Source organism: Citrobacter sp. wls716, assembly GCF_005280975.1.
GTDB classification, from domain to species: domain Bacteria; phylum Pseudomonadota; class Gammaproteobacteria; order Enterobacterales; family Enterobacteriaceae; genus Citrobacter; species Citrobacter youngae.
Genome location: NZ_SZWX01000051.1, coordinates 1 through 115,343 on the forward strand (window position 1 = coordinate 1; position 115,343 = coordinate 115,343).

Here is a 115,343-nt window from a genome sequence, read left to right on the forward strand (position 1 = left end):
GCGAGAGTAGGGAACTGCCAGGCATCAAATTTAGTGTGCTGATATGGCTCAGTTGGTAGAGCGCACCCTTGGTAAGGGTGAGGTCCCCAGTTCGACTCTGGGTATCAGCACCAGTTTTTCGGGTTAAAGTTTGGCACTTAGTAAAGAATTTGCCTGGCGGCTGTAGCGCGGTGGTCCCACCTGACCCCATGCCGAACTCAGAAGTGAAACGCCGTAGCGCCGATGGTAGTGTGGGGTCTCCCCATGCGAGAGTAGGGAACTGCCAGGCATCAAATAAAAGCGAAAGGCCCAGTCGAAAGACTGGGCCTTTTTGCTTTTTTAACGTATCACGGAAAAGAGGCCGGATACGCGTAAACGTTTTATCCGGCCCCACGAGGTTGATATTTCTGTCAGTCTGATACGTGCAGGCAATTGGGCATTAATGTATAACCTGCGACAAAAAGGCACGGGTTCGTTCGGATTTAGGATGGGCAAAAAATTCATCTGGAGGCGCCTGTTCGACAATCTCTCCAAGATCCATAAAGATCACCCGATCCGCTACCGTGCGGGCGAACCCCATTTCATGTGTTACACACAGCATTGTCATTCCCGATTGCGCCAGGCCAATCATCGTATCCAGCACTTCCTTTACCATTTCGGGATCTAACGCTGACGTGGGTTCGTCAAACAGCATGATTTTGGGTTTCATACACAGCGAGCGCGCAATAGCGACACGCTGTTGCTGACCACCGGAAATTTGCCCGGGATATTTATGTGCATGTTCAGCAATGCGGACCCGCTCAAGGTAGTGCATTGCCAGCACTTCGGCTTCTTTCTTCGGCATCTTTTGCACCCAAATAGGAGCCAGTGTGCAGTTTTGCAGAACCGTTAAATGAGGGAAGAGATTAAAGTGCTGAAAGACCATGCCAACTTCCTGTCTGACACGTTCGATATTGCGGATATCTTCGTTGAGCTCGATTCCATCCACGACAATACGCCCTTGCTGATGTTCTTCCAGATGGTTAATACAGCGAATAGTCGTCGATTTTCCGGAACCAGAAGGCCCACACAATACGATACGCTCTCCCTGTTTTACCTGTAGGTTGATATTTTTCAGGACATGAAACTGCCCATACCATTTGTTGACGTTTTCCAGCGTAATCATCGCGTCAGTGGACGGCATTACTATTTGGCTCATAAATTCCTCAGTGCGGTGTACGCCCGGTGTTAAAACGTTTTTCCAGATGCTGGCTATAACGCGACATGCTGAAACAGAAAACCCAGTAAATCAGTGCAGCGAAAACATATCCTTCTGTCGACATTCCCAGCCAGGCCGGGTCGACAGTTGCTTGCTGGACGCTGCTAAAGAGATCAAACAGGCCGATGATAATGACCAGGCTGGTATCCTTGAATAGCGCGATGATGGTATTGACCAGGCCGGGAATGACCAGCTTCAGCGCCTGGGGAAGAATAACCAACCCCTGCGTTTTCCAGTACCCAAGCGCCAGTGATTCAGCCGCTTCATATTGACCTTTTGGTAAGGCCTGTAATCCTCCGCGTACCACTTCAGCAACATAGGCTGACTGGAAGAGAATGACACCAACCAGTGCCCGAATAAGTTTGTCGATAGTTGTACCCTCCGACATAAATAGCGGGAGCATGACTGAGGACATAAACAGGACGGTTATAAGCGGCACACCACGCCAGAACTCAATGAAAATGACCGATAAAACACGCACGATCGGCATATGAGAACGGCGGCCTAACGCCAGTAAAATGCCCCACGGAAGCGCGCCTGCAATACCCACGGATGCGATGATAAGCGTCAGTGTTAATCCACCCCACTGGCGAGTTTCTACGCGCTCAAGCCCGAAAAAACCCCCGTACATCAGCCACCAAACCACCACTGGATAAATGACGGCCCAGACGGCGATATAGCGGCCACGGTGGGGGATGATTTTCAAGAACATCGGGATGAAGGAAAGCAGACCAATAATCAGAGCCAGATTGACGCGCCAGCGTTGATCGTGTGGATACAGTCCATACATAAATTGCCCGAAGCGTTCATGGATGAAAACCCAGCAAGCCCCTGCTTTTGTACAATCGGCCCGGCTAGAACCGACCCAGTTGGCCTGCAGGAATGCCCAGTTCAACAGCGGGGGAAGGAACGACCAAATAAGCCACACGCATAGCAATGTGAGCAGGCTGTTTGACCAACTAGAGAACAGGTTTTTACGTGCCCAAAATAGAATGCGACTTGCCTGGTTACTGCTCGGGCGCGCGGGGCGAGACAGCAGTGCTTTTGTCATCATGGCTCCTTAGCGCTCAATCAGTGCGATGCGGCGGTTATAAATATTCATCAACAGAGAAATGCTCAGGCTGATGATCAGGTACACCGACATGGTGATGGCGATAGTTTCGATGGCCTGTCCTGTTTGATTGAGCACAGTACCGGCAAACAATGACACCATATCCGGATAGCCAATGGCGGCTGCGAGAGAGGAGTTCTTGACGATATTCAGATACTGGCTGGTCAATGGGGGAATGATGACGCGCAGCGCCTGTGGGATGATCACCTGGCGCAGCGTTACCGGATTTGGCAGGCCCAGCGAGCGTGCTGCTTCATGTTGGCCATAAGGAACAGCCTGAATCCCCGCCCTGATAATTTCAGCAATAAACGCTGAGGTATACACCGAAAGCGCCAGCGTCAGGGCAGCCAGTTCGGGAATAAGCACCATACCGCCACGGAAGTTAAACCCGCGCAGTTCAGGGATATCCCAGTGCAGCGCCGCACCGAAAATCCAATGTGAAATCATCGGTAGAAACACGATTAGCATCAGGGCTGTTGGCCATGTTCGGCGCAACTGGCCTGTTTTGGTCTGGTGCATTTTGTTGAAGCGAAATAACCCAATGGTGATGATGACGGCAAGCATGATTGCGGCACAGAAGGTAATCAGGCCTTCTCCCATCTGTGGTGCCGGAATGTAGAGCCCTCGATTGCTCAGAAAGACCAGATCCAGGGCACTAACAGCCTGCCGCGGTCCGGGCAAATTCCGCAATACGGCAAAATACCAAAAGAAGATCTGCAGCAATGGCGGGATATTGCGGAACGTTTCGATATAAATCGTAGAGAGCTTTCGTAGTAACCAGTTATCCGACAGCCGTGCCAGCCCGAGAAAAAAGCCAAGAAATGATGCGAAAACAATGCACAACGCAGAGACTAATAGCGTATTAAGCAGACCGACGATAAAAACGCGGCCATATGTATCGCCTTGCTCGTAATCAATCAGATGCTGGACGATACCAAATCCGGCACTGCGTTCGAGAAAAGAAAATCCCGAGGTAATACCGCGACTGCTCAGGTTATTAATGGTGTTATGAATGAGATAGATCGCAATGCTAACGACCGCAATCACAGCGAGTATTTGAAATAACCAGGCGCGGACCGCAGGGTTAGAAAAGGATAACGATCCTTTTACGTTTGAGCGGCGATGGGACATAAGAAAACCTCGGTAACTATGACTCTGGGCTGAGCGCCGCCGTTGCGGCGCTCGTTGCATCACTGCGCATTAGCGCACGGGTGGTGCATACTGAATGCCACCGTTATTCCAGAGGTTGTTTTGCCCACGCTTGATCTTCAACGGGCTTTCCGATCCAACGTTACGCTCAAAGATCTCCGAGTAGTTACCTACCTGCTTGATAATGTTGTAAGCCCATTTGTTATCAAGTTTCAGGTCCTTGCCATAATCCCCCTCTTTACCTAGCAGGTGCGCCATATCCGGTGTTGCAGGATTTGCCGCTTTTTCGTCAACATTTTTCGAGTTAACCCCCATCTCTTCGGCGTTCAGCATAGCGAACAACGTCCAGCGAACAATCGAGAACCACTCGTCGTCACCACGACGCACGACTGGCCCCAGTGGCTCTTTAGAAATAACTTCTGGCAGTACAATCCATTCTGCGGGGTTGCTCAGTTTGATCCGCAGGGCGTACAACTGAGACTGGTCGGAGGCAAGTGTATCGCAGCGCCCTGATTCGAGAGCTTTAGCGGACTCATCAGAACGGTCAAAGGTGACAGGGGTATACTTCATGTTATTGGCTTTAAAGTAGTCGGCCACATTCAGTTCAGTATCTGTTCCTGCCTGAATACAAACCGTTGCGCCATCCAGCTCTTTAGCGCTCTTCAGGCCCGCTTTATTGTGGGTAAGAAAACCGATGCCGTCGTAATACGTTACGCCAGTGAAAGACATTCCCATTCCGGCATCGCGAGAAGAGGTCCATGTGGTATTACGGGAAAGCATATCGACCTCACCAGACTGTAACGCGGTGAAGCGTTCTTTGGCGGTGAGTGGGGTATATTTTACTTTGCTGTCATCACCAAATACGGCAGCGGCAACGCCACGACATACATCGACATCAATACCTGAGAACTTACCGCTTGCATCAGCGTAAGAAAAACCAGGCAGGCCATCACTGATACCACATTGCACAAAACCCTTTTTCTGTACGGCATCGAGAGTTGCGCCGGCATGTGCCTGATTTGCAACCGCAAGCAGCACGCCGGCCGCAGCCAGGCTGGCTATTATCATCTTTTTCATAGAGCATCCTGTGTGGAGGAATTATTGTTATGGAAACGTTCTGAAAACGTCTTTTACCTGTCTGTGGCTATGGCCATACTCTTCTAAGCAAAGGTAGTGCCAGGTTTTTGCGCACGATTATTCGACGCAATATGCAGAGTGTAGACAGGAAAGAATAAATGCAGCGCCCTGAAGTGGTGCAAAATTGAAACGTAAGCCACATTTCGGCGCAAAAAATTTAAAAATAAGACAGGACGCATGATAACGATTTCAGGCGTGAATATCCGTAGCGTGAGAATAATGAAAGGGATGTGCGTTATAACGAAGAATACAGAAAATGCTAATTTGAGTTCATGGATATGTGAAGCGAATCTATAATAATTTTATTTTATGAATGATGCCATGAACTAACATTTTGTCTTATATTAAGATTTAATTCGTATTGCTAAAAGCGCGGTAACGGCCGCGCTTTTATGATTTTTTATTTCGTCAAGGCAACTATCCCAAGCGTCAAGCCGGCAACTGCGGCTGCACCACCGGCTATCGCTCCTGCAGTTTCCCAGTTATCCTGCGTGGTGCCTTTCATACAGGTATTGGTATGAACCAGACGCCCTTGATCGTCATAGACAGGCACACAAGGGGAATCATGTGCACAGCCAGCCAGTAATGCGGTAAGCAGTGCAACGGGTATTAATCTTTTCATGGTGTTACCTCAAAAATAAGCGTTTCGCTAATTGAGCAAAGGTAAACGCTCAGCCATCTGCGAACTCGACTGCTATTTTACCACTGCTTAAAAAAAGACTGACATGAGGAATAATCTCAATTCATGTGGATTGTAAAAATAATGGATAAAATGGGGCACCTGAAAGTTTGTTCTGCAATGCTTCAGCAAAATTAAATGTCTATCTCATTAATAAATAAAGAACTCATCATCATGTAAAAAGGCGTCTATGGACGCCTTTATTTTACAAATTATTCGTGGTGCCGGCTAAAACGCCGTTTAACGACAACGAAGAAGACGGGAACGAAGAAGATCGCCAACAACGTCGCGGTCAACATTCCTCCCATTACGCCCGTACCGACCGCATTCTGCGCACCGCTACCTGCACCATGGCTGATAACCAGAGGCATAACCCCCAGAATAAACGCCAGGGATGTCATCAGGATTGGACGAAGACGCATGCGCGACGCCTCCAGAGTGGCTTCTATCAATCCTTTGCCCTCTTTATCCATCAGGTCTTTGGCAAATTCGACGATCAGGATGGCGTTCTTCGCCGAGAGGCCAATAGTGGTTAACAGACCCACCTGGAAGTAGACGTCGTTATTCATCCCACGCACTGATGCAGCTAACAGTGCGCCTACCACACCGAGCGGTACAACCAGCATGACGGAGAAGGGAATCGACCAACTCTCATACAACGCGGCCAGGCAAAGGAAGACGACGATTAGCGAGATGGCATAAAGTGCAGGTGCCTGGTTACCCGACAGTCGTTCCTGATAAGACATACCCGTCCAGTCATGACCAATACCGTTTGGCAGCTTTTCTGCGAGGCTTTCCATTAGTGCCATTGCTTCACCCGTACTTCGACCCGGCGCGGCTTCCCCCAGTATTTCCATCGATGGCATGCCGTTGTAACGCTCCAGGCGCGGTGAGCCGTAAACCCAATGCGATGCGCTGAACGCAGAGAACGGAACCATTTCGCCATTGGCACTGCGGATATACAGATTACTGATGTCCGTTGGCAGCATGCGGTATTTAGCATCCGCCTGAACGTACACTTTCTTCACTCGGCCGCGGTCAATAAAGTCATTGACGTAATAGCCGCCCAACGATGCAGAGATGGTCTCGTTAATGTCCGACAGCGAAACGCCCAGTGCTTGTGCTTTCTCCTGATCGACATCCAGTTTGAACTGAGGGGTATCTTCCAGGCCGTTCGGACGCACGCGGACTAACAAATCTGGGTGTTTAGCCACCATACCCAGCAGTTGGTTACGGGCTTGCGTTAATGCTGTATGTCCCAGACCACCCTGATCGATCAGCTCGAAGTCGAAGCCGGTTGCAGTACCCAATTCAACAATCGCCGGCATGTTGAAGGGGAAGACCAGACCATCGCGGATCTGGCTGAAGGCGCGAGTGGCGCGTGCAATAACCGCTTCGGCGCTGTTTTCCTCTCCGCTACGCTCATCCCAGGGCTTGAGGCTGACGAACGCCAGACCTGAGTTTTGTCCCTGACCGCTGAAGCTAAAGCCGTTAACCGTGAAGACGCTTGCGACGTTAGCTTTCTCATTGTTCAGATAATACTGGGTGACCTGATCCAGCACTTTCTGGGTGCGCTCTTGTGTTGCCCCCGCCGGGAGCTGAATCATAGTCATAAATACGCCCTGATCTTCTTCCGGCAGGAAGGAGGTCGGCAGACGCATAAACAGCACCGCCATTCCGATCACGATGATCAGGTAGACAACCAGGTAACGCCCGGTTTTACGCACAATACCGCTGACACTATTGGTGTAGTGGTTGACGCTGTGATCGAATTTGGCATTAAACCAGCCAAAGAAACCGCTTTTTTTCTCGTGATGTTCAGCCGATACCGGCTTCAGCAGCGTTGCGCAAAGCGCGGGAGTCAGGATCAGCGCGACCAGAACAGAAAGCGCCATGGCGGAAACAATGGTGATGGAGAACTGCCGGTAGATAGCACCTGTCGACCCACCAAAGAAGGCCATCGGGATAAAGACCGCAGACAGCACCATGGCGATGCCGACCAGCGCTCCCTGAATTTGTGACATGGATTTTTCCGTCGCCTCTTTAGGCGGTAGATTATCTTCCATCATCACACGTTCGACGTTTTCCACTACCACTATCGCATCATCGACCAATAGACCGATGGCGAGCACCATCCCGAACATCGTCAGGGTGTTTATTGAGTAGCCAAACGCGGCAAGTACGGCAAATGTGCCTAACAATACGACGGGGACAGCGATGGTTGGAATGAGCGTTGCCCGGATGTTCTGCAGGAACAAATACATGACCAGGAACACCAGCACGATCGCCTCAAACAGCGTTTTTACCACTTCGTGGATGGAGATGGTCACAAATGGCGTGGTGTCGTACGGATAGACCACCTTCATTCCCTGCGGGAAGAACGGTTGCAACTCAGCCAGTTTGGCTTTGATAGCGTTAGCGGTATCCAGCGCGTTTGCCCCGGTTGCCAGCTTAATACCGAGGCCGGACGCAGGCTTACCGTTAATACGCGCCACCACGTTGTAGTTCTCACCACCCAACTCGATCCGCGCAACGTCCTTCAGGTGAACAACTGAACCATCGCTGTTTACGCGTAAAGTGACTTTGCCGAACTCTTCAGGATCTTTCAGTCGCGTTTGCGCAATGATAGAAGCGTTAAGCTGCTGGTTAGGTAATGCTGGCGTACCGCCTAACTGACCTGCGGCTATCTGATCGTTCTGGACCTTCAACTGATTGATCACATCAACCGGCGTAAGCTGGTACTTGTTCAGCAAGTTCGCATCCAGCCAGATGCGCATAGCATACTGCGCACCAAACAGCTGTACGTCACCCACGCCATTAAGACGACTGATTGAGTCTTTAACGTTAGAGGCAACGTAGTCGGAAATATCATCCTGTGTGGTTTGCGGGTTATCAGAAACAAACCCCGCGACCATTAAAAAACTGCTGCTGGATTTCTCAACGCCGATCCCCTGCTGCTGGACTTCCTGCGGCAGTAAAGGTGTGGCGAGCTGCAGTTTATTTTGCACCTGAACCTGGGCGATATCGGGGTCGGTACCGGACTGGAAGGTCAGCGTGATGGTCACACTTCCAGCGGAATCGCTGGTGGAGGACATATACATCAGGTTATCGATACCGTTCATATTCTGTTCGATAACCTGCGTAACAGTATCTTGTACCGTCTGCGCATCCGCACCTGGATAGGTTGCGGTAATAGCGACCGCAGGAGGTGCAATGGTTGGGTACTGCGCCACGGGGAGTTGCATGATTGCCAGAGCACCCGCCATCATCAGAATGATGGCCAGTACCCAGGCAAAGATAGGACGCCTGATAAAAAAGTTAGCCATGTCCGGTTACCTTATTGGGCTTTCGTGGCAGAGATTTCGGTGTCGGCAGTTGCTTTAACCTGGACGCCAGGGCGTGCTTTCTGTAAGCCGCTCACGATAACTTTGTCACCCGGTTGCAGACCTTCGCTGATGAGCCACTTGTCGCCAATGGCTTGTGCGGCAACAACGGCGCGAGACTCAACCTGACTTTTATCGTTAACGACCATCACGGTGGCATCGCCGCGAGGCGTACGTGTTACCCCCTGCTGCGGAACGAGAATGGCATTTGGCTGAACACCTTCATCAATGCGCGCACGCACGAACATGCCCGGCAGCAGCGTGTGCTGCGGGTTAGGGAAGACGGCCCTGAGGGTGATGGATCCGGTACTTTCATCAACCGTCACGTCAGAAAATTGCAAAGAGCCTTTCAGCGGGTACGACTGACCATTTTCCATCACCAGTTCGACGGTACTGCTGGCGCTGTCTTTATGCAGACTCCCTTGTTCAACAGACTGTTTGAGGCGCATAAAGTCGTTACTGGACTGTGTTACGTCGACATAAATAGGATCAAGCTGTTGAACGGTAGCAAGCTCAGTCGCTTGGCCATTCGTGACTAATGCGCCTTCGGTGACGTTAGATTTACCGATCCGTCCGCTAATGGGCGATGTCACTTTGGTGTAGGCCAGGTTAATACGTGCGCTTTCGACCGCGGCTTTTGCTGCGATTACGGAAGCATCGGCCTGGCGGGCATCAGCAATGGCCTGATCGTACTCTTGCTGGCTGATGTACTTAGTGCCTACCAGCGGAACATAACGTTTTACCGTTAAATGCGCGATAGCTGCCGCCGCTTCACTCTTTGCCAGCTCGCCTTTGGCGCTGTCATAGTCAGCCTGGTAAGTCGCGGGGTCGATCTGATAAAGCGACTGACCGGCTTCAACATCGCTTCCCTCAGTGAAATTCCGTTTAAGTACAATTCCGCTAACCTGAGGACGGACTTCTGCGATACGAAATGCCGTTGTGCGCCCGGGTAATTCGGTCGTCACGGCTAAGGGCGCCTTTTCGACGACATGGACAGTCACCTGCGGCTCTGCGGGATGAGCTTGTGTTTCTCCCTGATCGTTACAACCGGCGAGTAATGCAGCGGAGATGATGATGAATGAGGGCAGGAGTGAAAACCTGGCATTTTTCGTCATTTCTATTCCTTAAAAAACCGAACGCTCGTTATTAACCGGGTAACGCAGAGGCGATAACGCGCACAAGAAAAATAATAGTTGGCTATCCTACAAATTATTAGCTTGCGATGTAAGCAATACTTATTTATGGGCGCGACACACGGCACATAAAAACAAAAAAAGATTAATCCTCTGTTGTTTTATTATGGTGTTAATAGCAATACTATGATGCGCATAAATACATATTGAAATAAGTATTTGGCTGGTGAATGTATTTAAGGTTTTTATATGCTTTGTTTATTCGTGTGCAATGTCAGCAATTAACGCTTTTAGACCTCGTCTAAATAAACGCTAAGTGATACATTTATTTCGTTTAGCAAATATTAGATAAGAAAGTTAATCATTCTCCACTCTACTCCGGACAGTCGGAACCATGGCCAGAAGAACGAAAGCTGATGCTCTCAAAACGCGGCAGCACCTGATTGAAACAGCGATAGCGCAGTTTGCCGCGCGCGGCGTAAGCAATACGACGCTCAACGACATTGCGGACGCCGCCAACGTTACGCGGGGAGCGCTCTATTGGCATTTCGAAAATAAAACGCAGCTTTTTAATGAGCTTTGGTTACAGCAGCCGCCCTTGCGCGATCTTATTCAGGAGCGGCTCGTGGGCCGTTGGGGAGATAACCCACTACAGCGGCTACAAGAAAGATTAGTTGTGGGTTTGCAATATATTGCTGAGAATCCTCGACAGCAGGCATTAATGCAGATTTTATATCATAAATGTGAATTCCATAATGATATGATATCGGAACAGACTATTCGTGAAAAAATTGGTATCAACCATCTGGGTATGCGCATTGCCTTGCAGAAATGTATGGACGACGGGCTTATCGCAACCAGCCTTGATTTAGACGTTATAATAATTATTCTTCATGGGAGTTTTAGTGGCATTGTTAAAAACTGGCTCATTAATCCAATGAGTTATGATCTTTATAAACAAGCGCCAGTATTAGTTGATAATGTATTAAAAATGTTAAGCCCTGATGGCTGCATGCTGCAATTGATTCAGGGTGAGGATCAGGCTGGCTAGTTTCTGCCGCCATGGACTGACGGCAGTTGCAGAACGGTAAGTCACCGGACGTACTATTCGAGGTCGATACAGTTGACCAGCTTGAGGGGATTTACTGAGTTCATATTCCGGCACTTATCGTGCTCTGTTGTCATCAACTCTATCCACTGAATGAGCAGCGCATCAAAAAGAAAAACAAAGACAGCAAAAACAACCAGCCACCAATACTTGCGAATCATTACCAAATCCTGTGTATTCATGCCCAAGCGTGCAGGGAATATACACGAAATCTAAAAGCTGAAAAGCAGACTTACAATGCTTTTACTTTGCTGAAATTCCACCGCTCTTTTCCGGTAATCGACTCTTTTTAGACAGGTTTTTCGTCTTGCGCTTTTTCACCTTTGCAAGCTCATTCTCTGAAAAATGAGAACCAATACTCAATCTTCTGAGCCCCATTTTTACGTATTCGGCATTGATTTCAATCCCGACAAACTTGCGACCTAATTCCACGGCAGTGGCACCGGTTGTGAAGCTACCGGCAAACGGATCCAGCACTTTGTCATCTGGGTTGGAGGAAGCCAGAATGATGCGCTCCAGCAGGGCTTTGGGTTTCTGCGTGGGGTGGTTTTCGTATTCATCCATCAGGTAGCGAACACGTGGAAACTCCCAGACATTACCGGGTACTTTTTTATGATTGTAGGGCTGAGGTGGGTTTTTTCTGTAGTCTATTAGCGCGCGTTTCGCCCCGGTTTTCGCTTCAACCAAAATATCATCACGGTTAAATGTATAACTTTTTGGGTCTTTGACCATCATCAGGATCGGTTCATACATGGAGCCAAAGTACTTTTTGGCCTGTACCCCTGAGCTATCATAGGCCCACACAATACGGCTCTTGATGGTAAAAAGCTGTCGACATTTGAGGTCGATGTACGGCATGTTCTCCGTACTGTTCATGATGTACATGGTGCCTTGTGGCTTTAATATTCGATGGCATTCATCAATGCACTCGAACAGCGAGGCCAGAAAGCTCTCTTCGTCCCAGGATTCTACCAACCCGTCAAAGTCTTTCCCGATGTTATAAGGTGGGTCGGCAAAGATCAGATCGATGCTTTCAGACGGCAGCTTTTTCAGTTCAGTCAGCGCATCACCCTGGATTATCTTTTTTGATTCATCACCAAAGTAGACAGGTTCACATCTCGCTTTCATCACCAAAGCCTCCGTGTGACGCGAATAAAAAAGGCGCTTCCCCATGCCGAGTAGCGCCTTTTAAAACAAACATTTCGCTGATTAGTATCAGTTCATGCCGTATTTTTTCAGTTTTTTACGCAGCGTACCACGGTTGATGCCCATCATCAGGGCAGCACGGGTCTGGTTACCGCGGGTGTATTGCATCACCATGTCCAACAGGGGCTGTTCTACTTCAGCCAGTACCAGCTCATAGAGATCGTTAACATCCTGACCATTCAATTGAGCAAAATAGTTCTTCAGTGCCTGTTTAACCGAGTCACGCAGGGGTTTTTGAGTTACCTGATCCTGAGAGTTAACGGTAGAAACGGTCAGTACGTCAGAATTTACGCGTTGTTCGAACATAGTTCTGTCAGCTCTTTATTTCTGTTTACGCAAAATTTTCGAAGTATGCCTCCAACGCCGCCAGCTGTTCGCTGGAGTCTTCAATGGCGTTGAATGTGCGCCGAAACTGGTCATCCGGAGCGTGTTCCTGGAGATACCAGGATACGTGTTTACGCGCAATTCGGTACCCTTTTGCCTGACCATAAAAGTCGTGCAATTCCCGAACATGCGCACAAAGCAAGCGCTTCACCTCTGCCAGAGGCAGCGGGGGCAGCAGCTCCCCAGTGTCCAGATAATGCTGGATTTCCCGAAAGATCCAGGGTCTTCCCTGAGCTGCACGTCCTATCATCAGGGCATCCGCCCCCGTATAGTCGAGTACAGCTCTGGCTTTATGCGGGTCAGTAATGTCGCCATTCGCGATAATCGGAATGGAAACTTTCTGCTTAACTGCCCGAATACTGTCGTACTCAGCATCTCCATTGAACAAACAGGCGCGGGTGCGTCCATGAATGGTCAGAGCCTGAATGCCACAGTCTTCAGCCAGTTGGGCAATCTCTACGCAGTTACGGTGTTCCGGAGCCCAGCCGGTGCGAATCTTGAGTGTGACAGGAACGTCCACTGCATTGACGACCTCGGTTAGTATCGATTTCACTAAATCCGGGTACTGCAAGAGGGCTGAACCTGCGAGCTTGCGATTCACTTTTTTAGCCGGACACCCCATATTGATATCAATAATCTGGGCGCCGCTTTCCACGTTGATACGTGCGGCATCAGCCATCTCAACAGGATCGCTACCGGCAATTTGCACCGTGCGAATTCCTGGCTCATCAACGTGCACCATACGTAAACGAGATTTGTCGCTTTCCCAAACCTGCGGGTTAGAAGACATCATCTCGGATACCGTCAATCCTGCTCCCATCTCATAGCACAGCGTCCTGAATGGTCTGTCAGTGATGCCAGCCATAGGTGCTGCGATCAGGCGATTTCTGAGCTGGTATTGTCCGATGCGCATGAGTTAAGAAATGACCATACTGTGACTGCAAGGCGGCGTATATTACGCATTTTTTGCATGAGATGAAAGGCCAAACTTTGACCAATCCACTGAGGTGGATCAATGAATTGATGACTAAGTACACAGTTTCAAATTAAAAGCTTTAATAATCATTTGGATACGTAGTTGCGCCAATTTATCATCCGTTTATAAATTCCGAAAACTTCTCTTTTTTTATTGCGCTCAGGCTCAGGACATCAGGATAAAAAGCTGTTTTTGTGTACAAATAGTGACTTTGTAATGCGATCTCGCTCTCATTTCCGCAAATCATTTTGCGAAAACGAAAGCGATTTTGGGGTTAGCGATAGTAACGCGTGACGATTATTTTTTCTGACCGGTAATACGGCACCACTCTTCTTTTTCGATGACCGGATCGAGTGTAAAGAGATCGGCATAAGCCTCACAGACGCTTTCCGCCTGGCTGGCAAGAATGCCAGAAAGCCCCAGTAGACCGCCCTCAACGGGCAGTACGCTGATTAACGGCGCCAGTTCACGTAATGGGCCCGCGAGGATGTTGGCGACCACCACGTCGGCTTTCATGGCTTCTGGCTGGTCTTTCGGCAGATAAAGCTCCAGACGCTCAGAAACGCCATTACGCTGGGCGTTATCACGGCTGGCCTGAATCGCTTGTGGATCGATATCCACGCCGATGGCTTTCGCTGCGCCCAGTTTCAATGCCGCAATGGCCAGAATGCCGGAGCCGCAGCCAAAGTCGATAACCGTTTTGCCGTTAAGATCGAGACCGTCCAGCCATTGCAGGCACAGAGAGGTGGTTGGGTGAGTGCCGGTACCAAACGCCAGACCCGGGTCCAGCATCACGTTGACGGCGTTCTCATCCGGGACATCGCGCCAGCTCGGGCAAATCCACAGGCGTTCGCCAAAGCGCATCGGATGGAAGTTATCCATCCATTCGCGTTCCCAGTCTTTATCTTCAAGCTGTTCGATTTTATGCGCGAAACCTTCACCCAGCAGCGGATGCTGCTCCAGAATGGCAACGACTTCTTTCATATCGGTTTCTGCGTCGAACAAGCCGATAACATCGGTATCGCCCCACAGGCGAGTCTCGCCCGGCAGAGGCTCGAACACCGGCGTATCATGCGTATCCTGGAAAGTGATGGAAACGGAGCCCGCTTCCATCAGTGCATCGCTTAACTCTTCTGCGTTAGCACCCGTTGTGTTCAGTTTCAGTTGGATCCATGGCATGGCAAAACTCTTTATTTATCAGTAGTCAATATGGCAGCTTGCGGGACGGTAGAACCGAAACGGTTTCCGACCAGGAAAGCCAGCAAACTTATCAGCAACGAGGGCACGATCGGATGGAAGCCCAGGTACTGAACGTTAAAGGTAGCAAGTACGGCATACAACACGCCGCCGACAATCATCGCGCTCAATGCGCCAGTCGCGTTTGCTCGCTCCCAGTACAGGCCCAGCACCAGCGGCCACAGGAAGACCGCTTCCAATCCGCCAAACGCCAGCAGGTTGAGCCAGATAATCATCTCTGGCGGTTTCCAGGCGGCCAGCAGCAGTAACGCGCCGAGCAGCAGGGTAATCACGGCCGACATGCGTTTCAGCCGGGTTTCGTTTTTCAACTGTTCCGGACGAAGGTTCAGGTACAGATCCTTAATGATCGTAGCGGAACTTTGCAGCAATTGGGCATTGATCGTTGACATGATCGCGGCCATGGGGGCCGCGAGGAAGATCCCGGCAGCTACCGGTGGCAACACTTTGACCATCAGAGTCGGGATCACCAGATCCGGTACCGTCAGGTCAGGGATCACCGCACGTCCCAACGCACCCGCCAGATGCATGCCAAACATCAGGATCGCCACCACTATGGTGCCGATGATAATGCCGCGGTGTACCGCTTTACTGTCTTTATAAGAGATGCAGCGTACCGCCGTATGCGGCAGGCCAATCACGCCAAAGCATACCAGCACCCAGAATGAGGTCATAAATGTGGGTGACAAAATGTCATCCGCGCCCTGCGGTGAGACCAGTTTCGGGTCGATGGTTTGCAGGGTTACTACCGCATTGCTAAGGCCGCCGGCGGCATGAACGACGCCGACCAGCAGAACGATAGTCCCAATCAGCATTACCATGCCTTGCATGGTGTCGTTCAGTACGCTGGCGCGAAATCCGCCGAATGCCGTGTATAAAGCGATACTGACGCCAAAGATCAGCAAACCGGTTTCGTAAGGAATACCCGCAGCCGTTTCCAGCAAACGTGCGCCGCCAATAAACTGTACGGTCATTGCTCCGACAAACGCGACCAGCAGGCTAAGACTTGCCAGCCACACCAGTAGACGGCTCTGGTAGCGGGCAAACAGCATGTCGTTAAGGGTAACGGCATTATAACGGCGCGCCAGAATGGCGAATTTCTTCCCGAGGATCCCCAAAGAGAGCCAGACGGCAGGCAACTGGATCATCGCCAGCAGCACCCATCCCAGTCCATATTTGTAAGCAGCGCCAGGACCGCCAATAAACGAGCTGGCGCTAATGTAGGTTGCCGTTAGCGTCATGGCTAACACGACCCCGCCCATCGAGCGGCTGCCGAGGAAATATTCGTTCAGGAAAGTACCGGTCGATCTCTTACGCATAGCGTAAACAGAGAGACCGAAGACCACCAACAGATAGGCGACCAGCGGCAAAATAACTTCAAGCTGCATCGTCATCCTCCAACGGAATGTCGCGATAGATAAACTTCACCATCGCCCAGCACAGTACGATGAAAACCAGCGGCGTTAGCAGGCAGGCCATTTCGAACCAGTGCGGTAAGCCGGTAAAACCGAGCGTGGAATCTGGTAAGTAAGCGGTTACTAACCATGTGGCAAGATATAAAAGGGTCAGCCACAGCGCCCAGCGCGCCTCTTTATGGGCCTGAACAAAACGAGCGTCCATTTTTTGTCCCTTGTGGATAAAGAAAGCGGGGATTGTACCTTATGGCGCGTTCGGGAGGGGAGAAAAACAAAAGGCCGGAATTTCCGGCCTTTTCGGTTAACACATGCTTACTTTTCCTGAAGTCCGAGTTTTTTCTCCAGATAGTGGATATTGGTTCCACCATGCTGGAAGTGCTCGTCATTCATGATGCGGATCTGCAGATCAACGTTGGTTTTGATACCGTCGATGATCAGTTCCTGCAATGCATTTTTCATACGGGCGATCGCTACGTCGCGGTTTTCGCCGTAGCAAATCAGCTTACCGATCATTGAGTCATAGTACGGAGGTACAGTGTAGCCTGCGTAAATATGAGACTCCCAGCGCACACCAAAGCCACCCGGCGCGTGGAAACGCGTGATTTTACCCGGGCTTGGCAGGAAGGTGTTCGGGTCTTCGGCGTTGATACGGCATTCTACCGCATGGCCTTTAACCACAACTTCATCCTGCTTGATGGACAGCGGTTGTCCTGCCGCGATACGCAGCTGCTCTTTGATCAGGTCAACGCCGGTGATCATTTCGGTTACCGGGTGTTCAACCTGAATACGGGTGTTCATCTCAATGAAGTAGAACTCGCCGTTTTCGAACAGGAACTCGAAAGTACCTGCCCCGCGATAGCCGATATCAACGCACGCTTTGGCGCAACGCTCGCCGATGTAGCGACGCAGTTCCGGGGTAATACCCGGCGCAGGTGCTTCTTCGACGACTTTCTGGTGACGACGCTGCATGGAGCAGTCACGTTCAGCCAGATAAATCGCGTTACCCTGACCGTCAGCCAGCACCTGAATTTCGATGTGGCGTGGGTTTTCCAGGTACTTCTCCATGTAAACCATGTCGTTGTTGAAAGCCGCTTTCGCTTCCGCTTTGGTCATGGAGATGGATTGTGCCAGTTCGGCATCGCTGCGCACGACGCGCATACCGCGACCGCCGCCGCCGCCGGAGGCTTTGATGATAACCGGGTAGCCGATACGTTTAGCATGCGCGCGGTTAGCGTCCATGTCATCGCCCAGCGGGCCGTCAGAGCCTGGAACGGTCGGTACGCCAGCTTTCTTCATCGCGGTGATCGCGGACACTTTGTCGCCCATCAGGCGGATAGTGTCGGCTTTCGGGCCGATGAAGATAAAACCAGAACGTTCTACCTGTTCAGCGAAGTTGGCGTTCTCAGAGAGGAAGCCATAACCCGGGTGGATTGCCACTGCGCCGGTGATTTCAGCGGCGCTAATGATTGCCGGGATGTTCAGATAGCTTTTTACGGACGCAGCCGGGCCAATACAGACCGTCTCATCCGCCAGCAATACGTGTTTTAAATCGCGATCCGCGCTTGAATGCACGGCGACAGTCTTGATGCCCAGTTCTTTACAGGCACGAAGAATACGCAAGGCAATCTCGCCGCGGTTAGCGATGACAATTTTATCCAACATGTTCGCCTCGTTATTCGATGACGACCAGCGGCTCGTCAAATTCTACCGGTTGACCACTTTCTACCAGAATCGCTTTCACTACGCCGGATTTGTCGGCTTCGATCTGGTTCATCATTTTCATGGCTTCAACGATGCACAGGGTATCGCCCGCATTCACTTTCTGGCCGATTTCGATGAACGCTTTAGCATCCGGGCTCGGGGTGCGGTAGAACGTACCAACCATTGGGGAGCGTACGATGTGACCACTGATTTCCGCTGCTGCCGGCGCTTCCATACTTGGAGTGGCAGTTTGTGCGACAGCGTTAGACAGAGCTGGCTGCTGCATCACTGGTGCAGCATAAGCCTGTTGCATCATTGGAAAACTTGCAGCTGGCGCTGCACGGCTGATGCGTACAGACTCTTCGCCTTCAGAAATTTCCAGTTCGGAGATGCCTGATTCTTCAACCAGCTCGATCAGTTTTTTAATCTTACGAATATCCATGAGTGGGTTCCGTACTCTTTGTTTAGTGAGATTGTGACAAGCGTTTTACCGCCGTCTGTATAGCATTTTTATAACAGTGAGTGACAAGATGCCACGCATCTCAGGCGCTGCACTGGGTGCTGCTGCCATTAAATGAGATTGCCAGACTTGTTAGTCATTGTGCGGCTATCTTCTGCCATTTTCGGGTAAAAGACAAAATATACCTTCAATATGCGATTGTCACCCTTTCTGCGCTGTAAAAACGCTACCGGGGAGAGCAAAGGCGCACATTATAACTATTTCGTAGCAATTGGCAGCTAAATACTGGTCTTATCAGGGAAGATAATCAACCGCTGGCATGTAAAGAACATGGGTTCGTCTGTGTTTTGCAACGTACTGCACATATCGTGTAACTACCGCCACCACTGGCGAAACTTCTTGTAGCGGCAGGCTAACAGCACCGCTGCAAGTGCGGCATAAATAATCGGTTGCGGAGAGATAATTTTTACCGACCACAAATAATGTATGGGTGCCAGGATCGCCACAAGATAGACGAAGTTGTGCAGATACTGCCAATATTTACCCAGTTTTCGCTGGGCTGCCTGTGTAGAGGTCAAAGCGAGGGCGAATAAAATGACCCAGCTGAAAATACCCAGCATCAAATAAGGTCGAGTAGTAAGTTCCCGCCCCAGCAATGCCAGGTTATTAATGCCTAATTCCAGTAGCGCATAGCTGGTTAAATGTAACGTCGCCCAGGCGAAACACCATAGCCCTAACAGGCGACGAGTGCGTATCAATAATGGCTGTTTAGCGTAGCGCGCCAACGGCGCCACCAGCAAGGTAGCCAGTAGGAATTTCAGAGCTGTCCGACCGGTAAAGTGCTGAATGTCTTTGACCGGATCGGCGCTCAGTCCCCCATGATTTACCGCCCAAAATAGCCAGAGAAACGGTAAAAGTCCGGTAAGATGCAGGCAAACTTTTAGCCAGGTAATCTGTTTTGCAGTCAAGCGCACTTAAAAATTCTCCCGCAGATCGAGACCTCGGTACAGGGAAGCGACTTCCTTTGCATAGCCGTTAAACAGCAACGTGGGCTGGCGCTGTACATCCAGTATGCCGCCCGCGCCGATAAAGCGTTCTGTCGCTTGTGACCAGCGGGGATGATCGACATGAGGATTCACATTGGCATAAAAACCGTATTCATCGGACGCAGCCATATTCCAGGTGGTTGGCGGGCGTTCACGCGTCAGTTTAATACTGACGATCGACTTAATGCCTTTAAACCCGTATTTCCATGGCACCGTTAAGCGAATAGGGGCACCATTTTGTGGTGGAAGTGCCTTGCCATACACGCCCACTGTAAGCAACGTGAGCGGGTGCATGGCCTCATCCAGACGTAGCCCTTCAACATAAGGATATTTTAACCCACCGCCAATAAAGCGATCTTTCTGTCCCGGCATCTCTTCAGGGGCATAACGTGTTTCGAACGCGACATATTTTGCATTGCTGGTGGGTTCAACCAGCGCTAACAGTTTATGTAAAGGAAAACCAATCCACGGTACGACCATCGACCAGGCTTCAACACAGCGCATTCGATATATACGCTCTTCCAGTGGGAAGCGGGTGGTTAAGGCATCATGATCGAGCGTCAACGGTTTAGCGACTTCACCGCTGATTTTCAGCGTCCAGGGATCGGTTTTCAGACTGCCGGCATTGGCTGCAGGATCGGCTTTGTCGAGGCCGAATTCGTAGAAGTTGTTATAGCCAGAAACCTTATCTTCTGGTGTTAAAGGAAGTGTATTTTGCCAGGCTGCCGGCTTGGTGAAATCAAGGGGTTTACCGGCAGGCGCGGGCGGACGGTCATTGCCTTTAAACCAGCTCAGAAGATCGGCCTCGGCAGAAAAGGGCAAAGACAAAGCGGCGGCGCTGATACCCAGCGCTTTCAGCACCTGGCGGCGCTGCATAAAAAAAGCCGACTCGGCTGTTACATCGGCTTCAGTGAATGGACGTATTTTCTTCATAACGGACTCCCGACATACGCGCAAAGGCTCATACTGGCGCGTAGTTACTATGGCAGGGAGTCCGTCAATGTGCAGAGAAATTTAGTTAATTAAATGTAAATTTGTATCTGCAAATTGTTTTATTTCACTTTCACCAGCGTACGGCCCTGCACCTGGTTATTGATGATGGCATCGGCGAACTTCGGCGCATCGGCAAGCGTGATTTCTGTCGCTGCCTGGGTAAAGAACGACTCTGGCAGGTCGTTAACCAGACGTTGCCAGGCCTGTGCACGACGATCCGGAGGCGTCATCACGGAGTCGACGCCCTGTAAGCGCACGTTGCGCAGAATAAACGGCATCACCGTGGTGGGTAGCGCAAAACCGCCAGCCAGGCCACAGGCGGCAACACAACCGCCATAGTTCATCTGCGCCAGTACTTTTGCCAGCACTTTGTCGCCAACGGTATCAATGGCACCCGCCCACAGTTGCTTTTCCAGCGGACGAGATTCAGCAAACTCATCACGACCCAGAATGCGGTTGGCTCCCAGGCTTTTCAGGTAGTCGTGGGTGCTTTCGCGGCCCGATACTGCCGCAACCTGGTAACCCAGTTTGTGCAGCAGCGCAACGGCAGTACTGCCTACGCCACCGCTGGCACCAGTGACGACGATTTCGCCGTCTTCCGGGCGGATACCGGCATCTTCAAGCGCCATGACGCACAGCATGGCAGTAAAACCGGCGGTACCGATGACCATGGCTTTGCGACCGTCCAGTCCTTTTGGCAGCGCAACCAGCCAATCGCCTTTCACACGAGCGCGTTCGGCCAGTCCCCCCCAATGATTCTCACCCACGCCCCATCCGGTCAGTAAGACTTCCTGACCTGCATGAAAACGAGGATCTTCACTTGTGCGTACGGTACCGGCGAAATCGATACCAGGAATCATCGGAAAATTGCGGATAATTTTACCCTTACCGGTGATGGCGAGGGCATCTTTATAGTTCAGGCTCGACCAGTGAACATCCACCGTCACATCGCCTTCAGGTAGCTGATTTTCGTCGAGGGGTTGAACGGATGCGAGGGTTTTTCCGTCCTGCTGTTCTAAGATCAAAGCCTGCATAACCTGTCCTCAATTCATATAGTGGATTGGAAAATTATCTGTGAAGACTATACTCGCTAATTAAAACATGATGCCGATTCTGCGCAATAAATTGCCAGATATACCTGATTTGGTAGTATGCCCACATTATTTGTGTAAATTGACGGATTTCGCGTTCAGTTTTGCATTTTCGTGTCGCTTTTTCACTTTCACACCTGATTCATCACTGTCGGAGTTAACACAAGGATGCGATTAACGACGAAATTTTCAGCCTTTGTCACGCTGCTTACCGGGTTAACGATTTTCGTGACGCTGATAGGTTGCTCGCTGAGTTTCTATAACGCTATTCAATATAAGTTCACCACCCGCGTCCATGCCGTCGCGACGGCGATCGATACCCATCTGGTCACCAAGGATGTCGTGTCCTTAACGCCGCAAATTGATGAACTGATGATTTCGGTTGATATCGTCCGTATTGAATTGCTTCAGGATGACCGCGTTGTTTATAGCCATTCCCGAACCAGTAGCTACCGCCCGGCGGGGACGAATAACCTTTATCGCAATCTCACCGTGCCATTGGTCAAGCATCCGGGGATGTCGCTGCGCATGGTTTACCAGGATCCGATGGGCAACTATTTCCATTCGTTGATGACTACGGCACCGCTCACGCTATCGATAGGCTTTATTATCCTGATGCTGTTTTTGTCGGTGCGCTGGCTTCAACGTCAACTTTCCGGACAGGAATTACTGGAGATTCGTTCAACGCGGATCCTCAACGGTGAACGCGGGCCAAACGTGCGGGGAACGGTCTATGAGTGGCCAGCGCGTACCAGTAGTGCGCTCGACATGCTACTGACCGAAATTCAAAATGCTCGTGAGCAGCGCAGCAGGCTGGATACGCTAATTCGCTCCTATGTCGCGCAGGATACAAAAACGGGGCTGAGCAACCGCTTGTTCTTTGATAACCAACTGGCGACGCTGCTGGAAGATCAGGAAAAAGTCGGCTCGCATGGTGTGGTGATGATGGTTCGTTTGCCGGACTTTACGCTGCTACGCGAGAGCTGGGGCATTACCCAGGCGGAAGAACAAATTTCAACGCTTATCAATTTGTTGTCTACCTTTATGATGCGCTATCCGGGCGCACTGTTAGCGCGTTACCACCGAAGCGATTTTGCCATCCTGCTGCCACACCGCACGTTAAAAGAAGCGGAAAGTATCGCCGGGCAACTCTTAAAGGCGGTGGATGCACTTCCGGCTAACAAAATGATCGATCGTGCCGATATGGTTCATATTGGCATTTGTGTCTGTCGCAGCGGTCAGTCGACTGAACAAGTTATGGATCACGCTGAAGCCGCCACCCGGAATTCAGTATTACAAGGCGGGAACAGTTGGTCGGTGTATGACGACTCTCTGCCGGAAAAAGGCCGGGGCAATGTGCGCTGGCGAACGCTGATTGAACAGATGCTCAGTCGGGGCGGACCGCGAATTTATCAAAAACCTGCCGTAACGCGTGAAGGGCGGGTGCACCATCGCGAGCTGATGTGCCGTATTTTCGATGGCAGCGAAGAGGTTATTTCGGCGGAATATATGCCGATGGTGCTGCAATTTGGTCTGGCGGAAGAGTATGACCGTCTGCAAATCAGCCGTTTGATCCTGTTGTTGGGGTACTGGCCGCAGGAAAGCCTGGCGATGCAGACGACGGTTGAATCGCTCATTCGCCCACGTTTTCAGCGTTGGCTGCGAGATACGCTGATGCAGTGCGAAAAATCGCTACGTAAACGCATAATTATTGAACTTGCTGAGGCGGATGTTTGTCAACACATCAGCCGGTTACAACCGGTTATCCGATTGATGGATGCGCTTGGCGTACGTATTGCCGTTACGCAGGCCGGTTTAACGTTGGTGAGTACCAGTTGGATCAAAGAGCTGAATGTCGAATTGTTGAAGCTTCATCCCAGTCTGGTGAGAAACATTGATAAGCGAACGGAAAATCAGCTGCTGGTTCAAAGCCTGGTAGAGACGTGTACCGGAACGCCAACGCAGGTTTATGCCACGGGCGTTCGTTCGCGCAGCGAGTGGCATACCCTGACAGAACGTGGAGTCGCGGGTGGGCAGGGTGATTTTTTTGCCGCATCACAGCCACTTGACACAAACGTGAAAAAATATTCGCAAAGATACTCGGTTTAACCTGCCGTTTAATTTGTTTTCACGTAGAATAACGCGCGCTGTGCCTTCTGGGGGTGTGCTTGTCTGCTCGCCAGGTTGTAACAGCAAACATGCAGGTGAATGACCTTTGACAGGTTGCAAACAAAAGCGAGGACTGCTGCTGAGTTTTTCAGCCCTGATGGACTCAGGCCGGTTTTGTAACAAAGGAAACGAACTGCACTAATTTTCACCGTAGCAGATGATTTTTGCGCCTTGTCGCTGCTGCGTGTGGTTGGTAAAGTAAGCGGATTTTGTTTTCCGCCCCAGCTTTCAGGATTATCCCTTAGTATGTTGAAAAAATTTCGTGGCATGTTTTCCAATGACCTGTCCATTGACCTGGGTACCGCGAATACCCTTATTTATGTAAAAGGACAAGGCATCGTATTGAATGAGCCTTCCGTTGTGGCCATTCGTCAGGATCGTGCCGGTTCGCCGAAAAGCGTGGCTGCAGTAGGTCATGATGCGAAGCAGATGCTGGGCCGTACGCCGGGCAATATCGCTGCAATTCGCCCAATGAAAGATGGCGTTATCGCTGACTTCTTCGTGACTGAAAAAATGCTCCAGCACTTTATTAAACAAGTGCACAGCAATAGCTTCATGCGCCCAAGCCCGCGCGTACTGGTGTGTGTACCGGTTGGAGCAACTCAGGTTGAACGCCGTGCCATCCGTGAATCCGCTCAGGGTGCAGGTGCACGTGAAGTGTTCCTGATCGAAGAGCCGATGGCGGCAGCGATCGGTGCGGGCCTGCCAGTTTCTGAAGCAACCGGCTCAATGGTTGTCGATATCGGTGGTGGTACCACAGAAGTCGCCGTTATCTCTCTGAACGGCGTAGTTTACTCCTCCTCCGTGCGTATTGGTGGTGACCGCTTCGACGAAGCCATCATTAATTATGTTCGCCGTAACTACGGCTCTCTGATCGGTGAAGCTACCGCGGAACGTATTAAGCACGAAATCGGTTCTGCTTATCCTGGCGACGAAGTACGCGAGATCGAAGTTCGCGGTCGTAACCTGGCAGAAGGTGTTCCACGTGGCTTTACCCTGAACTCTAACGAGATCCTTGAAGCGCTGCAGGAACCCCTGACCGGTATCGTAAGCGCGGTGATGGTTGCACTGGAACAGTGTCCGCCAGAACTGGCGTCTGACATCTCAGAACGCGGTATGGTCCTGACCGGCGGCGGTGCGCTGCTGCGTAACCTTGACCGTCTGTTAATGGAAGAGACCGGTATTCCAGTTGTTGTTGCCGAAGATCCGCTGACCGGTGTGGCTCGCGGTGGCGGTAAAGCACTGGAAATGATCGATATGCACGGCGGCGACTTGTTCAGCGAAGAGTAATCGGATGCAGGAAGGGTAGCCCTGGGTTGCTCTTCCGCTCTGATGCGAGAATACGCATAGACTATGAAGCCAATTTTTAGCCGTGGCCCGTCGCTACAGATTCGCCTTATTCTGGCGGTGCTGGTGGCGCTCGGCGTTATTATTGCCGACAGCCGCCTGGGTACGTTTAGTCAAATCCGAACGTACATGGATACCGCCGTCAGTCCTTTCTACTTTATCTCTAATGGTCCCCGTGAATTACTCGACGGCGTGTCGCAAACGCTGGCTTCTCGTGACCAACTCGAACTTGAAAACCGGGCGTTGCGTCAGGAACTGCTGCTGAAAAACAGTGAACTGCTGATGCTGGGGCAATATAAACAGGAGAACGCGCGTTTGCGTGAGCTGCTGGGATCGCCGCTGCGCCAGGACGAACAAAAAATGGTGACGCAGGTCATCTCAACGGTTAACGATCCTTACAGCGATCAGGTGGTGATCGACAAAGGGAGTGTTAACGGCGTTTATGAAGGTCAGCCAGTCATCAGCGATAAAGGCGTAGTGGGCCAGGTTGTTGCGGTGGCCAAACTGACCAGCCGCGTACTGCTGATTTGTGACGCGACGCATGCACTGCCAATCCAGGTATTGCGTAACGATATTCGCGTGATCGCTGCCGGTAACGGCTGCACGGACGATCTTCAGCTTGAACACTTGCCGGCTAATACTGACATTCGCGTTGGCGATGTGCTGGTTACCTCCGGTCTGGGTGGGCGTTTCCCTGAAGGCTATCCAGTCGGTGTCGTTTCCTCTGTGAAGCTGGATACCCAGCGCGCATACACCGTGATTCAGGCGCGCCCGACGGCGGGTTTACAGCGTCTGCGCTATCTGCTGCTGCTGTGGGGAGCCGATCGTAATGGTGCTAACCCGATGACGCCAGAAGAAGTGCACCGTGTAGCTAATGAACGTCTGATGCAAATGATGCCGCAAGTCCTGCCGGCACCGGATGCCATGGGGCCTCCTGCGCCAGTTCCTGCTCCGGCGACAGGTGTAACGCCGGTTCCTGCAACAACCACGCCGTCACAACCTGCTCCGCGTAAGCCGGGAGGGCAGTAAGTGGCAAGCATCCGTCACCAGGGACGTTGGGTCATTTGGCTCTCGTTCCTAATTGCATTTCTGCTGCAAGTCATGCCCTGGCCGGACGAGATCCTCGTTTTCCGGCCGAACTGGGTGCTGCTCATTCTGCTGTACTGGATCCTGGCGCTGCCGCATCGCGTAAATGTGGGCACAGGATTTATCGTGGGTGCCATACTGGATCTCATTAGCGGCTCTACGCTTGGTGTGCGGGCATTGTCGATGAGTATCATTGCTTATCTGGTCGCACTGAAATTTCAGCTCTTCCGTAACCTCGCGCTCTGGCAGCAGGCGCTGGTAGTTATGTTGTTGTCACTGGTCGTGGATATTATTGTTTTCTGGGCCGAGTTTTTAGTGATCAACGTCTCTTTCAGACCTGAAGTGTTCTGGAGTAGTGTAGTAAATGGTGTGCTTTGGCCATGGCTATTCTTACTGATGCGTAAAGTCCGCCAGCAGTTTGCGGTGCAATAAAGGTTGATATGAATACTCTGTATCTTGCTTCAGGTTCTCCACGTCGTCAGGAGTTGCTCGCTCAGCTTGGTGTTACGTTTGAACGGCTGGTTCCTGGAATTGAAGAACAGCGGCACCCGCAGGAAAGCGCTCAGCAGTATGTTGTTCGTCTGGCGCGTGAAAAAGCGCAGGCAGGCGTAGCAATGGCTGTGCGCGATTTACCTGTGCTGGGGGCGGATACCATTGTTATCCTTAATGGCGAAGTGCTGGAAAAACCGCATGATGCCGACCATGCAGCAGCGATGCTGCACAAGCTGTCAGGCAAAACGCATCAGGTCATGACGGCTGTCGCATTAGCCGATCGCCAGCACAACCTGGACTGTCTGGTGGTGACGGAAGTGACATTCAGAACACTAACAGATGAGGACATCGCCGGTTATGTTGCCAGCGGTGAGCCTATGGATAAAGCAGGTGCATACGGTATTCAAGGGTTGGGTGGCTGTTTTGTCAGGAAGATCAATGGCAGCTATCACGCCGTAGTCGGCTTACCGCTGGTAGAAACGTATGAGTTGCTGAGCAATTTTAACGCACTGCGTGAGAAAAGGGATAAACATGACGGCTGAATTGTTGGTAAACGTAACGCCATCGGAAACGCGGGTGGCGTACATTGATGGCGGTATTCTGCAGGAAATTCATATTGAACGTGAGGCGCGACGCGGAATCGTAGGCAATATCTACAAAGGTCGTGTAAGTCGTGTACTTCCGGGTATGCAGGCGGCTTTTGTAGATATTGGGCTGGATAAAGCCGCATTTCTCCACGCATCAGACATCATGCCGCATACCGAATGCGTAGCGGGTGAAGAACAAAAACAGTTCACTGTACGCGATATCTCCGAACTTGTGCGTCAGGGGCAAGACCTGATGGTACAGGTGGTGAAAGATCCTCTGGGCACGAAGGGCGCACGCCTGACAACGGACATCACGCTACCTTCCCGTTATCTCGTCTTTATGCCGGGGGCGTCGCACGTGGGGGTTTCTCAGCGAATCGAGAGCGAAACCGAACGCGAACGCCTGAAAAAGGTGGTGGCGGATTACTGCGACGAACAGGGCGGATTCATCATTCGTACGGCGGCTGAAGGCGTTTGTGAAGAGGATCTGGCTTCGGATGCTGCCTACCTGAAGCGTGTCTGGACGAAGGTCATGGAGCGTAAGAAGCGGCCACAAACGCGCTACCAGATGTATGGTGAATTGGCACTGGCACAGCGCGTTCTGCGTGATTTTGCTGATGCTCAGTTAGACCGAATTCGCGTTGATTCCCGTCTGACTTATGAAGCGTTGCTGGAATTTACGGCGGAATACATCCCGGAGATGACCAGCAAACTGGAACATTACAGCGGACGCCAACCGATTTTCGATCTCTTCGACGTTGAGAATGAAATCCAACGAGCGCTGGAGCGCAAGGTTGAGCTGAAATCCGGCGGCTATTTGATCATCGACCAAACCGAAGCGATGACTACCGTCGACATCAACACCGGCGCATTTGTTGGGCATCGTAATCTCGACGACACTATCTTTAATACTAATATTGAAGCAACGCAGGCCATTGCTCGTCAGCTGCGTCTGCGTAATCTGGGCGGCATAATCATTATCGATTTTATCGACATGAATAATGAAGATCACCGCCGCCGGGTGCTGCACTCTCTGGAGCAGGCGCTGAGCAAGGATCGCGTAAAAACCAGCATTAACGGTTTTTCACAGCTGGGTCTGGTAGAGATGACACGTAAGCGCACGCGTGAAAGCGTGGAGCATGTGCTGTGTAACGAGTGCCCAACCTGCCACGGACGTGGCACGGTGAAAACGGTCGAAACCGTATGTTATGAAATCATGCGTGAAATCGTCCGCGTGCACCATGCTTACGACTCCGATCGTTTCCTGGTGTATGCGTCTCCGGCAGTGGCTGAAACCCTGAAAGGGGAAGAGTCGCATGCGCTGGCGGAAGTGGAAATCTTTGTCGGCAAACAGGTCAAAGTACAAGTCGAACCGCTCTATAACCAGGAGCAGTTTGACGTGGTAATGATGTAAATCGTGTAGTGGCACCCGCGCATGTAGGCCGGATAAGGCACAAACGCCGCTATCCGGCAATATTCACTCAAGGGGTGTGAGTCACATTTTTTGGCAGACAAGGAGAGGCGCGTGAGGCGATTGCCGGGGATTTTACTGCTCACTGGAGCCGCATTCGTTGTCATCGCAGCGCTGCTGGTCAGTGGGCTGCGCCTTGCTCTACCGCATCTCGATAGCTGGCGTCCGACCATTCTGGGCAAGATCGAATCTGCCACCGGTATGCCCGTTTCCGCCAGCCAGCTTTCTGCTAACTGGCAAAATTTTGGCCCTACGCTCGAAGCTCGCGATATTCATGCACAGCTGAAAGACGGTGGCGAATTCTCGGTAAAGCGTGTCACGCTGGCGCTGGATGTCTGGCAAAGTTTGCTGCACATGCGCTGGCAGTTTCGCGATCTCACCTTCTGGCAACTGCAGTTGCGCACCAATACACCGATCCAGCGCGGCGATAGCGGCGACGGGATTGAAACCAGCCACATCAGCGATCTGTTCCTGCGCCAGTTTGATCATTTTGATCTTCGCGACAGCCAGGTTAGTTTTTTGACCCTGTCAGGCCAGCGTGCGGAACTGGCGATCCCTCAGCTAACCTGGTTGAACGGTAAAAACCGGCATCGTGCTGAAGGCCAGGTCAGCCTCTCCAGCCTGACCGGGCAGCACGGTGTTATGCAGGTGCGTATGGATCTGCGTGATGATGACGGCCTGCTGAATAATGGTCGAGTCTGGCTGCAGGCTGACGACATCGACGTTAAGCCGTGGTTGGGAAAATGGATGCAGGATAATGTTGCGCTGCAAACTGCGCGCTTTAGCCTGGAAGGCTGGATGACGCTCAACAAAGGCGAAATCTCTGGTGGCGATGTCTGGTTGAAAAAGGGCGGCGCAAGCTGGAAGGGAGAGAGCAACATCCACACGCTGTCCGTCGATAACCTGACTGCGCATATCAGCCGTGAGCACTCTGGTTGGTTGTTTGCTATCCCGGATACGCGCATCACGATGGATGACAAACCCTGGCCGAGTGGGGCATTAACGCTGGCCTGGTTCCCCGGGCAGGAAGTGGGGGGCGCCAATAATAAGCGCAGCGACGAATTACGTATTCGCGCCAGTAACCTGGAGCTAGCCGGGTTAGAGGGGCTACGCCCGATGGCCGCTAAGTTATCTCCGGCATTGGGTGATATCTGGCGGGCCACGCAACCGAGCGGCAAGATAAATGTGTTGGCGTTGGATATCCCGTTACAGGCGACCGAAAAAACCCGTTTCCAGTCCTCGTGGACCGATCTGGCCTGGAAACAGTGGAAGCTGCTGCCGGGGGCAGAACATTTCTCCGGTACATTGTCTGGCAGCGTGGAAAATGGCGCATTAACGGCCTCCATGAAGCAGGCAAAAATGCCGTATGAAACCGTCTTTCGTGCCCCGCTGGAGATAGAAGATGGCGTGGCAACGCTCAGTTGGCTGAAGAATGAAAATGGCTTTCAGCTAGACGGGCGCAATATTGACGTTAAAGCGAAAGCGGTACATGCGCGCGGCGGTTTTCGTTATCTGCAACCAACCGGTGATGAACCGTGGCTGGGGATTCTGGCGGGGATTAGCACTCACGATGGCTCCCAGGCCTGGCGCTATTTCCCGGAAAATCTGATGGGAAAAGAGCTGGTTGATTATCTCAGTGGGGCAATTCAGGGCGGTGAGGCGGATAACGCAACACTGGTTTATGGCGGTAACCCACATCTGTTCCCGTATTTGCATAACGAAGGTCAGTTCCAGGTGCTGGTGCCGCTGCGTAATGCAAAATTTGCCTTCCAGCCGGACTGGCCCGCACTGACTGACCTCAATATTGAACTGAACTTCATTAACGATGGCCTGTGGATGAAGACGGATAGCGTCAATTTAGGGGGGGTAAAAGCCACTAACCTGACGGCAAATATCCCTGACTACGCAAAAGAAAAACTGCTGATTGATGCCGACATCAACGGGCCGGGCAAAGCGGTTGGGCCTTATTTCGACGAAACACCGCTGAAAGAGTCGCTTGGTGCCACGCTGGAACAGCTGCAAATTGACGGTGATGTGAGTGCTCGCTTACATCTTGATATCCCGTTAGATGGTTCGCTGGTTACGGCCAAAGGCGACGTGAACCTGCGTAATAACAGTCTGTTTATCAAGCCGCTCGATAGCACGCTGAAGAATTTGAACGGTAAATTCAGCTTTATCAACGGCGATCTCAAGAGTGAGCCGATGACGGCGCACTGGTTTAATCAGCCGCTGAACGTCGACTTTTCCACTACCGAGGGTGCAAAAGCTTACCAGGTTGCTGTGAATCTGAACGGTGACTGGCAGCCAACTCGCATGGGGATACTCCCCGCACAGGTGAATGACGCCTTAAGCGGCAGTATGGCGTGGAACGGTAAGGTTGGCATTGACCTGCCATATCATGCCGGAGCGACCTACAACATTGAGCTGAAAGGCGACCTGAAAAATGTAAGCAGTCACTTACCTGCTCCGTTAAACAAAGTCGCCGGTGAGTCGCTACCGGTTAATGTTAAGGCAGATGGTAACCTGCGCAGCTTCGATCTGACCGGTAACGCCGGAAGCAAGAACCACTTTAACAGCCACTGGTTGCTGAATCAGAAACTGACGCTTGACCGCGCAATCTGGACTTCGGAAAGCCGTACCGTGCCAGCGCTTCCTGACCAGCAGGGTATCGAACTTAATCTTCCGCCCATGGACGGTGCGCAATGGCTGGCATTGTTCCAGAAAGGCGCGGCAGATAACGTCGGAAGTAATGCGAACTTCCCGCAGCGTATTGCGGTGCGCACGCCTTCTTTATCCCTGGGCGGCCAGCAGTGGAATAACCTGAGCATTGTGTCTGAACCTGGGCTTAATGGTACCAGCGTACGGGCACAGGGGCGTGAGATTAACGCCACATTGGCTATGCGCAATAATGCTCCGTGGCTTGCCAATATCAAGTACCTGTATTACAACCCGAACGCTGCAACGTCATCGCCAAATACAACGCCAGCCTCGCCGTTCTCTGCTATCAGTAACGTCAGTTTCCGTGGCTGGCCGGATGCGCAGATACGCTGCGAAGAGTGCTGGATGTGGGGGCAAAAGTATGGGCGCATTGATGCCGATGTCGCGATAAAAGGTGACACATTAACGTTGAGCAATGGTCTGTTGGATACCGGGTTTGCCCGGCTGACCGCCGATGGCGAATGGGTCAATGTGCCGGGCAAGGAGCGTACGTCACTGAAAGGAAAGCTGAATGGCAACAAGATTGATTCAGCCGCGGGTTTCTTTGGCGTATCTACCCCGATTCGTAACTCTTCCTTTAACGTCGAGTACGATCTGCACTGGCGTAATCCGCCCTGGGATCCGGATGAAGCTTCACTGAATGGGATTTTGCGTACCCGTTTGGGCAAAGGTGAATTGACTGAACTTAGCACCGGACATGCGGGACAACTGTTACGTCTGCTGAGCTTTGATGCGCTATTACGTAAACTGCGTTTTGATTTTAGCGATACGTTCAGCGAAGGTTTTTACTTTGACTCTATCCGCAGTACGGCGTGGATCAAAGACGGTGTGATGCACACTGATGATACGCTGGTGGATGGCCTGGAAGCTGACATCGCCATGAAAGGTTCGGTGAATCTGGTGCGTCGCGAACTGGATATGGAAGCCGTTGTCGCACCTGAAATTTCTGCCACCGTTGGGGTGGCCGCGGCGTTTGCCGTCAACCCAATTGTCGGCGCGGCGGTATTTGCCGCCAGTAAAGTTTTGGGACCGCTGTGGAGCAAAGTTTCAATTCTGCGCTATCGCATTACCGGTCCGGTCGATAAGCCACAGATCAACGAAGTTCTGCGCCAGCCGCGCAAAGAAAGCCAGCAATGATTTGACGGGGGCGAGTAATTGCCCCAATCTCAACATAGAACTTCTACCGCAGTCCGTAGGCCGGATAAGGCGTTTACGCCGCCATCCGGGCATTGAAGCGCCTGATGGCGACGCTGGCGCGTCTTATCAGGCCTACAACAGTAACTAATGAGTAGCAAAACGATGAGTCTGAACCTGGTAAGTGAACAATTGCTAGCGGCGAATGGCCTGAAACATCAGGATCTGTTTGCCATCCTGGGCCAACTGGCCGAACGCCGTCTTGATTACGGCGATCTCTATTTTCAGTCGAGCTATCACGAATCCTGGGTTTTAGAAGACCGCATCATTAAAGATGGTTCTTACAATATCGATCAGGGCGTTGGCGTGCGCGCCATCAGCGGCGAAAAAACCGGGTTTGCCTATGCAGACCAGATTAGCCTGCTGGCGCTGGAGCAAAGTGCTCATGCCGCGCGTACTATCGTGCGCGACAGCGGTGATGGCAAAGTAAAAACGCTGGGGGCGGTAGAGCATCAGGCGCTTTATACCTCAGTAGATCCCCTGCAGAGCATGAGCCGCGAAGAGAAGCTGGATATTCTGCGCCGCGTAGACAGCGTGGCGCGTGCCGCCGACAAGCGTGTGCAGGAAGTGACGGCGAGCCTGACCGGTGTGTATGAATTGATTCTGGTGGCGGCGACCGACGGTACACTGGCCGCTGACGTCCGTCCTCTGGTGCGTTTGTCCGTAAGCGTACAGGTTGAAGAGGATGGCAAACGCGAGCGTGGCGCCAGCGGTGGCGGCGGTCGTTTTGGCTATGACTATTTCCTTGGCGACCTCGATGGCGAAGTTCGTGCTGACGCATGGGCGAAAGAGGCCGTACGCATGGCGCTGGTCAATCTCTCTGCGGTAGCCGCGCCTGCCGGTACGCTGCCGGTGGTACTCGGCGCTGGCTGGCCGGGCGTTCTGCTGCATGAAGCGGTCGGTCATGGTCTGGAAGGTGACTTTAACCGCCGTGGCACGTCGGTATTCAGCGGTCACATGGGTGAGCTGGTGGCGTCAGAATTGTGTACCGTCGTTGATGATGGCACGATGGCGGATCGTCGTGGTTCAGTAGCCATTGATGACGAAGGAACGCCGGGTCAGTACAACGTGCTGATCGAAAACGGCATTCTGAAAGGCTATATGCAGGACAAACTCAATGCGCGCCTGATGGGCGTGGCGCCAACGGGTAACGGTCGTCGTGAATCTTACGCGCATCTGCCCATGCCGCGTATGACCAACACCTATATGCTGCCGGGCAAATCCACGCCGCAGGAAATCATCGAATCCGTTGAATACGGTATTTATGCGCCTAATTTCGGCGGTGGCCAGGTGGATATCACCTCCGGTAAATTCGTGTTCTCTACCTCCGAAGCGTATCTGATTGAAAACGGTAAAGTGACCAAACCGGTGAAAGGCGCGACGCTGATTGGCTCTGGTATCGAAGCAATGCAGCAGATTTCGATGGTGGGTAACGACCTGAAACTGGATAACGGCGTGGGTGTTTGCGGTAAAGAAGGACAGAGTCTGCCGGTTGGCGTGGGCCAGCCGACGCTGAAGGTGGATAACCTGACCGTAGGTGGCACCGCGTAACATCATGATTCAGGCCCGATAAGCACCAGTGCTATCGGGCATCTTGCCAGATGCGGCGTCAACGCCTTATCCGGCCTGGACTCTTTTTATTTCTCTTTTCCTCGACCGTACATTCCCTGAAACAGCTGCGCCACATCGACAAAATAATCCGTCAGATAGTTAATCACCACCTGCACCTTGAGCGGCAGCTTATCCTTTTCGGTATACAACGCATACACCGGACGTGGATCTGACTGGTAGCGGGGGAGCAGGATCTCCACTTCGCCGCGGTTGATCTCATTGATCACCCACATCAGCGGTACATAGGCAATGCCCGCGCCTGCGGCCAGCCAGCGTACCAGCGTCATCGGATCGTTAGTTACGAAACGTCCCTCTGGGATCAGGCGGGTAGAGATGCCCTCCGGGGCGATAAGCTCGAATTCATTATCCGGACGCACGCTGTATTCCAGCCACGAGTGGTTGCTGAGATCGGCGGGTTTCTCCGGGACGCCAAACTGCGCGAGATAGCTTTTTGCGGCGCAGACCACCATCGGCATAGCCCCCAGACGACGCGAAAAAAGGCTGGAGTCCTGCAGGGCACCCACGCGGATAACCACGTCCAGACCGTCGGCAATCAGGTCGGGTGCCGGTATTCCCGTCACCAGATTTACCGTCAGCCCAGGATACTCTTTGAGCATTTTTGCGGTCAGTCCGGCGAGGACATTTTGTGCCATGGTTGAAGAACAACCAATGCGCAGCGTGCCAATGGGCGTGTTGTTAAAAGCATACAGTTGCTCGTGAACATCCTGCGCTTCGTGCAGCATCCGGCGGCAGCCCTGATAATAAATTTTACCGGCTTCAGTTAGCCCAATGCTACGCGTGCTGCGGTTTAGCAGCTTGACCTGTAGCTCATCTTCCAGTTTTGAGACCGTCTGGCTTATCGATGAAACGCTCATTTGTAGCTGTCTTGCGGCGGCGGTGAAGGAGCCCAGTTCGACAACTTTGGCGAACACCGACATACGTTTTAATCGTTCCATTGTTCACTCTGGCTTAAAAGTGATTTAGATCACATAATATAGATAACAGCATAACAGTTACGTTAATATATTATTATTCAAATAACGGCTATGTCGCTCTCGCCTGGCTCATCCTTGCCCTTCTCTGCGGTGACATACGCTAGAAAATCTATCATCTGCACTCTCTTACGTTACCAAGGTCAACATGAGTCTGTTTCCCGTTATCGTGGTGTTTGGTCTGTCCTTCCCACCGATTTTTTTCGAATTACTTTTGTCACTGGCGATTTTCTGGCTGGTGCGCCGGGTGCTTGTTCCGACTGGCATCTATGATTTTGTCTGGCATCCGGCTCTGTTTAACACTGCGCTGTATTGCTGTCTGTTCTATTTAATAACGCGCCTGTTCGTTTGAGGTTGAAGTGAAAACACTAACAAGAAAACTCTCCCGCACGGCCATTACCGTGATACTGGTCATTCTGGCCTTCATCGCTATTTTCCGCGCATGGGTGTTCTACACCGAGTCGCCGTGGACGCGTGATGCGCGTTTCAGCGCCGATGTCGTCGCGATTGCGCCGGATGTTGCGGGGCTTATTACCAACGTTAACATCCATGATAACCAACTGGTGAAAAAGGATCAGATCCTGTTCACCATCGACCAGCCACGCTATAAGAAAGCCCTCGAGCAGGCCGAAGCTGACGTCGCTTATTATCAGGTTCTGGCGCAGGAAAAACGCCAGGAGGCCGGTCGTCGTAACCGACTGGGCGTGCAGGCTATGTCTCGCGAAGAGATCGACCAGTCAAACAACGTCCTGCAAACCGTATTACACCAGCTTGCGAAAGCACAAGCGACCCGCGACCTGGCAAAATTAGATCTGGAACGTACCGTTATCCGTGCGCCTGCAGACGGATGGGTGACTAACCTGAACGTCTATAGCGGTGAATTTATTACGCGCGGCTCCACGGCGGTGGCACTGGTAAAACAGCACTCATTCTATGTACTGGCGTATATGGAAGAGACCAAACTGGAAGGCGTTCGCCCAGGGTATCGCGCTGAAATCATCCCGCTTGGCAGTAATAATGTGCTGAAAGGCACCGTTGATAGCGTGGCGGCTGGCGTAACGAATGCCAGCAGCACGCGGGACGCAAAGGGTATGGCGACCATTGATTCCAATCTTGAATGGGTGCGTCTGGCGCAGCGCGTGCCGGTGCGAATTCGTCTTGATGAGCAGCAGGGAACCTTGTGGCCTGCCGGGACGACGGCGACCGTCGTCATTACCGGCAAGCAGGATCGCGATGCCAGCCAGGAATCTTTCTTCCGTAAAATGGCGCACCGCCTGCGCGAGTTTGGTTAATCGCGATGGGTATTTTCTCCATTGCCAACCAGCATATCCGCTTTGCGGTAAAACTGGCCTGCGCGATTGTACTGGCGCTGTTCGTTGGCTTTCACTTCCAGCTTGAGACCCCTCGCTGGGCGGTACTGACCGCAGCCATTGTGGCGGCAGGCCCTGCCTTTGCCGCTGGCGGAGAACCTTATTCAGGCGCTATCCGCTATCGCGGCATGTTGCGTATTGTCGGGACATTTATCGGCTGTATTGCCGCACTGATCATTATCATCAGCATGATCCGCGCCCCGCTATTGATGATCCTGGTGTGTTGTATCTGGGCCGGTTTTTGTACCTGGATCTCTTCACTGGTAAAGATCGAAAACTCCTATGCCTGGGGGCTTTCGGGTTACACGGCTCTGATTATCGTCATTACCATTCAGGCGGAGCCTCTGCTGACGCCACAATTTGCGCTTGAACGCTGCAGCGAGATTGTGATGGGGATTGTCTGCGCTATCATCGCCGACCTGCTCTTTTCGCCCCGTTCAGTGAAACAGGAGATAGATGTCGAGTTAGACAGTCTTCTGGTGGCGCAATATCAGCTTATGCAACTGTGTATAAAGCATGGCGATAGCGAAGAGGTGGACAAGGCCTGGGGCGCTTTAGTTCGTCGTACGGCTGCGCTGGAAGGTATGCGCAGCAACCTGAACATGGAATCCTCACGCTGGGTGCGCGCCAATCGTAGACTCAAGGCATTGAATACTCTGTCGCTCACACTCATCACGCAGTCCTGCGAAACCTATCTTATTCAGAATACGCGACCAGAACTGATTACAGATACCTTCCGCGAGTTGTTTGATACGCCGGTTGAAACGGTGCAGGACGTACATAAACAATTGAAGCGGATGCGCCGCGTGATTGTCTGGACTGGTGAGCGTGATACGCCAGTGACGATCTATAGCTGGGCCGGCGCGGCGACGCGCTACCTGCTGTTGAAACGCGGTGTGGTCAGCAATACCAAAATTAGCGCTATTGAAGAAGAGATCCTGCAAGGCGAACCGGTGGTGAAGGTGGAATCCGCCGAACATCACCATGCGCTGGTCAACTTCTGGCGTACTACGCTGTCCTGTGTGCTGGGAACCTTATTCTGGTTGTGGACCGGCTGGACATCAGGTAGCGGCGCGATGGTCATGATAGCAGTCGTCACCTCGCTGGCCATGCGTTTGCCTAACCCCCGCATGGTGGCCATCGACTTTATCTATGGCACGCTGGCAGCATTGCCGCTGGGGGCGCTCTATTTTCTGGTGATTATCCCCAATACCCAGCAAAGCATGTTGTTGCTGTGTCTGAGTCTGGCGGTGCTGGGATTCTTTCTGGGTATTGAGGTGCAGAAGCGGCGTCTGGGCTCAATGGGGGCGCTGGCGAGCACCATTAACATTATCGTGCTTGATAACCCGATGACGTTCCACTTTAGTCAGTTCCTCGACAGTGCACTGGGGCAGATTGTCGGCTGCGTATTGGCGTTTATCGTTATTCTGTTGGTGCGGGATAACTCGCGTGACAGAACAGGTCGTGTGTTGCTTAACCAGTTTGTGTCGGCAGCGGTTTCCGCAATGACCACCAATGTTGTGCGCCGTAAAGAAAACCACCTTCCGGCGTTGTATCAGCAGCTGTTTTTACTGATGAACAAATTCCCCGGTGATCTGGCAAAGTTCCGCCTGGCACTGACGATGATTATTGCTCACCAGCGTTTACGTGATGCGCCTGTACCGGTAAACGACGATTTATCGGCGTTTCATCGCCAGCTTCGCCGTACCGCCGATCAAGTTATTTCTGCAGTCAATGATGACAAACGCCGACGCTACTTTGGTCAGTTGCTGGAGGAGCTTGATATCTACCAGGAAAAATTAACGCTTTGGGAAGCCCCGCCTCAGGTGACGGAGCCAGTGAAACGACTCACGGGAATGTTGCACAAATACCAGCATGCGCTGACCAGCAATTCATAACTCATCTAACCGGAAGAGGATATCTCTTCCGGTTTCAGTTTTACCGCCCCTGTAATGTCATGATAAACGCGTTCATTAATGTGGAGAGCTGTTCGTCGTACCAGTAGGCATAAAGATCGGCTGGAATAGGGTCATTCAATGGTAAGAAACGAACGCCTGGCCAGTGGATCAATCCGCAGGTTTCTGGCAGCAAAGAGAGACCAATTCCTGCGCTAACCAGCGCCAGCGCTGTTTGCGGTTCGTTAACCTGGTGGGTAATCAGAGGATAAAATCCTACCTCAACACAGCGGTCATGTACCTGACGGGCGAAATTGCTTTGATTGAATGAAAGCGAAATGATGGGGCGTTCAGCGAGCATCGCCAGTGAGACGCTTTGGTGTTGGCAGAGAGGATCGTGTTCAGGTACGGCGAGAGCAACCGCTTCGCGGGAAATCAATTGGCTACGAATATTCGTCTCGGATTGGGGCAGTACGTTCCGGCTAATCGCAATATCAATCGTCCGGGCATGCAAGGCTTCAATTTGCTGATGTTGGGAAAGCTCCTGCAAACTCCAGTTTACGTACGGCTGTTGCTTCTTAAAGTCCTTTAGACGTGTCAGCAGCGTTCCCCACAATGCGCTACCGACTATCCCAATGTTGAAATGCTGATGTTCGCTACGGCCAATCTGTCGTACATAATTGAGGGATTGATCGGTGGTACTCAGGATACGATCGACTTCCGTTTTCAATACCTGCCCGGCTCGCGTGAGAACCACTTTACGGCTGGTACGTTCAAATAGCGTCGTTTCAAGGATCTCTTCCAGTTCTTTAATCTGCATACTCAACGGCGGTTGAGAGATGTTTAACCGGGCCGCGGCCCGGCCAAAGTGCAACTCGTCAGCGAGAACCTGAAAATAACGCAATGTTCGAAGACGAATTCGGCTATTGGCCTGGAGATCAATCATGCTGGTTACGCGTAAGAGAGGGAGAGAAACGGCATCATGCCGTCCTCCCCAAAGCTTGTCAAACCGCAGCGGATGGCGGGCGGGCGAGACGCTCGGCCTGGCTGCAGGTGACAGCGATAACCAGCGTCAGCAGTAACACACAATAGGCGACAGTTGACGTATTCACCGCCCCCTGCAGACCAAAGTGGCTGTTTACCATGGAGGAGACGCTGGCAAACAGTAGCGTGCCCACTGTGCCGCACGTCAACAAGGCGGAGATCAAGGTTGGTGAACTGCGACTCACCTGCAGTGAACCATAGCTCATCAGGCCGGAGAATAAACCGGAGTTAAAGAAACCAAACACGCCGCACGCTATCAGAATCAGCGTGGTATTGTTGCTGTTGGCAATCAGCGCAATAGAGACCAGACCAATGCTTGCGCAGATCAGCAGGAAAGTGCGCAGTTTCATCCATTTCACGGTGAACTGATTCAGGAACAGGCCAATGGCTTTCGTCACCCAATACACAGTAGTGAATAGCGCGGCATCCTGCGCCTGAAGTGTAAAACGCGATTGCAGGTAGCCCGGTGTCCACATGGTAAAAATGGGTTCAGCCAGCAGGAAAGCAAAGAGAGTAAAACAGATCAAATAGACAGAGATCCCCCAGGGTTCTGACTCTTCCGTTTTCTCGTGTTGCTGCGGCTGCGCAGCCTCTGTCGATGGGAAGCGACAACGCAGAGTAAGAGCCAACATCAACGCGCCCAGACCGCCCATAATCCCATACATCGCAATCCAACTGGCACCCAGTTTAAACATCCAGGCTAACAGTAAGGAAAGGGTTGCTCCGGCAAAGCTGAAAAAGAAATCGGTAAAAATCAGGCTGGAAGAGCGGCTCTTTTCATCGGGATTAATACGGACCACCAGATAACTGCCGATGGTCATAAACACGCCCCCGCAGGCACCAATTCCGGCCACTGCAACGCTAAACAGCGTTAAGGTTGGTTGGATAAAAAGTACTACGCTGATAATCACGGTGAGCGTTGCAGCAATAACTAATGGTTTTTTCAGCCCCCATTTTTTCATCAGAATGCCGCCAAGCATAATAGGCACAAACATTCCGATGTTCATCAGAGTAAAGACCTGCCCGATAAAGCTGGGGTCTTTATGAAAAGCGGCACAAAGTGGCCCAAGCACAATCCCCAGTGTCGACACTAGTGCGCCAACAAAGTAATAGCTCAGGTACGAAACGGCATTGAGATTTGCGCGAGAAAACTGATTGTCTGGCATAACTTTTCTCCAGACGGAGCAGGGCGACCTGTCCGTCTACGGAACCACGATCAGGCGTACTGCTTGAGGAACTGGCTGATCAAACGAATAAAATCTTCGGTTACCATGGCAGCGCATTTCAGCGTTTGTTCATGGGAAAGCTCAACATCACTGAGACCTTCAGCCATATTTGTGATGGCTGAAACGGCCAGTACTTTCAGGCCACAGTGGCGTGCAGCTATCACTTCCGGTACCACCGACATACCGACGACATCGCCGCCCATACGCTGCATCATGCGAATCTCCGCAGCCGTCTCAAAATTAGGTCCAGGATAAGAGACAAAAACCCCTTCATGAAGCGTGATACCCAACTGCTCTGCGGCACCGTGAAGCTGCTGGCGCAGTTCGCGATCGTATGCGTTAGCGAGGCTAAAGAAGCGAGGACCAAAGCGTTCATCGTTCGGCCCGACAAGTGGGGTAGATGGCATGGTGTTGATGTGATCGTTGAGGGCGACCAGACTACCTGCAGGAATATCTACGTTCAGCGAACCCGCGGCGTTGGTACAGAATAAAAATTCGCAGCCCAACAGTTTAAAGGTACGTACGGCATGGGTCATGATGCCCATTCCCAGCCCTTCATAAAAATGCCCACGTCCCTTCATGCAGATGAGGTCGATACCATAAAGCGTTCCCATCACCACTTCCCCGGCATGGCCGATTACGGTGCTGACCGGAAACCCAGGTAATTGTTGATATGAAAGCGTGGTTTTATTTTCCATGCGATCGGCAAGAGCCCCCAGACCTGACCCAAGTATCAGAGCGATACGTGGATGAAAATTGGGTTTTGCAGAACGCAGAATTTCAGCCGCTTCATACGGGGTATCGTTGACAACAGACATGGACATATCGACTCCAGAGACTATTCAGTTACATGCATTTTGTGGAGGCTTCAATTACAAATCCAATATGATAAATGCGGTTATTGATATGATTTTTATATTGAAAAAATCAGATAAATATCGGATCTATTATTTTTCAGAAAGTTATGGCCAACCTGTTTCATACTGTTTCCGAAACGCAGTCATAGGATTGCACAAAAATGTGATGTATCTCTCTTTGTCTAAACGATGAACAGTTCATTCCTGACGTATTACGCACACTGAGGCAGGGCTATACTTAAGACGAGTATTTAGCTGGGGGTGGTAAACGATGCCTGGACCGCAGGAACATAAAATTTTGCTGGCGGGATAGGGGAAACAGGTTGAGGAAGACCCTGCATATCGGTGGTCTGTGGAGTAACTGGCGTCGGGATGGTGGCTATAGATGAATATCTATACGTTTGATTTTGACGAGATTGAAAATCAGAGTGATTTCTACCGTGAGTTTGCACGTACATTCGGTCTGGCCCGGGAAAAGGTGGTTGATTTAGATTCTTTGTGGGAGGTTGTGGTTGGGGAAATCTTGCCTTTACCTCTGGAAATCGAATTTGTTCATTTACCGGATAAGTTACGCAGGCGATATGGCGCGCTGATTTTACTGTTCGATGAAGCAGAAGAAGAGCTCGAAGGACAGTTACGCTTTAACGTTCGTCACTCAAAACAGGTATAAAAAAGCCCCCGGCAGGCGGGGGCAAGTCGTCGGACTAGACGACGAGGGTTTATTTGTACAATTCTGCGGTTGCATGCCAGTGAGCACCTTCACGGAGTTCAGTGACACGATAGCTGCTGGCGCCCGCTTTTTCTGCTTTAGCGGCGATTGCCTGACGCATATCCATTGGTGAGCTACCGATCTGAGATACAGAGATGGTACCCATGGATTGCAGATTCTGTGCTTCTTGCGAGTTCACCTGATTAACAGCGGCGCTTGCACCGAAAGAGAGAACTGAGAGAAGGCTTAAAGTTGCAACAGTGGTTTTGATTTTCATGATATTTACCTCGTCGAATTCTTTTACTAGGGGTCTTTGTTTCGTGACCCTCATCACAAAATCAAGTATACACTAATCACGCGATAAATTAATACCACGCTAATTGTTTCTATGGTAATCAAGTGTTAAAAAAATTATTTTTTATAACTATATGGAATTAAAAATACAGGTTAGAACTTATTTTTGAAAATAAAATCAATAAATTCATGAGGATATTATATTTTGCAAATTGTGCGTTTTTGATTGGAATCATTCACTGTGTGAATGTATTTTGGCGGTGAAACGCACTATTTGTTAAATGTTCGGTAGTGGAAAGTTGAGAAGGGGAGCAGAAAAGAGAGATTTTTCCCCGCCACAGGGCGTGACGGGGAAGGGGATTACAGTTCTTGTTCAAACAGTTCCAGAATGGCTTCGTACAGGTCTTTGACCGTAAAACCTTTGGCCGGTGTGGTGAAGATGGTATCGTCACCAGCAATCGTTCCAAGAATACCTTCTGCTTTACCCAGTGAATCCAGCAGGCGGGCAATTAGCTGCGCAGCGCCTGGGCTGGTATGAATAACGACAACGGCATCGTTGTAGTCGATATCCAGCACCAGATTTTTCAACGGGCTTGACGTTGTCGGGACTCCCAGCTCTGCAGGCAGACAGTACACCATTTCCATTTTCGCATTGCGGGTACGCACGGCACCAAACTTGGTCAGCATGCGTGAAACCTTGGACTGGTTGATATTATCAAAGCCCTGATCCTGCAACGCGAGGACGATTTCGCCCTGAGAGCTGAATTTTTCTTCTTTAAGCAGCGCTTTAAACGCCTTTACTAATTCTTCTTGTTTTGCCGAGCTTCGCATAAGTCACCCGTAATATGGCGGTAGAAACAACATTATTGTGCATACAGATGAATTTTTATGCAAACGGTCTGCCTCGTTCAAGGCTGAAATAATGTTATGAAAGAGCGGAATTTTATCAAATTTCGTTATCAAGAAACATGCCTGTGTCACGGCTCGCAAATAAGATTAAAAGTAAATTAAATGTTATCAAATTGATGTTGTTTTGAGATGGCTGTAGGGTATATTGTCAGCACCTGTTGGAAAGTTGCTCTACTGTGCGAGTGGTTTTGAATTACGTAACTTAGGTTTTATTTTACGTAAGTTAAATGCATAAAAGCCAAATTTGCGTGACTACGCATTCTTGACGCGTGGTTATTGAATTCGTTGGATTTGTGAATTAAGGTCGCCGCCGCGGAGCAATAGACATTTTGCTTATCAATATAATAAGGAGTTTAGGATGAAAGTTGCAGTCCTCGGCGCTGCTGGTGGTATCGGTCAGGCGCTAGCATTACTGTTAAAAACCCAACTGCCTTCAGGTTCAGAACTCTCCCTGTACGACATCGCTCCAGTAACGCCTGGTGTGGCCGTTGATTTGAGCCATATCCCTACTGCTGTGAAAATCAAAGGCTTCAGCGGTGAAGATGCGACCCCTGCACTGGAAGGTGCTGACGTGGTGCTGATTTCTGCGGGTGTTGCACGTAAACCAGGTATGGACCGTTCTGACCTGTTTAACGTGAATGCTGGCATCGTGAAGAATCTGGTGCAGCAGGTTGCTACAACTTGCCCGAAAGCGTGTATCGGTATCATCACTAACCCAGTGAACACGACCGTTGCTATCGCTGCTGAAGTGCTGAAAAAAGCAGGCGTATACGATAAGAACAAACTGTTTGGCGTAACTACGCTGGACATCATCCGCTCCAACACCTTTGTGGCGGAACTGAAAGGCAAGCAGCCTGGCGACGTTGAAGTCCCGGTTATCGGTGGACACTCTGGTGTGACCATTCTGCCGCTGCTGTCACAAATCCCTGGTGTAAGCTTCACTGAACAAGAAGCGGCCGACCTGACCAAACGTATCCAGAACGCGGGTACTGAAGTTGTGGAAGCAAAAGCCGGTGGCGGGTCTGCAACCCTGTCTATGGGTCAGGCTGCAGCACGTTTCGGTCTGTCACTGGTTCGCGCGCTGAGCGGCGAAAAAGGTGTGGTGGAATGTGCTTACGTTGAAGGCGATGGCCAGTATGCTCGCTTCTTCTCTCAGCCGCTGCTGCTGGGCAAAAATGGCGTAGAAGAACGTCAGTCCATCGGTAAACTGAGCGCGTTCGAACAAAGCTCGCTGGAAGGCATGCTGGATACGCTGAAGAAAGATATCACGCTGGGCGAAGAGTTCGTTAAATAACTCTTTTCGGTAGGCCTGATAAGACGTTTTGCGTCGCCATCAGGCATACAGATGCCGGATGCGGTGTAAACACCTTATCTGGCCTACAAGCCCATCGAAATGTTAAAAAAACCGGATGATTTCCGGTTTTTTTATATCCGCGTTAGTTCGTCGCCGGATATTCCTGAATCGTGACCTGCAGCGTTAACTGCTTGTCATCGCGCATCACGACCACGGAGATAACCGAACCGGGGCGAATCTCAGCGACCTGATCCATGGTCTCCAGCGCTGATACTGCCGGTTTATTATTTACCGAAATGATGAGGTCGTTGACCTGAATTCCGGCCTGGGCCGCCGGGCCATCCGGTGCCACTTCGTTCACGACAATCCCCTGAATTTGATCCATGCCGCTACCTTGTGCATGCAGCGGTGCAATTTCACGCCCGCTGATGCCGATGTAGCCACGAATAACGCGCCCGTCGCGGATCAGCTTATCCATGATTTTCGTCGCCAACTGAAACGGAATGGCAAAGCCAATCCCTTCCGGCGTTTCACCATCATTGCTTTTATCAAACGACAGTGTGTTAATCCCCATCAACTCACCCAGAGAGTTAACCAGCGCACCGCCAGAGTTACCATGGTTAATGGAGGCATCCGTTTGCAGGAAGTTTTGCCGGCCCGTTGGGTTCAGGCCAATACGCCCCGTGGCGCTGATGATCCCCTGAGTGATGGTTTGCCCAAGGTTGTACGGGTTACCAATGGCAAGCACGACATCACCAATATGCGGTACACGTTTGTTATTAATCGGGATCGTCGGCAACCCGCCTGCTGCGTTGATTTTCAGCACCGCAAGGTCGGTTAAGGTATCGGAGCCAACAAGCAGCGCTTCAAAGACACGCCCATCCTGCAATGCGACGATGATTTGGTCGGCATCATTAATGACGTGCTTGTTGGTAATGATATAGCCGCGCTGATCCATGATCACGCCTGAACCGAGCGTGCGGATCTCAAGCTGGTTATGCGTCGTGCTGTTCATACTGCGGTTGTACACGTTGACCACGGCAGGCGCAGCACGGCGAACTGCCGGGTTATAGCTGGCAGGTGTTTCATCTGTGCTGTCGAACTGTGGTGCGGTAAGCGTATTAATTTTGCGCAGAGAGGGCATCGCGGCCAGCAGAATGGCGCCGACGATTAAACCAATCGCGACCGAACGTAAAAGCTTCACAAACATGATGGCGGCGTCATTAAAAAAGGGAACGGCAGCAGCATATCACGAGTTTACCGGACATCACACGGGGGGCTGATGTCCGGTTGTCCAGGTTAACGCAAAAGCAGGTAAATACTCTCGTTTCCACGAACGACCTGCAGAGCAATGATTGACGGTTTCGTTTCCAGCACTTTACGCATTTCGGCAATCGAGTTCACCCGATCGCGGTTAACGGCGATGATGACGTCATCTTTATGCAGGCCGGCCTGTGCGGCTGGGCTACTTTTTTCAACGTTATCAATTCGAATACCTTTGGCACCGTCTTTTAGCTGCCCGTCGCTGAGCGTGGCCCCTTGCAACGCCGGTGCAATCATTTCCGCACTGGCGGAAGATGATGTACTGGTATCCAGCGTCACTTCAACTTCCAGTGGTTTACCGTTACGCAGCAGGCCCAGTTTGACTTTGGTCCCCGGTTCGGTTGTCGCAATACGTGAACGCAGTTCGGCGAAACTACTGAGCGGTTTGCCGTTAAGACTGGTAATAACATCACCGGATTTCACGCCCGCTTTTGCGGAACCTGAGTTAGGCAGAACTTCGCTGACAAACGCGCCACGTTGTACATCCAGTTTGAATGCTTTAGCGATGTCAGCGGTCATTTCAGTACCTTTAATACCCAGCAGGCCGCGTTTGATTTCGCCAAACTGCATTAACTGCTGCGCCAGCGTACGCGCCATGTTACTGGGGATAGCAAAGCCGATCCCAATGCTGCCGCCGCCAGGCGCCAGAATGGCGGTATTGATACCAATCAGCTCACCGTTGAGGTTGAGCAACGCACCGCCAGAGTTACCGCGGTTAATAGACGCATCGGTCTGAATAAAGTTTTCCAGACCTTCCAGGTTCAACCCGCTACGACCCAAAGCCGATACGATGCCGGAGGTGGCAGTTTGCCCCAAACCAAACGGGTTACCCACGGCTACCGCGAAATCACCCACGCGGAGTTTGTCGGAGTCGGCAATGGCAATTTGCGTCAGGTTGCTGGGATGTTGAATTTGCAGCAGAGCGATGTCGCTCTGATCGTCGCTGCCGATAAGCTTAGCGTCGAACTCGCGGCCATCGTTCAGCTGAACGCTAATTTTCTGTGCCTGATTAATAACGTGGTTGTTGGTCAGAACATAGCCTTTGGCAGCGTCAATAATGACCCCGGAACCTAACCCTTCAAAAGGTTGGGAAGGTTGGTCGGGCAATTCATCACCAAAGAACTTTTTGAACTCTTCCGGGACTTTCTGCCCCTGAGTGGCGGTACCTTCGACTCTCACGCTAACCACGGCTGGTAACACTTTTTCCAGCATCGGGGCGAGGCTGGGAAGCGCTGCCTGTCCGGGGACCTGACCGGGAATCGACGCAATGGCCTGGAATGGCGCCGAGAGAGTTAACCCGACACTTAACGCTAATGCACTCAACAGCTGGGTTTGTTTTTTCATGGATCCTGCTCTCGTACCTTGAGTAAACGGAAGATGATTCAAAACAGTTTGATGTTATTGAATTTTCGGTTTGGTCACAATGAGGCTAACGACTAAATAATAGCTGGGACGGGAAGAGAAGCGGAGGGCGCAATTGCTGCGCCCCATAAATTTCTTAACGATGTGCAGTTAGTCGCGCTTTGCGCCACTACGCAGCAGGCCGGAAGCCCCTTCGGAATAGTCACGCGGCATCTGAACCGGCGCCTGATCGTTACCCGCTTCAGACTCAGCCAGACGATTGCGGAATGGGTTGTTTTCCGCTGACATACCCGGCAGCAGGTTGCTGGAACTTTTCGCCATATGCTGGTAGATCTGACGATAATCGTCCGCCATGTTATCCAGCAATTCAGCGCTGCGGGCAAAGTGGCTCACCAGCTCTTCGCGGTACTCTTCCAGTTCAGCTTTGTTCTTTTCCAGTTCGTACTGTAATGCCTGCTGTTGGCGTAATTTACGATTACCAAAACGCATGGCTACAGCACCAATAATGATACCGACGACTAACCCAATTAGCGCATATTCCCAGGTCATGAACATCTCCCGTTGTCTTTTGTTTCCGTAGGGTGTTGGCTTTAGGCTCCATGCCTGCGCCTGATTATGCCACTATAACCGCTAATCCCGTAGAAGTGGAATCCCGTGTTTATATCACGTAATGTAGAACGGCCTTTTTTTCGTCAACCGTGAGCGACGGCACATCGATTCTCAAGGAATAACAATAACATCATGCAAAGCTTTTCCCCGACATCGCGATACCTGCAGGCCCTTAACGACGGCAGCCATCAACCCGACAACGTACAACAAGAAGCGGTGAATCGACTGGAAACGATTTACCAGGAGCTCACGACGATTACACCTCCAGCGGCGCAGGAGAGTGGACTGATGGCCCGCTTTGGTAAATTGCTGGGTAAGCGTGAGCCGAAGGAAAACACGCCGGTGCGTGGTCTGTATATGTGGGGGGGCGTAGGGCGTGGAAAAACCTGGCTGATGGATCTGTTCTACCATAGCCTGCCGGGCGGACGTAAACAGCGTTTGCACTTTCACCGTTTTATGCTGCGCGTCCATGAAGAGCTTACCGCCCTGCAGGGGCAGAGCGATCCGCTGGAAATCATTGCCGACCGTTTTAAGGCCGAAACGGACGTGCTGTGCTTTGACGAGTTTTTTGTTTCTGACATCACCGATGCCATGCTGCTCGGCGGTCTGATGAAGGCGCTGTTTGCCCGTGGCATTACGCTGGTCGCGACCTCCAATATTCCGCCAGATGAACTGTATCGTAACGGTTTGCAACGTACGCGCTTCCTTCCCGCTATCGAAGCCATTAAACAGTATTGCGACATCATGAACGTGGACGCCGGCGTTGACTACCGGTTACGTACGTTAACTCAGGCACACTTATGGCTGGCCCCGCTTAATGATGAAACGCGGCGGCAGATGGATAAGCTCTGGCTGGCCTTGGCGGGCGCGAAAGGTGATCACGCGCCGACGCTGGAGATTAACCACCGCCCGATGCAGACGCTGGCCGTTGAGAACCAGACGCTGGCGGTATCGTTCACTACGTTGTGCGTCGATGCCCGCAGTCAGCACGATTACATCGCCTTGTCGCGCCTGTTCCACACGGTGCTGCTGTCTGATGTACCGGTCATGACGACGCTGATGGAGAGTGAGGCACGACGCTTTATCGCGCTGGTGGATGAGTTCTACGAACGCCACGTTAAGCTGGTGGTCAGCGCCGCAGCGCCTTTATATGAAATCTACCAGGGCGAGCGCCTGAAGTTTGAATTCCAGCGTTGTTTGTCGCGTTTGCAGGAGATGCAAAGCGAGGAGTATCTGAAGCGGGAACATTTAGCTGGTTAAACCTGCCGCAAATCACATAAAGGGGTCGATCTTTGACCCTGACTTCTCTATAATCTTGCGACCCCACGTTACGAGAGAGTTTTTTTCCCAAAACTTTCTATGCGCCGGCATAGGCTATTCGAAGGGGTAGGTTTGCTGGACAATGTCGTGTGAACCTCAACTGACAAAACGTTTGGGTGTTCACCAACGTGTAACTTATTTATTTGGGTAAGCTTTTAATGAAAACTTTTACAGCTAAACCAGAAACCGTAAAACGCGACTGGTATGTTGTTGACGCGACCGGTAAAACTCTGGGCCGTCTGGCTTCCGAACTGGCTCTGCGCCTGCGCGGTAAGCACAAAGCGGAATACACTCCGCACGTAGATACCGGTGATTACATCATCGTTCTGAACGCTGACAAAGTTGCTGTAACCGGCAACAAGCGTACTGACAAAGTGTACTATCACCACACCGGCCACATCGGTGGTATCAAACAAGCGACCTTTGAAGAGATGATTGCTCGCCGTCCTGAGCGTGTGCTTGAAATCGCGGTTAAAGGCATGCTGCCAAAAGGCCCGCTGGGTCGTGCTATGTTCCGTAAACTGAAAGTTTACGCTGGCAACGAGCACAACCACGCGGCACAGCAACCGCAAGTTCTTGACATCTAATCGGGATTATAGGCAATGGCTGAAAATCAATACTACGGCACTGGTCGCCGCAAAAGTTCCGCAGCTCGCGTTTTCATCAAACCGGGTAGCGGTAAAATCGTAATCAACCAACGTTCTCTGGAACAGTACTTCGGTCGTGAAACTGCCCGCATGGTAGTTCGTCAGCCGCTGGAACTGGTCGACATGGTTGAGAAACTGGATCTGTACATCACTGTTAAAGGTGGTGGTATCTCTGGTCAGGCTGGTGCGATCCGTCACGGTATCACCCGCGCTCTGATGGAGTACGACGAATCCCTGCGTGGCGAACTGCGTAAAGCTGGCTTCGTTACCCGTGATGCTCGTCAGGTTGAACGTAAGAAAGTCGGTCTGCGTAAAGCACGTCGTCGTCCTCAGTTCTCCAAACGTTAATTGTACTCTGCTCCGGCAGACGACAATTTGCGAAAAAACCCGCTTCGGCGGGTTTTTTTATGGTTATTTCTCCGCGTAGAACCACGGTAATCCGCTGATTGCCACCTCTTTTTCCCCATTTCCAGAATCGACTCACCACAAAGGTCACAAAATCTGGTAAACTATCATCCAATTTTCTGCCCAAATGTCCGGTATCGCTCATTTTTTGTTTGTATTTTGAACAGTAATGGCTTTCCCGAATCTGGGTGACATCACTTCTGGCTGGTCACATAGTGGCTGGTAGCAGTAAAAATTCTGAATATACCTGGAGGTTTTCATGGCTGTCGCTGCCAACAAACGTTCGGTAATGACGCTGTTTTCTGGTCCTACTGACATCTATAGCCATCAGGTCCGCATTGTGCTGGCTGAGAAAGGTGTTAGTTTCGAGATTGAGCACGTGGAGAAGGACAATCCACCGCAGGATCTGATCGACCTCAACCCGAATCAGAGCGTCCCGACACTGGTGGATCGTGAGCTGACCCTGTGGGAATCTCGCATCATTATGGAATACCTGGATGAGCGTTTCCCGCATCCTCCGCTGATGCCGGTTTACCCGGTTGCGCGTGGTGAGAGCCGTCTGTACATGCAGCGTATTGAAAAAGACTGGTACACGCTGATGAACGTCATCGTGAACGGTTCCGCATCTGAAGCCGATGTTGCACGTAAACGTCTGCGTGAAGAGCTGCTGGCAATTGCCCCAGTCTTTGGTCAAAAACCGTATTTCCTGAGCGATGAGTTCAGCCTGGTCGATTGCTACCTGGCGCCGCTGCTGTGGCGTTTACCGCAGCTGGGTATTGAATTCAACGGTGCAGGTTCGAAAGAACTGAAAGGGTATATGACCCGCGTCTTTGAACGTGACTCTTTCCTGGCTTCTCTGACTGAGCCTGAACGTGAAATGCGTCTGGGCCGGGGTTAACCTGTATGGATTTGCCACAGCTAACACCACGCCGTCCGTATCTGCTGCGCGCATTCTATGAGTGGTTGCTAGACAACCAGCTCACGCCGCACCTGGTGGTGGATGTGACGCTCCAGGACGTGCAGGTTCCGATGGAATATGCACGTGACGGGCAAATTGTTTTGAATATTGCGCCGCGTGCCGTGGGCAATCTGGAACTGGCAAACGACGAAGTGCGCTTTAACGCGCGCTTTGGCGGCGTGCCGCGCAACGTTTCCGTACCACTGGCGGCGGTACTCGCGATCTATGCCCGTGAAAACGGCGCAGGAACGATGTTTGAACCTGAAGCGGCCTATGACGAAGATGTCGACAGCCTCAATGATGACGATGTCGCGCCTGAGAGCGAAAACGAAACGGTGATGTCGGTGATTGATGGCGATAAACCGGATAATCACGATGACGATCCTGACGACACACCGCCGCCTCCTCGCGGTGGGCGTCCGGCGCTACGCGTAGTGAAATAATCAAACAGGCCCTTGCGGGCCTGTTTTGCATTCTGCGTCAGATATCAATAAAACAGCGCGATAGTGGCAATCATATTGACCACAAATCCTATCGCCATTGGGATGGCTGTCCGTTTTACTACCTCAAAAGGCGACACGCCAGCAATACCGGATGTCACGACAATCACAGCGGTAATCGGTGAAACCGCACGTGCCAGCGTGGTGGCGAAGTGCATCGGCATAATCATCACAACCGCAGGAATATGCAGCCCCGCAGCAATATCCGGGATCAGACTGGCGAATGACATAAACGGTGCATTCCCGGATCCCATTACAATTGCGCAGGCGGCGATAACCACGGCCATAATGATCATCACACCGATACCGCCAAGCCCGGAGTGTTCCGCACCTTTAATCACCGCATCGACGGTGCCGATAGTGGTTAAACCCTTGGCAAAGATCTCACCGGCCACCACCAGTGTGACGACGTTGGCAAACTGTGTTCCCATGCCGTCAAAAAACGCCTGCACATCATCCATAGTCTCACGCAGATTATGTTTATGAAGAAACTCCACAAACATGGTCAGCGACAAACTCATTAGCATCACCACCACCAGATTCAACTCTGCCTGCATTAATCCCATATGCGCCAGCAACAGCGAGCCCAACATCAGGAGCAGCGGCATCACCGGTAAAATGGCGTAATAGAGTGGCGGCACATCCTCCAGCGTCTTTTGTTCATTGAAGCCTGTGTTGTCTGGTTGTGTTTTTTGATCAAACCGGCGTTGAACGAAAAAGTGTGCGATGGCGACGGCGATGATGACGCAGGATGCGACAGGAAGTTGGTAGTGGAAGAAATAAGTGGCTATTTTCATCCCCGCAACCTGTGCGGCGAAAATTGAGTTAGTTTCCAGAATGCCCCATTCAATCGACATCGAAGTGGCAATGACCGCTACCGCGGATAAACGGCTCACGCCCAGGCTGACCAGCGTTGGGAAGAGCGTAACCATCAGCAGCATGCCCAATCCGGAAGCACTGGTGATGAACTGTGCCATGATTTGACCAATTACATACGTCGCGGCAAGCACAATATAGGGTGAGTGGATGTGCTTAAGTGGGCGGCTCAACAGGCTGACCATTGCCCGGCTGGCTCCCATTCTGTCCATATAGCGGGCATAACCGCCCACCGCCATGATGGATAACCCCAGTCCGGCCGCCCGGTTTGAGAGCATACGAAGAATTTCATTATAAATATCGACCAGCAGATAACCGCTGCTTTTGTCGCTGGCGACCAGTGCGCCGTACCCCAACCAGACGCCGCAGATCATCAGGAAGATCCCGGCTGCTGCCAGTACTACCTGTGGTTTGTAGTTTTTGAGGATCAGGTAACCCATCGTTAATAAAACGATGACAGAGATAATAATGCCGAACATTTTTTCACTCCATGCCAGAGAAGAAGATAAATCCGGTAATAACGCTGTTTTAAATGCGGATGTTATATTTTTTCTGGCATGTGTTTTGGAGTGGATATCGTGTTTTTATAATCGAGGTTTGGTTATTTTTCGTTTTAAAATAGTGGCTTATGATTTATTTTAAAGATGATATTCGCAGATTTCATAAAGTTGGTTTTATCCCATGGTAATAAAAAACTGTCCGCTCAATCATTCATATTTAAATATATGAATTTTATATATCATCGGTATGAGCATATCTCCCACAGACCACCATTTCACCCTGCTTTCGATCCTGTGTTACGATGAACTCGCTGTTATTTGTCACCACGACTTAGCTGAATGGACCCTATGAACGCATTTGATTCGCAAGCTGAAGACTCTCCATCCACCATTGGCCGTAGCTTACGCAGCCGCCCGCTGGCGCGTAAAAAACTGTCTGAAATGGTTGAGGAAGAACTTGAACAGATGATTCGCCGTCGGGAATTTGGCGAAGGGGAACAGTTGCCGTCAGAGCGAGAACTGATGGCTTTTTTCAATGTTGGCCGTCCTTCTGTACGAGAAGCGCTGGCGGCGTTAAAGCGTAAAGGTCTGGTGCAAATTAACAACGGTGAACGCGCCCGCGTTTCACGTCCTTCGGCCGATACGATTATCAGCGAACTGTCCGGCATGGCGAAAGATTTCCTCTCACATCCTGGTGGTATTTCCCATTTTGAGCAGCTGCGATTGTTCTTTGAGTCCAGCCTGGTGCGTTATGCCGCAGAGCATGCCACTGACGAGCAAATCGACAGACTGGCGAAAGCACTGGAGATCAACAGTCAGTCGCTGGAAGACAATGCGCTCTTCATCCGTTCAGATGTTGACTTCCACCGTGTGCTGGCAGAGATCCCGGGCAACCCCATCTTTATGGCGATCCATGTTGCGCTGTTAGACTGGTTAATAGCTGCCCGTCCGGCCGTCGCCGATCAAGAATTGTATGAGCACAATAACGTGAGTTATCAGCAGCATATCGCTATTGTCGACGCGATTCGCCAGCGCGATCCTGAAGAAGCAGACCGCGCACTGCAAGAACATCTCAATAGCGTTTCCGCAACCTGGCACGCCTTCAGCAAAAGTAAAAAATTGCGTAAGTAATCGCGATCCTGACGGTCTTTTAGTGAAGCAGATCGCACTATAAGCGTTCTGTATTGTATTGCTGCTTATTTGATCTGGTATAACAGGTATAAAGGTATGTAGTCAGACAACACTAATCATCTTCAGAGGTCGTTATGGCAAGAAATTTAAAAGGCGTAATGCCAGCGTTATTAACTCCATTCGATAACCAGCAGAAACTGGACACCGAGAGCTTGCGCCGTCTGGTGCGTTTCAACATTGGGCAGGGCGTTGATGGGCTCTATGTCGGTGGCTCAACGGGTGAGGCCTTTGTCCAAAACCGCGCTGAAAGAGAGCAGGTGCTGGAAATTGTTGCTGAAGAAGCGAAAGGTAAAGTGACCTTAATTGCCCACGTTGGCACGGTGAGCACTGAAGAGAGCCAGCAGCTGGCGAGCGCTGCGCATCGCTACGGATTTGATGCGGTTTCGGCCGTTACGCCGTTTTACTATCCGTTCAGCTTTGAAGAGCACTGCGATCACTACCGCGCAATTATTGATTCCGCCGATGGCTTACCGATGGTGGTCTATAACATCCCGGCACTGAGCGGCGTAAAACTGACGCTGGATCAGATCAACACGTTGGTGACGTTGCCGGGCGTTGGCGCGCTGAAGCAAACCTCAGGCGATCTCTATCAAATGGAACAGATCCGCCGCGCTCACCCCGATCTGGTGCTTTACAACGGCTATGACGAGATCTTCGCTTCTGGGTTGCTGGCCGGTGCGGATGGTGGGATTGGCAGTACTTACAACATCATGGGATGGCGTTATCAGGGAATTGTGAAAGCGCTCAAAGAAGGCGATATCCGGGCTGCACAAAAGCTGCAAACCGAGTGCAATGAGGTTATCGATCTGCTCATCAAGGTTGGCGTATTCCGCGGTCTGAAAACGGTACTGCACTATATGGATGTGGTTTCTGTACCTCTGTGCCGTAAACCGTTCGCTCCGGTAGATGAACAATATTTGCCAGAACTGAAAGCCCTGGCGAACCAACTGCTGGCGGAAAAAGCGTAATCGCGGGTCGCCGGGGGCGCTTCGCTTGCCCGGCCTGGATTTTTCGACCGTAGGCCGGAAAAGGCGAAGCCGCCATCCGGCACAACAACAAAGATCGTTGGGAGAGTAAAATGAGTACTTCTACCCAGAGCATCCCGTGGTATCGCCATCTCAATCGGGCACAATGGCGGGCATTTTCCGCCGCCTGGCTGGGATATTTGCTTGATGGTTTTGATTTTGTATTAATCGCCCTTGTACTGACGGAAGTACAAGGCGAATTCGGACTGACGACGGTGCAGGCGGCGAGCCTGATTTCAGCCGCCTTCATCTCTCGCTGGTTTGGCGGGTTAATGCTGGGTGCGATGGGTGACCGTTATGGACGTCGCCTGGCAATGGTCACCAGTATCATTCTGTTCTCTGTGGGGACGCTGGCCTGTGGCTTCGCGCCAGGCTACACCACCATGTTTATCGCCCGCCTGGTTATCGGTATGGGAATGGCCGGTGAGTACGGCTCCAGCGCCACCTACGTTATTGAAAGCTGGCCTAAACACCTGCGTAACAAAGCCAGTGGTTTCCTGATTTCTGGTTTCTCGGTCGGCGCTGTGATTGCCGCCCAGGTTTACAGCCTGGTGGTTCCGGTCTGGGGATGGCGTGCGCTGTTCTTCATCGGCATTCTGCCAATTATCTTCGCCCTCTGGCTGCGTAAAAATATTCCGGAGGCAGAGGACTGGAAAGAAAAACACGCAGGTAAAGCGCCAGTGCGCACTATGGTGGATATTCTCTACCGGGGCGAGCATCGGGTAATTAATATTCTGATGACGATCGCCGCTGCAACCGCGCTGTGGTTCTGCTTTGCTGGCGACCTGCAAAATGCGGCTATCGTGGCGGTCCTCGGCCTGATATGTGCGTTTATTTTCATTAGCTTTATGGTGCAAAGCAGCGGTAAACGTTGGCCGACGGGTGTGATGCTGATGGTTGTCGTGCTGTTCGCATTTCTCTACTCGTGGCCGATTCAGGCGCTGCTGCCAACGTATTTGAAAACTGAACTGATGTATGACCCTTCAACGGTTGCCAGGGTCCTGTTCTTTAGTGGCTTTGGTGCGGCGGTTGGCTGCTGCGTCGGTGGTTTCCTTGGCGACTGGCTGGGTACCCGCAAGGCTTATGTGTGCAGTCTGCTGGCCTCGCAGTTGCTGATTATCCCTGTGTTTGCGATTGGCGGGGCCAATGTCTGGGTTCTGGGTTTGCTACTGTTTTTCCAGCAAATGCTTGGGCAGGGGATCTCCGGGATCTTACCAAAACTTATTGGTGGTTATTTCGATACCGACCAGCGTGCGGCGGGCCTGGGGTTCACCTACAACGTAGGGGCACTTGGTGGGGCACTGGCACCGATCATCGGGGCGCTGATTGCACAACGTCTGGATCTGGGCACAGCGCTGGGATCGCTTTCTTTCGGCCTGACATTTGTGGTGATCCTGTTGATTGGCCTTGATATGCCGTCTCGTGTACAGCGTTGGCTGCGGCCTGAAGCACTACGTACACATGATGCCATTGATGGTAAACCGTTTAGTGGAGCCGTGCCGTTTGGCGGCGATAAAAGCACCATGGTGAAATCAAAAAGTTAATCCGCTTGCCCGGCGTTGAGAGATGTATGTCGTTACTTGAGCTACTGGATAAAAAGATTGCCGCTGATGGCGGACTGATTGTCTCCTGCCAGCCCGTTCCTGACAGCCCGCTGGATAAACCTGAAATTGTCGCCGCCATGGCGCTGGCAGCCGAGCAGGCTGGTGCGGTGGCGCTGCGTATTGAAGGCGTGGAAAACCTGCAGGCGACCCGGGCGGTCGTTTCGCTGCCAATTATAGGTATTCTGAAACGCGATCTTGCTGACTCCCCGGTACGCATCACTACATTTTTAGATGATGTCGATGCGTTGGCGCAGGCGGGAGCTGACATTATAGCGATTGATGGTACAGACCGCGTGCGTCCTGTTCCCGTCGCCGCACTGTTGGCACGAATTCATCAACATCACTGTCTGGCCATGGCCGACTGTTCGTCGCTGAAAGACGGCCTGGCCTGCCAGCAACTCGGCGCGGAAATTATTGGTACGACGCTGTCGGGTTATACGACACCAGAAACACCAGATGAGCCGGATCTGGCGCTGGTGAAAGCGTTACGTGATGCCGGGTGTCGGGTGATTGCCGAAGGACGTTATAACACGCCAGCACAAGCAGCTGAAGCCATGCGCCACGGGGCCTGGGCGGTGACAGTGGGTTCTGCTATTACCCGACTGGAACACATTTGCCAGTGGTACACCACGGCGATGAAAAAGGCCGCGCTATGACCACCCTGGCGATTGATATCGGCGGTACTAAACTGGCCGCTGCACTGGTTGATGGTCGCCTGCAAATGCGTGACCGTCACGCACTTCCGACACCCGCCAGCAAAACACCACAAGCGCTGCGAGCTGCTCTGGAAGCGCTGATTGAGCCGTTGCTGGCACAGGCTCAGCGCGTGGCGATTGCCTCAACCGGCATCATCCGTGAGGGCGCGCTCCTGGCACTGAATCCATTAAATCTGGGGGGATTGATGCATTTCCCGCTGGTGCAAACGCTGGAGTCATTCACCGGTCTACCGACGTTGGCGGTGAATGACGCACAGGCCGCTGCGTGGGCTGAATATCATGCACTTGGCGGGAAATACCACGATATGGCGTTTATTACTGTATCGACCGGTGTTGGTGGCGGCGTGGTTAGCAACGGAAAGTTGTTAACCGGAGCCGGGGGGCTGGCGGGGCATGTAGGTCATACACTGGCGGACCCGTATGGTCCGCAATGTGGTTGTGGACGAGTGGGGTGCGTGGAGGCTATCGCTTCCGGCCGTGGGATTGCAGCGGCAGCCGAAGGCTCACTTGCTGGATGTGATGCAAAAATTATTTTTAGCCGGGCCAGACAAGGGGATGAACAGGCGTGTCAATTGATCCAGCGATCGGCATGCACGTTGGCACGTCTGATTGCCGATGTGAAGGCGACAACCGACTGCCAGTGCGTTGTTATTGGCGGAAGCGTCGGGTTGGCTGAAGGTTATCTGGCGCAGGTGAAAGCCTGGCTGGCACAGGAACCCGCGACTTATCACGTGAAATTACTGGCGGCACATTACCGTCATGACGCTGGACTACTGGGGGCCGCGCTGTTGGCCCAGGGAGAATGATGATGATGTCAGGGGATTTACAGTCTCAGCTTTCTGCTGGATTGCATCCGGTATTGCAGCAGGCATTAACGCAGGCTGTTGCGGCAAAACCGCAGGATAAAGCACCGGGGCGCTATGAGCTGCAAGGTGAGAATGTCTTTATGAACGTCATGCAGTTTGTTACGCAACAACCGGAGCAAAAGAAAGCGGAGTTGCACGAGCAATATATTGATATTCAGGTACTGCTGGCGGGTGAAGAACGTATTCTGTTCGGGATGACCGATTCTGCTCGCCAGTGCGATGAGATGCATGTTGAGGATGACTATCAGCTGTGCAGCGAGATTGCCGATGAGCAGGCGATCGTACTGAAGCCGGGAAGATTTGCGATTTTTATGCCGGGCGAGCCGCATAAACCGGGCTGTGTGGTGCAAGCCCCGATGGACATTAAAAAGGTGGTGATTAAGGTGCGCGCCAGCTTATTACACGTCTGACAGACCGTGTCGGATGGCAAGGCTTGTGCCATCCGACACTGGATAGAACAACCTAGCGCTTAAACGTCACCGCTTCCGGTTGTGCCAGATGCAGCGTGGTCTGGCTTGGCACCGTTTCAGCAATGACTCGCCCGTGACGAATGGAATAACGTGCAGGCGTCTGGCGACGAACCGCATCAAACCCATTTTCTGCCGCTAAAATTACCAGATTTCCGGCGTTCCCCACGTTCAGACCATAATCCTGCAGGTGCAGGGTTTTCGCACTGTGGGTAGTGATCAGGTTCAGCCCATCGTTAATCTGTCCGTATCCCATCAGCTGACACACATGTAATCCCATATGCAGTACCTGCAGCATATTGGCGGTGCCCAGCGGGTACCACGGGTCAAAAACGTCATCATGCCCAAAGCAAACATTGATGTCCGCTTCCAGCATCTCCTTGACGCGGGTGATGCCGCGACGTTTAGGATACGTATCAAAGCGCCCTTGCAGGTGAATATTCACTAGCGGATTCGCGACGAAGTTAATACCTGACATTTTTAACAGACGGAAAAGGCGGGAAGCATATGCGCCGTTGTAGGAATGCATCGCTGTGGTGTGGCTGGCTGTCACGCGCGATCCCATGCCATCGCGATGTGCCAGCGCCGCGACGGTTTCAACAAAGCGCGATTGCTCATCATCAATCTCGTCACAGTGCACATCGATAAGTCGGTCATACTTCTGCGCCAGGGCGAAAGTTTTGTGCAGCGACTCGACGCCATATTCACGCGTGAATTCAAAGTGAGGAATTGCGCCAATGACGTCGGCACCCAAACGCACAGCTTCTTCTAGCAGCGCTTCGCCGTTGGGATAAGAAAGAATACCTTCCTGTGGGAACGCCACAATCTGCAGCTCCACCCACGGTGCCACTTCTTGCTTCACTTCCAGCATGGCTTTCAGCGCCGTCAGCGTAGGATCGGAAACGTCTACGTGAGTTCGGACATACTGGATGCCGTTGGCCATCTGCCACTTCAGCGTCTGCATGGCACGCGCTTTGACGTCTTCGTGCGTGAGCATTGCCTTACGTTCGGCCCAACGCTCAATGCCTTCAAATAACGTACCAGACTGGTTCCAGCTCGGCTCACCTGCGGTTTGCGTGGTGTCCAGATGGATATGTGGCTCAACGAACGGTGGAATGGCCAGGCCGCCTTCGGCATCAAGCACCTTGCCCTGTGGCGCAGATGCTGTTCCCTGGGGATCAATACGGCTAAAACGCCCGTTTTCAATCGTGATTTGCCACAATCCTTCACGCCCCTGCAGACGGGTTTGAGTTAGAGTGATGGTGTTATTCTGCATGGCTGACCTCCGGGGATTTAGCAAGGTTGCGATTGAAAAGTGGGTTCAGCAGGATATAGCTGAATACGCCGCCAAGTACGGCGTTGACCGGCACAATACCGGGAATATAGTGACCTGCGGCAATGCCTAATGCAACGGACAGGATCGCTATCCAGTTGACGGGAATAAACTGTGCTGTGTTGAAGTTGGTGTACCGGCGGTGGTTTAACAGATAATCGGCAATAATCACTCCGCCAATAGGAGGGATGGCCGCCGACAGGAATGTCAGCCAGCCGACAAAGTTATTGTAAAGCCATAATGCGCACAGTGTTCCAATAATACCGTTGGCCACGGACAATGTGCGGCTGGAAAGGCCGGTAATATTGGCAAATCCCAGACCGGAGGCGTACAGCGCGTTGTCATTGGTTGTCCAGATATTCAGGCCGAGAACGATGATCGCGGGCAGCAGCAGCCCCTGGGCAATCATCACGTCAGAGATATCCGCCTGTCCTACCGCGGCGGCACCAGCCGCGCCGAAGATGAACATCAAGGAGTTGCCAAGGAAAAACGCCACCATGGCGATCAGCACTGCGCCTTTGGCGTTGCGACCAAAGCGAACGAAGTCGGCGGTTAATGTTCCTGCGCTGACAAACGATCCGACGACCAGCGCCAGTGCTGTGGAAAAATTCAGCGGTGTCTGCGGCACTATCGCTTTTAAATGGTCTAAACCGCCGACATCACTCACCGCCAGCCAGACGGAGTAGCTGCCAAGAACGACGATGGCGGGGACGGCGATGATGGACAAAATGGTGAGTGCCGAGATACCAAAGAAGATGGTCATGGTCATCAGCAGACCGGAAACTGCAATCAGGATGTTGACGTCAATTCCCGTCGCTTTACCCACCGGGATGGCGAACATTGCCACGCCGACGCCAAACCAGCCCACCTGTGTGCCGCCTAACAACAGTGAGGGAAGCCATGAACCTTTCAAACCAAATGAGTAACGCGCCAGAAGGTGGGTTGAGAGCCCTGTTTTTGCGCCGATAAAACCGAGAAATGCAGTGTAAATACCGAGGAGAAGATTACCGAAGAGAACTGCCAGGAAGAAATCATTATAGGAAAGACCGGTACCGAGTGTGCCACCGGTCCACATACTGGCGGAAAAGAATGTTAACCCCAACATCACAAACGTCAGTGGTATCACGCCTTTCCGCGCTGCCAGAGGGACGGGGCCCTGGCTATAATTGTTGTCCTGCGACACAACGCCTCCTTGAATTTTGCCCAAAAAATCCGCCGCATCATATACACTTCTCAGAATAAAGCAAACGATTACGTATAATCTTTACATGGTTATTATTTATGGTGTTGATGATTGCGTTGATTTTTGGGCTCGACATTTTTAACCGATAAGAAGCGGACAAACGCCGACCAGGGTAGTGGAAAAGATTAAGTCAGTTACGCCAAATGGTAAGATTCTGCAGACAATGTCTGCGGAATTTCAATGTACTGAATATACGGCTGTATTTGTGAGCGGCTTTCGAAAAATGATTCCGCATGTATTTAGTGGAGGAATATTGGCTCCCCATCCATCAGCATCAGGGGAGCCAGAAGTATTACACTTCCAGGTAATTCAGGATACCGTCTGCCGCTTTACGACCTTCGGCAATTGCGGTGACCACCAGATCCGAACCGCGTACGATGTCGCCGCCGGCGAAGATTTTCGGGTTGCTGGTCTGGAAAGCGTTGTCACTACGTTCCGGGGCAATAATGCGCCCCTGTGAATCCAGCTCGACGCTGTGCTCTTTCAACCATTCCATGCTGTGCGGGCGGAAACCAAACGCCAGGACCACCGCATCAGCCGGAACAACGTGCTCGGAGCCAGCGACGATCTCCGCACGGCGACGCCCCTTCGCATCCGGTTCGCCCATCTCCGTGCGCGCCATTTTCACACCACACACTTTGCCGTTGGCATTCACTTCCACACCTAACGGCTGGACGTTGAACTGGAATTCGACGCCTTCTTCACGCGCGTTTTTCACTTCGCGTTTCGAACCCGGCATGTTCTCTTCATCGCGACGGTAGGCGCAAATAACGTGTGACGCACCCTGACGCACGGAGGTGCGCACGCAGTCCATCGCGGTATCGCCACCGCCGAGCACGACGACACGTTTGCCTTCCATGCTGATGTACGGCTCGTCGCTGCTTTCGCCAAAACCCATCAATTGCTTGGTATTAGCAATCAGGAACGGCAGGGCATCAAACACGCCCTCAGCGTCTTCGTTTTCCAGACCGCCGCGCATTGACTGATAGGTTCCGACGCCCAGGAACACAGCGTCGTAATCCTTCAGCAAATCGTTGAGCTGTACGTCACGGCCCACTTCCACGTTCAGTTTGAACTCAATGCCCATGCCGGTGAAGATTTCACGGCGACGGGTCATGACCTCTTTTTCCAGCTTGAAGGCTGGGATACCGAAGGTCAGCAAGCCGCCGATTTCCGGGTGACGGTCAAATACCACCGCCTTTACGCCGTTGCGGGTCAGCACATCAGCACAGGCCAGGCCCGCCGGACCCGCACCGATAATCGCCACGCGCTTGTCCATCTGGCGAACGCCGGTCATATCCGGACGCCAGCCCATCTCGAATGCTTTATCGTTGATATAGCGCTCGATGTTGCCGATAGTTACCGCGCCAAACTCATCGTTCAGCGTACAGGATCCTTCACACAGCCTGTCCTGCGGGCATACGCGACCACAGACTTCCGGCAAGGTGTTGGTCTGGTGCGAAAGCTCTGCCGCTTCAAAAATACGTCCCTCATTCGCCAACTTCAGCCAGTTCGGGATGTAGTTATGCACCGGGCACTTCCACTCGCAGTACGGGTTACCGCAGGACAGGCAGCGATCTGCCTGTGCTTTGGCCTGACCTTCGGAAAACGGCTCGTAAATTTCGATAAACTCGATCTTACGGATCTTCAGCGGCTTCTTCGGCGGATCAACACGCTGCAGGTCGATAAATTGGTATACGTTTTGACTCATTGCTGCTACCCCTTACTGCGCCTGCACACGCAGCTCTGCTGCGCTACGACTACGGTGACCCAACAGTGCTTTCACATCACTGGACTTTGGTTTTACCAGCGCGAATTTCGCCGAGAATGCTGGCCAGTTCGCCAGGATCTCTTCGCCGTGTGAAGATCCGGTATGCTGTACGTGCTCGGTAATCAGGCCGCGCAGGTGCTCTTCGTGGATAGCCAAAGAGTCCACGCTCAGCACTTCGACCAGTTCCGGGTTCACGCGTTTGCGGAATTCACCGTCTTCGTCGAGCACGTAGGCGAATCCGCCGGTCATGCCCGCGCCGAAGTTAACGCCGGTTTTGCCGAGAATACAGACGATGCCGCCGGTCATGTATTCACAGCCGTTGTCGCCAATTCCTTCAACCACGGTGATTGCGCCGGAGTTACGCACCGCAAAGCGCTCACCCGCACGACCCGCAGCAAACAGGCGACCACCGGTGGCGCCATACAGGCAGGTGTTACCGATGATGCTCGCCTCATGGCTACGGAAAGCTGAGCCAACCGGAGGACGTACCGCCAGCAGACCGCCCGCCATGCCTTTACCGACATAGTCGTTGGCATCGCCGGTCAGATACAGCTCCACGCCGCCCGCGTTCCACACGCCAAAACTCTGGCCTGCGGTACCGCTGAAATGCGCTTTGATCGGATCAGAAGCCAGCCCCTGATCGCCATGCGTCTGAGCGATATAGCCCGACAGCGATGCGCCGACGGAACGGTCGGTGTTGCGGATATCGAACCAGAAGGTTTTGCTCTGGCGCTCGTCGACGAACGGCTTCGCCTGCTGCAACAGCTGGGCGTTCAGTACGCCATTATCAAACGGTGGGTTGTTCTCGGTGCAATGCAGCGCTTTACCCGGATGCGGTTCGGCGGTTTCCAGCAGACGAGACAGCTCCAGCTTTTGCTGCTTGGCGGTAAACCCTTCCAGCTCTTTGAGCAGGTCGGTGCGGCCAATCAGGTCTACGAGGCGGGTTACGCCCAACTCGGCCATCAGCTCGCGCACTTCACGGGCGATAAATTCAAAGTAGTTGGTCACTTTGAACGGCAGACCGTGATAGTGGTTCTTACGCAGTTTCTCATCCTGAGTCGCCACGCCGGTTGCACAGTTATTCAGATGGCAAATACGCAGGTATTTACAGCCCAGCGCCACCATCGGGCCGGTACCGAAACCGAAGCTTTCTGCACCCAGAATTGCCGCTTTAATGATATCGACGCCGGTTTTCAGACCGCCATCGACCTGCAGACGAATCTTGTGACGCAGGCCATTAGCCACCAGCGCCTGTTGAGTTTCCACCAGCCCCAGCTCCCACGGACAGCCCGCGTATTTCACCGATGACAGCGGGCTTGCGCCGGTGCCGCCATCGTAACCCGCGATGGTGATCAGATCCGCATAGGCTTTCGCCACGCCGGTAGCGATAGTGCCGACGCCCGGTTCGGAAACCAGTTTCACCGAGATCATCGCCTTCGGGTTGACCTGTTTGAGGTCGAAAATCAGCTGCGCTAAATCCTCGATAGAGTAGATATCGTGGTGCGGCGGCGGGGAGATCAGCGTCACGCCCGGTACCGAATAGCGCAGTTTGGCGATGTACGGGGTGACTTTGTCGCCCGGTAACTGACCGCCTTCACCCGGCTTCGCACCCTGAGCGACTTTAATCTGAATCACGTCGGCGTTCACCAGATACGCTGGGGTCACGCCAAAACGACCGGAAGCAACCTGCTTAATCCGCGACACTTTGTTGGTGCCGTAGCGCGCCGGGTCTTCGCCGCCTTCGCCGGAGTTCGAGTTACCGCCGATGCTGTTCATTGCTTCAGCCAGCGCTTCGTGTGCTTCCGGGCTTAATGCGCCGATAGACATGGCGGCGGTATCAAAACGTTTAAACAGTTCGGTTGCGGGTTCTACCTCGTCAATGCTGACGGCTTCATCACCAGGCGTAATCGCCAGCAGATCGCGCAGCGTGGCCGCCGGACGCTCGTTGACCAGCTTGGCATATTCCTGATAGTCGCTGTACTCGCCGCTTTGCACCGCCTGTTGTAGCGTGCGCACCACGTCCGGGTTGTAGGCGTGGTATTCGCCGCCATGGACGTACTTCAGCAGACCGCCCTGGCTGATGGGCTTACGCGCCAGCCATGCATGTTTGGAGAGGTTCAGCAGATCCTGCTGGAAGTCGGTAAATCCTGCGCCGCTGATGCGGCTAACCACGCCCTGGAAGCATAGCGCCACGACATCATCGTGCAGACCAACGGCTTCAAACAGCTTCGAGCAGCGGTAAGAGGCAATGGTCGAGATGCCCATTTTGGACATGATTTTGTACAGGCCTTTGTTGATGCCGTTACGGTAGTTCAGCATCACGGTGCGGTAATCTTTGGCAATCGCCTGGGTGTCGATCAGACGTCCCAGCGTTTCATACGCAAGGTATGGATAAATGGCCGTCGCGCCAAAGCCGAGCAGGACGGCAAAATGGTGCGGGTCACGGGCACTGGCGGTTTCAACGATGATGTTGGCGTCGCAACGCAGGCTTTGTTCAACCAGACGCGTTTGCACTGCGCCCACGGCCATCGGCGCCGGAACCGGCAGACGATTTTTAGCGATGTTGCGGTCAGAGAGTACCAGCAGTACCGTGCCGTTGCGCACCATCTGTTCCGCCTTATCGCACAATGCTTTGACGGTCTCTTCGAGCGTAGTTTCGGTCGCGTCGAAGGTGATATCCAGGCGGTCAGCGCGATAATGCTCCTCTTTCATGGTGGTGAGCTGGGTGAAATCGGAGTACAGCAGGATCGGCGATTTAAAGCTCAGGCGGTGTGCCTGACCTTCCGCTTCGCAGAAGACGTTCATCTCACGACCGATGCTGGTGGCCAGCGACATGACGTGCGCTTCACGCAGCGGGTCGATCGGCGGGTTGGTGACCTGCGCGAACTGCTGGCGGAAGTAGTCATAGATGATGCGCGGCTGGCTGGAGAGCACGGCAAACGGGGTATCATCACCCATTGAACCGACCGCTTCCTGGCCATTTTCGCCGAGCACGCGGATCACGGAATCCAGCTCTTCAGCGCTGTAGTTAAATTGTTTTTGGTAGCTGGCGAGGGTGTCATCGTCCAGTTCACGGCTGCCGACCTGATCGTCAGCCAGGTCTTCGAACGGTACCAGGCGGCGGACGTTTTTCTCCATCCACTCTTTGTATGGGTGACGGCTTTTCAGGTCATCATCGGTTTCGGCCGAGTGCAGAATGCGCCCGCTGCGGGTATCGATAACCATCAGCTCGCCAGGGCCGACGCGGCCTTTCTCTACCACTTCATCCGGCTGATAATCCCAGATCCCGACTTCAGAGGCGCAGGTAATCAGCTTGTCTTTGGTGATGACGTAGCGTGCCGGACGCAGGCCGTTACGGTCGAGGTTACAGGCGGCGAAGCGACCGTCGGACATGACGATGCCCGCCGGGCCGTCCCACGGTTCCATGTGCATGGAGTTAAAGTCAAAGAACGCGCGCAGCTCCGGATCCATATCCGGATTGTTCTGCCATGCCGGTGGAACCAGTAAGCGCATGGCACGGATGATGTCCATCCCGCCTGCCAGCAGCAGTTCCAGCATGTTATCCATCGAACTGGAGTCTGAGCCGGTTTCGTTAACAAATGGCGCGGCGTCGTGCAGATCCGGGATCAGCGGGGTCTGGAACTTATAGGTACGGGCGCGCGCCCACTGGCGGTTGCCCGTGATGGTGTTGATTTCACCGTTGTGCGCCAGATAGCGGAACGGCTGCGCCAGCGGCCAGCGCGGCACGGTGTTGGTGGAGAAGCGCTGGTGGAACAGGCAGATGGCCGATTCCAGACGCAGGTCTGCCAGGTCCAGGTAGAAGCGCGGCAGATCTGCCGGCATACACAGACCTTTATAGATATTGACCAGATTCGACAAGCTACAGACGTAGAAGTCTTTGTCTTGCAGGAGGCGTTTTTCGATACGACGACGCGCGATGAACAGGCGACGCTCCATATCACGCGGACGCCAGCCCGCAGGGGCGTTAACAAAAATTTGCTCGATACGAGGCAGGGAGGAAAGGGCTATTTCACCGAGAACACCTTCGTTGGTTGGCACGTCGCGCCAGCCTACGATCGACAGGGTTTCCTGCTGTAATTCTTCTTCAACAATGCGACGAGATGCCGCCGCCAGTTCAGGGTCTTTATTTAAAAAGATCATGCCGACGGCGTAGTTTTTAGCTAAACGCCAGCCGCGCTCTTGCGCAACAATGCGGAAAAAGCGGTCAGGTTTTTGTAACAGCAAGCCGCAACCATCGCCGGTTTTGCCATCGGCAAGAATTGCGCCACGGTGCTGCATACGTGCCAGTGCGTGTATGGCGGTACGCACTACCTTGTGGCTAGGTTCGCCTTCTATGTGGGCGATCAGGCCGAAACCACAGTTATCCTTCTCAAGGGATTTATCGTACAACATATCAGTGAACCTCCCCAGGCTCTGCGGGACACCTCTCCGATACCGTTTGCGCACGGGCACACCAAGAGCATGGCGACGGGGTTTGCGTTTCATACGCTCACCTCGCATTCGCCCTCTTTATCCTTTTCGCATAGGTCAAACAAGTTTGAGGACTTGCTTCAGAGGGAATCTCAATTACTGCATAAATATGATGAGCAGACTGCTCATCCAGAAAGCTTCCAGCGGATTTCCAAGTTATCGGGAATCCACACACAGGTCAAATGGCAATCTTATTTATGCAAAAATGTGCTAGAGGGCGATTAACTTTATGAAAATGTTGAAATAAAAGGATTTTTTACATTGATTTAACCTGAGGAGTATACCCCTGGAAGTGTGATCTGTCTCACTGTCAGAAAGGCCTGATATCCCTCGTCCTCCCTTTATTTATCGAGATAACTGGCATTTTATGCTGGTTTTTAGAGTTCCGGCGTCTTAAAGATACTGTTTTTGCGCTGAGAGTATAAGAAGATAAAAAAAACCGCTGAATATAAGGAAAAGTAATTAGATTTAGAGTGAATGAAATTTCAATTATTTTGATTTGTTATGCAATAAATAAAGGCTCGCCAGGGCGATTGATCCAGGTCATCGCCGACTGGGGCAAAAAATGGCAGGCTTTGGCCTCTTTTCAAGGCGCGGTCTACCAGATTATGCAGTTACAGAAATTAGTCAATATGTTTGGTGGGGATCTTTCTCGCCGTTATGGGCAAAAGGTTCATAAGCTCACGCTGCACGGCGGCTTTAGCTGCCCAAATCGCGATGGCACCATTGGACGTGGCGGATGTACCTTCTGTAATGTCGCCTCCTTTGCTGACGAAGCGCAGCAGCATCATTCTATCGCTGAACAGCTTGAGCATCAGGCGCAATTAGTGAATCGCGCGAAGCGCTATCTGGCCTATTTTCAGGCTTATACCAGTACCTTTGCGGAAGTACAGGTGCTGCGTTCGATGTATCAGCAGGCCGTCAGCCAGGCCAGCATCGTCGGGTTATGCGTTGGCACGCGCCCTGACTGTGTGCCGGGTGCCGTGCTCGATCTGCTATGCGAGTACAAGGATCAGGGCTACGAAGTGTGGCTGGAACTGGGCTTGCAAACGGCCCATGACAAGACGCTGCATCGCATTAATCGTGGGCATGATTTTGCCTGTTATCAGCGAACGACCCAACTGGCGCGTGAACGCGGGCTGAAAGTGTGTTCACACCTGATTGTCGGCCTGCCTGGTGAAGGGCAAGCGGAATGCCTGCAAACGATGGAACGTGTGGTAGAGACAGGCGTCGACGGTATTAAGCTGCATCCTCTGCATATCGTCAAAGGCAGTACGATGGCGAAAGCCTGGGAGGCCGGACGGCTGAACGGTATTGAACTGGACGATTATACGGTTACCGCCGGAGAGATGATCCGCCATACGCCGCCAGAGGTGATTTATCATCGCATTTCTGCCAGCGCGCGTCGCCCAACGCTGCTGGCACCGCTATGGTGTGAAAACCGCTGGACCGGGATGGTTGAACTGGATAAGTACCTTAATGAGCACGGCGTGCAAGGCTCGGCGCTGGGTACGCCGTGGATTCAGCCGGGGATCTAACCCTCCGTAGTCATGTAGGCCTGAAAGCTGCGCGCCATCAGGTGGCCCGGCGCACATTGCCGGATGGCGGCTATGCCTTATCCGGCCTACCGCCTACCCAGTCATTTCACCGATAACCCCCGCATTTCTTGCACAATCTTCAACGTCACGCTGAGAATTGAGTATTATTGTGCCAAGTTGTCGTGAAGGAACCCTCTATGAAGCAAATTCGTATGCTGGCGCAATACTATGTCGACCTGATGATGAAGTTAGGTCTGGTGCGCTTTTCGCTGCTGTTGGCGCTGGCTTTGGTTGTGTTGGCAATTGTGGTGCAGATGGCTGTCACCATGGTGCTGCATGGCCAGGTAGAAAGCATTGATGTCATCCGTTCTATCTTTTTTGGCCTGTTAATTACCCCCTGGGCCGTCTACTTCCTTTCTGTGGTGGTGGAGCAACTGGAAGAGTCCCGGCAACGCTTGTCACGACTGGTACAAAAGCTGGAAGAGATGCGCGAGCGCGATCTCAAGCTCAATGTGCAGTTGAAAGATAATATTGCCCAGCTCAACCAGGAAATTGTCGAGCGCGAAAAAGCCGAAGCGGAGCGCCAGGAAACGTTCGAACAACTGAAGGTTGAAATCAAAGAGCGCGAAGAAGCGCAGATCCAGCTCGAGCAACAATCTTCATTTTTACGTTCTTTCCTTGATGCTTCACCGGACCTGGTTTTTTATCGCAATGAAGATAAAGAATTTTCCGGCTGTAACCGTGCTATGGAGCTGCTGACCGGTAAGAGCGAAAAGCAACTGGTGAATCTAAAGCCGGCTGATGTGTATTCGCCAGAGGCGGCTGAAAAGGTGATTGAAACCGACGAGAAGGTATTCCGTCATAACGTCTCGCTCACCTATGAACAGTGGCTGGACTACCCGGATGGGCGCAAAGCCTGCTTTGAAATTCGTAAAGTGCCTTACTATGACCGCGTAGGTAAGCGACATGGCCTGATGGGCTTTGGGCGCGATATTACCGAGCGGAAGCGTTATCAGGACGCGCTTGAGCGCGCCAGCCGTGATAAGACCACTTTCATTTCCACCATCAGCCACGAGCTGCGCACTCCGCTTAACGGCATTGTCGGCTTAAGCCGGATCCTGTTGGATACAGATTTAACCGCTGAGCAGGAAAAATATCTCAAAACTATCCATGTTTCCGCCGTGACGCTGGGGAATATTTTCAACGATATTATTGACATGGATAAGATGGAGCGGCGTAAAGTCCAGCTCGATAACCAGCCTGTTGATTTCACCAGTTTTATGGCGGATCTGGAAAACCTCTCCGGCCTGCAGGCGCAACAAAAAGGATTGCGCTTTGTGCTTGAGCCGACGCTACCGCTGCCACATAAGGTCATCACCGACGGAACGCGTTTGCGCCAGATTCTGTGGAATCTGATCAGCAACGCCGTGAAGTTTACTCAGCAGGGGCAGGTGACCGTACGGGCGCGCTATGACGAGGGAGATATACTGCATTTTGAGGTGGAGGATTCCGGGATCGGTATTCCACAGGATGAGCAGGATAAAATTTTCGCCATGTACTATCAGGTGAAGGACAGCCATGGTGGTAAACCGGCAACGGGAACCGGGATTGGACTGGCCGTCTCGAAGCGTCTGGCGAAAAACATGGGCGGTGATATTACGGTTTCCAGCCAGGCCGGAAAAGGCTCCATCTTTACGCTAACCGTGCATGCTCCTGCCGTGGCAGAAGAAATTGAAGATGCTTTTGAAGACGATGAAATGCCGTTACCAGCCCTGAATGTGCTGCTGGTGGAAGACATTGAACTGAACGTTATTGTTGCGCGTTCGGTGCTGGAAAAGCTGGGCAACAGCGTGGATGTCGCCATGACCGGGAAAGCCGCGCTGGACATGTTCAAACCGGGTGAATATGACCTGGTGCTGCTGGATATTCAGCTACCGGATATGACAGGGCTCGATATCTCACGCGAACTGACGCAAAAATATGCGCGCGAGGATCTCCCTCCGCTGGTGGCTCTCACCGCCAACGTACTGAAAGATAAAAAAGAATATCTGGATGCAGGAATGGACGACGTGCTGAGTAAGCCGCTGTCAGTTCCGGCGTTAACCGCCATGATCAAAAAATACTGGGATACCCGAAACGAAGAGGAGAGCACTGTGACGTCTGAAGAAAGCAGTAAATCGCAAGCGCTGTTAGATATTCCCATGTTGGAACAATACCTCGAACTGGTCGGGCCGAAGCTGATCACCGACGGTCTGGCGGTGTTTGAGAAAATGATGCCAGGATATTTGAGCGTGCTGGAGTCTAATCTGACTGCCCGTGATAAAAAAGGCGTGGTTGAGGAAGGCCATAAAATTAAAGGTGCAGCCGGATCTGTCGGTCTGCGCCACCTGCAACAGTTGGGTCAGCAAATTCAATCACCCGACCTTCCTGCCTGGGAAGATAACGTGGCTGAATGGATTGAAGAGATGAAGCAGGAGTGGCAGCACGACGTGGCGGTGTTAAGAGCCTGGGTTGCGAGCGTGGAAAAAAAATGACCCCGGCTTGACCGGGGTGCGCGAATACTGCGCCAACACCAGGGAAATCGTGGCTGCGCCGTAAATTATTATCATTGTTTACAAGGGCGCAGCCCTAATTTTCAGGCCGCACGCAGTTAAGATAGCAAATCTTAAATAATTTGTTACATGAATCAGTTAAATGTGTGAAGCGTGGCATTCTAATCAGAATTATTAATATGCTTCAGTCAGTTGCGAAAGGAGTATCACGATGAAAAAAGTTGGCGTAGTGCTCAGCGGATGTGGCGTGTATGACGGTGCAGAAATTCACGAAGCCGTACTCACGCTGCTGGCTATTGCCCGCAATGGCGCTCAAGCTATCTGCTTTGCCCCAGATAAACAGCAGGCGGATGTGATTAATCATCTGACGGGCGAGCCGATGCCGGAAACGCGCAATGTCCTGATTGAAGCTGCGCGTATTACGCGTGGTGATATTCGCCCCCTGGCCCAGGCGGTCGCAACGGAGCTGGATGCGCTAATTGTGCCTGGCGGGTTTGGCGCAGCAAAAAATCTGAGCAATTTTGCCAGCCAGGGCAGTGAGTGTCGGATTGATAGCGACTTAGCTGCTCTGGCGAAGGCGCTGCATCAGGCCGGTAAACCTCTTGGATTCATGTGTATTGCTCCTGCTATGTTACCTAAGATTTTTGACTTCCCGCTGCGTCTGACCATTGGCACTGACATCGATACAGCGGAAGTACTGGAAGAGATGGGCGCTGAACATGTGCCTTGCCCGGTCGATGACATTGTGGTTGATGAAGATAATAAAGTTGTCACCACGCCTGCTTACATGCTGGCGCAGGATATCGCTCAGGCGGCGAGTGGGATCGACAAACTGGTCTCGCGTGTTCTGGTACTGGCTGAATGAGAAAAGGGGCTACCGCCTTTCTGCGACGTCTGCTTCTGCGGGCGGTTATTGTCCTCGCCGTGTTTTGGGGCGGGGGTATAGCGCTCTTCAGCGTGATGCCCGTTCCTTTCTCAGCGGTCATGATTGAGCGGCAGCTTGGTGCCTGGATACAGGGTAATTTCGGCTATGTGGCGCATTCTGACTGGGTCAGTATGGATGAGATATCACCGTGGATGGGGCTGGCGGTCATTGCCGCTGAGGACCAGAAATTTCCCGATCACTGGGGATTTGATGTCTCAGCGATAGAGAAAGCGCTGGCGCATAACGAACGTAATGAAAACCGTATTCGGGGCGCTTCGACGTTATCGCAACAAACGGCAAAAAACCTCTTTTTGTGGGATGGGCGTAGCTGGGTGCGCAAAGGGCTCGAGGCCGGGTTAACGCTGGGGATAGAAACCGTCTGGAGCAAGAAACGAATCCTGACGGTTTATTTGAATATTGCGGAGTTTGGCGATGGAGTATTCGGTGTAGAGGCTGCATCACAGCGCTATTTCCATAAACCCGCCAGCCGTCTTAGCCCGTCTGAAGCGGCATTGCTGGCGGCGGTGCTGCCCAATCCGTTACGTTTTAAGGCGAGTGCGCCTTCCGGCTATGTACGCAGTCGTCAGGCGTGGATCATGCGTCAAATGCGCCAGCTGGGCGGTGAGTCGTTTATGCGTGAAAATAAGCTGTATTAGTCGATGCTGCCCTAATCTTCATCAAACCCCGAATTAAACAGCGCAATCACGGCTGCCAGAGCCTCAACCTCCTGCGGACCTGTGGCTTCAACTTCTATCTGGCGTCCTTTGGCGGAATCCAGCATCAGCAGAGCGATAACACTGTTTGCCTCGGCTTCCGTCCCTTCATCATTACGCAGCAGAACTTCTGCTTCAAAACCCTGCATTAGCTCAAACAGTTTCATTGCCGGCCGGGCATGCATGCCCAGCTTATTCGTGATTTCAACAGTTTGCTTCACGGTCATGATTTGCGTTTTTCCAACGTACGATGGCGTGACTGCACGTTTTTACCGCGTGAGCGGAAGTAGTCTGCCAGTTGCTCTGCAATATACACCGAACGGTGTTTCCCGCCGGTACAGCCGATGGCTACAGTGAGGTAGCTGCGGTTGTTGGTCTCCAGCATGGGTAACCATAGCTCAAGATAGCTGCGTGTCTGGTAGATAAAATTGTGTACTTCTGTGTGTCTGTCGAGGAAGGCCGCGACGGGGCGGTCAAGACCGGTCATCGGACGTAGCTTTGGATCCCAGTGCGGGTTAGGCAGGAAACGGACATCAAAGACGTAATCCGCATCAATAGGGATTCCGTGTTTAAAGCCAAAGGACTCAAATACCATCGTTAATTCACGTTCACGTTTGCCCAGCAGTCGGGTACGTAACATTTCCGCCAGCTCGTGCACAGACATTTCAGAGGTGTCTACGATCAGGTCAGCGCGTGAACGCAACGGCTCCAGTAAATCGCTTTCTTTATCGATAGCGCTTTCCAGAGACAAGTTCTTGCTGGACAGCGGGTGTAAACGGCGCGTATCGCTGTAGCGGCGAATTAGCGTGTTACGGTCGGCATCAAGGAACAGCAGTTGCGGTGAGAAGCCTTCAGGCAGGTTACTCATGGCCTGCTCAAAAATCTCCGGGGATTCGGGCATGTTGCGCACATCAATGCTGACAGCCGCAGATATCTGGCGATCGGCGAGGGTTCGAGCCAGTTCGGGCAACAACACGACGGGAAGGTTATCCACGCAGTAAAAACCCATATCTTCCAGCGCTCGCAGGGCGACAGACTTACCTGACCCTGAACGACCGCTGACGATCATCAGTACCATGTACTGTTTCTCCTCACAACGACAGAAAAGGATACCATTGGGTTGTTATGCTTCATCCTGTCCACCTTCGGTGTCAGTGATGATTTGATACAACTCCTGGTCACTCTGTGCGGCGCGCAGGCGACGACAGATGGTTTTATCTGCCAGGCGTTTGGCAACCAGTGACAACGTATGCAAATGCGTCTTGGTTTGGTCCGCCGGGACCAGCAGGGCGAAAAGCAGATCGACGGGTTGATTATCAATGGCATCGAACGCGATTGGCGTTTCAAGTTGAACAAATACACCAACCGCACGCAGGGTGTCTTCTTCCAGCTTTCCATGCGGAATGGCAATACCATTGCCAATACCGGTACTGCCCATTTTTTCGCGCGTCAGAATGGCTTCAAATACCACCTGAGGAGGCAAGCTGAGTTGTTTGGCCGCCAGTTCACTGATGATTTCCAGTGCGCGTTTCTTGCTTTGGCAGTGAACGGCCGCGCGCGTACATTCCTGGTTAAGAACATTGCTCAGTTGTAGAGTCGTATCGTTATTTGTCATAATTTCACCTAAGCGCTAACTGTACAAATGGCCCGTTGTGCTGCACAACAGGCCGTCCTGCACCCGCTAACTGCCCGGACAAGTTAGTGCTGTTTCAGTTTATCTTTATGTTTTGTTAACTGCCGAGCCAGTTTATCAATTAAACCGTCAATGGCGGCGTACATATCCTGACCTTCCGCGCTGGCATGAATTTCGCCACCGTTCACATGCAGTGTTGCATCCGAGATGTGTGTGACCTTCTCCACTTTCAACACAATATAGACCTGATTAATCCGGTCGAAATATTGCTCAAGCTTGGCGAACTTTGTGGTGACAAAGTCGCGCAGGGCCTCAGTGATTTCGACGTTATTTCCAGTGATGTTGAGCTGCATAGTGTCTTCCTTATCGGTTGGGTCAAACCAGCTGTTTGCGCTGGTTAGACGGCGGAATGGATAAAGACTCTCGGTACTTCGCAACGGTGCGGCGTGCCACCATGATACCTTGTTCTGACAGCATAGAGGTTAACTTGCTGTCACTCAGCGGTTTCGCGGGGTTTTCCGCAGCAATTAATTTCTTCACCAGTGCGCGGATAGCTGTAGAAGAGGCTTCGCCTCCACCTTCAGTGTTAACGTGACTGGAGAAGAAATACTTCAATTCAAAAATGCCGCGCGGACTGTGCAGATACTTTTGCGTGGTCACTCGGGAAATGGTCGATTCATGCATCTCGACGGCCTGGGCGATATCGGCCAGCACCATCGGTTTCATATACTCTTCGCCTTGCTCAAAGAAGGCTTGCTGTTGCTCAACGATACAGCGGCTAACGCGCAATAGCGTGTCATTGCGGCTTTCCAGACTTTTAATCAGCCATTTTGCATCCTGCAGGTTACTACGAATAAACTGGCTGTCAGCATCATTGCGCGCGTTATTGCACAGGGCGGCGTAGTGTTGGTTGATCTGTAAACGCGGAATGCTGTCACTGTTGAGTTCGACTACCCAGCGATCGTTATGCTTACGCACCAGCACATCCGGGATGACGTACTCTGGTTCACCGGTCTGGATAGATTGTCCAGGTCTTGGGTCAAGCGACTGGATAAGATTGACGGCTTCTTTCAGCACATCTTCTTTCAGTCGGGTTACGCGCATCAGGGTGCGGAAGTCGTGGTTGGCGAGCAGATCAAGGTGATCGCTGATGATCAGGCGTGCTTCTTCCAGCCACGGCGTGACTTTATCAAACTGTGAAAGTTGGATCAGTAAGCAGTCGCGGAGATCTTTTGCCGCCACGCCCACGGGATCAAAACGCTGAACGCGTTTAAGCACGGCTTCGATTTCATCGATACCGATGTCGTCATCGCCCATGCTGTCGAGAATGTCGTCCAGCGTGACGGTGAGATAGCCCGTTTCGTCGACTGCATCCACAATTGACGTGGCAATAGCACGATCGGTATCTGAGAATGGGGTCAGTTCCACCTGCCACATCAGGTAATCTTGCAGCGATTGCGTGGTTTCACCCTGATACACAGGCAGTTCGTCGTCAATGTAATCCCCGCTGGTGCCAGACGGCGTCCCTGCGGTGTAAATCTCATCCCAACTGGCATCCAGCGGCAGCTCTTCTGGCATCTCTTTTTGTTCGAGTGCGTCAGCCGTATCGAGGGATTCGCTATCCTGCTTTTCCTGGGTATCAATTTCGTCGTGAAGATCGGTTTGCTCGAGCAGTGGGTTACTTTCCAGCGCTTGCTGAAGTTCTTGCTGAAGTTCCAGCGTGGACAACTGCAACAGACGGATAGCCTGTTGTAGCTGAGGCGTCATCGCCAGTTGTTGGCTAAGCCTGAGTTGCAAACCTTGCTTCATGTTCAGAGTTGTTGTCTCCTGCGGTAACGTGAAGTCTACTACCCTATCAGAGTCTGAAGTCTTCCCCAAGGTATACGCGTTTAACGTGCTCGTCCTGCAGGATTTCTGTCGGCGTACCGTGTGCGATCAGGTGTCCCTGGCTCACAATGTAGGCGCGCTCACAAACAGCCAGCGTTTCGCGCACGTTATGGTCGGTAATCAGCACGCCAAGCCCGCTGTCGCGCAGGTGTTCAATAATACGTTTGATATCAATGACGGAAATTGGGTCAACACCGGCAAAGGGTTCATCCAACAGGATAAATTTTGGATTAGCGGCCAGTGCGCGGGCGATCTCCACACGGCGGCGTTCCCCACCGGAGAGTGCCTGTCCAAGGCTGTCACGCAGATGTTCGATATGGAATTCTTCCATCAGCTCATTGGCGCGATCTTCACGCTGCTCGCTGGAAAGATCGTCACGAATTTGCAGTACCGCCATCAGGTTATCAAATACGCTCAGGCGACGAAAAATAGAGGCTTCCTGCGGTAAGTAGCCGATACCGCGACGGGCACGCGCATGCAGGGGTAACAGACTGATATCTTCGTCATCAATGATAATGTTGCCCGCATCGCGCGGGACAATGCCGACAACCATGTAAAAGGTTGTTGTTTTGCCCGCACCGTTAGGGCCGAGCAGACCGACGATCTCCCCGGAGTTGACGGTCAGGCTGACATCTTCCACCACACGACGGCCTTTGTAGGCTTTTGCAAGATTCTTTGCAGTTAATGTTGCCATAACGAATCAGTTACCTTTTTTCTCTGCCGGAGCCTTGGTCTTGTTTTTGTCCTGCAATTGCGACGGAACCAGAACGGTGGTGACGCGTTTGCCTTTCTCACTGAAGGCCTGCATTTTCTGTTCTTTTACCAGATAGGTGATCTTATCGCCCGTGATGTTGCTATCGAGTTGTTCCAGATAAGCCTTACCGGTAAGGACGACGAAATCTTTTGCCAGCTCATAGTGCATCTGTGAGGCGCGGCCTTTAACCGGTTTACCATTGTCCTGCATCTGGTAAAAGGTCGCCGGATTGCCATAACCGTCAATCACTTCTTTACCGTCTTCACCGCCCGGACGCGTGACGACGACCTTATCGGCATTAATTTTGATCGTGCCCTGAGTCACGATGACATTGCCGGTAAACGTCACCACGTTGCCCTGCATATCCAGAGACTGCTGGTCCGATTCAATGTGGATCGGCTGCTCGGTATCGCCAGTGACGGCGAATGCCGGAATGCTGGCGGCCAGAAGTGAGCTGGCAAGCACAAGATTAAGGCTGAGTTTGTTTGTTTTGGATTTCATATGAGGTTCTAACCTTTTCAATCAGCTCGGCGTTCTTGCTGCGTAAGTTGCCGCGCATCTTCAGTCCGCTGGAGTTAAATGTTGTTCCATACAACGTGACCAGATCATCGGAAGTGACATCTTGCGTCACAAGGTTGATCTGCGCGTTATCGGTAGTAATTCTGCGTAGTTGAGAGTCAGGCACCAGCGCGTTAACCTCAACATGGCCATACAGGTACAGCATCCGATCGTTGGTCAATTTGGCTTTATCGGCCTTGATTGACCAGGTCGGTACTTTGTCCTTATCAAACGTGGTTAACACCGGTTGAGTGAACCACGAAACTGCTTGATCTGAATAATATTCAACGTGTTGCGCGATCAAATGATAGCTCAGCGCGCCCTCAGGGCTGTACACGACGGTGTCGGTATGCTCGCTCTTATAGGTTGGCTCGTTGTTATTAACGACAACCTGAGCGGTGTCGTCTTTGTCTGCCAGGTTAATACCAATCATCACAAGGACAGCCAGCGACAGTAGAATGATAACCCAACGTCTGGTTTTGCTCATATCGATTGCCCTTTGGCCTCATCCAGTTTGCCCTGCGCCAGCAGTAATAAGTCGCAGACTTCGCGCACTGCGCCGCGTCCCCCGTCGATACGGGTGACGTAATCGGCCCGCGGGATCAGCAACGGATGAGCATCCGCTACCGCTACGCTTAATCCCACTTTTGCCATCACCGGCCAGTCGATCAGATCATCGCCAACATACGCCACATTCTCAGGCGCGATCGCCAGTTTGCTAAGCAGATCGCCAAAGGCAACCAGTTTGTCCGACTGCCCCTGGTACAGATGTGTGATCCCTAATGTGGCACAGCGATCTTCTACAAGTTTAGCCTTTCGTCCGGTAATAATGGCAACCTCAATGCCAGAAGTGAGCGCGCAGCGAATTCCGTAGCCATCGCGGACGTTAAACGCCTTCAGCTCTTCACCGTTGTTGCCCATATAAATCAGACCATCAGACAGTACGCCATCCACATCAAGGATCAGCAGACGGATGTTTTCTGCTCTGGTGATGACGTCAGTGCTGACGGGTCCATAACAGGTCGCAAGCGACGCACCTGCTTTACTCATTTTCTTTATCCTTGAGTTTCTTACACTACACCTGCACGCAGCAGATCATGCATATGTAACACACCCAGTAACTGGTCGCCATCAGCAACCATTACCGAGGTGATATGGCGGGACTGCATTAAGTTCAGCGCATCAACGGCAAGAATCCCTGGACGCACGCGAATGCCCCCAGGGGTCATCACATCCGCAATACCTAACTGGCGTACATCAACGCCCATATCGAAGACACGACGTAAATCGCCATCCGTAAAGATGCCGTCAATCTTCATCGCGTCATCGCAAATGACGGTCATGCCGAGGTTTTTCCGCGTGATCTCCAGTAAGGCGTCACGCAGGCTGGCGCTTTTGGTCACATGCGGGATTTCGTCTCCCGTATGCATAATATCGTTAACGCGCAACAAAAGCTTACGCCCCAGTGCGCCACCAGGATGAGATAACGCAAAATCTTCTGCGGTGAAGCCGCGTGCTTTTAGTAACGCAACGGCAAGCGCATCGCCCATGACCAGCGTTGCGGTCGTGCTGCTGGTCGGTGCCAGACCTAATGGGCAGGCTTCTTTGGGCACTTTAACACACAGATGGACATCTGCTGCACGCGCCATACTGCTTTCCGGACGACCCGTCATGCAAATAAGGGGGACATGCAGGCGTTTTAACACCGGAATTAACGCTGCAATCTCATTAGATTCACCGGAGTTAGAAATGGCAATCACGACGTCCTGCGGTGACACCATACCCAGATCGCCATGTGCGGCTTCGCCAGGATGCACAAAAAATGAGGGCGTGCCGGTACTGGCAAACGTAGCGGCCATTTTGCGCCCGATATGCCCTGATTTTCCCATTCCCATCACCACGACTTTGCCCGGGCAACTGAAAATCTTTTCACAGGCGAGGGTAAAGTTCTGGTTGATGTACTGATCAAGCTCCGCCAGGCCTTCACGTTCAATTGTCAGGACTTCCTTGCCTGCTTGCTGAAAGTCAAAACCCGGTTGCAACTCTAAGTGCGACATAATGCGTTTCCAGTTATCCAACGAGAAGTGGCGATAACCAATACAGCATCGCCAGCCATATGATAAAACCGCTGGTCAGAAGCGCCCCTGCGCCACGACCAATCTGGCGCGGACGTCGCCAGCAGAGTAATGCAAAAATAACGCTCACCAGCAGCATGACGCTGTAGTCCCGGACGAAGGCCATCGGGTTGACCTCGCCCGGTGTAATCAGTGCAGGTAACCCAAGAACGATAACAATATTAAAAATGTTAGCGCCGATGATGTTACCGACGGCAATATCGCTTTCACCTTTACGCAAACCTGCAATGGCGGTTGCCAGTTCTGGCAGGCTGGTACCAATGGCGACGACCGTCAAACCGATAGTAAGCTCGCTCATGGCAAAGTAATTTGCCAGTACAGTGGCGTTATCAACCACCATACGCGTTGCCATTGGCATAATGATCAGCGCTATCCCCAGCCATAAAAATGCGACAGGCAATCCGCCTTCGCGAGGCAGTTCCGCAACTTGCTCCCGAGTCAGGCTGTCATTGCCCTGGCGTTCTGCCAGACGGGCGATTTTAACAATGAATAGCAGCCATAGCACGGCCAGAAGCAGAAGAAAGAGGCCATCACTGCGGCTTAACTGCCCGTCATACAGAACGGACGCGGCCAAAATGCTTACCAGCAACATTAACGGTAATTCACGACGCAGAACATCGGAATGCACGGTAAAAGGATGAATGAGTGCTGACAGGCCTAAAATAAGAAGAATATTGGTGATGTTGGAGCCGATGGCGGTACCGACGGCTAAATCGAGCTGCCCATTCATTGATGCCGCAACAGAGACAATAATCTCAGGTAGGGATGTGCCGATGCTGACGACCGTCATTCCAATAATGATGGGGGGGATACCGAAGGTGCGGCATAAAATCGATGCAGCAAATACCAGACGGTCGGCACCGTAGACCACCAGAAGTAAACCAATTATTAACAGTGCCGTCGCTAAAAGCATCTAAAGTCCTTTCTTCAGGTATACTCGCCGGTCCACTTGAAGGATCTTCTGGAAGCCGTAACGAATTCTTAATTTTGACTTTATGCGGCTAAAAAGTAAAACAAATGCCAGCTTTCGCTAACCAGGACAGGCAATAATCTGTAAATATGTCGAGTTCAGGGCTAAATTGAGCGCCAACTCTTCGATCAACGAGGCAATAGTAAAGGATGAATCAATGGGTCAGTCTGTGGCGAATCTAGTCGATATGCGCGATGTCAGCTTTTCCCGAGGTGACCGCTGCATCTTTGATAATATTTCCCTGACGGTGCCGCGCGGTAAGGTGACGGCGATCATGGGGCCATCAGGCATCGGCAAAACGACGCTGTTACGTCTGATTGGCGGGCAGATCCCGCCAGATAAGGGCGAAATCCTGTTTGACGGCGAAAACGTCCCAGCCATGTCTCGTTCACGTTTGTACACCGTGCGTAAGCGCATGAGTATGCTGTTTCAGTCCGGGGCGCTGTTTACCGACATGAACGTGTTTGACAACGTCGCTTATCCACTGCGTGAGCATACGACGCTGCCCAAGGCGTTGCTCAAGAGCACGGTGATGATGAAACTGGAAGCTGTCGGCCTGCGTGGTGCGGCAAAACTCATGCCTTCTGAATTATCCGGGGGGATGGCGCGACGTGCGGCATTAGCACGCGCCATTGCGCTGGAGCCAGATCTCATTATGTTTGATGAACCGTTCGTCGGTCAGGATCCTATCACCATGGGTGTGCTGGTGAAGCTGATTTCAGAACTGAACAACGCGCTGGGCGTCACCTGCGTGGTGGTCTCTCATGATGTGCCAGAGGTACTGAGTATTGCGGATTACGCCTATATTATGGCGGACAAAAAGATAGTGGCCTACGGTAGTGCTCAGGCACTACAAGAAAATGCCGATCCGCGCGTGCGTCAGTTCCTCGATGGTATTGCCGATGGGCCGGTTCCGTTCCGCTACCCAGCGGGCGACTACCACACCGATTTACTCAAAACAGGGAGTTAAGCCACCCATGTTGTTAAATGCGCTGGCATCACTCGGACATCGGGGAATAAAAACCCTCAGGACGTTCGGGCGAGCCGGATTAATGTTGTTCAATGCGGTAGTCGGCAAGCCGGAGTTTCGCAAACATGCGCCGCTGCTGATCCGCCAGCTCTATAATGTTGGTGTCCTGTCGATGCTGATCATTATCGTTTCTGGCGTGTTCATCGGGATGGTGCTGGGATTGCAGGGATACCTGGTCCTGACAACCTACAGCGCAGAAACCAGTCTCGGTATGCTGGTGGCGCTGTCCTTGCTGCGAGAACTGGGGCCGGTTGTTGCGGCGCTGCTGTTCGCCGGGCGAGCCGGATCGGCGTTAACCGCGGAAATCGGCCTGATGCGGGCAACCGAACAGCTTTCCAGCCTGGAAATGATGGCGGTTGATCCTCTGCGTCGAGTGGTCTCTCCGCGTTTTTGGGCGGGTGTCATTTCATTGCCGCTGCTGACGATTATTTTTGTCGCTGTGGGGATCTGGGGTGGTTCACTGGTTGGCGTAAGCTGGAAAGGTATTGATGCCGGCTTTTTCTGGTCGGCTATGCAAAATGCCGTCGACTGGCGTCTGGATCTGGTCAACTGTTTGATTAAGAGCGTGGTGTTCGCCATTACGGTCACCTGGATTGCATTGTTCAATGGTTATGATGCGATTCCGACCTCCGCCGGAATTAGCCGGGCTACGACACGCACCGTTGTGCACGCCTCTCTTGCCGTTCTGGGGCTGGATTTTGTGCTGACCGCACTGATGTTTGGGAATTGAGTTCATGCAAACGAAAAAAAATGAAATTTGGGTTGGGGTATTCCTGCTGGTTGCGCTGCTGGCGGCGCTATTTGTCTGCCTGAAAGCGGCTAATGTGACCTCCATGCGTACTGAACCAACCTACACGGTTTATGCGACCTTTGATAATATCGGCGGCCTGAGAGAGCGCTCTCCCGTGCGGATTGGTGGGGTTGTTGTGGGGCGAGTTTCGGATATCTCGTTAGATCCCAAAACTTACCTGCCACGCGTAACGCTGGACATCGAATCGCGCTTTAACCATATCCCGGACACCAGCTCGCTGAGCATCCGCACCTCTGGTCTGTTGGGTGAGCAGTATCTGGCATTAAACGTGGGTTTTGAAGATCCTGAGCTGGGAACGTCTATCCTCAAAGATGGCAGTACGATTCAGGACACGAAATCTGCGATGGTGCTGGAAGATATGATTGGTCAATTCCTCTACAACAGCAACAGTAAAGGTGATGATAATAAGAATTCTGGCGATGCGCCAGCCGCAACTGAAGGCAATAATGAAGCCACTACGCCTGCGGGCGCAACGAAATAATCTCAGGAGAATCGACGTATGTTTAAACGATTGATGATGGTGGCTATGCTGGTCATTGCCCCACTTAGCGTGGCAACCGCAGCGGACCAGACTAACCCGTATAAACTGATGAATGAGGCGGCGCAGAAAACTTTCGATCGTCTGAAAAACGAGCAACCTAAAATTCGTTCCAACCCGGACTATCTGCGTCAGGTTGTCGATCAGGAACTGCTGCCTTATGTGCAGGTTAAATATGCTGGCGCGCTGGTACTGGGTCGTTACTACAAAGATGCCACTCCCGCTCAGCGTGACGCCTATTTCGCCGCATTCCGTGAATATCTGAAGCAGGCTTACGGTCAGGCGCTGGCGATGTACCACGGTCAGACCTATCAGATCGCGCCGGAACAGCCGCTGGGTGATGCGACGATTGTGCCTATCCGCGTAACCATCATCGATCCAAACGGACGTCCGCCGGTGCGTCTGGATTTCCAGTGGCGTAAAAATTCTCAGACCGGTAACTGGCAGGCGTATGACATGATCGCCGAAGGCGTAAGTATGATCACCACCAAGCAAAATGAGTGGAGCGACCTGCTGCGCACGAAAGGTATTGATGGCCTGACCGCGCAGCTGAAATCTATCTCTCAGCAGAAAATCACCCTGGAAGAGAAGAAATAATGACGCAGTCACTCACCTGGACGCGTGAAGGTGACAAGCTGACGCTCGCGGGAGAGCTGGATCAGGACGTGTTAAATCCGTTATGGGATGCACGTATTGAGGCGATGAAAGGGGTCACCTGCATCGATCTGAGCCAGGTTTCCCGGGTTGATACCGGTGGTCTGGCATTGCTGTTGCATCTGGTTGACCAGGGCAAGCAACAGGGGAATCGCGTTTCGCTTACCGGTGTTAACGATAAGGTTTACACCCTGGCACAGCTTTACAATTTGCCTGACGACGTCCTTCCGCGTTAATTTTTGTAGGCCGGATAAGGCCTTGTGCCGCCATCCGGCAAAACCCCTGAAGGGGATCTGCCGCCAAAGCCTTGTCTGATTTATCAGCGAGGCTTTTTGCTTATTTATGACAGCGCCACTTTGCTCTAAGATGTTGGGCTGTTTTCACTATCTGACGAATGAAGAGCCCATGGAAAATAATGAAATTCAGAGCGTGCTGATGAACGCACTCTCCCTCCAGGAAGTCCACGTTTCTGGTGACGGCAGTCACTTTCAGGTTATTGCCGTGGGTGAGATGTTTGACGGCATGAGCCGGGTAAAGAAGCAGCAATCGGTCTATGGCCCATTGATGGAGTATATTGCGGATAACCGCATTCATGCTGTGTCAATTAAAGCGTTTACCCCAGCGGAATGGGCGCGCGATCGCAAACTTAACGGTTTTTGAGCTACGGGTGATATGCCGGTAGCGAAGATGAATTCTTAACAGAGAACAGAATAATGGATAAATTCCGTGTTCAGGGGCCAACCAAGCTCCAGGGCGAAGTCACAATTTCAGGCGCTAAAAATGCCGCGCTGCCGATCCTGTTTGCGGCGCTGCTGGCTGAAGAACCTGTAGAAATTCAAAACGTCCCAAAACTGAAGGACGTAGATACCTCCATGAAACTGCTGAGCCAGTTGGGGGCGAAAGTAGAGCGTAATGGGTCTGTGCACATTGATGCGCGTGACGTTAACGTCTTCTGTGCACCGTACGATCTGGTGAAAACCATGCGTGCATCTATCTGGGCATTGGGGCCGCTGGTTGCGCGTTTTGGTCAGGGTCAGGTTTCTCTGCCGGGCGGCTGTACTATCGGCGCGCGCCCGGTTGACCTGCACATTACCGGTCTGGAGCAGTTAGGTGCCACCATCAAGCTGGAAGAAGGCTATGTGAAGGCGTCCGTTGATGGCCGCCTGAAAGGCGCGCACATCGTGATGGACAAAGTAAGCGTCGGTGCGACGGTCACTATCATGTGCGCGGCAACGCTTGCCGAAGGCACGACCATCATCGAAAACGCCGCACGTGAGCCGGAAATTGTTGATACCGCGAATTTCCTGATTGCGCTGGGTGCGAAGATCACAGGGCAGGGTACCGACCGTATCACCATTGAAGGTGTTGAACGCCTCGGCGGCGGGGTGTATCGCGTTCTGCCTGATCGTATTGAAACCGGGACGTTCCTGGTGGCGGCGGCGATTTCTCGCGGCAAAATTATCTGCCGTAATGCGCAACCAGACACACTGGATGCTGTTCTGGCGAAGCTGCGTGATGCCGGTGCGGATATCGAAGTCGGTGAAGACTGGATTAGCCTCGACATGCACGGCAAACGCCCTAAAGCGGTTAATGTGCGCACTGCGCCACATCCGGCTTTCCCGACCGACATGCAGGCCCAGTTCACGCTGTTGAACCTGGTGGCCGAAGGGACAGGCTTCATTACGGAAACCGTGTTTGAGAACCGCTTTATGCACGTGCCTGAACTGAGCCGTATGGGGGCTCACGCGGAAATCGAAAGCAATACTGTGATTTGTCACGGGGTTGAAACGCTCTCCGGTGCACAGGTAATGGCGACCGATCTGCGCGCGTCAGCAAGTTTGGTGTTAGCGGGATGTATCGCTGAAGGCACAACGGTTGTTGACCGCATTTATCACATCGATCGCGGCTATGAGCGCATCGAGGATAAATTGCGTGCGCTGGGCGCAAACATAGAGCGCATTAAAGGCGAGTAATCGCCTACGCGTGTTGTAACCCCCAGGATCGTTGATCCGGGGGTTGCTGTTTCACCACTACTCAAGACGCTTTTTTTCTTTCCGTACTCTCATCATCCGCGTTCTGTCGATGAATTCATGCGTCCTGGTGTCATGGTAGCGTGACGGCCAAATTACCCACGGGTCTGTTCCCAGTGCTCTCGCGATAATCAATTCACCTTTCGGCCATGGCCGGGTTAACGCATTTGCCAGCGTTGATGAACTCAAGCCATTCTTACGTGACTCAGCGGCCATTGACGTGCCTTTCTTACGTAGCCCCGCGATGATGTCAGCCGGATGCCAGTCAATGAATTTGCTTTCCATAGTTCCACATCTCCTTTGGTTAACCAGTTACGGTTTCACAATCAGCCTGTGGAGTTACTATACGCCTCGAGAACGAATGTTCTAAAATGTTCTCGTAAAGTGCTTGCATATTCAGAATATGCCAAGGTCATACATGTTGTTTGATTATTTTTGTGATTTTTTTAGAGCTTATAAGAATATCCCGTGTGTTGCACGGGATGCTGGGAAGCGAGACGAGGGAAATTAACGGTCGCGCTGTACGGCGATATGCGCCAGGCCAATCAGGGCTTCTTTCCACGGAGTATCTGGAAGTACCTGAAGCGCCGCGATGGCTTTATCGGCTTCTTCTTCTGCACGTTGACGGGTCCATTCCAGTGATCCGCAAGCGTTCATGGCTTCCAGAACCGGCTCCAGAAGGTGGCGACCATTACCTTGCTCAATCGCCTGGCGAATCATTTGCGCCTGCTCAGGAGTGCCGTGACGCATCGCATGCAGTAGCGGTAGCGTAGGTTTACCTTCGTTGAGGTCATCCCCGACGTTTTTACCCAACTGCTCGCCATCTGCGCTGTAATCCAGTAAATCGTCGATAAGCTGGAAAGCGGTGCCAAGGTAACGGCCATAATCCTGCAGGCCTTTCTCTTGCTCATCGCTACAACCTGCAAGGATACCTGAACATTGGGCCGCGGCTTCAAACAGACGAGCCGTCTTGCTGTAGATAACACGCATATAGTTTTCTTCGGTGATATCCGGGTCATTGACGTTCATTAACTGCAGGACTTCGCCTTCAGCAATAACGTTGACCGCTTTAGACATCACTTCCAGCACTTTCAGCGAACCGAGGCTGGTCATCATCTGAAAGGCGCGGGTATAGATAAAATCGCCGACCAGAACGCTGGCCGCATTACCAAAGGCTGCATTCGCCGTGGCTTTCCCACGGCGCATATCGGATTCATCCACTACATCGTCATGAAGCAGGGTCGCGGTGTGGATAAACTCGATTAAGGCAGCGATCGTGACGTGGGCATTTTCCTGATAACCAACAGCGCGCGCCGCGAGTACAGCGATCATTGGACGAATGCGTTTTCCGCCGCCGCTCACGATGTAGTACCCCAATTGATTGATCAACTGGACGTCGGAATTGAGCTGTTCAAGGATTGTCGCATTGACCCCCGCCATATCTTGCGCGGTTAACTCATTGATTTTTTCTAAATTCATCGCAAAAGCCGGGCTTCTCGCCCCGATTACCTCACTATTTGAGAAGGTAACGTCGGGTTTAGGGTTAGAAATATATGCTGATTGTACTGAAAAAACGCCGCAGATAAACGTTACGGTACACGTTGTGTTTTTTTTCTTCATGTATTGACGGTAGCACTTGTCAAAGGCTCGCGTTTTGCGTAATATTCGCGCCCTATTGTGAATATTTATAGCGCACTCTGAATCATCAAAAAGGTGTGCGCGGAAGCGGAGTTTTTTATGTACGCGGTTTTCCAAAGTGGTGGTAAACAACACCGAGTAAGCGAAGGTCAGACCGTTCGCCTGGAAAAGCTGGACATCGCAACTGGCGAATCTGTTGAGTTCGCTGAAGTTCTGATGATCGCAAACGGTGAAGAAGTCAAAATCGGCGTTCCTTTCGTTGATGGCGGCGTTATCAAAGCTGAAGTCGTTGCTCACGGTCGTGGCGAGAAAGTTAAAATTGTTAAGTTTCGTCGTCGTAAACACTACCGTAAGCAGCAGGGCCATCGTCAGTGGTTCACTGATGTGAAAATCACTGGCATCAGCGCTTAAGTTAAGGGGAGCAGATTAAATGGCACATAAAAAGGCTGGCGGCTCGACTCGTAACGGTCGCGATTCAGAAGCTAAACGTCTGGGCGTAAAACGCTTCGGCGGTGAAACAGTTCTGGCTGGTAGCATCATCGTTCGTCAACGTGGTACTAAATTCCACGCTGGCTCCAACGTTGGTTGCGGCAAAGACCACACTCTGTTTGCTAAAGCAGACGGTAAAGTGAAATTTGAAGTGAAAGGCCCGAAAAACCGTAAATTCATCAGCATTGTTGCTGAATAAGTTTTTCGCGTCCCGGTAACGGATAAAAGCCCCGCAACACGTTGCGGGGCTTTTTACATTCGACGACCGGTAAATACGCTCGTCGCGCGTGACAACCCGGAAACGAGCCCTTGCAGGGAATACGGCATGAAGCAGCAGGCAGGCATTGGTATTCTGTTAGCACTCACAACGGCTGTCTGTTGGGGGGCTTTACCAATAGCGATGAAGCAAGTGCTGGAGGTGATGGAGCCTCCTACCGTGGTGTTTTACCGTTTTTTAATGGCAAGTATTGGCCTTGGCGCTATTCTTGCGGTTAAAAAAAAGCTCCCTCCATTGCGTATTTTTCGCAAAGCGCGTTGGCTGGTACTGCTGGCTATCGCTACCGGTGGGCTGTTCGGTAACTTCATTCTGTTTAGTTCATCCTTGCAATATTTAAGCCCAACGGCTTCGCAGGTTATCGGTCAACTGTCACCTGTTGGTATGATGATCGCCAGCGTCTTTATCCTGAAGGAGAAGATGCGCGGCACGCAGATTATTGGCGCTATTATGCTTCTGAGCGGATTGGTGTTGTTTTTTAATACCAGTCTGATCGAAATTTTTACCCGGCTGACCGATTACACCTGGGGCGTGATCTTTGGTGTCGGTGCCGCGACGGTTTGGGTGTGTTATGGGGTCGCGCAAAAGGTGTTATTGCGCCGGCTGGCATCACCGCAGATCCTGTTTTTACTGTACACTTTATGTACGATAGCGTTGTTGCCGCTGGCTAAACCCGGTGTAATAGCGCAACTCAGCGACTGGCAGCTTGCCTGCCTCGTGTTCTGCGGCCTGAATACGCTGGTAGGATACGGTGCCCTTGCGGAAGCAATGGCTCGCTGGCAGGCGGCGCAGGTGAGCGCCATAATTACGCTCACGCCGCTGTTTACGTTGTTATTTTCAGATTTATTATCACTGGCCTGGCCCGATTTCTTCGCCAGACCGATGCTAAACCTTTTAGGTTATCTCGGTGCGTTTATCGTGGTTGCGGGCGCGATGTATTCCGCCATTGGTCATCGAATTTGGGGCGGTTTACGTAAGCATGAAACGGTGGTTTCGCAACCCCGCTCAGGCGAATGATTTACGGAGAGTAAAATGAAGTTTGTTGATGAAGCATCGATTCTGGTCGTTGCAGGCGATGGCGGTAACGGTTGTGTCAGCTTCCGCCGCGAAAAATACATCCCAAAAGGCGGTCCGGACGGTGGTGACGGTGGTGATGGCGGTGACGTCTGGCTGGAAGCCGACGAAAACCTGAACACGCTGATCGATTACCGTTTTGAAAAATCATTCCGTGCGGAACGTGGTCAGAATGGCGCAAGCCGTGATTGCACCGGTAAGCGTGGTAAAGATGTCACGATTAAAGTGCCTGTCGGTACGCGTGTTATCGATCAGGGCACGGGCGAAACCATGGGCGACATGACCAAACACGGTCAGCGTCTGATGGTCGCTAAAGGCGGCTGGCACGGTCTGGGTAACACCCGTTTTAAATCGTCGGTCAACCGTACCCCGCGTCAGAAAACGATGGGTACACCTGGCGATAAGCGTGACCTGATGCTGGAGCTGATGCTGCTGGCAGACGTGGGTATGCTGGGTATGCCAAACGCCGGTAAATCGACGTTTATCCGTGCAGTGTCTGCGGCGAAACCGAAAGTGGCGGATTATCCGTTCACCACGCTGGTACCGAGCCTCGGCGTTGTGCGTATGGACAACGAAAAGAGCTTCGTGGTTGCCGACATTCCGGGTCTGATTGAAGGCGCGGCTGAAGGCGCTGGTCTTGGTATCCGCTTCCTGAAGCACCTGGAGCGTTGCCGCGTGTTGCTGCACCTCATTGATATCGATCCGATTGACGGTTCCGATCCGGTAGAAAACGCCCGTATCATTATTGGCGAACTGGAAAAATACAGTCAGGATCTGGCGTCTAAACCACGCTGGTTAGTGTTCAATAAAATTGATTTGATGGACAAAGCTGAAGCGGAAGAAAAAGCGAAAGCCATCGCTGAAGCGCTGGGCTGGGAAGGTAAATATTACCTGATCTCTGCCGCCAGCCAGCTGGGTGTGAAGGATCTTTGCTGGGATGTGATGACCTTTATCATTGAGAACCCAATCGTTCAGGCTGAAGAAGCGAAACAGCCGGAGAAAGTTGAGTTCATGTGGGATGATTATCACCGCCAGCAGCTCGCTGAAGTCGAAGACGAAGCGGAAGATGACTGGGATGATGATTGGGACGAAGACGACGAAGAAGGCGTTGAGTTCATTTACAAGCGTTAATCCCAATAAAAACCCCGGCCATGTTGCCGGGGTTTTTGTTTCCAGGACGCGCTGTAGGCCGGATAAGGCGCGTTTGCGCCGCCATCCGGCAAAAATACTCAGTTATTTTGATATATATCTTTGTACAGCCGACTCTCGAAGCGCACCAGTGGAATACGGCGGTTGCGCTGGTCTGCAGGCTCTACCGCATAGCCAGACAGATACTGCACGAACGCCATGCGTTGCCCGCTGGCGGTGGTGATGAACCCCGCGAGGTTGTACACCCCTTGAAGTGAGCCTGTTTTCGCTGAAACCTTACCATCAACACCAGCCTGATGCAGACCCGCACGGTATTGCAGGGAGCCATCGTGGCCAGCCAGCGGTAGCATGGTGATAAAGTTCAGCTCATTGTCATGCTGCGCGATGTATTGCAGCACCTGCATCATGGTCGCCGGGGCAATCAGGTTATGGCGAGAGAGACCAGAGCCGTCGGCAATAATCGTGTTGCCAATATCGACGCCCGCCTGCTGACGCAGGATCTGACGTACGGCATCTGAACCTGCCCGCCAGGTGCCCGGTACGTTAAATCGCGCATGGCCAATCATGCGAAAAACGGTGTCGGCAATCATGTTGTCTGATTTTTTCAGCATAATCTTAAGCAGATCATGCAACGGTGCTGATTGTTTGCTGGCGACTACGGTTCCCGGTTCGTTGACCTGCGTCTGGCGCAGCAGAGTACCGCTGTAAGTGATCCCTGCTTGTTTTAGCTCATCTTTGATAATCGCCCCGGCATAGCTGGCTCCGTCCTGAATGGCGAACGCCAGCGGCAGCGGATCGGCTCGTTGGGGCAGGCATCCGGTCAGCGTATAGCGGTTGAGATCGCCGGGAACCACATCCAGTTCACAATATTGCGCTTCCGCAGAACCTCGGGCGAGAGTACGCACTTGGCTGAACATGGTGACCGGGTAATAAGATGCCACGCGAATAAAGGCGAGATCGTTGGGTTTTTGCGCGCTGTAGAGTGAAACCGAGAAACAGTTACGATCGACAATGGCTGCTGCGGGCGGTGCGCTAAAACACTGCGTCATGTCGTTCCAGGGCCAGCCAGGGGCTTTATCATGACTGGCGAAAATAGAGGTGTCGATCAGAACATTTCCGGCAATTTGCGTCACGCCTGATTTTTTCAGGGTTGCCACCATATTGCGGATATCCTGACGTTTTAGCGTCGGATCGGCACCAAATCGCGCCACTAAGTCACCTTTTAATACCCCGCCTTCCACGTTGCCTTTCGTCTCAAGCGTGGTGGTAAAACGAAAGTCCGGCCCGAGCTGAATCAATGCCGCCAGCGCGGTGATCACTTTCTGGGTACTGGCGGGGAGTGCCATCTGCTGGCTATGAAAATCAATAGCAGGAGCAGGAGCGCCAACCTTCTGTACCATAAGGGCGAGGTTGGCCCCGGCAGGGAGCTGATTGATATACTCGTCGACGTTCGCAGCCTGAACGCTGAACGCTATACTGGCAGTCAATCCAATAGTAAATCTGGAAAATCGCATAATCTCGCGCTAACAACCTGGAAACAGGCCGTCATACTACGGCGCAACGCCCCAAAAAGTAAACGATGACCCATAGGGAACTCCAGGGTAAAATGAACATCAAATGGAGAATTGTAGCTGACCTGGGACCTCGTGCCCCGGGTCGGTATTTTTTTGCTTCTGACTCTGGCATGGCGTATGCCAGGGTGGGCTTAGCAGCCGGGGTGAGGACAACCACCCCCTACAGGAATGTTCAAGAGGTATAACAAATGCAAGCTATCCCGATGACCTTACGTGGTGCTGAAAAACTGCGCGAAGAACTGGATTTTCTTAAATCTGTGCGTCGCCCTGAAATTATTGCCGCGATCGCGGAAGCGCGTGAACACGGTGACCTGAAAGAGAACGCGGAGTATCACGCGGCGCGTGAACAGCAGGGATTCTGCGAGGGTCGCATTAAAGATATCGAAGCCAAACTGTCTAACGCGCAGGTTATTGACGTCACTAAAATGCCAAATAACGGCCGCGTTGTGTTCGGTGCGACGGTTACCGTTCTGAATCTTGATAACGATGAAGAGCAGACCTGGCGCATTGTGGGCGATGATGAGGCCGATTTTAAACAAAACCTGATTTCGGTGAACTCACCTATTGCTCGTGGCCTGATTGGTAAAGAGCAGGATGACGTGGTGGTTATCAAAACGCCGGGCGGCGAAGTTGAGTATGAAGTGACGAAGGTCGAATACCTGTAAGAATTTCCCAATACTCAAGATGTTGATGTATTGTAAAGAAAGGAAAAAGGCCGCATAGCGGCCTTTTATCAACGAAGAGAGCGTGGCATTTTGCTCTCCTGCTAGCGGAAATTCCCGCGTTTTACACAAACTTCGTGTTCAACTTTGGGATATTCTTAGCGTGGCAGCGAGATTTTACGTTCTTTAGTCGGGCGATACAGTACCAGCGTTTTGCCGATGACCTGTACATTGCAGGCGCCGGTTTCGCGTACGATAGCTTCCACGATCAAGGTTTTAGTATCGCGATCTTCCGAGGCGATTTTCACCTTGATAAGCTCATGGTGCTCTAACGCTTGTTCAATCTCGGCCAGTACCCCTTCGGTCAAACCATTATTGCCAAGCATAACTACAGGCTTGAGCGGATGTGCCAGACCTTTCAGGTGCTGTTTTTGTTTAGTACTCAGATTCATCGTATATTTTTGCTTACGTTGGGATTGAAAACGGGTCATTCTACCGCCATCTCCCATATATCGCCAAATAGCTGTGTAGATATTTACACCATTGGTTACGATGAACTGCCCGATGGGAAAGTGAAATGACAGGTAAAAAGCGTTCTGCCAGCTCGAGTCGCTGGCTTCAGGAACACTTTAGCGATAAATATGTTCAACAGGCACAGAAAAAGGGGTTACGTTCCCGTGCCTGGTTTAAACTTGATGAAATACAGCAAAGTGACAAAATTTTTAAACCGGGGATGACGATTGTTGACCTCGGCGCTGCACCCGGTGGCTGGTCGCAATATGCGGTTACGCAGATCGGAAACAGCGGCCGCATTATCGCTTGCGATCTTTTACCTATGGATCCAATCGTTGGTGTGGACTTCCTTCAGGGCGACTTTCGTGATGAATTAGTCCTGAAAGCGTTACTTGAGCGTGTAGGTGACAGTAAAGTACAAGTTGTCATGTCTGATATGGCGCCAAATATGTGTGGAACACCGGCGGTGGATATTCCCCGGGCCATGTATCTGGTTGAACTGGCACTTGGAATGGCTCGTGATGTATTAGCGCCAGGTGGTAGTTTTGTAGTGAAGGTGTTCCAGGGCGAAGGCTTCGATGAGTATCTAAGAGAGATTCGCTCCCTGTTTACGAAGGTCAAAGTTCGTAAGCCGGACTCTTCTCGCGCCCGTTCGCGTGAAGTGTACATTGTAGCGACCGGGCGTAAACCATAACCGGTAGATTTCAAACGAAAGTTTGAAAGACACTGGATATAGAGTATCCTGACGCTGTTTTTAACACAGTTGTAATATGAGGTTAATCCCTTGAGTGACATGGCGAAAAACCTAATACTCTGGCTGGTCATTGCCGTTGTGCTGATGTCAGTATTCCAGAGCTTTGGGCCCAGCGAGTCTAATGGCCGTAAGGTTGATTACTCTACCTTCCTGCAAGAGGTCAATCAGGACCAGGTTCGTGAAGCGCGTATCAACGGACGTGAGATTAACGTTACCAAGAAAGATAGTAACCGTTACACGACCTACATTCCGGTTAACGATCCGAAGCTGCTTGATAACCTGCTGACCAAAAACGTCAAGGTTGTTGGTGAGCCGCCTGAAGAGCCGAGCCTGCTGGCTTCTATCTTCATTTCCTGGTTCCCAATGCTGCTGCTGATTGGTGTCTGGATCTTCTTTATGCGTCAAATGCAGGGCGGTGGTGGCAAAGGTGCCATGTCGTTCGGTAAGAGCAAAGCGCGCATGTTGACCGAAGATCAGATCAAAACCACTTTTGCTGATGTCGCGGGTTGTGACGAAGCGAAAGAAGAGGTCGCTGAACTGGTTGAATACCTGCGCGAACCGAGCCGTTTCCAGAAGCTGGGCGGTAAGATCCCGAAAGGCGTCCTGATGGTTGGTCCTCCGGGTACAGGTAAAACCCTGCTGGCAAAAGCCATCGCGGGTGAAGCGAAGGTTCCATTCTTCACAATTTCCGGTTCTGATTTCGTGGAAATGTTCGTTGGTGTGGGCGCATCTCGTGTGCGTGACATGTTCGAACAAGCCAAGAAAGCGGCACCGTGTATCATCTTCATCGATGAAATCGACGCCGTAGGTCGCCAGCGTGGCGCTGGTCTGGGTGGCGGTCACGATGAACGTGAACAGACGCTGAACCAGATGCTGGTTGAGATGGACGGCTTCGAAGGTAACGAAGGTATTATCGTTATCGCGGCAACTAACCGTCCGGATGTTCTTGACCCTGCGCTGCTGCGCCCAGGCCGTTTTGACCGTCAGGTTGTGGTGGGGCTGCCAGACGTTCGCGGTCGTGAACAGATTCTGAAAGTGCATATGCGTCGCGTACCGCTGTCTCCGGATATCGATGCGGCAATCATTGCTCGTGGTACGCCTGGTTTCTCCGGTGCGGACCTTGCGAACCTGGTGAACGAAGCGGCACTGTTTGCAGCGCGTGGTAACAAGCGTGTTGTATCGATGGTTGAGTTCGAGAAAGCGAAAGACAAAATCATGATGGGTGCGGAACGTCGCTCCATGGTGATGACGGAAGCGCAGAAAGAATCTACCGCGTATCACGAAGCTGGCCATGCAATCATCGGTCGCCTGGTGCCGGAGCACGATCCGGTGCACAAAGTGACGATTATTCCGCGCGGTCGTGCGCTGGGTGTCACCTTCTTCCTGCCTGAAGGCGACGCAATTAGCGCCAGCCGTCAGAAACTGGAAAGTCAGATCTCCACGCTGTACGGCGGTCGCCTGGCGGAAGAGATCATCTACGGTGCTGAACATGTTTCTACCGGTGCGTCCAACGACATTAAAGTCGCGACGAACCTGGCGCGTAACATGGTCACTCAGTGGGGCTTCTCTGACAAACTGGGGCCGTTGCTGTACGCGGAAGAAGAAGGCGAAGTGTTCCTCGGTCGTTCTGTTGCGAAAGCAAAACATATGTCCGATGAAACCGCGCGTATTATCGATCAGGAAGTGAAATCACTGATTGAGCGCAACTATGACCGTGCTCGCCGTCTGCTGAACGATAACCTGGACATTCTGCACTCGATGAAAGATGCGCTCATGAAATATGAGACCATCGATGCACCGCAGATTGATGATCTGATGGCTCGCCGCGATGTGCGCCCGCCAGCGGGTTGGGAAGAGTCTGGTTCATCTAACAACTCTGGCAACAATGGCACCCCGAGTGCACCGCGTCCGGCTGAAGAGCCGCGTACGCCTAACCCGGGCAACATGTCAGAGCAGTTAGGCGACAAATAAGTTATCGTCATCCGATGACCATGTTTTAATTGAAAACCCTGGGGCTTGCTCCGGGGTTTTTTTATTTATCAACTTATACCCAATGAATTTCGAGTTGCATCAAGGCGGCGACGCAGGGAATCCCCTGGAGCGTACATCAGTACGTGACTGGGGTGAGCGAGGAAAGCTAATGCAGATGCAACTCGAAATTCATTGGGTATATACCAGGGATAACACTATGAAACTCTTTGCTCAGGGATCTTCGCTGGATCTCAGCCATCCCCACGTCATGGGGATTTTAAACGTCACACCAGACTCTTTTTCTGATGGCGGGGCGCACAACTCTCTGGTTGAGGCGGTAAAACACGCAAATCTGATGATTAACGCAGGGGCGACTATCATTGATGTGGGTGGTGAGTCTACGCGACCGGGAGCGGCGGATGTTAGCGTGGAAGAAGAACTGCAGCGAGTGATCCCGGTGGTGGAGGCAATTGCTCAACGTTTTGAAGTGTGGATTTCGGTAGATACCTCAAAACCAGAGGTCATTCGTGAGTGCGCCAGAGTGGGCGCACATATCATTAATGACATTCGCTCACTCTCGGAGCCGGGCGCGCTGGAAGCTGCGGCAGAAACTGGATTGCCGGTTTGCCTGATGCATATGCAGGGGCAGCCGAAAACTATGCAGGAAGCACCGAAGTATGAGGATGTATTTGCTGAGGTAAATCGTTACTTTGTTGAGCAAATAGCACGTTGTGAACGGGCCGGAATCACAAAAGATAAATTGCTACTCGACCCAGGATTCGGATTCGGTAAAAATCTTACTCACAACTACACATTGCTGGCACGTCTGGCGGAATTTCATCATTTTAATCTGCCGCTGCTGGTAGGGATGTCACGAAAATCAATGGTTGGCCAATTGCTCAATGTGGGTCCATCTGAGCGTTTGAGCGGCAGCCTTGCATGCGCGGTCATTGCCGCAATGCAGGGAGCGCAGATTATTCGTGTCCATGACGTCAAAGAAACCGTAGAAGCGATGCGTGTGGTGGAAGCCACATTGTCTGCAAAGGAAAACAAACGCTATGAGTAATCGTAAATATTTTGGCACCGATGGGATTCGTGGTCGTGTAGGCGACGCTCCAATCACTCCTGACTTTGTGCTCAAGCTGGGCTGGGCGGCAGGAAAAGTGCTGGCACGTCATGGTTCACGCAAAATCATTATCGGTAAAGATACGCGTATTTCCGGCTATATGCTGGAGTCCGCGCTGGAAGCGGGCCTGGCTGCCGCGGGGTTGTCAGCTTCTTTCACCGGCCCCATGCCAACACCTGCCGTTGCTTATCTGACGCGTGCTTTCCGTGCTGAAGCCGGGATTGTTATCTCTGCTTCTCACAACCCATTTTATGACAACGGGATTAAATTCTTCTCCATCGACGGGACCAAACTGCCGGATGCAGTTGAAGAAGCAATTGAAGCGGAGATGGAAAAAGCAATCACCTGCGTGGATTCGGCCGAACTGGGTAAAGCCAGTCGTATTGTCGATGCTGCCGGTCGTTATATTGAGTTCTGCAAAGGCACATTCCCGAATGAACTGAGCCTGAACGAGCTTAAAATTGTGGTGGACTGCGCTAACGGCGCAACGTACCACATTGCGCCAAATGTACTGCGCGAGCTGGGTGCTAACGTCATTGCGATTGGCTGTGAACCGAACGGCGTGAACATCAATGAAGAAGTCGGCGCGACCGATGTTCGTGCGCTGCAGGCTCGCGTAATCGCGGAAAAAGCCGATCTGGGTATTGCTCTGGACGGTGACGGCGACCGCGTCATTATGGTTGATCACGAAGGTAATAAAGTCGACGGCGACCAGATCATGTACATCATCGCTCGTGAAGCGCTGCGCCAGGGGCAACTGCGCGGCGGCGCGGTGGGTACTCTGATGAGTAACATGGGCCTCGAGCTGGCGCTGAAACAACTGGGCATTCCGTTTGCTCGTGCTAAAGTGGGCGACCGTTATGTGCTGGAAAAAATGCAGGAAAAAGGCTGGCGTATCGGCGCGGAAAACTCAGGTCATGTGATCCTGCTGGATAAAACCACCACGGGTGACGGTATTGTGGCGGGTCTGCAGGTACTGGCAGCGATGGTGCGTAACCATATGAGTCTGCACGATCTGTGCAGCGGCATGAAAATGTTCCCGCAACTGCTGGTTAACGTACGTTACACCGCAGGCAGCGGCGATCCGCTGGAACACGAAAGCGTGAAAGCGGTGATGGCAGAGGTTGAAGCGGCACTGGGTAACCGTGGACGCGTACTGCTGCGTAAGTCGGGCACTGAGCCATTAATCCGTGTGATGGTTGAAGGTGAAGACGAAGCACAGGTTACGGAGTTTGCGCACCGCATTGCGGATGCAGTGAAAGCCGTTTAACCCTTTCCGTAAAGTGTAAGAGCCGGAGTCTGAGAGACTCCGGCTTTTTTTTACTGTACTGCCAGCGGCTGTTTACGTCGGCGCTGCCAGAAGTAGCCACCGACCATCAATAGCACGAGGACGCTCAGCCACGGGAGAACCGCCAACAAGTGTCCGGATCGGGCGAATGTCAGCGCAATCATCAGCAGCCATCCTCCCAGCATCGGAATTGCGGTGCGTTTAACGATATCCACCGGTGATACACCTGCGATCCCGGCGATGGCGATAATCACGCCGGCAATAGGCGACAATGTCCGTCCAATGCCCGCTGAGATCTGAATCGGTAGCATCATAACCGCCACGTCGCTGCCGATATGGCGGCTGATATCCGGCACCATCGGGGCGAAGGAGAAAAATGCTGCATTTCCGGAGCCCATCAACGCTGAAATCGCAAAGGTGATTAGCGTCATCAGCAAGATTATGGAAGCTGCGCTGAGGCCAAATTCTCCTGAGAGTGACAGCAGCGCATCAACCGCACCAATCGCTTTCAGACCGGCGGAGAAGACTTCACCGGCGATAATCAGCGTGACTACCGTGGCAAACACACTGCCCATGCTGTCGAAGACTTTTTGTACGCCAGCCATCACGTCGCGAGCTTTACGATGGCGGCAATATTCGCAAATCAGGGTAATGGCCAGGCTTATCAGTACGGCGGTATCGAGCGTAATTTTGAGTGAGCTGAATACTAAATCACTGCACACCAGCATCAACACCAGCGGTAACATCGGCAGGAATAGCCAGGCAACCGGCGCTTCAGCTTCTTCGGTTGAGGTTAATGTCTGCATTTGCTGCGCGGTATTGTCATCGCTCTCCCGGCGATCGAAAAAGCGTTGTACAACAATATGCAGCAGGGCGATGAACAGAATAACGGGGACAACGATCGGTAACTGATCCTGAACAAAATAGTTAACTACCTCGATACCCGCCGTTTTAGCGGCGAGAACTGAGTTCCCGGAACCCGGGCCAAATTCAACGGCACAGGTACTGGCGATAACTGCAGCAACGGCGGCGCGGCTGCAGCCAAGACGGGTCAGCAGGGGGTAAAGCGTTGCCATCAATAGCAGACCCAGTCCGGTGGCGCTACTGATAAATAGCGACAGAAATTGGCCCAGCAGCAAGGCCAGCCCTAGCAGCAGGTAAGGGGAGTTCAGACGTTGCAAGGGGCGGGATGTGACGCGCACCAGCACCTGACTTGCGCCAATGGCCGACATATAGGTGGCAAAGCCACCTATCAGCATGATTTGTAGCCCGAGACCGCCGAGACGCACGCTCAGGGTGTCGCGAATAAACTCAAAGGCGTCAAATGGGCCAAATCCGGTGCTCTTTTTTACCAGGCTACTGAGCGTGGTCATCCCGCTAAAATGCGCGACAAGCAGTAGTACGATCCCGGTTAAGAGCAACACCGACTGAGGGTGGTACTTTTTCAGGATCAGACGTCCGGCAAAAATGATGGCGAGTAGCGCCAGTAATAATGACATTCTCGCCCCCTTACTCGAAGTTGCCGGTAACCAGACACTCACCATCACGCAGTAGCGGCTTTCCAGCGGCAAACAGGTGGGCCAGTGAGAGGTCGTCATTGAGCACGCAAATATCAGCACGTTCTCCTGCGCAAAGTACGCCGCCAGAAATACCCAGTGAGCGTGCGACGTTCGCCGTCAACATCGCGATCGCCTGAGACACTGGAATACCGACATCAATCAGACGAGGCAGCAGGTTGAGGTTGCCAGCTACCGGCGCGGCGCTTAACCCTTCTACGATGCCTTGCGCATTAAAGCGCGGCACGCTGCCATTGCCATCAGAGCTAATGGTGATGCGATCAGCCGGAACCTGTGATTCCAGCGCGTGGAGAATCGCTTGCTCCTGGGGCATAAATCGACTGCCGCCAGACGTCACGTCGATATGGCCACCGCGATGTGCGAAAGCGATAGCCTGTTCGAACAATGCTTCTGTCCTCGCGACATGCGTCGGTGAAATGTGATGAATTGGAATACCGGCATCACACAGTTCCATCAGCTGTGACATCCCTTCCGGCAGATTGCCCAGGTGTACGTGCAGCAACCCTTTTTTTCCGGCCAGCAGTGAAGCCACGCGGATATCACTGACTATCCTCAATAATTCCTGGAAAGAGGGGTAAGAGCCACGGTGGTCGGCGAGGGCGATTTTGACACCCAGGATTGCCGGGATAAATGCCATATCATCGCGAATGGATCGTGTAATTGTCGGGCTGGGTACCGCGTAGGCTCCGGTATGCATATACGCACGCAGGCCTTCCAGATTGAGGGACTGCATTTTGGCGTAAAGATCTTTCGGGGAGCGGGATATCGCATCAGTACCCAGCACGCCGACGACCGTCGTAATACCGGCCTGAATCAGATCACGCAGCTTGACGGCTGGCGTCCGGCTGGCAAAGCCGGCTTCACCGCCGCCGCCGGTAAGATGAACATGCTGATCGATAATTCCGGGAATTACCCACTTACCGCGGCAATCGATGACCTCTTTGACACCATCAAAGAGTGCAATATCTTTTTCAACAGCCACAATGCGATCGGCATGTATGAGCAGGGAACAGAGGCCTAAATCCTCCGGAGAAAAAACGCGGGCATTGGTCAGTAAAGTAAACATATCGGTCCTGTCAAACGTCGAGGGTGAGAGTCGGCAGGTGAAACAGAATATTGTTGTTATGATGCCCACATTAAAGCCATTACTATAACTGTGACTATTGCCGATTTGTCATCGGTGGATACGGTTATGGCATGATGGGGAATGAGACGTGGATTCGAAGTGGTTAGAAGATTTTCTGGCGTTGAGTCAGTATGGGAATTACTCCCAGGCAGCGATACAGCGGCATATCACCCAACCCGCGCTAAGCCGACGTATAAAGGCTCTGGAGGAGATGTTGGGGGTCCCGCTGTTTGACCGCACCACGACGCCCGTTACACTAACCTGTTATGGCGAACGCTTTGAACCTTATGCCAGGCACGTCCTCAGCACGTTAACAGAGGCGCGCCACGAGCTGTCGGCGATGATGCCAGCAACGGACAATACGCTGGTAATGGTTAGCCTGCATACGCTGTCGGTGAATATCTTGCCGGATATGATCAACTATTTGCGCCAAAGTGAACCGCAATTAAACTTCACGGTAAATGCCAGCATCCAGGGGATTGATAATCACTTTAATGCCCTGATAAACCGGCAAATTGATATGCTGGTGACGTACGATTTACCCTCTTCACAACCGGGGCTGGAGATTGCCGGAGGGCTGAAACGTTCTTTATGGCGATATGAGCGTTTTATCCCGGTGGTTTCTGCGCAACTCGCGGACAAACTGGATGATCCGCATACCGCGATCCCCTGGCTATGCTACAGCGACTATACCTTTGTCAGACGTATTATTGATCCGGCAGAACAACGAGTGCGCCCACGGTTGAAAAAAGTGTTTGAGACTGGGCTAAGCGAAACAATACGAGAAATGGTACTGCGCCATATGGGAATGGCGTGGTTACCTGAATCAATGGTGGCTGAGGAGTTGGTGAATCAGGAGATCATTCAGTGTTGGCCAGAAAATTCGGATCTGGTTTGTGAGATCCCAATTGTTGTTTGGGCAAACCTTGACGATCAGCGGTCAGTAATGCAGCGATGCTGGGATAAGTTGCTGCGTTTTTGATTGATGTGGCGATTTTTTCCGCACTTGATACAATGCTAACAAATTGCCCTTGCGAAGGTTATTCGCTTTGGTTAGTATTCACACCCGCTTCAGTGGGAAACAGTTGAAATTCCCGCTTTATTGGTCGAAGCATTGTACGCGGCAACTCCGCAAGGAACAGGTTGATTATGCACGAAGCTCTTTTAGTAGTTTTCCTTATTGTGGCAATTGGCCTGGTAGGCTTGATCATGCTGCAGCAAGGCAAAGGCGCTGATATGGGAGCCTCTTTTGGCGCAGGCGCTTCTGGTACACTGTTTGGTTCAAGTGGTTCTGGCAACTTCATGACCCGTATGACAGCTGTGTTAGGAACTCTGTTCTTCATTATCAGTCTGGTGCTGGGTAACATGAACAGCAATAAGACCAATAAAGGAAGTGAGTGGGAAAATCTGAGCGCACCGGCGAAAACCGAGCAAACTCAGCCAGCTGCTCCGGCTCAGCCGACCAGCGATATCCCGCACTAAGTATTCTGTACCGAGGTGGTGGAATTGGTAGACACGCTACCTTGAGGTGGTAGTGCCCTAACGGGCTTGTGGGTTCGAGTCCCATCCTCGGTACCAAATTCCGAAAAAAAGACGCTGAAAAGCGTCTTTTTTTTCGTCTGTTATTTGTGGCTGTCCTGTAGGCCTGTAGGCCTGTAGGTCGGATAAGGCGTTTACGCCGCCATCCGACATTATTACAACGCCTGATGGTGCTACGCTTATCAGGCCTACAAACACTCTATATTCCGCGCATAAAAAAGGCCGCTTTCGCGGCCTTAAGACGATGAATGATTATTTCGCCTTGTTTTCCAGATTCTCAACCTGCGGCAGGCCGGTTGCGGAAGAGGCGGTGAGCAGGCCAGACTGCGCGTAGCCAAACAGCTTCTCGCGGGTATCGGTGATATCCAGATTACGCATAGTCAACTGACCGATACGATCGTCTGGCGAGAATACCGAATCACCTTTCTCCATGGTCAGACGTTCTGGCTTGTAGGTCAGGTTGTCAGACACGGTGTTGAGGATTGAATAGTCGTTACCGCGACGCAGTTCCAGCGTGACTTCACCGGTGATCTGGCTGGCAACCCAACGCTGCAGACCATCACGCAGCATCAGCGCCTGAGAGTCGAACCAGCGGCCCTGATACAGCAGACGACCCAACTGGCGACCATGTGCGTGATACTGCTCAATGGTGTCTTCGTTGTGAATACCGGTCAGCAGACGCTCGTAGGCGATGTGCAGCAGTGCCATCCCCGGGGCTTCATAGATACCGCGGCTTTTTGCTTCAATGATACGGTTTTCAATCTGGTCGCTCATACCCAGACCATGACGGCCGCCGATACGGTTGGCTTCCAGCATCATCTCAACGTCGTCGCTGAAGGTCTTACCGTTCAGGGCAACCGGATGGCCTTGTTCAAAACGCACGGTCACTTCTTCTGCCGGGATCTTCACGCTCTCATCCCAGAACTTCACGCCCATAATCGGGTTGACGATTTTGACGCTGGAGTTCAGGAACTCGAGGTCTTTAGCTTCGTGGGTCGCGCCGAGCATATTGGAGTCGGTGGAATACGCTTTTTCGACAGACATCTTGTAGTCGAAACCACAGGCAATCATAAATTCGGACATCTCATGGCGACCGCCGAGTTCGTCGATGAAGTCGGTATCCAGCCATGGTTTGTAAATCTGCAGTTCGGCGTTGGTCAGCAGGCCGTAACGATAGAAACGTTCAATATCGTTCCCTTTATAGGTGCTACCGTCACCCCAGATATTTACGCCATCTTCTTTCATGGCAGCAACCAGCATGGTGCCGGTGACTGCACGGCCCAGCGGGGTGGTATTGAAATAGGTCAGTCCGCCGGTGGTGTTGTGGAATGCACCGCACTGAATGGCAGCGATCCCTTCGGCAACCAGCTGCTTACGGCAATCTACCAGGCGAGCATTCTCAGCACCATATTCCATTGCACGGCGAGGGATGGCGTCATAGTCATCCTCATCCGGCTGGCCCAAATTCGCAGTATATGCATATGGGACAGCCCCTTTTTGTCGCATCCACAGCAGTGCTGCACTGGTGTCCAGGCCGCCGGAAAAAGCGATACCAATACGTTGACCTACCGGGAGATGCTTGAGAATCGTCGTCATAAAATAAAACCCTGCTTGATAGACTGGTGAAGAGGTCGGCTTATTATACTAATTGCATTTTTATGCAAAATAAATGAGTTTTCATTTAATCATCTTTTCTGGATGACAGGAAGAGTTTAGTGATAATTTCGTTAAATAACGGCGTGGATGGCATATTTATCTTGCTGAACATCCACGGGCCAGCATTCATTGATTTGCATAGTCGTAACAAGGTTGACATAACGCATAGTGAATCAATATACTGTGCGCAGATTTTACGTCCCGTCCTCGGTACCAAATCCCAGCAGTATTTGCATTTTTTACCCAAAACGCGTAAAATTTGCCACGTTTCAGGCGCGGGGTGGAGCAGCCTGGTAGCTCGTCGGGCTCATAACCCGAAGGTCGTCGGTTCAAATCCGGCCCCCGCAACCACTTTCCCTTAGAGTTCTTTTTCAAATATACTGTGAAGACTTAGGCCTTCGTAGCTGGATTTGAAAAAAATTCTTTCGGAAGGTTTTCCGAACCGCAGGTGCGGTTATAGGGTTCAGTTATCTAAAGCCCCGATTTATCGGGGTTTTTTGTTATCTGACTACAGAATAACTGGGCTTTAGGCCCTTTTTTTATGTCTTGGGGGTGGGCTTGTCCACATTAGAGCAAAAATTAACAGAGATGATTACAGCGCCGGTTGAAGCCCTGGGCTACGAACTGGTCGGCATCGAATTTATTCGCGGTCGCACATCCACACTGCGCATCTATATTGATAGTGAAGATGGCATCAATGTTGATGATTGTGCTGATGTGAGCCATCAGGTAAGCGCCGTGATGGATGTCGAAGACCCGATCACCGTTGCCTATAACCTGGAAGTCTCCTCTCCGGGTCTCGACCGTCCTCTGTTCACAGCTGAACACTACGTGCGTTTCCTGGGTGAAGAAGTCACGCTGGTTCTTCGTATGGCTGTACAAAACCGCCGTAAATGGCAGGGCGTTATCAAAGCGGTGGACGGTGAGATGATCACGGTCACAGTCGACGGTAAAGATGAAGTGTTCGCGCTGAGTAATATCCAGAAGGCGAACCTGGTTCCCCACTTTTAACAGTCTGGATTGAGGTGAAAAGCCCGCGATGAACAAAGAAATTTTGGCTGTTGTTGAAGCCGTATCCAACGAAAAAGCGCTGCCACGCGAGAAAATTTTTGAAGCGCTGGAAAGTGCGCTGGCTACAGCAACAAAGAAAAAATATGAGCAAGAGATCGACGTTCGCGTAGAAATCGATCGTAAAAGCGGTGATTTCGATACCTTCCGTCGTTGGGTAATCGTAGAAGAAGTTACTCAGCCGACCAAAGAAATTACGCTGGAAGCGGCACGTTTCGAAGACGAAAGTCTGAACGTGGGCGAATATGTTGAAGATCAGATTGAATCTGTCACCTTTGACCGTATCACTACCCAGACCGCGAAACAGGTTATCGTACAGAAAGTACGTGAAGCTGAACGTGCAATGGTTGTTGATCAGTTCCGCGAGCACGAAGGCGAAATCGTTACTGGCGTGGTGAAGAAAGTAAACCGCGACAACATTTCTCTGGATCTGGGCAGCAATGCTGAAGCCGTGATCCTGCGTGAAGACATGCTGCCGCGTGAAAACTTCCGCCCAGGTGACCGTATTCGTGGCGTTCTGTACTCTGTACGCCCGGAAGCGCGCGGTGCGCAACTGTTCGTAACTCGTTCCAAACCGGAAATGCTGGTTGAACTGTTCCGCATTGAAGTGCCAGAAATTGGCGAAGAAGTGATCGAAATTAAAGCGGCAGCTCGCGATCCAGGATCGCGTGCGAAAATCGCCGTTAAGACCAACGACAAGCGTATTGATCCGGTCGGCGCGTGTGTTGGTATGCGCGGTGCGCGCGTTCAGGCGGTTTCTACCGAACTGGGCGGCGAGCGTATTGATATCGTCCTGTGGGATGATAACCCGGCGCAATTCGTGATTAACGCAATGGCGCCAGCAGACGTCGCTTCTATCGTGGTGGATGAAGACAAACACACCATGGATATCGCGGTTGAAGCCGGTAACCTGGCGCAGGCGATTGGACGTAATGGTCAGAACGTCCGCCTGGCTTCACAACTGAGCGGTTGGGAACTCAACGTGATGACCGTTGATGACCTGCAGGCGAAGCATCAGGCTGAAGCACATGCAGCCATTGACACCTTCACCAAATATCTCGATATCGACGAAGATTTCGCGACCGTTCTGGTGGAAGAAGGGTTTGCGACGCTGGAAGAACTGGCCTACGTGCCAATGAAAGAGCTGCTGGAAATCGACGGCCTGGATGAACAGACCGTTGAAGCGCTGCGCGAGCGTGCTAAAAACGCACTGACCACTCTGGCACTGGCCCAGGAAGAAAGCCTCGGTGATAACAAACCGGCTGACGATCTGCTGAATCTGGAAGGATTGGATCGTGAGATGGCCTTCAAACTGGCTGCCCGTGGTGTTTGTACGCTGGAAGATCTCGCTGAACAGGGCATTGATGATCTGGCTGATATCGAAGGGTTGACCGACGAAAAAGCCGGTGAGCTGATTATGGCTGCCCGTAATATTTGCTGGTTCGGCGACGAAGCGTAATAAACTGTAGCAGGAAGGAACAGTATGACAGATGTAACCGTAAAAACACTGGCTGCAGAGATACAGACCTCCGTGGATCGCCTGGTACAGCAATTTGCTGATGCAGGTATCCCGAAGTCTGCTGACGACTCTGTATCCGCACAAGAGAAACAAACCTTACTGGCGCACCTGAACCGTGAAAACGGCTCAGCGCCGGATAAGTTGACATTGCAGCGTAAAACGCGCAGTACTCTCAATATTCCAGGTACCGGTGGAAAAAGCAAATCGGTACAAATCGAAGTCCGCAAGACACGCACCTTTGTGAAACGCGATCCGCAAGAGGCTGAACGCCTTGCCGCGGAAGAGCAGGCGCAGCGTGAAGCGGAAGAGCAAGCCCGTCGTGAGGCAGAAGAAGCTGCCAAACGCGAGGCGCAACAAAAAGCCGAACGTGAGGCCGCAGAACAAGCTAAGCGTGAAGCCGCTGATAAAGCGAAACGTGAAGCTGCGGAAAAAGACAAAGTGAGCAATCAACAGACCGACGATATGACTAAAACCGCCCAGGCCGAAAAAGCCCGCCGTGAAAATGAAGCCGCTGAACTGAAGCGTAAAGCGGAAGAAGAAGCACGTCGCAAGCTTGAAGAAGAAGCGCGCCGCGTAGCGGAAGAAGCTCGCCGTATGGCGGAAGAAAATGAGAAAAATGGTGTGAATAACGCTGAACCTGTTGAAGATACCAGCGATTATCACGTCACCACTTCCCAGCACGCTCGCCAGGCTGAAGACGAGAACGATCGTGAAGTCGAAGGCGGCCGTGGTCGTACTCGCAGCACGAAAGCAGCGCGTCCGGCGAAGAAAGGCAACAAACACGCTGAATCTAAAGCTGACCGTGAAGAAGCGCGTGCCGCGGTTCGCGGTGGTAAAGGCGGTAAGCAGCGTAAAGGTTCCGCTCTGCAGCAGGGCTTCCAGAAGCCAGCTCAGGCCGTTAACCGTGACGTTGTGATCGGCGAAACCATCACCGTTGGCGATCTGGCGAATAAGATGGCAGTTAAAGGCTCTCAGGTCATCAAAGCGATGATGAAACTGGGTGCAATGGCGACCATCAACCAGGTCATCGACCAGGAAACCGCACAGCTGGTTGCCGAAGAGATGGGCCACAAAGTTATCCTGCGTCGTGAAAACGAGCTGGAAGAAGCAGTAATGAGCGACCGTGATACCGGCGCTGCGGCTGAACCGCGCGCACCGGTAGTCACCATCATGGGTCACGTTGACCACGGTAAAACCTCTCTGCTGGACTACATTCGTTCCACGAAAGTGGCCTCTGGCGAAGCAGGCGGCATTACTCAGCACATCGGTGCGTACCACGTTGAAACTGACAACGGTATGATCACCTTCCTGGATACCCCGGGTCACGCCGCGTTTACCTCCATGCGTGCTCGTGGTGCTCAGGCAACGGATATCGTGGTTCTGGTTGTTGCAGCAGATGACGGCGTGATGCCGCAGACTATCGAAGCAATCCAGCACGCGAAAGCGGCAGGTGTGCCGGTAGTGGTTGCAGTCAACAAGATCGATAAACCAGAAGCGGATCCTGATCGCGTTAAAAACGAACTGTCCCAGTACGGCATCATGCCGGAAGAGTGGGGCGGCGAGAGCCAGTTCGTTCACGTTTCTGCGAAAGCGGGTACCGGTATCGATGAGCTGCTGGATGCTATCCTGCTGCAGGCTGAAGTTCTGGAACTGAAGGCTGTGCGTAAAGGTATGGCGAGCGGTGCGGTTATCGAATCCTTCCTGGATAAAGGTCGTGGTCCGGTTGCTACCGTACTGGTGCGTGAAGGTACGCTGCACAAAGGCGACATCGTACTCTGTGGCTTCGAATACGGTCGCGTTCGTGCGATGCGTAACGAATTGGGTCAGGAAGTCCTGGAAGCAGGTCCATCCATTCCGGTGGAAATCCTCGGTCTGTCCGGTGTTCCGGCTGCAGGTGACGAAGTTACTGTCGTTCGTGACGAGAAGAAAGCCCGTGAAGTTGCACTGTATCGTCAGGGCAAATTCCGTGAAGTTAAACTGGCTCGTCAGCAGAAATCTAAACTTGAAAACATGTTCGCTAACATGACTGATGGTGAAGTTCACGAAGTGAACATCGTCCTGAAAGCCGACGTGCAGGGTTCTGTCGAAGCGATTTCTGACTCTTTACTGAAACTGTCTACCGACGAAGTCAAAGTGAAGATCATTGGTTCTGGCGTAGGTGGTATCACCGAAACCGACGCGACTCTGGCAGCGGCATCCAACGCGATTCTGGTTGGCTTCAACGTCCGTGCTGATGCATCTGCACGTAAAGTTATCGAATCTGAAAGCCTGGATCTGCGTTACTACTCCGTCATCTATCATCTGATCGACGAAGTGAAAGCAGCGATGAGCGGCATGCTGTCTCCGGAGCTGAAACAGCAGATCATTGGTCTGGCTGAAGTGCGTGATGTGTTCAAATCACCGAAATTCGGCGCTATCGCAGGCTGTATGGTTACCGAAGGTACGATTAAACGTCACAACCCAATCCGCGTACTGCGCGACAACGTGGTTATATATGAAGGTGAGCTGGAATCCCTGCGCCGCTTCAAAGATGATGTCAACGAAGTCCGTAACGGCATGGAATGTGGTATCGGCGTTAAGAACTACAACGACGTTCGCGTTGGCGATATGATCGAAGTGTTCGAGATCATTGAGATCAAACGTACCATCGCATAATCTTCGTCGTCTTTTGGGCCGCAACTTGCAGCCCAAAATCCTGAGAAGATGATTAAGCGTAGGCCGGGTAAGCGAAGCGCCACCCGGCAAGAAATTTAAAAAGGGGCTTATTGCCCCTTTTTTGTCTTTATTCTGGAGAATTTATTATGGCGAAAGAATTTGGTCGCCCGCAGCGCGTCGCGCAGGAGATGCAGAAAGAAATCGCACTCATCCTGCAGCGCGAAATCAAAGACCCACGCGTGGGCATGATGACTACCGTGTCTGGTGTTGAGATGTCCCGTGATCTGGCGTATGCCAAAGTATTCGTGACGTTCCTGAACGACCAGGACGAAGCTGCCGTTAAAAATGGTATTAAGGCGCTGCAGGAAGCTTCTGGTTTTATCCGCTCTCTGCTGGGTAAAGCCATGCGTCTGCGTATCGTGCCTGAGTTGACCTTCTTTTACGACAACTCGTTGGTAGAAGGGATGCGCATGTCCAACCTGGTGACCAGCGTGGTGAAACATGACGATGAGCGTCGTGTGAACCCAGCGGACGACAGCAAGGAGGACTGATGAGTCGTCCTCGTCGTCGTGGTCGCGACATTCACGGTGTTCTGCTGCTGGACAAACCGCAAGGCATGTCCAGCAATGATGTACTGCAAAAAGTAAAGCGCATCTACAATGCCAACCGCGCGGGACATACCGGCGCGCTGGATCCGCTGGCGACAGGCATGCTGCCGATTTGCCTCGGTGAAGCGACGAAGTTTTCACAGTATTTGCTGGATTCTGATAAACGCTATCGTGTGGTTGCCCGTCTGGGCCAGCGTACTGACACCTCGGATGCTGATGGACAAATCGTGCAGGAACGTCCGGTAACCTTCACCGCTGAGCAGCTTGCAAGCGCGCTGGAGACTTTCCGCGGCGATATCGAGCAGATCCCGTCAATGTATTCGGCGCTGAAGTATCAGGGTAAGAAGCTGTACGAATATGCGCGTCAGGGCATTGAAGTGCCGCGTGAAGCGCGCCCGATTACCGTCTATGAGCTGCTGTTTATTCGCCACGAAGGTAACGAGCTGGAGCTGGAAGTTCACTGCTCCAAAGGCACCTATATTCGCACCATCGTTGACGATCTCGGTGAGAAGCTGGGCTGCGGCGCGCACGTAACGTATCTGCGTCGTCTGACGGTCAGCAAGTATCCGGTGGATCGTATGGTCACGCTGGAGCATCTGCGTGAACTGGTTGAGCAGGCAGAACAGCAAAATATTCCGGCGGCGCAGTTGCTTGATCCTTTGCTGATGCCAATGGACAGTCCGGCATCAGACTATCCGGTAGTTAATTTACCTTTAACATCGTCGGTTTACTTTAAAAATGGTAATCCGGTACGGACGTCAGGTGCGCCGCTGGAAGGACTGGTGCGCGTGACGGAAGGTGATGAAGGCAAGTTTATCGGCATGGGGGAAATGGACGATGAAGGTCGTGTTGCTCCCCGCCGCCTGGTGGTTGAGTATCCTGCATAGCGCTCTCTGTCTTGCGATAAAAGGGCGCTGCGAGTAGAATACTGCCGCTTAACGTCGCGTGAATTGTTTAACAATCTGCGTGGCGTATACACAAAATCATTCAAGCTGCATCAAGGCGGCAAGTCTGAGAATCCTCAGGAGCTTACTCAGGTAAGTGACTGAGGTGAGCGGACGCAGCCAACGCAGAGTCAGCTTGAAGGATGAAGTGTATACACTGGGATAGCTGAATTAGAGATCGGCATCCTTTCATTCTTAACACTTTGGAGTTTTAAAATGTCTCTAAGTACTGAAGCTACCGCTAAAATCGTTTCTGAGTTTGGTCGTGATGCAAACGACACCGGTTCTACCGATGTTCAGGTTGCACTGTTGACTGCACAGATTAACCACCTGCAGGGCCACTTTGCAGAGCACAAAAAAGATCACCACAGCCGTCGTGGTCTGCTGCGCATGGTTTCTCAGCGTCGTAAACTGCTCGACTACCTGAAACGTAAAGATGTTGCACGTTACACCGCGCTGATCGAGCGTCTGGGTCTGCGTCGCTAATTCTTTCGAGTTTCAGAAAGAGGGGGCCTTCATGGCCCCTTTTTTCCAGCAGACGGCAGCAATTCGCTGGAAACTAATGTATTGTTGCTATGAATGATCTTCCGTTGCAGAGGTTCGCGCGGCTAATGAGAGGCTTTACTCATGCTTATGGGTTAGGGTTGTCATTAGTCGCGAGGATGCGCAGAAGATCGGGTATTAACGATGGCGCAAAAATGTGCCGTCAAAAAATAGAGAAAGGATATTATTTTGCTTAATCCGATCGTTCGTAAATTCCAGTACGGTCAGCATACCGTTACGCTGGAAATCGGCATGATGGCGCGTCAGGCGACTGCCGCTGTTATGGTTAGCATGGATGACACTGCGGTATTTGTTACCGTTGTTGGCCAGAAAAAAGCGAAACCAGGCCAGGATTTCTTCCCGCTGACCGTTAACTATCAGGAGCGTACCTACGCTGCTGGCCGTATCCCAGGTAGCTTCTTCCGTCGTGAAGGCCGTCCGAGCGAAGGCGAAACCCTGATTGCGCGTCTGATTGACCGCCCGGTTCGTCCGCTGTTCCCGGAAGGCTTCGTTAACGAAGTTCAGGTTATCGCCACCGTTGTTTCCGTTAACCCGCAGGTTAACCCGGACATCGTGGCCATGATTGGTGCATCTGCTGCGCTGACGCTGTCTGGCATCCCATTCAACGGCCCGATCGGTGCTGCACGTGTTGGTTACATCAATGACCAGTACGTACTGAACCCGACTCAGGACGAACTGAAAGAAAGCAAGCTGGACCTGGTTGTTGCCGGTACAGAAGCTGCCGTACTGATGGTTGAATCCGAAGCTGAACTGCTGAGCGAAGACCAGATGCTGGGCGCTGTTGTGTTCGGTCACGAACAGCAGCAGGTTGTGATTCAGGCCATCAACGAGCTGGCGAAAGAAGCTGGCAAACCTCGTTGGGACTGGCAGCCAGAAGCCGTCAATGAAGCGCTGAACGCGCGCGTTGCCGCACTGGCAGAAGCTCGCCTGAGCGACGCTTACCGCATCACCGACAAACAAGAGCGTTATGCTCAGGTTGACGTAATCAAATCTGAAACCATCGCGACCCTGGTGGCTGAAGACGAAACCCTGGACGCTAACGAGCTGGGTGAAATTCTGCACGCTATCGAGAAAAACGTTGTTCGTAGCCGCGTACTGGCAGGCGAGCCGCGCATCGATGGCCGTGAAAAAGACATGATCCGTGGTCTGGACGTGCGTACTGGCGTTCTGCCGCGTACCCACGGTTCCGCACTGTTCACCCGTGGCGAAACTCAGGCGCTGGTTACCGCGACCCTGGGCACCACTCGTGATGCACAGAACCTCGACGAACTGATGGGCGAGCGTACTGACAACTTCCTGTTCCACTACAACTTCCCTCCGTACTGCGTAGGTGAAACCGGTATGGTCGGTTCTCCGAAGCGTCGTGAGATTGGTCACGGTCGTCTGGCGAAACGTGGCGTACTGGCAGTGATGCCGGAACTGGATAAATTCCCGTACACCGTGCGTGTGGTTTCTGAAATCACCGAATCTAACGGTTCTTCTTCTATGGCTTCCGTATGTGGCGCTTCCCTGGCGCTGATGGACGCAGGCGTGCCAATCAAAGCCGCCGTTGCGGGTATCGCGATGGGGCTGGTGAAAGAAGGCGACAACTATGTTGTTCTGTCTGACATCCTGGGCGACGAAGACCACCTGGGCGATATGGACTTCAAAGTGGCGGGTTCCCGCGACGGTATCTCTGCACTGCAGATGGATATCAAAATTGAAGGTATCACCAAAGAAATCATGCAGGTTGCTCTGAACCAGGCTAAAGGTGCGCGTCTGCACATCCTGGGTGTGATGGAACAAGCGATCAACGCACCGCGTGGCGATATCTCTGAATTTGCTCCGCGTATCCACACCATCAAGATCAGCCCGGACAAGATCAAAGACGTTATCGGTAAAGGCGGTTCTGTTATCCGTGCTCTGACCGAAGAAACCGGCACCACCATTGAAATCGAAGATGATGGTACCGTGAAGATTGCTGCGACCGACGGCGAAAAAGCGAAATATGCTATCCGCCGTATCGAAGAGATCACCGCAGAGATCGAAGTAGGCCGTATCTACAATGGTAAAGTGACCCGTATCGTTGACTTTGGCGCATTCGTTGCCATCGGTGGCGGTAAAGAAGGCCTGGTACACATCTCTCAGATCGCTGATAAGCGCGTTGAGAAAGTGACCGATTACCTGCAGATGGGCCAGGAAGTACCGGTCAAAGTTCTGGAAGTTGATCGCCAGGGCCGTGTACGTATGAGCATTAAAGAAGCAACTGAGCAGTCTCAGCCTGCAGGCGAACCGGAAGCTCCGGCAAGCCAGGGCGAGTAAGGTTGCCATTGCCCTCCGTGAGAGCGGAGGGCCTTTAACCCGGCAGGATGCCTTGTTAGCAACCGGGGAACCTGGACGTTCATTCAATCGTTGTCTTCGGGAGTGGGAAATGAAGCCTTTTTTGCGCTGGTGTTTCGTTGCGACAGCACTCACGCTGGCTGGATGCAGTAATTCCACCTGGCGTAAGAGTGAAGTCCTCGCAGTACCATTGCAACCGACTTTACAGCAGGAAGTGATTCTGGCACGTATGGAACAAATTCTTGCCAGTCGGGCTTTAACCGATGACGAACGCGCACAGCTTTTATATGAGCGCGGAGTGTTGTATGATAGTCTCGGTCTGAGGGCACTGGCGCGAAATGATTTTTCACAAGCGCTGGCAATCCGACCAGATATGCCTGAAGTATTCAATTACTTAGGTATATATTTAACGCAGGCAGGCAATTTTGATGCTGCCTATGAAGCGTTTGATTCTGTACTTGAGCTTGATCCAACTTACAACTACGCGCACTTAAATCGCGGTATCGCATTGTATTACGGCGGTCGCGACAAGTTAGCGCAAGATGATCTGCTAGCGTTTTATCAAGACGATCCCAATGATCCTTTCCGTAGTC

At 52.1% G+C, this 115,343-nt stretch carries 106 protein-coding genes, 3 tRNA genes, 1 rRNA gene and 1 pseudogene (1 of these 111 running past the window's edge); 59 read left to right on the plus strand and 52 right to left on the minus strand.

Translation table 11 applies throughout. The annotated features are described in order from the left end of the window. The first annotated feature begins 37 nt into the window (after positions 1–37). Positions 38–113 (plus strand) — tRNA-Thr (locus FDX24_RS18840). A 39-nt stretch (positions 114–152) separates the two neighbouring features. Then, a 5S ribosomal RNA gene (gene rrf / locus FDX24_RS18845) occupies positions 153–268 on the plus strand. A gap of 150 nt (positions 269–418) precedes the next feature. Here the strand turns inward: rrf and FDX24_RS18850 are convergent. The 7 genes from FDX24_RS18850 to FDX24_RS18880 all read right to left on the minus strand — a co-directional run bounded on the left by FDX24_RS18850 (position 419) and on the right by FDX24_RS18880 (position 9,811). Further along, the gene (locus FDX24_RS18850; protein WP_048213472.1) at positions 419–1,177 is read right to left on the minus strand and encodes an amino acid ABC transporter ATP-binding protein; all 759 of its coding nucleotides are present in this window, start codon (positions 1,175–1,177) and stop codon (positions 419–421) included. A gap of 7 nt (positions 1,178–1,184) precedes the next feature. Next, positions 1,185–2,288 (minus strand): amino acid ABC transporter permease, encoded by a 1,104-nt coding sequence (locus tag FDX24_RS18855; protein ID WP_137364764.1) that lies wholly within the window; start codon positions 2,286–2,288, stop codon positions 1,185–1,187. Between the two features lie 9 nt (positions 2,289–2,297). Beyond that, complete coding sequence (locus FDX24_RS18860) at positions 2,298–3,479, minus strand: amino acid ABC transporter permease (protein WP_101741933.1); 1,182 nt, start codon at positions 3,477–3,479, stop codon at positions 2,298–2,300. A gap of 69 nt (positions 3,480–3,548) precedes the next feature. Beyond that, positions 3,549–4,574, minus strand: a complete 1,026-nt coding sequence (locus FDX24_RS18865; RefSeq protein ID WP_061068712.1) for an amino acid ABC transporter substrate-binding protein — start codon at positions 4,572–4,574, stop codon at positions 3,549–3,551. Between the two features lie 460 nt (positions 4,575–5,034). After that, positions 5,035–5,256 carry a membrane protein gene (locus FDX24_RS18870; RefSeq protein ID WP_048213468.1) on the minus strand — a complete coding sequence of 74 codons (222 nt, stop codon included), beginning with the start codon at positions 5,254–5,256 and terminating at the stop codon, positions 5,035–5,037. Between the two features lie 269 nt (positions 5,257–5,525). Continuing rightward, a complete protein-coding gene (locus FDX24_RS18875) occupies positions 5,526–8,639 on the minus strand; it encodes an efflux RND transporter permease subunit (RefSeq protein WP_115642772.1) in 3,114 nt (1,037 codons plus the stop codon). Between the two features lie 11 nt (positions 8,640–8,650). Next, positions 8,651–9,811 (minus strand): efflux RND transporter periplasmic adaptor subunit, encoded by a 1,161-nt coding sequence (locus tag FDX24_RS18880; protein ID WP_101741930.1) that lies wholly within the window; start codon positions 9,809–9,811, stop codon positions 8,651–8,653. 412 nt (positions 9,812–10,223) lie between these two features. On the opposite strand from FDX24_RS18880, the gene envR reads away from it, so the two are divergent. After that, on the plus strand, positions 10,224–10,880 hold the full coding sequence (gene envR, locus FDX24_RS18885) for an acrEF/envCD operon transcriptional regulator (RefSeq protein WP_061068709.1): 657 nt from the start codon (positions 10,224–10,226) through the stop codon (positions 10,878–10,880). Between the two features lie 53 nt (positions 10,881–10,933). On the opposite strand, the gene FDX24_RS18890 is transcribed toward envR, so the two are convergent. The 12 genes from FDX24_RS18890 to FDX24_RS18945 all read right to left on the minus strand — a co-directional run bounded on the left by FDX24_RS18890 (position 10,934) and on the right by FDX24_RS18945 (position 21,406). Then, complete coding sequence (locus tag FDX24_RS18890; RefSeq protein ID WP_048213464.1) at positions 10,934–11,098, minus strand: DUF2556 family protein; 165 nt, start codon at positions 11,096–11,098, stop codon at positions 10,934–10,936. Between the two features lie 82 nt (positions 11,099–11,180). Further along, complete coding sequence (gene yhdJ / locus FDX24_RS18895; RefSeq protein WP_048213509.1) at positions 11,181–12,065, minus strand: adenine-specific DNA-methyltransferase; 885 nt, start codon at positions 12,063–12,065, stop codon at positions 11,181–11,183. Between the two features lie 87 nt (positions 12,066–12,152). Further along, a complete protein-coding gene (fis, locus tag FDX24_RS18900; RefSeq protein WP_000462905.1) occupies positions 12,153–12,449 on the minus strand; it encodes a DNA-binding transcriptional regulator Fis in 297 nt (98 codons plus the stop codon). Positions 12,450–12,474: 25 nt separating this feature from the next. After that, complete coding sequence (gene dusB / locus FDX24_RS18905; protein ID WP_003025224.1) at positions 12,475–13,440, minus strand: tRNA dihydrouridine synthase DusB; 966 nt, start codon at positions 13,438–13,440, stop codon at positions 12,475–12,477. 360 nt (positions 13,441–13,800) lie between these two features. After that, positions 13,801–14,682: a 50S ribosomal protein L11 methyltransferase gene (prmA, locus tag FDX24_RS18910; protein WP_003025221.1), complete on the minus strand. Its 882-nt coding sequence runs from the start codon at positions 14,680–14,682 to the stop codon at positions 13,801–13,803. Positions 14,683–14,693: 11 nt separating this feature from the next. Next, positions 14,694–16,145, minus strand: a complete 1,452-nt coding sequence (panF, locus tag FDX24_RS18915) for a sodium/pantothenate symporter (protein WP_048213463.1) — start codon at positions 16,143–16,145, stop codon at positions 14,694–14,696. Then, on the minus strand, positions 16,135–16,377 hold the full coding sequence (locus FDX24_RS18920) for a YhdT family protein (protein WP_048213462.1): 243 nt from the start codon (positions 16,375–16,377) through the stop codon (positions 16,135–16,137). Before FDX24_RS18920 ends, panF begins: the two co-directional genes overlap by 11 nt. Before the next feature lie 107 nt (positions 16,378–16,484). Then, positions 16,485–17,834, minus strand: coding sequence for an acetyl-CoA carboxylase biotin carboxylase subunit (accC, locus tag FDX24_RS18925; protein WP_003025213.1), 1,350 nt, complete (start codon positions 17,832–17,834; stop codon positions 16,485–16,487). 10 nt (positions 17,835–17,844) lie between these two features. Continuing rightward, on the minus strand, positions 17,845–18,315 hold the full coding sequence (gene accB, locus FDX24_RS18930) for an acetyl-CoA carboxylase biotin carboxyl carrier protein (RefSeq protein WP_005121378.1): 471 nt from the start codon (positions 18,313–18,315) through the stop codon (positions 17,845–17,847). A 392-nt stretch (positions 18,316–18,707) separates the two neighbouring features. Then, positions 18,708–19,307 carry a protein-methionine-sulfoxide reductase heme-binding subunit MsrQ gene (gene msrQ, locus FDX24_RS18935; RefSeq protein WP_048213461.1) on the minus strand — a complete coding sequence of 200 codons (600 nt, stop codon included), beginning with the start codon at positions 19,305–19,307 and terminating at the stop codon, positions 18,708–18,710. Further along, on the minus strand, positions 19,308–20,312 hold the full coding sequence (gene msrP, locus FDX24_RS18940; protein ID WP_048213460.1) for a protein-methionine-sulfoxide reductase catalytic subunit MsrP: 1,005 nt from the start codon (positions 20,310–20,312) through the stop codon (positions 19,308–19,310). A 119-nt stretch (positions 20,313–20,431) separates the two neighbouring features. Continuing rightward, the gene (locus FDX24_RS18945; RefSeq protein ID WP_048213459.1) at positions 20,432–21,406 is read right to left on the minus strand and encodes an MDR family oxidoreductase; all 975 of its coding nucleotides are present in this window, start codon (positions 21,404–21,406) and stop codon (positions 20,432–20,434) included. 225 nt (positions 21,407–21,631) lie between these two features. Between FDX24_RS18945 and csrD the strand changes: the two genes are divergently transcribed. The 8 genes from csrD to tldD all read left to right on the plus strand — a co-directional run bounded on the left by csrD (position 21,632) and on the right by tldD (position 34,078). Further along, positions 21,632–23,572: an RNase E specificity factor CsrD gene (gene csrD, locus FDX24_RS18950; RefSeq protein ID WP_137364765.1), complete on the plus strand. Its 1,941-nt coding sequence runs from the start codon at positions 21,632–21,634 to the stop codon at positions 23,570–23,572. 306 nt (positions 23,573–23,878) lie between these two features. Beyond that, the gene (mreB, locus tag FDX24_RS18955) at positions 23,879–24,922 is read left to right on the plus strand and encodes a rod shape-determining protein MreB (RefSeq protein WP_137364766.1); all 1,044 of its coding nucleotides are present in this window, start codon (positions 23,879–23,881) and stop codon (positions 24,920–24,922) included. Between the two features lie 63 nt (positions 24,923–24,985). After that, positions 24,986–26,008 carry a rod shape-determining protein MreC gene (gene mreC, locus FDX24_RS18960; RefSeq protein WP_040234170.1) on the plus strand — a complete coding sequence of 341 codons (1,023 nt, stop codon included), beginning with the start codon at positions 24,986–24,988 and terminating at the stop codon, positions 26,006–26,008. Next, positions 26,009–26,497 (plus strand): rod shape-determining protein MreD, encoded by a 489-nt coding sequence (gene mreD / locus FDX24_RS18965; protein ID WP_040234168.1) that lies wholly within the window; start codon positions 26,009–26,011, stop codon positions 26,495–26,497. It begins immediately after the preceding gene. Between the two features lie 8 nt (positions 26,498–26,505). Then, the gene (locus FDX24_RS18970; protein ID WP_061068704.1) at positions 26,506–27,099 is read left to right on the plus strand and encodes a nucleoside triphosphate pyrophosphatase; all 594 of its coding nucleotides are present in this window, start codon (positions 26,506–26,508) and stop codon (positions 27,097–27,099) included. Then, positions 27,089–28,558, plus strand: a complete 1,470-nt coding sequence (gene rng, locus FDX24_RS18975) for a ribonuclease G (RefSeq protein ID WP_003828822.1) — start codon at positions 27,089–27,091, stop codon at positions 28,556–28,558. Before FDX24_RS18970 ends, rng begins: the two co-directional genes overlap by 11 nt. Positions 28,559–28,669: 111 nt before the next feature. Continuing rightward, the gene (yhdP, locus tag FDX24_RS18980; RefSeq protein ID WP_137364767.1) at positions 28,670–32,470 is read left to right on the plus strand and encodes an AsmA2 domain-containing protein YhdP; all 3,801 of its coding nucleotides are present in this window, start codon (positions 28,670–28,672) and stop codon (positions 32,468–32,470) included. Positions 32,471–32,632: 162 nt separating this feature from the next. Next, positions 32,633–34,078, plus strand: a complete 1,446-nt coding sequence (gene tldD, locus FDX24_RS18985; protein WP_003025183.1) for a metalloprotease TldD — start codon at positions 32,633–32,635, stop codon at positions 34,076–34,078. 86 nt (positions 34,079–34,164) lie between these two features. Here the strand turns inward: tldD and aaeR are convergent, their stop codons facing one another. After that, positions 34,165–35,094, minus strand: a complete 930-nt coding sequence (gene aaeR / locus FDX24_RS18990) for an HTH-type transcriptional activator AaeR (protein ID WP_038634351.1) — start codon at positions 35,092–35,094, stop codon at positions 34,165–34,167. Between the two features lie 184 nt (positions 35,095–35,278). On the opposite strand from aaeR, the gene aaeX reads away from it, so the two are divergent. The 3 genes from aaeX to aaeB are packed head-to-tail and all read left to right on the plus strand — an operon-like array spanning position 35,279 to position 38,398. Next, entirely contained in the window at positions 35,279–35,482 is a 204-nt protein-coding gene (aaeX, locus tag FDX24_RS18995; protein WP_003025177.1) for a p-hydroxybenzoic acid efflux pump operon protein AaeX, read from the plus strand. A 7-nt stretch (positions 35,483–35,489) separates the two neighbouring features. Next, a complete protein-coding gene (gene aaeA, locus FDX24_RS19000; protein ID WP_121585121.1) occupies positions 35,490–36,422 on the plus strand; it encodes a p-hydroxybenzoic acid efflux pump subunit AaeA in 933 nt (310 codons plus the stop codon). 5 nt (positions 36,423–36,427) lie between these two features. Beyond that, positions 36,428–38,398: a p-hydroxybenzoic acid efflux pump subunit AaeB gene (aaeB, locus tag FDX24_RS19005; protein ID WP_048213453.1), complete on the plus strand. Its 1,971-nt coding sequence runs from the start codon at positions 36,428–36,430 to the stop codon at positions 38,396–38,398. A gap of 40 nt (positions 38,399–38,438) precedes the next feature. On the opposite strand, the gene FDX24_RS19010 is transcribed toward aaeB, so the two are convergent. Genes FDX24_RS19010 through xapA form a run of 3 tightly spaced genes read right to left on the minus strand, consistent with a single transcriptional unit; the run spans position 38,439 to position 41,489 of the window. Next, the gene (locus FDX24_RS19010; protein WP_048213452.1) at positions 38,439–39,341 is read right to left on the minus strand and encodes a LysR family transcriptional regulator; all 903 of its coding nucleotides are present in this window, start codon (positions 39,339–39,341) and stop codon (positions 38,439–38,441) included. Between the two features lie 58 nt (positions 39,342–39,399). Continuing rightward, positions 39,400–40,605 carry an MFS transporter TsgA gene (gene tsgA / locus FDX24_RS19015; RefSeq protein ID WP_061068701.1) on the minus strand — a complete coding sequence of 402 codons (1,206 nt, stop codon included), beginning with the start codon at positions 40,603–40,605 and terminating at the stop codon, positions 39,400–39,402. 50 nt (positions 40,606–40,655) lie between these two features. After that, positions 40,656–41,489: a xanthosine phosphorylase gene (xapA, locus tag FDX24_RS19020; RefSeq protein WP_048213450.1), complete on the minus strand. Its 834-nt coding sequence runs from the start codon at positions 41,487–41,489 to the stop codon at positions 40,656–40,658. Between the two features lie 418 nt (positions 41,490–41,907). On the opposite strand from xapA, the gene FDX24_RS19025 reads away from it, so the two are divergent. Further along, complete coding sequence (locus FDX24_RS19025) at positions 41,908–42,192, plus strand: hypothetical protein (protein WP_048213449.1); 285 nt, start codon at positions 41,908–41,910, stop codon at positions 42,190–42,192. A 49-nt stretch (positions 42,193–42,241) separates the two neighbouring features. On the opposite strand, the gene yhcN is transcribed toward FDX24_RS19025, so the two are convergent. Beyond that, a complete protein-coding gene (gene yhcN, locus FDX24_RS19030) occupies positions 42,242–42,508 on the minus strand; it encodes a peroxide/acid stress response protein YhcN (protein WP_005121357.1) in 267 nt (88 codons plus the stop codon). A 377-nt stretch (positions 42,509–42,885) separates the two neighbouring features. Next, on the minus strand, positions 42,886–43,356 hold the full coding sequence (gene argR / locus FDX24_RS19035; protein ID WP_003025162.1) for a transcriptional regulator ArgR: 471 nt from the start codon (positions 43,354–43,356) through the stop codon (positions 42,886–42,888). 436 nt (positions 43,357–43,792) lie between these two features. On the opposite strand from argR, the gene mdh reads away from it, so the two are divergent. Then, complete coding sequence (gene mdh, locus FDX24_RS19045) at positions 43,793–44,728, plus strand: malate dehydrogenase (RefSeq protein WP_040234161.1); 936 nt, start codon at positions 43,793–43,795, stop codon at positions 44,726–44,728. A 142-nt stretch (positions 44,729–44,870) separates the two neighbouring features. Here mdh and degS read toward each other — a convergent pair whose 3' ends face one another. The 3 genes from degS to zapG all read right to left on the minus strand — a co-directional run bounded on the left by degS (position 44,871) and on the right by zapG (position 47,962). Continuing rightward, a complete protein-coding gene (gene degS, locus FDX24_RS19050; RefSeq protein ID WP_005121354.1) occupies positions 44,871–45,938 on the minus strand; it encodes an outer membrane-stress sensor serine endopeptidase DegS in 1,068 nt (355 codons plus the stop codon). An 89-nt stretch (positions 45,939–46,027) separates the two neighbouring features. Beyond that, entirely contained in the window at positions 46,028–47,395 is a 1,368-nt protein-coding gene (gene degQ, locus FDX24_RS19055; protein WP_137364768.1) for a serine endoprotease DegQ, read from the minus strand. Between the two features lie 168 nt (positions 47,396–47,563). Beyond that, positions 47,564–47,962: a Z-ring associated protein ZapG gene (gene zapG, locus FDX24_RS19060; protein WP_048213446.1), complete on the minus strand. Its 399-nt coding sequence runs from the start codon at positions 47,960–47,962 to the stop codon at positions 47,564–47,566. A gap of 192 nt (positions 47,963–48,154) precedes the next feature. Here zapG and zapE point away from each other — a divergent pair, with 192 nt between their 5' ends. The 5 genes from zapE (at position 48,155) to sspB (ending at position 51,795) form a co-directional block, all read left to right on the plus strand. After that, positions 48,155–49,282, plus strand: coding sequence for a cell division protein ZapE (gene zapE / locus FDX24_RS19065; protein WP_124022056.1), 1,128 nt, complete (start codon positions 48,155–48,157; stop codon positions 49,280–49,282). A 218-nt stretch (positions 49,283–49,500) separates the two neighbouring features. Beyond that, on the plus strand, positions 49,501–49,929 hold the full coding sequence (rplM, locus tag FDX24_RS19070) for a 50S ribosomal protein L13 (protein ID WP_003025141.1): 429 nt from the start codon (positions 49,501–49,503) through the stop codon (positions 49,927–49,929). Between the two features lie 15 nt (positions 49,930–49,944). Further along, positions 49,945–50,337 (plus strand): 30S ribosomal protein S9, encoded by a 393-nt coding sequence (gene rpsI, locus FDX24_RS19075; RefSeq protein ID WP_003025138.1) that lies wholly within the window; start codon positions 49,945–49,947, stop codon positions 50,335–50,337. Between the two features lie 316 nt (positions 50,338–50,653). After that, positions 50,654–51,292 (plus strand): stringent starvation protein SspA, encoded by a 639-nt coding sequence (gene sspA, locus FDX24_RS19080; protein ID WP_048213444.1) that lies wholly within the window; start codon positions 50,654–50,656, stop codon positions 51,290–51,292. A 5-nt stretch (positions 51,293–51,297) separates the two neighbouring features. Beyond that, a complete protein-coding gene (sspB, locus tag FDX24_RS19085) occupies positions 51,298–51,795 on the plus strand; it encodes a ClpXP protease specificity-enhancing factor (RefSeq protein WP_048213443.1) in 498 nt (165 codons plus the stop codon). Positions 51,796–51,839: 44 nt separating this feature from the next. On the opposite strand, the gene dcuC (FDX24_RS19090) is transcribed toward sspB, so the two are convergent. Beyond that, positions 51,840–53,207: an anaerobic C4-dicarboxylate transporter DcuC gene (gene dcuC, locus FDX24_RS19090; protein ID WP_137364769.1), complete on the minus strand. Its 1,368-nt coding sequence runs from the start codon at positions 53,205–53,207 to the stop codon at positions 51,840–51,842. A 360-nt stretch (positions 53,208–53,567) separates the two neighbouring features. Between dcuC (FDX24_RS19090) and nanR the strand changes: the two genes are divergently transcribed. The 6 genes from nanR (at position 53,568) to nanQ (ending at position 59,040) form a co-directional block, all read left to right on the plus strand. Then, on the plus strand, positions 53,568–54,359 hold the full coding sequence (nanR, locus tag FDX24_RS19095) for a transcriptional regulator NanR (protein WP_048213441.1): 792 nt from the start codon (positions 53,568–53,570) through the stop codon (positions 54,357–54,359). A 134-nt stretch (positions 54,360–54,493) separates the two neighbouring features. Beyond that, positions 54,494–55,387, plus strand: a complete 894-nt coding sequence (gene nanA, locus FDX24_RS19100; RefSeq protein WP_061068697.1) for an N-acetylneuraminate lyase — start codon at positions 54,494–54,496, stop codon at positions 55,385–55,387. A 110-nt stretch (positions 55,388–55,497) separates the two neighbouring features. Further along, positions 55,498–56,988, plus strand: coding sequence for a sialic acid transporter NanT (gene nanT / locus FDX24_RS19105; RefSeq protein WP_061068696.1), 1,491 nt, complete (start codon positions 55,498–55,500; stop codon positions 56,986–56,988). Between the two features lie 26 nt (positions 56,989–57,014). Further along, entirely contained in the window at positions 57,015–57,704 is a 690-nt protein-coding gene (locus FDX24_RS19110; protein WP_137364770.1) for an N-acetylmannosamine-6-phosphate 2-epimerase, read from the plus strand. Next, positions 57,701–58,570 (plus strand): N-acetylmannosamine kinase, encoded by an 870-nt coding sequence (locus FDX24_RS19115; RefSeq protein WP_137364787.1) that lies wholly within the window; start codon positions 57,701–57,703, stop codon positions 58,568–58,570. Before FDX24_RS19110 ends, FDX24_RS19115 begins: the two co-directional genes overlap by 4 nt. A 2-nt stretch (positions 58,571–58,572) precedes the next feature. Continuing rightward, the gene (nanQ, locus tag FDX24_RS19120; protein ID WP_101741937.1) at positions 58,573–59,040 is read left to right on the plus strand and encodes an N-acetylneuraminate anomerase; all 468 of its coding nucleotides are present in this window, start codon (positions 58,573–58,575) and stop codon (positions 59,038–59,040) included. Between the two features lie 52 nt (positions 59,041–59,092). Here the strand turns inward: nanQ and FDX24_RS19125 are convergent, their stop codons facing one another. From FDX24_RS19125 to gltB, 5 genes and pseudogenes are all read right to left on the minus strand, one after another. Then, positions 59,093–60,373 carry a cytosine deaminase gene (locus FDX24_RS19125; RefSeq protein WP_137364771.1) on the minus strand — a complete coding sequence of 427 codons (1,281 nt, stop codon included), beginning with the start codon at positions 60,371–60,373 and terminating at the stop codon, positions 59,093–59,095. Then, positions 60,363–61,613 carry a cytosine permease gene (gene codB / locus FDX24_RS19130; RefSeq protein WP_137364772.1) on the minus strand — a complete coding sequence of 417 codons (1,251 nt, stop codon included), beginning with the start codon at positions 61,611–61,613 and terminating at the stop codon, positions 60,363–60,365. The genes FDX24_RS19125 and codB overlap by 11 nt, the downstream gene beginning before the upstream one ends. A gap of 122 nt (positions 61,614–61,735) precedes the next feature. Next, a pseudogene (locus tag FDX24_RS23775) lies at positions 61,736–61,867 on the minus strand (DUF1016 domain-containing protein); the annotation flags it as partial. A gap of 98 nt (positions 61,868–61,965) precedes the next feature. Continuing rightward, positions 61,966–63,384 (minus strand): glutamate synthase small subunit, encoded by a 1,419-nt coding sequence (locus FDX24_RS19135; protein ID WP_137364773.1) that lies wholly within the window; start codon positions 63,382–63,384, stop codon positions 61,966–61,968. Between the two features lie 12 nt (positions 63,385–63,396). Continuing rightward, a complete protein-coding gene (gene gltB, locus FDX24_RS19140; protein ID WP_137364788.1) occupies positions 63,397–67,857 on the minus strand; it encodes a glutamate synthase large subunit in 4,461 nt (1,486 codons plus the stop codon). A 686-nt stretch (positions 67,858–68,543) separates the two neighbouring features. On the opposite strand from gltB, the gene FDX24_RS19145 reads away from it, so the two are divergent. The 4 genes from FDX24_RS19145 to mtgA all read left to right on the plus strand — a co-directional run bounded on the left by FDX24_RS19145 (position 68,544) and on the right by mtgA (position 73,606). Next, positions 68,544–69,473, plus strand: coding sequence for a TIGR01212 family radical SAM protein (locus tag FDX24_RS19145; RefSeq protein WP_115601395.1), 930 nt, complete (start codon positions 68,544–68,546; stop codon positions 69,471–69,473). Between the two features lie 197 nt (positions 69,474–69,670). Beyond that, positions 69,671–72,007, plus strand: coding sequence for an aerobic respiration two-component sensor histidine kinase ArcB (arcB, locus tag FDX24_RS19150; protein WP_048213431.1), 2,337 nt, complete (start codon positions 69,671–69,673; stop codon positions 72,005–72,007). 229 nt (positions 72,008–72,236) lie between these two features. Beyond that, the gene (elbB, locus tag FDX24_RS19155; RefSeq protein WP_048213430.1) at positions 72,237–72,890 is read left to right on the plus strand and encodes an isoprenoid biosynthesis glyoxalase ElbB; all 654 of its coding nucleotides are present in this window, start codon (positions 72,237–72,239) and stop codon (positions 72,888–72,890) included. Then, the gene (gene mtgA, locus FDX24_RS19160; protein ID WP_048213429.1) at positions 72,887–73,606 is read left to right on the plus strand and encodes a monofunctional biosynthetic peptidoglycan transglycosylase; all 720 of its coding nucleotides are present in this window, start codon (positions 72,887–72,889) and stop codon (positions 73,604–73,606) included. The genes elbB and mtgA overlap by 4 nt, the downstream gene beginning before the upstream one ends. Before the next feature lie 11 nt (positions 73,607–73,617). Here mtgA and npr read toward each other — a convergent pair whose 3' ends face one another. The 11 genes from npr to FDX24_RS19215 all read right to left on the minus strand — a co-directional run bounded on the left by npr (position 73,618) and on the right by FDX24_RS19215 (position 81,543). After that, on the minus strand, positions 73,618–73,890 hold the full coding sequence (gene npr / locus FDX24_RS19165; RefSeq protein ID WP_003828770.1) for a PTS phosphocarrier protein NPr: 273 nt from the start codon (positions 73,888–73,890) through the stop codon (positions 73,618–73,620). Further along, a complete protein-coding gene (rapZ, locus tag FDX24_RS19170) occupies positions 73,887–74,741 on the minus strand; it encodes an RNase adapter RapZ (protein WP_048213428.1) in 855 nt (284 codons plus the stop codon). Before rapZ ends, npr begins: the two co-directional genes overlap by 4 nt. Before the next feature lie 45 nt (positions 74,742–74,786). After that, entirely contained in the window at positions 74,787–75,278 is a 492-nt protein-coding gene (gene ptsN / locus FDX24_RS19175; protein WP_048213427.1) for a PTS IIA-like nitrogen regulatory protein PtsN, read from the minus strand. A gap of 83 nt (positions 75,279–75,361) precedes the next feature. Beyond that, positions 75,362–75,649, minus strand: a complete 288-nt coding sequence (hpf, locus tag FDX24_RS19180; protein WP_005121327.1) for a ribosome hibernation promoting factor — start codon at positions 75,647–75,649, stop codon at positions 75,362–75,364. A gap of 22 nt (positions 75,650–75,671) precedes the next feature. Beyond that, entirely contained in the window at positions 75,672–77,105 is a 1,434-nt protein-coding gene (gene rpoN / locus FDX24_RS19185; protein ID WP_048213426.1) for an RNA polymerase factor sigma-54, read from the minus strand. A gap of 46 nt (positions 77,106–77,151) precedes the next feature. Next, positions 77,152–77,877, minus strand: coding sequence for an LPS export ABC transporter ATP-binding protein (gene lptB, locus FDX24_RS19190; RefSeq protein WP_048213425.1), 726 nt, complete (start codon positions 77,875–77,877; stop codon positions 77,152–77,154). A gap of 6 nt (positions 77,878–77,883) precedes the next feature. After that, entirely contained in the window at positions 77,884–78,438 is a 555-nt protein-coding gene (gene lptA / locus FDX24_RS19195) for a lipopolysaccharide ABC transporter substrate-binding protein LptA (protein ID WP_048213424.1), read from the minus strand. Continuing rightward, the gene (gene lptC, locus FDX24_RS19200) at positions 78,407–78,982 is read right to left on the minus strand and encodes an LPS export ABC transporter periplasmic protein LptC (protein ID WP_048213423.1); all 576 of its coding nucleotides are present in this window, start codon (positions 78,980–78,982) and stop codon (positions 78,407–78,409) included. Before lptC ends, lptA begins: the two co-directional genes overlap by 32 nt. Further along, a complete protein-coding gene (gene kdsC / locus FDX24_RS19205) occupies positions 78,979–79,545 on the minus strand; it encodes a 3-deoxy-manno-octulosonate-8-phosphatase KdsC (RefSeq protein WP_005121322.1) in 567 nt (188 codons plus the stop codon). The genes lptC and kdsC overlap by 4 nt, the downstream gene beginning before the upstream one ends. A gap of 20 nt (positions 79,546–79,565) precedes the next feature. Beyond that, positions 79,566–80,552 carry an arabinose-5-phosphate isomerase KdsD gene (gene kdsD / locus FDX24_RS19210; RefSeq protein WP_048213422.1) on the minus strand — a complete coding sequence of 329 codons (987 nt, stop codon included), beginning with the start codon at positions 80,550–80,552 and terminating at the stop codon, positions 79,566–79,568. A 13-nt stretch (positions 80,553–80,565) separates the two neighbouring features. Beyond that, on the minus strand, positions 80,566–81,543 hold the full coding sequence (locus FDX24_RS19215; RefSeq protein ID WP_048213421.1) for a calcium/sodium antiporter: 978 nt from the start codon (positions 81,541–81,543) through the stop codon (positions 80,566–80,568). Positions 81,544–81,757: 214 nt separating this feature from the next. Between FDX24_RS19215 and mlaF the strand changes: the two genes are divergently transcribed. The 7 genes from mlaF to murA all read left to right on the plus strand — a co-directional run bounded on the left by mlaF (position 81,758) and on the right by murA (position 86,606). Further along, positions 81,758–82,570, plus strand: coding sequence for a phospholipid ABC transporter ATP-binding protein MlaF (mlaF, locus tag FDX24_RS19220; RefSeq protein WP_048213420.1), 813 nt, complete (start codon positions 81,758–81,760; stop codon positions 82,568–82,570). Positions 82,571–82,577: 7 nt separating this feature from the next. After that, a complete protein-coding gene (mlaE, locus tag FDX24_RS19225) occupies positions 82,578–83,360 on the plus strand; it encodes a lipid asymmetry maintenance ABC transporter permease subunit MlaE (RefSeq protein WP_048213419.1) in 783 nt (260 codons plus the stop codon). A 4-nt stretch (positions 83,361–83,364) separates the two neighbouring features. Next, the gene (mlaD, locus tag FDX24_RS19230) at positions 83,365–83,922 is read left to right on the plus strand and encodes an outer membrane lipid asymmetry maintenance protein MlaD (protein ID WP_048213507.1); all 558 of its coding nucleotides are present in this window, start codon (positions 83,365–83,367) and stop codon (positions 83,920–83,922) included. Between the two features lie 18 nt (positions 83,923–83,940). Continuing rightward, positions 83,941–84,576 (plus strand): phospholipid-binding protein MlaC, encoded by a 636-nt coding sequence (gene mlaC / locus FDX24_RS19235; protein ID WP_040234134.1) that lies wholly within the window; start codon positions 83,941–83,943, stop codon positions 84,574–84,576. Continuing rightward, complete coding sequence (mlaB, locus tag FDX24_RS19240) at positions 84,576–84,869, plus strand: lipid asymmetry maintenance protein MlaB (protein WP_101741914.1); 294 nt, start codon at positions 84,576–84,578, stop codon at positions 84,867–84,869. The genes mlaC and mlaB overlap by 1 nt, the downstream gene beginning before the upstream one ends. Before the next feature lie 169 nt (positions 84,870–85,038). Further along, positions 85,039–85,293: a BolA family iron metabolism protein IbaG gene (ibaG, locus tag FDX24_RS19245; protein WP_005121314.1), complete on the plus strand. Its 255-nt coding sequence runs from the start codon at positions 85,039–85,041 to the stop codon at positions 85,291–85,293. Between the two features lie 53 nt (positions 85,294–85,346). Further along, a complete protein-coding gene (murA, locus tag FDX24_RS19250; protein ID WP_048213416.1) occupies positions 85,347–86,606 on the plus strand; it encodes a UDP-N-acetylglucosamine 1-carboxyvinyltransferase in 1,260 nt (419 codons plus the stop codon). Between the two features lie 57 nt (positions 86,607–86,663). On the opposite strand, the gene sfsB is transcribed toward murA, so the two are convergent. Next, a complete protein-coding gene (gene sfsB, locus FDX24_RS19255; protein ID WP_048213415.1) occupies positions 86,664–86,948 on the minus strand; it encodes a DNA-binding transcriptional regulator SfsB in 285 nt (94 codons plus the stop codon). A gap of 222 nt (positions 86,949–87,170) precedes the next feature. Further along, positions 87,171–88,142, minus strand: coding sequence for an octaprenyl diphosphate synthase (gene ispB, locus FDX24_RS19260; protein WP_048213414.1), 972 nt, complete (start codon positions 88,140–88,142; stop codon positions 87,171–87,173). Positions 88,143–88,400: 258 nt separating this feature from the next. On the opposite strand from ispB, the gene rplU reads away from it, so the two are divergent. From rplU to cgtA, 4 genes are all read left to right on the plus strand, one after another. Then, entirely contained in the window at positions 88,401–88,712 is a 312-nt protein-coding gene (gene rplU, locus FDX24_RS19265) for a 50S ribosomal protein L21 (protein WP_003025032.1), read from the plus strand. Between the two features lie 19 nt (positions 88,713–88,731). Then, positions 88,732–88,989 (plus strand): 50S ribosomal protein L27, encoded by a 258-nt coding sequence (gene rpmA, locus FDX24_RS19270; protein WP_003025030.1) that lies wholly within the window; start codon positions 88,732–88,734, stop codon positions 88,987–88,989. A gap of 126 nt (positions 88,990–89,115) precedes the next feature. Beyond that, entirely contained in the window at positions 89,116–90,081 is a 966-nt protein-coding gene (locus tag FDX24_RS19280) for a DMT family transporter (protein WP_048213413.1), read from the plus strand. Positions 90,082–90,096: 15 nt separating this feature from the next. Then, positions 90,097–91,269: an Obg family GTPase CgtA gene (gene cgtA / locus FDX24_RS19285; RefSeq protein ID WP_003828732.1), complete on the plus strand. Its 1,173-nt coding sequence runs from the start codon at positions 90,097–90,099 to the stop codon at positions 91,267–91,269. A gap of 98 nt (positions 91,270–91,367) precedes the next feature. Here the strand turns inward: cgtA and dacB are convergent, their stop codons facing one another. After that, on the minus strand, positions 91,368–92,801 hold the full coding sequence (gene dacB, locus FDX24_RS19290) for a serine-type D-Ala-D-Ala carboxypeptidase (protein ID WP_061068688.1): 1,434 nt from the start codon (positions 92,799–92,801) through the stop codon (positions 91,368–91,370). A 248-nt stretch (positions 92,802–93,049) separates the two neighbouring features. Here dacB and greA point away from each other — a divergent pair, with 248 nt between their 5' ends. Beyond that, entirely contained in the window at positions 93,050–93,526 is a 477-nt protein-coding gene (gene greA / locus FDX24_RS19295; protein ID WP_003025019.1) for a transcription elongation factor GreA, read from the plus strand. A 155-nt stretch (positions 93,527–93,681) separates the two neighbouring features. Here the strand turns inward: greA and yhbY are convergent, their stop codons facing one another. Beyond that, the gene (gene yhbY, locus FDX24_RS19305) at positions 93,682–93,975 is read right to left on the minus strand and encodes a ribosome assembly RNA-binding protein YhbY (RefSeq protein WP_003025016.1); all 294 of its coding nucleotides are present in this window, start codon (positions 93,973–93,975) and stop codon (positions 93,682–93,684) included. A gap of 125 nt (positions 93,976–94,100) precedes the next feature. Here yhbY and rlmE point away from each other — a divergent pair, with 125 nt between their 5' ends. The 4 genes from rlmE (at position 94,101) to glmM (ending at position 99,157) form a co-directional block, all read left to right on the plus strand. After that, on the plus strand, positions 94,101–94,730 hold the full coding sequence (rlmE, locus tag FDX24_RS19310; RefSeq protein WP_004106110.1) for a 23S rRNA (uridine(2552)-2'-O)-methyltransferase RlmE: 630 nt from the start codon (positions 94,101–94,103) through the stop codon (positions 94,728–94,730). 99 nt (positions 94,731–94,829) lie between these two features. Then, on the plus strand, positions 94,830–96,761 hold the full coding sequence (ftsH, locus tag FDX24_RS19315) for an ATP-dependent zinc metalloprotease FtsH (RefSeq protein WP_048213411.1): 1,932 nt from the start codon (positions 94,830–94,832) through the stop codon (positions 96,759–96,761). Positions 96,762–96,978: 217 nt separating this feature from the next. Further along, positions 96,979–97,827 (plus strand): dihydropteroate synthase, encoded by an 849-nt coding sequence (folP, locus tag FDX24_RS19320; protein ID WP_048213410.1) that lies wholly within the window; start codon positions 96,979–96,981, stop codon positions 97,825–97,827. Continuing rightward, the gene (gene glmM / locus FDX24_RS19325) at positions 97,820–99,157 is read left to right on the plus strand and encodes a phosphoglucosamine mutase (RefSeq protein WP_101741911.1); all 1,338 of its coding nucleotides are present in this window, start codon (positions 97,820–97,822) and stop codon (positions 99,155–99,157) included. Before folP ends, glmM begins: the two co-directional genes overlap by 8 nt. A gap of 50 nt (positions 99,158–99,207) precedes the next feature. Here glmM and dcuC (FDX24_RS19330) read toward each other — a convergent pair whose 3' ends face one another. Continuing rightward, positions 99,208–100,674: a C4-dicarboxylate transporter DcuC gene (gene dcuC / locus FDX24_RS19330; RefSeq protein ID WP_115601400.1), complete on the minus strand. Its 1,467-nt coding sequence runs from the start codon at positions 100,672–100,674 to the stop codon at positions 99,208–99,210. A gap of 10 nt (positions 100,675–100,684) precedes the next feature. Next, positions 100,685–101,818: a beta-aspartyl-peptidase gene (iadA, locus tag FDX24_RS19335; protein ID WP_101741909.1), complete on the minus strand. Its 1,134-nt coding sequence runs from the start codon at positions 101,816–101,818 to the stop codon at positions 100,685–100,687. A 148-nt stretch (positions 101,819–101,966) separates the two neighbouring features. On the opposite strand from iadA, the gene FDX24_RS19340 reads away from it, so the two are divergent. The 3 genes from FDX24_RS19340 to FDX24_RS19350 all read left to right on the plus strand — a co-directional run bounded on the left by FDX24_RS19340 (position 101,967) and on the right by FDX24_RS19350 (position 103,456). Next, positions 101,967–102,860 carry a LysR family transcriptional regulator gene (locus tag FDX24_RS19340; RefSeq protein ID WP_061068684.1) on the plus strand — a complete coding sequence of 298 codons (894 nt, stop codon included), beginning with the start codon at positions 101,967–101,969 and terminating at the stop codon, positions 102,858–102,860. A 167-nt stretch (positions 102,861–103,027) separates the two neighbouring features. After that, positions 103,028–103,360: a preprotein translocase subunit SecG gene (secG, locus tag FDX24_RS19345; protein WP_006687886.1), complete on the plus strand. Its 333-nt coding sequence runs from the start codon at positions 103,028–103,030 to the stop codon at positions 103,358–103,360. Positions 103,361–103,369: 9 nt separating this feature from the next. Next, positions 103,370–103,456: transfer RNA gene (locus FDX24_RS19350), tRNA-Leu, on the plus strand. A gap of 213 nt (positions 103,457–103,669) precedes the next feature. Here the strand turns inward: FDX24_RS19350 and argG are convergent. Continuing rightward, on the minus strand, positions 103,670–105,013 hold the full coding sequence (gene argG, locus FDX24_RS19355; protein ID WP_005131837.1) for an argininosuccinate synthase: 1,344 nt from the start codon (positions 105,011–105,013) through the stop codon (positions 103,670–103,672). A gap of 334 nt (positions 105,014–105,347) precedes the next feature. Between argG and FDX24_RS19360 the strand changes: the two genes are divergently transcribed. The 9 genes from FDX24_RS19360 to nlpI form a co-directional block, all read left to right on the plus strand. Further along, positions 105,348–105,424, plus strand: a tRNA-Met gene (locus FDX24_RS19360). A gap of 207 nt (positions 105,425–105,631) precedes the next feature. Beyond that, entirely contained in the window at positions 105,632–106,084 is a 453-nt protein-coding gene (gene rimP / locus FDX24_RS19365; protein ID WP_061068860.1) for a ribosome maturation factor RimP, read from the plus strand. Positions 106,085–106,112: 28 nt separating this feature from the next. After that, entirely contained in the window at positions 106,113–107,600 is a 1,488-nt protein-coding gene (gene nusA / locus FDX24_RS19370; protein ID WP_043017784.1) for a transcription termination factor NusA, read from the plus strand. A gap of 24 nt (positions 107,601–107,624) precedes the next feature. Continuing rightward, positions 107,625–110,315: a translation initiation factor IF-2 gene (gene infB / locus FDX24_RS19375; RefSeq protein WP_048213393.1), complete on the plus strand. Its 2,691-nt coding sequence runs from the start codon at positions 107,625–107,627 to the stop codon at positions 110,313–110,315. 146 nt (positions 110,316–110,461) lie between these two features. Next, positions 110,462–110,866, plus strand: a complete 405-nt coding sequence (rbfA, locus tag FDX24_RS19380; protein ID WP_003024988.1) for a 30S ribosome-binding factor RbfA — start codon at positions 110,462–110,464, stop codon at positions 110,864–110,866. Then, positions 110,866–111,810 (plus strand): tRNA pseudouridine(55) synthase TruB, encoded by a 945-nt coding sequence (gene truB / locus FDX24_RS19385; protein WP_048213392.1) that lies wholly within the window; start codon positions 110,866–110,868, stop codon positions 111,808–111,810. Before rbfA ends, truB begins: the two co-directional genes overlap by 1 nt. 273 nt (positions 111,811–112,083) lie before the next feature. Next, positions 112,084–112,353, plus strand: a complete 270-nt coding sequence (gene rpsO, locus FDX24_RS19390; RefSeq protein WP_000059465.1) for a 30S ribosomal protein S15 — start codon at positions 112,084–112,086, stop codon at positions 112,351–112,353. A gap of 246 nt (positions 112,354–112,599) precedes the next feature. Further along, positions 112,600–114,732 carry a polyribonucleotide nucleotidyltransferase gene (pnp, locus tag FDX24_RS19395; RefSeq protein WP_137364775.1) on the plus strand — a complete coding sequence of 711 codons (2,133 nt, stop codon included), beginning with the start codon at positions 112,600–112,602 and terminating at the stop codon, positions 114,730–114,732. Positions 114,733–114,841: 109 nt separating this feature from the next. Further along, positions 114,842–115,343: the 5' portion of a lipoprotein NlpI gene (nlpI, locus tag FDX24_RS19400; protein WP_040234121.1), read on the plus strand. The gene runs 383 nt beyond the window's last position; only the first 502 of its 885 coding nucleotides appear in the window; its start codon is at positions 114,842–114,844; the stop codon falls past the right edge of the window.

What these genes read in the sequence shown, in the direction of transcription:
- FDX24_RS18850 (WP_048213472.1), bottom strand. Translation starts at nt 1,177, where the DNA reads ATGAGCCAAATAGTAATGCCGTCCACTGACGCGATGATTACGCTGGAA.
- FDX24_RS18855 (WP_137364764.1), bottom strand. Translation starts at nt 2,288, where the DNA reads ATGACAAAAGCACTGCTGTCTCGCCCCGCGCGCCCGAGCAGTAACCAG.
- FDX24_RS18860 (WP_101741933.1), bottom strand. Translation starts at nt 3,479, where the DNA reads ATGTCCCATCGCCGCTCAAACGTAAAAGGATCGTTATCCTTTTCTAAC.
- FDX24_RS18865 (WP_061068712.1), bottom strand. Translation starts at nt 4,574, where the DNA reads ATGAAAAAGATGATAATAGCCAGCCTGGCTGCGGCCGGCGTGCTGCTT.
- FDX24_RS18870 (WP_048213468.1), bottom strand. Translation starts at nt 5,256, where the DNA reads ATGAAAAGATTAATACCCGTTGCACTGCTTACCGCATTACTGGCTGGC.
- FDX24_RS18875 (WP_115642772.1), bottom strand. Translation starts at nt 8,639, where the DNA reads ATGGCTAACTTTTTTATCAGGCGTCCTATCTTTGCCTGGGTACTGGCC.
- FDX24_RS18880 (WP_101741930.1), bottom strand. Translation starts at nt 9,811, where the DNA reads ATGACGAAAAATGCCAGGTTTTCACTCCTGCCCTCATTCATCATCATC.
- envR (WP_061068709.1), top strand. Translation starts at nt 10,224, where the DNA reads ATGGCCAGAAGAACGAAAGCTGATGCTCTCAAAACGCGGCAGCACCTG.
- FDX24_RS18890 (WP_048213464.1), bottom strand. Translation starts at nt 11,098, where the DNA reads ATGATTCGCAAGTATTGGTGGCTGGTTGTTTTTGCTGTCTTTGTTTTT.
- yhdJ (WP_048213509.1), bottom strand. Translation starts at nt 12,065, where the DNA reads ATGAAAGCGAGATGTGAACCTGTCTACTTTGGTGATGAATCAAAAAAG.
- fis (WP_000462905.1), bottom strand. Translation starts at nt 12,449, where the DNA reads ATGTTCGAACAACGCGTAAATTCTGACGTACTGACCGTTTCTACCGTT.
- dusB (WP_003025224.1), bottom strand. Translation starts at nt 13,440, where the DNA reads ATGCGCATCGGACAATACCAGCTCAGAAATCGCCTGATCGCAGCACCT.
- prmA (WP_003025221.1), bottom strand. Translation starts at nt 14,682, where the DNA reads ATGCCATGGATCCAACTGAAACTGAACACAACGGGTGCTAACGCAGAA.
- panF (WP_048213463.1), bottom strand. Translation starts at nt 16,145, where the DNA reads ATGCAGCTTGAAGTTATTTTGCCGCTGGTCGCCTATCTGTTGGTGGTC.
- FDX24_RS18920 (WP_048213462.1), bottom strand. Translation starts at nt 16,377, where the DNA reads ATGGACGCTCGTTTTGTTCAGGCCCATAAAGAGGCGCGCTGGGCGCTG.
- accC (WP_003025213.1), bottom strand. Translation starts at nt 17,834, where the DNA reads ATGTTGGATAAAATTGTCATCGCTAACCGCGGCGAGATTGCCTTGCGT.
- accB (WP_005121378.1), bottom strand. Translation starts at nt 18,315, where the DNA reads ATGGATATTCGTAAGATTAAAAAACTGATCGAGCTGGTTGAAGAATCA.
- msrP (WP_048213460.1), bottom strand. Translation starts at nt 20,312, where the DNA reads ATGAAGAAAATACGTCCATTCACTGAAGCCGATGTAACAGCCGAGTCG.
- FDX24_RS18945 (WP_048213459.1), bottom strand. Translation starts at nt 21,406, where the DNA reads ATGCAGGCTTTGATCTTAGAACAGCAGGACGGAAAAACCCTCGCATCC.
- csrD (WP_137364765.1), top strand. Translation starts at nt 21,632, where the DNA reads ATGCGATTAACGACGAAATTTTCAGCCTTTGTCACGCTGCTTACCGGG.
- mreB (WP_137364766.1), top strand. Translation starts at nt 23,879, where the DNA reads ATGTTGAAAAAATTTCGTGGCATGTTTTCCAATGACCTGTCCATTGAC.
- mreC (WP_040234170.1), top strand. Translation starts at nt 24,986, where the DNA reads ATGAAGCCAATTTTTAGCCGTGGCCCGTCGCTACAGATTCGCCTTATT.
- FDX24_RS18970 (WP_061068704.1), top strand. Translation starts at nt 26,506, where the DNA reads ATGAATACTCTGTATCTTGCTTCAGGTTCTCCACGTCGTCAGGAGTTG.
- rng (WP_003828822.1), top strand. Translation starts at nt 27,089, where the DNA reads ATGACGGCTGAATTGTTGGTAAACGTAACGCCATCGGAAACGCGGGTG.
- tldD (WP_003025183.1), top strand. Translation starts at nt 32,633, where the DNA reads ATGAGTCTGAACCTGGTAAGTGAACAATTGCTAGCGGCGAATGGCCTG.
- aaeR (WP_038634351.1), bottom strand. Translation starts at nt 35,094, where the DNA reads ATGGAACGATTAAAACGTATGTCGGTGTTCGCCAAAGTTGTCGAACTG.
- aaeX (WP_003025177.1), top strand. Translation starts at nt 35,279, where the DNA reads ATGAGTCTGTTTCCCGTTATCGTGGTGTTTGGTCTGTCCTTCCCACCG.
- aaeB (WP_048213453.1), top strand. Translation starts at nt 36,428, where the DNA reads ATGGGTATTTTCTCCATTGCCAACCAGCATATCCGCTTTGCGGTAAAA.
- FDX24_RS19010 (WP_048213452.1), bottom strand. Translation starts at nt 39,341, where the DNA reads ATGATTGATCTCCAGGCCAATAGCCGAATTCGTCTTCGAACATTGCGT.
- tsgA (WP_061068701.1), bottom strand. Translation starts at nt 40,605, where the DNA reads ATGCCAGACAATCAGTTTTCTCGCGCAAATCTCAATGCCGTTTCGTAC.
- xapA (WP_048213450.1), bottom strand. Translation starts at nt 41,489, where the DNA reads ATGTCCATGTCTGTTGTCAACGATACCCCGTATGAAGCGGCTGAAATT.
- FDX24_RS19025 (WP_048213449.1), top strand. Translation starts at nt 41,908, where the DNA reads ATGAATATCTATACGTTTGATTTTGACGAGATTGAAAATCAGAGTGAT.
- yhcN (WP_005121357.1), bottom strand. Translation starts at nt 42,508, where the DNA reads ATGAAAATCAAAACCACTGTTGCAACTTTAAGCCTTCTCTCAGTTCTC.
- argR (WP_003025162.1), bottom strand. Translation starts at nt 43,356, where the DNA reads ATGCGAAGCTCGGCAAAACAAGAAGAATTAGTAAAGGCGTTTAAAGCG.
- mdh (WP_040234161.1), top strand. Translation starts at nt 43,793, where the DNA reads ATGAAAGTTGCAGTCCTCGGCGCTGCTGGTGGTATCGGTCAGGCGCTA.
- degS (WP_005121354.1), bottom strand. Translation starts at nt 45,938, where the DNA reads ATGTTTGTGAAGCTTTTACGTTCGGTCGCGATTGGTTTAATCGTCGGC.
- degQ (WP_137364768.1), bottom strand. Translation starts at nt 47,395, where the DNA reads ATGAAAAAACAAACCCAGCTGTTGAGTGCATTAGCGTTAAGTGTCGGG.
- zapG (WP_048213446.1), bottom strand. Translation starts at nt 47,962, where the DNA reads ATGACCTGGGAATATGCGCTAATTGGGTTAGTCGTCGGTATCATTATT.
- zapE (WP_124022056.1), top strand. Translation starts at nt 48,155, where the DNA reads ATGCAAAGCTTTTCCCCGACATCGCGATACCTGCAGGCCCTTAACGAC.
- rplM (WP_003025141.1), top strand. Translation starts at nt 49,501, where the DNA reads ATGAAAACTTTTACAGCTAAACCAGAAACCGTAAAACGCGACTGGTAT.
- rpsI (WP_003025138.1), top strand. Translation starts at nt 49,945, where the DNA reads ATGGCTGAAAATCAATACTACGGCACTGGTCGCCGCAAAAGTTCCGCA.
- sspA (WP_048213444.1), top strand. Translation starts at nt 50,654, where the DNA reads ATGGCTGTCGCTGCCAACAAACGTTCGGTAATGACGCTGTTTTCTGGT.
- sspB (WP_048213443.1), top strand. Translation starts at nt 51,298, where the DNA reads ATGGATTTGCCACAGCTAACACCACGCCGTCCGTATCTGCTGCGCGCA.
- dcuC (WP_137364769.1), bottom strand. Translation starts at nt 53,207, where the DNA reads ATGTTCGGCATTATTATCTCTGTCATCGTTTTATTAACGATGGGTTAC.
- nanR (WP_048213441.1), top strand. Translation starts at nt 53,568, where the DNA reads ATGGACCCTATGAACGCATTTGATTCGCAAGCTGAAGACTCTCCATCC.
- nanA (WP_061068697.1), top strand. Translation starts at nt 54,494, where the DNA reads ATGGCAAGAAATTTAAAAGGCGTAATGCCAGCGTTATTAACTCCATTC.
- nanT (WP_061068696.1), top strand. Translation starts at nt 55,498, where the DNA reads ATGAGTACTTCTACCCAGAGCATCCCGTGGTATCGCCATCTCAATCGG.
- FDX24_RS19110 (WP_137364770.1), top strand. Translation starts at nt 57,015, where the DNA reads ATGTCGTTACTTGAGCTACTGGATAAAAAGATTGCCGCTGATGGCGGA.
- FDX24_RS19115 (WP_137364787.1), top strand. Translation starts at nt 57,701, where the DNA reads ATGACCACCCTGGCGATTGATATCGGCGGTACTAAACTGGCCGCTGCA.
- nanQ (WP_101741937.1), top strand. Translation starts at nt 58,573, where the DNA reads ATGATGTCAGGGGATTTACAGTCTCAGCTTTCTGCTGGATTGCATCCG.
- FDX24_RS19125 (WP_137364771.1), bottom strand. Translation starts at nt 60,373, where the DNA reads ATGCAGAATAACACCATCACTCTAACTCAAACCCGTCTGCAGGGGCGT.
- FDX24_RS19135 (WP_137364773.1), bottom strand. Translation starts at nt 63,384, where the DNA reads ATGAGTCAAAACGTATACCAATTTATCGACCTGCAGCGTGTTGATCCG.
- gltB (WP_137364788.1), bottom strand. Translation starts at nt 67,857, where the DNA reads ATGTTGTACGATAAATCCCTTGAGAAGGATAACTGTGGTTTCGGCCTG.
- FDX24_RS19145 (WP_115601395.1), top strand. Translation starts at nt 68,544, where the DNA reads ATGCAGTTACAGAAATTAGTCAATATGTTTGGTGGGGATCTTTCTCGC.
- arcB (WP_048213431.1), top strand. Translation starts at nt 69,671, where the DNA reads ATGAAGCAAATTCGTATGCTGGCGCAATACTATGTCGACCTGATGATG.
- elbB (WP_048213430.1), top strand. Translation starts at nt 72,237, where the DNA reads ATGAAAAAAGTTGGCGTAGTGCTCAGCGGATGTGGCGTGTATGACGGT.
- mtgA (WP_048213429.1), top strand. Translation starts at nt 72,887, where the DNA reads ATGAGAAAAGGGGCTACCGCCTTTCTGCGACGTCTGCTTCTGCGGGCG.
- npr (WP_003828770.1), bottom strand. Translation starts at nt 73,890, where the DNA reads ATGACCGTGAAGCAAACTGTTGAAATCACGAATAAGCTGGGCATGCAT.
- rapZ (WP_048213428.1), bottom strand. Translation starts at nt 74,741, where the DNA reads ATGGTACTGATGATCGTCAGCGGTCGTTCAGGGTCAGGTAAGTCTGTC.
- ptsN (WP_048213427.1), bottom strand. Translation starts at nt 75,278, where the DNA reads ATGACAAATAACGATACGACTCTACAACTGAGCAATGTTCTTAACCAG.
- hpf (WP_005121327.1), bottom strand. Translation starts at nt 75,649, where the DNA reads ATGCAGCTCAACATCACTGGAAATAACGTCGAAATCACTGAGGCCCTG.
- rpoN (WP_048213426.1), bottom strand. Translation starts at nt 77,105, where the DNA reads ATGAAGCAAGGTTTGCAACTCAGGCTTAGCCAACAACTGGCGATGACG.
- lptB (WP_048213425.1), bottom strand. Translation starts at nt 77,877, where the DNA reads ATGGCAACATTAACTGCAAAGAATCTTGCAAAAGCCTACAAAGGCCGT.
- lptA (WP_048213424.1), bottom strand. Translation starts at nt 78,438, where the DNA reads ATGAAATCCAAAACAAACAAACTCAGCCTTAATCTTGTGCTTGCCAGC.
- lptC (WP_048213423.1), bottom strand. Translation starts at nt 78,982, where the DNA reads ATGAGCAAAACCAGACGTTGGGTTATCATTCTACTGTCGCTGGCTGTC.
- kdsC (WP_005121322.1), bottom strand. Translation starts at nt 79,545, where the DNA reads ATGAGTAAAGCAGGTGCGTCGCTTGCGACCTGTTATGGACCCGTCAGC.
- kdsD (WP_048213422.1), bottom strand. Translation starts at nt 80,552, where the DNA reads ATGTCGCACTTAGAGTTGCAACCGGGTTTTGACTTTCAGCAAGCAGGC.
- FDX24_RS19215 (WP_048213421.1), bottom strand. Translation starts at nt 81,543, where the DNA reads ATGCTTTTAGCGACGGCACTGTTAATAATTGGTTTACTTCTGGTGGTC.
- mlaF (WP_048213420.1), top strand. Translation starts at nt 81,758, where the DNA reads ATGGGTCAGTCTGTGGCGAATCTAGTCGATATGCGCGATGTCAGCTTT.
- mlaE (WP_048213419.1), top strand. Translation starts at nt 82,578, where the DNA reads ATGTTGTTAAATGCGCTGGCATCACTCGGACATCGGGGAATAAAAACC.
- mlaD (WP_048213507.1), top strand. Translation starts at nt 83,365, where the DNA reads ATGCAAACGAAAAAAAATGAAATTTGGGTTGGGGTATTCCTGCTGGTT.
- mlaC (WP_040234134.1), top strand. Translation starts at nt 83,941, where the DNA reads ATGTTTAAACGATTGATGATGGTGGCTATGCTGGTCATTGCCCCACTT.
- mlaB (WP_101741914.1), top strand. Translation starts at nt 84,576, where the DNA reads ATGACGCAGTCACTCACCTGGACGCGTGAAGGTGACAAGCTGACGCTC.
- ibaG (WP_005121314.1), top strand. Translation starts at nt 85,039, where the DNA reads ATGGAAAATAATGAAATTCAGAGCGTGCTGATGAACGCACTCTCCCTC.
- murA (WP_048213416.1), top strand. Translation starts at nt 85,347, where the DNA reads ATGGATAAATTCCGTGTTCAGGGGCCAACCAAGCTCCAGGGCGAAGTC.
- sfsB (WP_048213415.1), bottom strand. Translation starts at nt 86,948, where the DNA reads ATGGAAAGCAAATTCATTGACTGGCATCCGGCTGACATCATCGCGGGG.
- ispB (WP_048213414.1), bottom strand. Translation starts at nt 88,142, where the DNA reads ATGAATTTAGAAAAAATCAATGAGTTAACCGCGCAAGATATGGCGGGG.
- rplU (WP_003025032.1), top strand. Translation starts at nt 88,401, where the DNA reads ATGTACGCGGTTTTCCAAAGTGGTGGTAAACAACACCGAGTAAGCGAA.
- rpmA (WP_003025030.1), top strand. Translation starts at nt 88,732, where the DNA reads ATGGCACATAAAAAGGCTGGCGGCTCGACTCGTAACGGTCGCGATTCA.
- FDX24_RS19280 (WP_048213413.1), top strand. Translation starts at nt 89,116, where the DNA reads ATGAAGCAGCAGGCAGGCATTGGTATTCTGTTAGCACTCACAACGGCT.
- cgtA (WP_003828732.1), top strand. Translation starts at nt 90,097, where the DNA reads ATGAAGTTTGTTGATGAAGCATCGATTCTGGTCGTTGCAGGCGATGGC.
- dacB (WP_061068688.1), bottom strand. Translation starts at nt 92,801, where the DNA reads ATGCGATTTTCCAGATTTACTATTGGATTGACTGCCAGTATAGCGTTC.
- greA (WP_003025019.1), top strand. Translation starts at nt 93,050, where the DNA reads ATGCAAGCTATCCCGATGACCTTACGTGGTGCTGAAAAACTGCGCGAA.
- yhbY (WP_003025016.1), bottom strand. Translation starts at nt 93,975, where the DNA reads ATGAATCTGAGTACTAAACAAAAACAGCACCTGAAAGGTCTGGCACAT.
- rlmE (WP_004106110.1), top strand. Translation starts at nt 94,101, where the DNA reads ATGACAGGTAAAAAGCGTTCTGCCAGCTCGAGTCGCTGGCTTCAGGAA.
- ftsH (WP_048213411.1), top strand. Translation starts at nt 94,830, where the DNA reads ATGGCGAAAAACCTAATACTCTGGCTGGTCATTGCCGTTGTGCTGATG.
- folP (WP_048213410.1), top strand. Translation starts at nt 96,979, where the DNA reads ATGAAACTCTTTGCTCAGGGATCTTCGCTGGATCTCAGCCATCCCCAC.
- glmM (WP_101741911.1), top strand. Translation starts at nt 97,820, where the DNA reads ATGAGTAATCGTAAATATTTTGGCACCGATGGGATTCGTGGTCGTGTA.
- dcuC (WP_115601400.1), bottom strand. Translation starts at nt 100,674, where the DNA reads ATGTCATTATTACTGGCGCTACTCGCCATCATTTTTGCCGGACGTCTG.
- iadA (WP_101741909.1), bottom strand. Translation starts at nt 101,818, where the DNA reads ATGTTTACTTTACTGACCAATGCCCGCGTTTTTTCTCCGGAGGATTTA.
- secG (WP_006687886.1), top strand. Translation starts at nt 103,028, where the DNA reads ATGCACGAAGCTCTTTTAGTAGTTTTCCTTATTGTGGCAATTGGCCTG.
- argG (WP_005131837.1), bottom strand. Translation starts at nt 105,013, where the DNA reads ATGACGACGATTCTCAAGCATCTCCCGGTAGGTCAACGTATTGGTATC.
- nusA (WP_043017784.1), top strand. Translation starts at nt 106,113, where the DNA reads ATGAACAAAGAAATTTTGGCTGTTGTTGAAGCCGTATCCAACGAAAAA.
- infB (WP_048213393.1), top strand. Translation starts at nt 107,625, where the DNA reads ATGACAGATGTAACCGTAAAAACACTGGCTGCAGAGATACAGACCTCC.
- rbfA (WP_003024988.1), top strand. Translation starts at nt 110,462, where the DNA reads ATGGCGAAAGAATTTGGTCGCCCGCAGCGCGTCGCGCAGGAGATGCAG.
- truB (WP_048213392.1), top strand. Translation starts at nt 110,866, where the DNA reads ATGAGTCGTCCTCGTCGTCGTGGTCGCGACATTCACGGTGTTCTGCTG.
- rpsO (WP_000059465.1), top strand. Translation starts at nt 112,084, where the DNA reads ATGTCTCTAAGTACTGAAGCTACCGCTAAAATCGTTTCTGAGTTTGGT.